Source organism: Blautia sp. LMAG:36, assembly GCF_008680535.1.
GTDB lineage: Bacteria > Bacillota > Clostridia > Lachnospirales > Lachnospiraceae > Blautia_A > Blautia_A fusiformis.
In genome coordinates, this window is record NZ_NALB01000004.1 from 1 (window position 1) to 115,343 (window position 115,343).

Below are 115,343 nucleotides of genomic sequence, written 5' to 3' on the forward strand. Positions count from 1 at the left end.
TCCCATACATTTCTAGAAAGCAATTTTCAGTAATATCCTGTTCAAAAAATATAGAAAAATACAGAAACTTTTTATCCCGTCTTTTTTTGTCCCGGATTCTGGTGTATACTGGATATAAATTTTTTACGAAAAAAACAAAAATGTGAGGTGACAAAAATGGATACCAAACCCGTTTTTCACGGAAGTGATATAGAAAAGATCTGCAGCTACTACAATCTGAAAAAAGAAAACATCGTCAAATTCGGTGCAAATGTCAATCCTCTGGGACTTTCCCCAAAAGCCGGCAGAGCCATTGCAGAACACGTGGATATCCTTTCCTCCTACCCGGACAGAGAATACACATCCCTTCGGAATACGATTTCCAGCTACTGCAATATTCCCGCTGATTTCATCCTTCCGGGAAACGGCTCCAGCGAATTGATCTCCCTTCTGATCCAGGAGCGTGCCCCGAAGCATACTCTGATCCTTGGGCCTACCTATTCTGAATACTCCAGAGAGCTCTCTTTCTCCGGAAGTACCCAGGAATACTACCACCTTCAGGAAAGCAATGATTTCGAGCCGGACATTCCGGATCTCTGCCGAAAGCTGGAGCAGGGCTATGATTTTCTCATCCTCTGCAACCCCAACAATCCGACCTCCTCTGCCATCACCCAGGAAGAGCTTCGCAGACTTATCGGTTTCTGTGCAGAAAAAAATATCTTCGTGATGATCGACGAAACCTATGTGGAATTTGCCCCGGATATCAACGCCATCACCGCAGTTCCGCTGACACGGGAATTCACCAATCTCATGGTACTCCGCGGCGTATCCAAATTCTTTGCTGCTCCCGGAATGCGCCTGGGCTACGGCATCACCGGAAATATGGACTTTCTTGCAAAAATGCGCGAAAAACAGACACCATGGTCACTTAACAGCCTTGGTGCCTTTGCAGGAGAGATCATGCTGCAGGATGAAGATTATATTAAAGAAACCAGAAATCTGATCCTTTCCGAACGCGACCGGATGATCCGAGAACTGAGGGATACAGACACCTACAAAATCTATCCCGCCTATGCAAACTTTATCCTGCTCCGGATCCTGAAAAACGGACTGACCTCCTATGACGTATTTGAAGCCTGCATCAGACAAGGCATGATGATCCGTGACTGTTCTTCCTTCCAGTGCCTGGACGGGGAATTTGTACGATTCTGTATTATGATGCCGGAGGATAATTCACGGCTTGTTAAAGTGCTGAAATCGCTGTAAAAGCTGTACAATACGATCCGGGATTTCTGGATCCCCTGTTTTATGCTTCCTGTGCCTGACAGACTCGGCTCTACCTCAGTGATGGGATACATGACAAATTCTACATCAACGTAGTAGCAGTTTTCATCGATCTTCCGCCCCGCCTGTCTGGCAGGCTCCGTCCCTTCCGTTTCAAGGCAGTCCACCAGCCTGCAGAAAGCATCCCTTTCTACCCAGTCATCACTGTCCAGGATCTTCACATACTCACCGGACGCCATCATAAGACCTGTGTTGATTGCTGAACCATGACCACCATTCGCCTTATAAATGATCCGGAAGGTATCCGGATACTGCTCCACAAACTCATACGCGATCTCCGCAGAACCATCCTTGGAGCCATCCAACACCACCAGCACCTCGATCCGGTCCAGCGCCTCCCCGATCACCAGAGATTCCAGACACTACCGGATATATTTTTCCATATTGTAGACAGGTACGATCACCGTCAGAACTTTGTCCATACTGCTATCCATCTCTCTTCCCTTACACGAACTCTGATCTGCCAGCCAGCTTCTTCAGATTCAGATCTCATCAACTCCTGAAACTGCTTTATCTGCGTATATTATCGGGATGGAAAAATTGGAATACAATGGACTTTGCGAAGGTTGAATGAAGATTTAACGTGGGGTTAACATTAAGGGGGGGGAATGCCTATGTAAAAAATTGTTCTTAATCTTTGACACTCCATAATGTTTCTATTAATACAATCTTCCGGATTTTTTCTCCTTCTTTTTTTAGCAGCTTTACATTCCACAATGTTTCTATTAATACTCTGCTCTTCGGTCAGTTTTCTCGGGGCTCGTAAATTCTTTACATTCCACAATGTTTCTATTAATACCAAGACCGTAACGCTTATAAATGCGATTTGCATACGCCTTTACATTCCACAATGTTTCTATTAATACTGAGTCTGATTCCAGTTTTGTGTAACCAGATGCCACTTTACATTCCACAATGTTTCTATTAATACGTACCAGGTTTCCGAATTCTGCTGTTGACTGATACACCTTTACATTCCACAATGTTTCTATTAATACCGCTGCGTCGTAAATCATTAAAGAATCCGCATCCTCCTTTACATTCCACAATGTTTCTATTAATACGAAACTAAACTATCTCAAACCACCACTGATCTGCACTTTACATTCCACAATGTTTCTATTAATACGTATTCCGTAGCCGGACCGGAAGGCGCATACAAATATCTTTACATTCCACAATGTTTCTATTAATACTCCCGGCTAAAAGCATCGAAAGGGGAGGATACCAGCTTTACATTCCACAATGTTTCTATTAATACCGGGTCTGCCGGTACAGATACGATGCTGATTTCGTACTTTACATTCCACAATGTTTCTATTAATACGTATCCTGTGCAGAATACCGATTAATCTCATCAAGCTTTACATTCCACAATGTTTCTATTAATACCAGGCAATGCTGGGCGTAGAAGCTGACGGACAGTTCTTTACATTCCACAATGTTTCTATTAATACAAAGCTAAGATCAAAGATTTTTGTATAGCAAATAACTTTACATTCCACAATGTTTCTATTAATACGACTGCTCGCGTGGATTAAACCGCCGGACACAGGACTTTACATTCCACAATGTTTCTATTAATACCAGCAGTATACTCGATCGGCGCAGCTTCTTCTTTCTTTACATTCCACAATGTTTCTATTAATACAGTGATGCGTCCATACAGATGTATACGTCTCTCTTCTTTACATTCCACAATGTTTCTATTAATACCGAAGACGGATCCATGAAGTCACTGAGAGAAACTACTTTACATTCCACAATGTTTCTATTAATACGATGTTCTCAACAGGAGTTGCAATAACCTGTCCTCTCTTTACATTCCACAATGTTTCTATTAATACGATAGACGCTTTATGATTATTCATTATACTTTTTCTTTACATTCCACAATGTTTCTATTAATACAGACAGAACTCAAAGAAATTGATAAGTTGCTGAAACCTTTACATTCCACAATGTTTCTATTAATACTCATTTCGCCATGGTCCTGGGAGGGCGGATGTCTCTTTACATTCCACAATGTTTCTATTAATACGCAATGCTGCCATTCGCGGCGGCCGCACTTGCAACTTTACATTCCACAATGTTTCTATTAATACTAAAGATTCAAGCGGATTAGTTTCGCAGGATACAACTTTACATTCCACAATGTTTCTATTAATACTCAGGGAACTCTGTATAGTTGCCGTCGCTGTCAACCTTTACATTCCACAATGTTTCTATTAATACGGCTTCTTCACCAGCCATCAACTCTGCCATATCCGACTTTACATTCCACAATGTTTCTATTAATACCCGTGCTCCACATTCGCCTATAATACATCGTTTATTTTACCATTTTCTGTCGACCTTGTCATTTACAATTATTTTATACACAAAATAGATATTATAACACTCTATAAAACTTCCATTTTCCTTATAAATAAAGGCTTTGTCAACCTCCCGGGATTTTTCCCGTATCGTAGGTTGACAATTACAAAATAAAACTGGTTGCATCATCTTTCCGTCCCCAGAATTCCTTATCCAACCATTTTTCCTGCCTTGATTTAAAAATAATCACAGAATCCAATTCTTTATCTATACAGAACTTAAGTTCCTGTTGTAACTTTGCCAACTGAGCCTTAGAAATTTCACCTTCAAAAACAGAATTCTGGATATGCGTTAAATACCTTTTACAAATCTTAAAAATCCTCGACCAACGCTTCGAACCATTTTCCTGCTGACTCACATCATAAACCAAAACTACATACATAATTCACCACCATATTCTGAACCCTTCATATTCTTTTTCACCAAGCAGATGCTTTATCAACTTATAGCACTCCAACCGAAGTAAATACTGATAAGAAACCTGCCTTCCCAAATTCTTGTGCATCACAGTCTTTTTAAGATTCTTTTCAAGTTCAGATACAATCAGTTTAGAAGCATCTTTTTTCAAATGAAGAAAATTTAGTTCCTTCGTAAAACTATCCTCTGTAATCTGATTTCGATTCAACAACGAGAAAATCAATCTGTCACCAATCAATGGTTTAAACACTTCCGCAATATCCAGACTCAATGAAAATCGTCTTGCTCCAGGTTCATGCAGATAACTGATCGTAGGATTCAACTGTGTATGATAAATCTCGCCAAGCACTTTCGTATAAATTAATGTATTTACAAAAGAAATCAAAGAATTGATCATGTTATCTGGTGGATGCATTACACGCTTTTCAAACTGAATCTCCTGATTAACAATCACATTCCACGCAGCATAATATCTTCTCCTGATGTTCCCCTCAATTCCCATCAGTTCTTCAATCGTTGTCACACTACTTAGCTGTTTACGAAGAGAATCCACATCTCTGAGATATTCCGACACATCTTTTCCCCGACCATTATAATACCGAAGATTCCGATAAATACTATCTGCTGCCGCCTCTATAAATTTTCTTGCAAGAACCAGCCTTTTCTCATAATCTGTATAATAGTTGACCTGCTTCACCAACAGCTGGCCCGCTAGCAGACTTTCTCTCGGATAATAACTTCCCATATAAAAATTATAATAATTGAAAAAATGCATCGGAATCCCATACTGAGATATGTAATCAATAAACTTCGTATTAAACGACATCTCAGACATAACATAAATATCTGAAATCCGCTCAATAGGAATATCCCTCTTTTCACCATCATAATTTGTAAACTGAAGCGTATTATCTTTCCGTTTCAAATCCCCGTTATTATAAACGTAAAAACTTTGCTTCATGCTTTTCCCCCGATACAAATCCAAAGTTTATATAGTACATAAATCATAATAAGCACATTTTTTGCATAATTTACTATTACCAGAAACCGACATAATCTCCTGATGTTTAATATTTGTAATCTCAGTAATAATCCGTTCCAGAATTTCCACATCTTTTTCCGACACTTCAACAATTATCGACTTCTTCAGCAACGGATAATCAATCTTCCCTTTAAGTCCACTCACCCCTCGTTTCTGCAAATAATAAAGATAATACTTCACCTGCCTGATTCCAGCATCTTCCACCGCCTTACTCTTCTTAATCTCATGCAGTTCCTTATGCTCACTAATAAAATCAATATTTATAATATCATCGATATTTACATGTTTATCCTTTTTCTTATAACTGCTCTCATCCAGAATCTTACCAAGCATTACATCTTCATTCTCCGTTTCCATCCGAATATCATGACAAAAATACCATAATTTCCGCTTACAGACGAAATAATAATAAATCATCACACCAGTGATTCTCTCATCCACACATTTTCTCCTACATAAAATATCCACACTGCTCAAGAATCTCAGATGTCAACAATCCCTGACCTTTTCCTGTTTTAGGATCAAATTCATATTTATATTCTGTACGATGAATATCTGTAACTTTTTTGCAATTTTTAAAACCAACAGAAACTCTATCTACATTTTCCGGATATTTATTCCTGTAAATACTTAAATTTAATGTCATATCCTCCAACTTAGATCTTATAAGACTTTTAGTTTCTTTACTCACATTGGATTTTCTCAGAAAATCTGTTCCACATTCAAATAAATCCATTTTTTCTTGATAAATCTCTTCCGGTACAACTGTTACACTATTGATTTTCCTTATTTCAGCATCCTTCAGTTTATAATCTACAGGATGAATCTCCGAAAGTTTGTTCAGACATTTCTCAATTTCTTCATAATAGCCTGTTCCCTTTATTTCGTCTGAATCATAAACCTGATTCATATATATCGTTTTCATGCTTTCTACAAACTCTAAATTTTCATACTGAGCAAGCAATTTAAGCGAACGATCATACATAACCGAATCATAAATGCCATTTTTTCCAACGCCATTTCTATTATCATATATGATAACATTTGCTTCTTCCGGAAAATATCTTCCTTTTCTGTTACAACGCCCCATTCTCTGTAAAAGACTATCTGCTGTACACATCTCCGTATGAAGTACATCAAAATCTATATCCAGACTCGCTTCCACAATCTGCGTTGTTATCCATATGCCAGCTTCTTCTGATTCCGCAAAATCCATAATCTGTTTTTCCAGAAAAGCTCTGTCTTTTCTTATATAACGCGAATGCAACAAATAAACATTTTCTGATTTTTCCTGCATTTCTTTATAAATCTTTTGTGCTCGGGAAACTGTATTACAGATAACCAAAATCTTTTTATTTCTGCCCTGCTCTAATATTTCATCAATATCCATTTCTGATTTTCTAATCCGAATCTTATGTCGCACAACCTGATTTGTTAAGTATTCTTCTCCTGTAAAATCCTTAAAAATATACTGTTTATTTTCTATCAAACCATTTTCTTCCATAAAATGCTTAAGAACTGGCGGAAATGTTGCCGTGATAATTGCAAAACGCCCTCCCATTTCCTGGATTGTCTTTAATCCATATATAATAATCGCAATAACTGCCGGTTCATATGATTGAATTTCATCCAAAATTAATTTAGAATACTTCAAAGTTGCTGCAAAAATTTCTGTTCCTAATGCTTTATAAACAAATTTAAAAAGCTGATCAACCGTACAAACGGTTAATGGCTGTGCAAGCATTCTTGCACGATCATATTTTTCATTAATGTCTAAATCATTTTCTTTATACTCTTTTAAGTACATTGCCATACTGTCAGAATGTAACAACGCAACATTCTCATAAGAATAATTATTTTTAATACGAGAATAAATCGCATTAGAAGATACCTTCAATGGAAGAGTATAAAATCCTTTTTCTCCATTAAGCCATAACAATGCTGCTTCTGTTTTACCAGAACCTGTAGGTGCTACAACAACCAAATTTTCATTTCTGTGTTCCATCATAAATTTCTGTGCAGGCCGCAATTCTTTATTCTGAAGATAAACTTCTATAATTTTTTTCAGTTTTTTCTCTCGCAAATCTGGCGCAATTTCTGCCCTCTCATACCCTGCACTTACTGTGTAATCAAATTTATTAAGCAAGCCCTTGATCAAAAGATACTCTTCCCACATCTTAGGTTCAATTGGAGTTTCACAGGCATAAGAATTATTGCGATACAACAATTTATTCTGGTTACTACAATATAATTTTTTGATATCCTTTTTTAAATATTTGCTTATCTGTTCTGCATAGTATTTTGCTGCATATTCCTGGATTTCAGCTCCCTCATAAATGTCTTCTCTATCGTGATGATGATATACCGCTGTAATAAATGGTCTGAAATCTGCTTCTGAAAACAATTCCGATAATTTTTTGAATTCATTTCTTGATATGGTAACTGCGCTTAAAAATCCATGCGGAATCTGTGTAATCCGTTCTATATCAGAATATTGTTCTTTAACCTGAGCTGAATTTACTAACCCCTGAAAGATCAGATTCGCTTTTCCCCAATCATGCATTCTACAAGCTTCTATAACCAAACATTTTTCTTTTTCTGTAAAATATTCGCCATATTCCTCAAAAAACAACTCTGCACATTTTACAATGTCATTCTGATGTTCATTTAACGTTTTCTGTTCCTCTTCTTCTGTATCCTGCAAATGGGATATATTATTTCTGATAATTTTAAGATCTGTTTCTGTAAATTCACCTTCAAGATTCATTATAAGATCTTCCAGTTCATTTTTGACTTTATCTATCTCTCCCTGAGTCAAGATCTTTTGTCTGGATTTTGCATAATACTCCATAGCTTTCTCCTTCCGGAGGCAGGATATTTGTCCTGCCTCCTTGTAAACCTATCCATAATCCACCGCATTTCCAAACCAATCTCATTGCTGATAACTTTCTTATTTGTTAATCAGCAAAATATCAGCGCTGCATCTTTCTCAAAATCATCCACATACGCTCCTTCGTCTATTACTACTCCTTCAGAACAATAATAAGCCTTTACTCTTCCATTTTCTTTTTTCCAGCGGCGCAACCCCTGTTTTGTAATTTCATATTCTTTTGTAAGATTATATATTGTTCCGCGTCTGGCCCCCAACTCACTTCCGTAACTCACCGGTATATACATATCTCTCTTTATTGCCACTTCATCTTCCTGATGAATATTCACAATATCCACCCGCTCAATATCCAGCAGATCTTCATATCGTCCAAGTGATAAATATCTTGGCGGATATTTCAGTGAATTATATACTTTCTCAAAATCTTCCTCTTCTGGAATTACATGTATCACCATATCATTGTCACAGACCAGTTCAACATTGGCAATTCCTCTGAAAATTCCATATTTTTCTCCATCTTCAACACAGATCTGATGTCGTCCTTCTTCATATTTCGTACCTGCTGAAAATGAATATCTTGTATAAAGTTCTGATACCGTCCCACTGTTTGTTCCTTGTATGCAGAGTTTCATTGGATGAAATTCTGTATAACCACAAGCTGCATGGATCATCCCAAGAACTGTAGAATATGGCGGAAGAGGAAATGTCTCTTTAATAATAAAGCTACCGGGTTTTCTATAATTTACAAGATTCTGGAAACATTTAATCCTGATTGCCCTCTCCATAATACTGCTCCACTTCCTCTTTCAGATGATTAAATACTGCACCTACTGATTCTGCTTTTAATACATCTTTTAATTTATCTTCATTATCAAAAATACCCGCTGTAACACCTGCATACGTATAATTTCTGATATTATCATCCTCAAGTAATTCCTGCAGTGTACTTACATTGATCTTATTCTCATCTACTTTTACTCTGTTCTCAAAAAATGGATTTTTTCTGCTGTATCTACCTCCAATTATAAATAATGGACTGAGATTTTCTCTTCTTCCTTTAATATCTCTGTACAAATAATGAACAGAATCCAGGAGAACTTTCACTCTTTCCGCTTTATCCTCTTCTGCAATATTAATTTCACCATCTACACCAACTCTGTCCAGATCTATAGACATAGTGTAAGAATAATAAGAACGATGTATCTCACTCTGAGCAATTCCATTCGGCAGATTTCCTCTCAAAGCAAGCCCCATATTTGTCAAAAATTCAAGATTTCCCTGAAATGGTTCCAGCGCAATAGCATTACTGAGTCTGGCAACTGCACTTCTTGTAGAAGCTCCACCATTCTGGTCTTCTCCTTTGGATGTTGTTTTCATATATCCAAACAGATCAATCTCCGGGTAATCTTCAATTGTTGCAGAGGGAGCAAACTGTACTACTCCACTTTTTCCATCTACAGGCGTTGTATCCCATTTTGCCTGCTGTACCATGTTGTATCTCAGTGCCTGCCTGGAAATATAAGAATACTCTTCATAGTTTCCTCTGGTCATTTTTTTCAATGATGAAATATTTCCAATTCCTTCCCCATAATTCGCACTTTCTGCCAGAAAAATTACTGTAAATGTTAAACCTTCTCTTTTCATAATCATGCTTCCTCCTTCTTAGGCTCGTAAGATCCTACTAATCCCATTACAAACGCATATCCATATTCTGTAAATTTCTGTTTATCATTTAACATCTGAACAAATCCAGTTGGTATCAAAAGTTCATGTCCATCTTCATTCCTCTTGGAACCATACGCACTGTACAAACGCATTACAACATCCATAAATTTATTTACGTTTCTTACAGCTAAAGCATTTAATAACTGATATTCAATACCCCTCAAGCCTTCACTGGAAGTCATACCCTTTGCAGTCATAATTGCTTTTCTCAAATCCGCTCCACTTTTTTTCATAGCTCCACAGCTCATAGAAATCTCCCTTCTTTTATCTCTATCCGAAGAATATACTACTACAAGTTCCGTCCAAAGTTGCACCTCATATACCCAGAAAATATAAAAATTCTTCGATTCTTCTTTTATATTTTCTTTAAGTAGACAATTTAATAACTGATACTGTTCCCGATGTTGTAAAAGATTCATAACCACTGTTTCATGTATATTTACAAAATTATCTCTAACTTTCGTAACCGGAGCTTTGGCTAAAGCAGTTAATGCATCAGATATTCTTGGTTCCCGGATAATTTCTATTATTCTTCTGTGAATAATGCTCAATACATATCTGTCATCTGCACTTACTCCACGTAAGATTACTTGGACATTTGATAATTCCTTCTGTTTCTCTTTCAGTAAAATATTGATTGTCTCTGCAAACCACTGAGAATATTTTTTATTTTCAGTTTTTTCTCCTTCTTCATCTATTCTTCCTTTTTTATGATTTGCATATAACAAAGTACTAATGCTATCATTTATATTTACAAAAACAAATTTGTTTGCATACAACCGGAATCCCAGAGGACTGAGCGCATATATAAAAGCACAACCTGGACAAAGAAAAGCATCTACTTTACAATTCCAAAACGCAGATCGTTTTCTTGTAAAATCATCTCCAACTTCATTCATAAATGCTATTGAAACCTTTTCTTTCGGTCCTATTGGATCACCACAATCAATACAGAGATCTTTTGCCTTCTTATGATCCGCACTCAGATACTTTCGAAATGGTTCGGAAAAATCTTTTTCAAACACCTCTCGCATATCTTTTTTTGCATTAGGACGTAAAAGAAAACATTTTCCATTCCAGAACCGATTTATATAAGTATATATGATACTTTTCATTGCAAAAGTTTCGCTGCATTCCGGCTGATTTATAAAATCCAGAAGTTCTTCTAATCTGTTTTTCAGTTCTTCTGCTGACAGTTTATCACTAAGTTTATTCTTTTTTAATTTCTCATAAATTTCCGGATTTTCAATTTTCTTTTGAATATTTGCAAAACCAGCCTGATAGCTGTTTGACTGCAGCTTGTCATTGATAAATTTTAAATCATCTTTTTCCTGTTTTCCCGGATTCCAATTTTCAGCTTCTATTTTTTCAATACATATTTGAATTTTATCCTTAATTCCCTGATACGTGCTGAATGGTCCAAAATACCTGATAAAGGCTTTAAAATACATATCCGTCCAGTCAGCATTCTGTGCAAAATCCATGCTGACCCACAATGCCTGATCATCCTCGGAATGACCAAAATCAATATTTTCTCTCGCCCCTGCTGTTTCAAGCATGTAATGAAATCCCACAATTCCGGCATTCTTCAGGAAATCACCAAGAGTAATCACATATTTTTCCATGATAATTTACCTCCTAATATATGACTTCCCACATCCCTTTTCCAATCGATCTTCTTGTTCCCAATCCTGCCGCACGCAGAAAATTCAATAGTTCTAAATTTCCTGTTATCTTATATATCCCGATACTTCCATCTACTAAGCGACCCCATGTCCTTGTTACCACTTTTTTCCCTTTCAATGGGGTTATTGAAAAATCACTAATATCCATTTCCAAATTCAATTTTTCAAGAAAAATCCTCAGATTTTCCTTCACCATTTCTCCAAATTCCAGATCTTTACATGTGTAATACTTATCACTATTATTTATAGAATCATGCTTACGAACAATAAGTGCACTCCTCATTTTTATAATAAGTTCTGTATCCTGTATTTCTGGAATGTTTCGTATCTTTACTGCCATCAATCGCATAGAGTTCTGATTCATAGAATATGTCTTATATTTCATAAGTATAAATGCATTATAAAATTCAATCAGTTCCCCTATGTCTGCATCTGAAAATGTCATAGTAAATCGCTTCTGGTTAAGTAATATTTTTTCCTGTGTAAATCTTGCCCCAGGCAGGCATGTTGCCCAGGTATATTTTTTTAGTATGGACGAATTTTTATTATAAAGCTTTTCAAAAAGTGCCGGAGAATAATTCTCTATTGTTGCTTTCAGAAAGCTTACCAAAACCTTGTCCAGTTCTGCCGGAATTTCCGTTGTCTCCAGCTGAAATTCCAATTTTAATTCATTCATCTTGTTCCTCCCCTCTGTATTTGAATAATTAACGATAGGTTTCTTTTTTCAAAATACTACATATTCTATACAAAGTCAATATAAAAATAATTAATGTTCCAATGGATTTCAATATATAAATAATGTACTAATAGTGAAAAAAATCACATATATATATTTAATTCTACCTATATATCATTTATAATATAAAAAAATACAAGCCATTTTGGAATGTAAACTTGGATCATTAATTATTGATTTATGATTTCCTTTAATAGCCCCATTTTGGATCAAAGAAAAAACCAGCCAACCCGAAACAAAAATTTCAGGCCAACTGGTTTTTCTCATTTCTATATCATATCAACCCCAACACCTTCATCGCATTACTCTCCGTCACAGCCACAACCTCCTCGCAGCTGATTCCCTTAATCTCCGCAATGGTCTTCACAACCTCCGGCAGATACAGGGAGCTGTTTCTTTTTCCACGGTTCGGCACAGGTGCCATGTAGGGGCAGTCGGTTTCAAGCAGGATCTGATTCAGCGGCGCATACTCTGCCACCTCTTTCAGCTTCCGGGAATTCTTAAAAGTAACCACTCCACCGATTCCCAGGTAAAGTCCCATATTCAGATACTCTCTTGCAATTTCCTTACTATAGGAAAAGCAATGGATAACTCCGCCGTACATCCCATCCTGCATATATTCTTTCACAATATTCAGCGTATCCTCTGCTGCGTCACGGCTGTGGATCATAAATGGGAGCTTTTTCTCACGGGCGATGTCCATCTGCTGGCGGAATACCTTCTGCTGGAGAAGATGCTCCTCCTTCTCCTTATGCCAGTAATAATCCAGGCCGATCTCGCCTACGGCTACCGTTTTTTCCATGTCGCAATATCTGCGGATCTCATCCAGCACAGCTGCATCCACCTTATCCGCATCATCCGGATGAACACCCACTGCGCCATAAACAAAAGGATACTTCCCAACCAGATCATAAACCCGGTCAAAATGTCCCACAGAAGCACACACATCCACAATATGCCCGATCCCATTCTCCTGCATGCCATCCAGCATGTCAGAACGATCCTCATCAAAAGCTTCATCATCGTAATGTGCATGGGTATCAAAAATCATAGCTTTATCCACAGTCATCTCGTCACCGACGGAAACTTTTCCACCTTTCAGCACTCTTGTAAACACACCTTCCCGGGGCATGATGCACTCACCCATCTTCTGAAAAATGGCACAGCCATTGTGGCACTCCTTTCCGATCTGAGTCAGCTCCAGCACAACCTCACCACAGCGAAATCTGGTGCCAACCGGAAGCTTTGCGAAATCAATCCCTTCCACAACCAGATTCTCACCAAAAGCACCATCCTCGACCTCTGCGCCCTTCGCACGAAACGCATCGATCTTTTCACCGGAAAGAAGACTCACCTGCCGGTGCCACTTTCCGGCATGAGCATCCCCCTCAAGCCCCCAGTCCTCCACAAAAACTGCAGACCCAACATTCTTCTTCTGTGTTCCTTTCTTCTCACTGATACAAACCGCAAGTACTTTTCCCATAACAGACTCCTATTAATTACACATCGTTACCAAATTTATTCCTATATCACACCAGCAATATTGATTTCCAAAACCTACCACATGTAACTCTCAAGCCTCAGGAATTATGAATCGCTGGAGATGAATTTTAATCATAAAACCTACCACATTCAACAACCAGCCCAACGGAGGCAGGGCCAGTACGGTGACGTTAGCGGAGCGGCCGTCGAGAGGCGAGTATAGCTGCTGCCACCGAGCGCCCTGTTTGAGCCGCAGGCGAGTTGGCGCGAATGGCAGCAAACCAGCGACGCAGCCGAACAGGCCGCGCAGCGTGTCACCGTACTGGCCCTGCCTCCGTTGGGCGTCCGTTCGTTAATACAAGTATACACCGCACACTACCGTCCGCATTCTCCAGCATCGCCGGTCAAAATCTCAATCCCATGCCCCAACGCCTCAATAATAACCTCCAGGCACTCCCTGACAGCCTTAGGGCTCCCCGGCAGATTAACGATCAACGTCCCCTTCCGGATCCCGGCCGTAGCCCGGCTCAGCATCGCCCGCTTCGTGATCGTCAGACTAAACGCCCGCATCGCCTCCGGAATCCCCGGCACACGCCGCTCGATCACATCCTCCGTAGCCTCCGGTGTCACATCCCTCTGAGAAAACCCGGTACCACCCGTAGTCAGGATCAGCTCCGCAAGCCCCAGATCTGCGATCTCAGCCATCCGGCTCCCAAGCATCCCACGGTCATCCGGCAAAACATCCACAGAAACAACCTCATACCCGGCCGCCTCCATAATCTCCTTCACAGCAGGACCACTAAGATCCTCCCGCTCTCCTCTGTACCCCTTATCACTAGAAGTGATCACAGCAACTCTCTTCATCACTCAACCTCCGATCTGAGCCATACAAAGCTTCTCCGTCTTATCATCCTTCTGTTTCTTCAGACCTCCGCCAAAAGCATGCCCGTCCGGTTTCTCCGCCAGAGCCTCCAGGATCACAGCCTTCAGCACCTCATCCGAACCACCACTGCGGATCACCTCCCGAAGATCCCTTCCCGCCGCATACTGCAGACAGGTCTTCAAAAAACCCTGAGAAGTCAGCCGGATCCGGTTACACTCCCCACAGAACTTATGGCTCACCGCGCTGATAAACCCGATCTTTCCGGAAAAACCATCCACATCATAATAATGACACGGTCCATTCCCAAGGGGCTCCCCAACATACGGCGAAAACCGCGGAAGCTTTTCCCCAAGGATCCGAAGCAGTTCCTCCTCCGACACCCCATGAAATTCTTTTCCCATCCCAATGGGCATCATCTCAATAAACCGCACATGCACCCTGTGATTCCTAGCCAAAAGCGCCACCCGGCAAAGATCCTGCTCCGGGATCCCAAGAGGCACACAATTGATCTTCAGTGAAATCTCCGGATACTTCATTTCCTCCAAAATCCCTTCCAGCGTCCGCCCCAGTTCATCCCGCCGCGTGATCCTCCTGCTGCAGGCCTCATCCAGCGTATCCAGGCTGATATTCAATCCGTCCAGCCCCGCCCGGGCAAAATCACTCATCTGATCTTTCAGAAGCACACCATTTGTAGTCAGAGTCACCTTCTCGATCCCCGGCATATTTTTCAGTTTTTCCACCAGCTGAGGCATCCGCGTCCGTACAAGCGGTTCCCCACCGGTCAGCTTGATCTTCCGGATACCCAGCTCTGCCATCACCCGGCAGATCCTCAAAATTTCCTCTTCCTGCAAAATGAGGGAGCGCTCCACATGCTGCACTCCCTCCTCCGGCATACAATAAATACACCGCAAATTACATCTGTCAGTTACGGAAATCCTGAGATAATCAATATTTCTTCCGCACCTGTCTATCATTATTTTTCCTCAAAACGAAAATCTCCGCTTTTGCCTCCTGTTTTTTCTTCCAGATGGATATCAGACATGACCATGTGCTTGTCAATTGCCTTGCACATGTCATAAATGGTAAGAAGCGCCACCTGAACACCTGTCAGGGCCTCCATCTCCACGCCTGTTTTTCCCTCTGTTTTTACCGTGCAGAATACACGGATCACTCCCGCATCCTCATCCGTCTCAAAATCCACAGAACACTTCTGGATGGGAAGTGGATGGCACATGGGGATCAGCCCAGAAGTACGCTTCACACCCATGATACCTGCCACACGGGCCACACCAAGTACATCACCCTTTTTCACATTTCCGCTTTTTACCGCGGCCATGATCTCCGGGCTTACCTGAATGGAACCCGTGGCTGTTGCCGTACGGTGAGTGACCGGTTTGTCGGACACATCCACCATAACAGCATTGCCGTTTTTATCAAAATGATTCAATTCCATATCTGTCTATACTTAACAGATCTCAGCGCCTGCAGGCATCTCTTTCTCCGGTACCATCAGGGAAAGATTTCCGTCTGCATCCTCTGCACAGAGGATCATACCCTCGCTGAGGATTCCGGCAAGCTTAGCAGGCTTCAGGTTTGTAACGACCATAACCTTTTTGCCCACCATTTCCTCTGCGGAATAATGAGCCTTGATTCCGGATACGATCTGACGAACCTGACTTCCGATCTTAACCTGAGAGCAGAGAAGTTTTCTGGATTTCTTAACCTCCTCACAGGCGATGATCTCACCAACCTGGAACTGCAGCTTCTCAAAATCATCGAAAGTGATCTCCGGCTTTGCCTCGATATCGATCACATTCTCTGTTTTCTCCTCTTCTACCTCTTCCTTCGGCTCTTCTTTCGGCTCTTCTTTCTTCGGATGAAGCTTCTCAACCTTCTCAAGAACCTCTTTCAGGTCAAGTCTCGCAAAAAGGATCTCCGGTTTGTCGGTTACGCGGTTTCCTGAAGGATAAAGACCAAACTGCTCCATCTCCTCAAGAGTTCTCTCGTTTGCGTTGAGCTGTACAAGAATACGCTCTGTTGTACGCGGCATAAAGGATTTCAGAAGAGATGCGCCGATGCAGATTCCCTCAACCAGGTTGTAGAGAACTGTTGCAAGACGATCCTGCTTTGTCTCATCCTTTGCAAGTGCCCATGGCATTGTCTCGTCGATATATTTGTTGCAGCGTTTAAACAGAGAGAATACCTCTGTGATAGCATCTGCCACACGAAGCTTGTCCATTTTTGCGGAAACGTTCTTCGGAACCTGAAGGATGAAGCTCTTAAGATCCTCATCAACCGGCTCAGTAACATTCTTGTTCTCAACGACTCCGTTAAAATATTTGTTGGACATGGAAATTGTACGGTTTACAAGATTTCCAAGTGTGTTTGCAAGGTCGGAATTCAGTCTCTCAACCATCAGCTCCCATGTGATCACACCGTCATTCTCAAATGGCATCTCGTGAAGTACGAAATAACGGACAGCATCTACACCGAAAAACTCAACCAGCTCATCTGCATAAATTACATTTCCTTTGGATTTACTCATTTTTCCATCGCCCTGAAGCAACCACGGATGTCCGAATACCTGTTTCGGAAGCGGAAGATCCAGAGACATCAGGAAGATCGGCCAGTAAATGGTATGGAAACGGATGATATCTTTTCCGATCAGGTGAAGATCTGCCGGCCAGTATTTGTTGAATTTATCGCTGCTGTTTCCGTCGCAGTCATAGCCGATACCTGTGATATAGTTTGTCAGGGCATCCAGCCATACATATACAACGTGCTTCGGATCGAAATCTACCGGGATTCCCCATTTAAAGGATGTTCTGGATACACAGAGATCCTGAAGTCCCGGAAGAAGGAAGTTGTTCATCATCTCGTTTTTACGGGACTCCGGCTGGATGAAATCCGGATGTGTGTTGATGTAGTCAATAAGCTTATCTGCATATTTACTCATTTTGAAGAAATATGCCTCTTCCTTGGCAGGTACGCATGGACGTCCGCAGTCCGGACATTTGCCATCTACAAGCTGGGACTCTGTGAAGAAGGACTCACATGGTGTACAGTACATTCCTTCGTAATGACCCTTGTAGATATCTCCCTTTGCATACATTTTTTTGAAGATTTTTTTGACCTGCTCTTCATGGTCTTTATCTGTTGTACGGATGAATTTATCATAGGATGTATTCATCAGATCCCAGATACGTTTGATCTCGCCGGAAACGTTATCTACGAATTCCTTCGGTGTAACACCAGCCTCTTCAGCCTTCAGCTCGATCTTCTGGCCATGCTCGTCAGTACCTGTCTGAAAATATACGTCATAGCCCTGCTGTCTTTTAAAACGTGCGATCGCATCCGCAAGAACAACCTCATAGGTATTTCCGATATGCGGTTTACCGGATGTGTACGCAATGGCAGTGCTGATATAATATCTCTGCTTTTCCATCTTTTCTTTCCTCCATAAATATAAAAATAAATTGTGTACTTACTCATAACGGACTGAAAATATATTCCGTCAGAACAGGAAAATTCCTGTCCGGGGACATTGGAAGATTACCAAGTAATTCTCAGCGACATAAAAAAACGCCTTCTCATACCATAACGATATGAGAAGACGAGTTATTACCCGTGTTACCACTTCTTTTCGTTCCTGCCTCGCGGCAAAAACCTCATCAGGTACAGCAAGCTCTATACCCTTCCGCTATAACAGGCGGTCCTGTCACTACCTGCCGGTGTCCGTTAAATCGGACATTCACACTTCGCTTATCGCGTTTAAACCGGTTCAGCAATGCCTCTCCGAAGCCATCTTCCATCTGCGCCTGCACATCCCTCTCAGTCTCAGAACTCCTGCATAAAGTGAACCTTTACCATTCACCCTGCTGCAGATCTATGACCTCAACTACATCACAGCCTGCATCTAAAAAGTCCTCCGGGGATTTCCCTGTAGTACGGTGTACACATGTACTCTCTTCTTCCATGAGTTTTCCATATGGGAAAATCGTAACACATTTCCGATGGTTTGTAAACGGGGAATTTCGATACTGTATTACATTCTCCTCTGCCTGTACATCCACCGCCACGCCATCCGGAACGCAATGGTTGTCAGCGTCATTCCTGCTGCCATGCTCACCGCAAAAAGGATCGTATAGATTCCGTCTTTCTGGAATTTTGCCCAGTCCTTCATCAACATCCAGTTCATTGTCCGGTAAAGTGCTGCTCCCGGAATCAACGGAATTGTCGCAGAAACCAGAAATACAGTTACCGGCGTTTTATGAATTCTTGCCATACATTCTGCATACAAAGTAATAGCTACTGTTGACCAGAAACCGCACACATACGGACTTGGCGTTATGAACTCTACTGCCAGATATACAGCCCAGGACAGACATCCACCCAATGCCGCAAACCAGAGTTTTTTTCCATGGATATTAAATAATGCCGCAAAGCCGAGGGATCCTGTGAAGGATACGACCAGCTGTATGATTTCCCGCATGTTTTCCTCCTGAATAAAATCATAACTACTCTCAAATACTCCCATCATCTGCTGCATTTCGCTACTCCGCAATTGATGCAGTATCTAAACTCCTCATTCACTGCTTATTGCTTTTCGCAACCTTCAAGAGAACTTCCCTGATTCGGTTAAAACAACAGATTCGCCACCGTAAAACCAAGGCCCACGACCAATGCCAGCAAAAGTGCCTCCATACATCGGATCAAACCTGTAATGGTATCTCCTGAAAACATATCGCGCAATGAATTGGTAAATGCAATTCCCGGTATCAGAAGCATGATATTTCCGATGCTGATCAGATCCGCATGATGTCCAAGCCCGATCAGAACTGTAAGATTGGAAAGTACTCCGCCGGCCCCGCAGCAAAGAAGCACTGTCAGCAGCGAGTTTAATGCGCCCTTTTTTACAAAAGCCTCAAACAGCTTCAGGGCGATACCAATCAGCGCAGAAGCGATCATATCGTTGACATCTCCTCCGAAAAACACGGAAAAAGAACCTGAAATTACAGCATAGATCAAAATCTGCGTTTTAAAAGAATATCCTTGTTTATCCCGGATCTTTTCCAGCCCCTTCTGGATCTCCTCCGGCTTCGGCCGATACTCACAGATGTATCTGGAAAGCTGGTTCAGGTCATCCAGCCGTCCCAGATCATTGGACATTCCCGGCACACGCCGCGTCTGGGTGCAAATACCGAAATCCTCTCCATAAATAGTCGTCACAATACTGGATGTGATAGAAAAAACATCTGCCCGGGTGGCTCCATATGCCAGGCAGATCCGCCGTATGGTATCTTCCACACGTCCAACCTCTGCTCCGCAGCAAAGAAGCTGTTCACCAATTGTCATCGCATAATATAAATACTGTTCCGCTTCCTCCCGCGTCATCCGGCATCCCTCACTTTCCTGCTTTATTTCATTTTTATCTATTTTAGGACACGTAAATATTAAAATCAACAAGGATTTTTTGTCTTAATATTCATTTCTTCTATATTTCCTCAAAGTAATAAGCAGATATTTTTGTTCAAAATAAAACACCACCCGGACAAAAAAGATGTCTATCTCTTCTGTCCGGATGGTGTTGGTGTTTGAAAATCCAATGCTCTGCTCAGTTTTTATTTATCTGAAATCTAACAAATCTTATGCGAGTTTTCCGCCAAGTTCACGGCAAGCTGCAAGTCCTTCATCATCAGGAGTGTTGTTTACAATGAGACCCTCATCCTCAACAAGCTCTGCGCCTGCGTCTTTTGCTCTGCCGCACCATGTTCTCATCCACTCTCCGTCGCCCCAGTCATAGGAACCGAAAAGTGCAACTTTTTTACCGGAAAGTTTACCTTCCAGATCAGAAAAGAACGGTTCAAACTCACCCTCCTCAAGCTCCTCATCCCCCATAGCCGGACAACCAAGAGCCAGAACATCAAAAGAAAGCGCTTTATCCACATCCGCATCAGCCACTTCCATAATCTCAACATCCGCACCGGCAGCCTTGGCACCTTCCTCAACAGCCTGCGCCATAGCCTCTGTGTTACCTGTAGAAGACCAGTAAATAATTCCTACCTTGCTCATCTCAAAAACCTCCTGTTTTTAAACTTTATATTATACGCACATCTGAGATGTACAGAGATGCCTCATACCAACAACCTGCAAAATCGAATACCCCGCACGGATCTGCGCCGCAGTAAACTCCCGGCACTTATCATAGCTGTCAAAAATCCTGCGAGCCTGCTCCACATTATCATAAACCTTCCAATAACCACACATCTTACAGCCACTGCCTCCGAATTTCCGGAAACCCTTCACGTCTTCAATGGGATAACCCAGGAAAAGTCCGATTTCATGAGGAAACTCCGTCTTATGAAAAAATCTCTCCTTCAAACGAGCGATCATCTCATCCAGAGAACCATCTATATTATACCCATCCTGGAGCAAAAGTTTCCTGGCTTCATCCTGCTTAAGATATTCCTGAAGCATATCCGGCCGGTACACCAGAAGAAGATAATGCTTCCTGCATCCACAGATGATCTCCATACGGATACCTTCCCGTTTAAGACTCTCCTCATAATCCGAAATGATCTCCGGCAGTTCCGGCATTTTTTCCTTGGAAAAGGAAACAAGATTCGCCGGTTTCATTCCCATTAATACAGGGGAACAATGATAACCCATGACAGATTCAAATTTTTCACAAGTCATTTGCATTCTCCTTTACACGTTAGTTAGATTTATCTAACTGTTGTAAATATACTACCATAGTTAGTCTGTGTCAACTTATTTTTTAAAAATTTTCAACACAAATCTTTATTGATAAAATCTCATCATTAAGGACACAATATTCCTTATAACAAACACTCTGTCAGACATCTGACTGCCAGTTCTCACCATTTAACCGAATCAGGTAAGTCCCCTGCATGGTTGCAAATATCCACTACACCTGCAGCGTAAAAATACTTATTTACATCCAGCTCATAAAATGAAAATATTTCAGGATAATCAGATCAAAACCTCTTGACAAACCTCCCTCTGTCATGTATTATAATATCAGTAATAATTACTATTACCGAAAGGAGAGGACATTATGGCAGCACTTAAATACAGCCGTCAGCGAGAATCCATCAAGGAATTTCTGAGATCCAGAACAGATCATCCAACGGCAGATACAGTATACGAGAATCTTCGACAGATCTACCCGAACATCAGCCTCGGAACTGTCTACCGTAATCTTTCTCTTCTCAGTGACATCGGTGAGATCCGGAAGCTGACCAATTTCGGAAGCGCGGATCGCTACGATGGAAGGGTCGCACCACACTCACATTTCATGTGTACCAGATGCAACCGGGTGATCGATATGCAGTCAGACAGCCTTAACGGAATTCTTGAACAGGCAGCTGCAGAATTTATCCACGGAAAAGTCTTTGACGTAGACGCAAGCTTCTATGGGATCTGCAAGGAATGCCTGAAAAAAGAAGAAAAACAAGCTTGACAAAATAAAGATCATATGATACTATAAAATAGTAATAATTACTATTATTAATTCAAAAGAAACAAAAATAAACAATATATTTCAAAAAAGAAAAGGAGATCATTACTATGGCTAAATGGGTATGTACAGTATGTGGATATGTTTATGAAGGCGAGCAGGCACCGGAAGCCTGTCCAGTATGTAAAGCACCAGCTTCTAAATTCCAGAAACAGGAAGGCGAGCTCTCATGGGCAGCTGAGCATGTTGTAGGCGTTGCTAAAGGCGTCAGCGAGGACATCCTTGCAGATCTGAGAGCTAACTTCGAGGGCGAGTGCTCTGAGGTTGGTATGTATCTTGCAATGGCTAGAGTAGCTCACAGAGAGGGATATCCGGAAGTTGGAATGTACTATGAGAAAGCAGCTTACGAGGAAGCAGAGCATGCAGCTAAATTCGCAGAGCTCCTTGGTGAGGTTGTAACAGACAGCACAGAAAAGAACCTTCAGATGCGTGTAGAGGCTGAGAACGGCGCTACAGCAGGTAAATTCGACCTTGCAAAACGTGCGAAAGCAGCTAACCTTGACGCAATCCATGACACAGTACATGAGATGGCTAAAGACGAAGCAAGACACGGCAAAGCATTCGCTGGACTGCTTAAGAGATACTTTGGTAAATAAGAAATCCGCATAAAATCGGAATTTTTACAAGAGGGAACCACGTAAAATGGTTCCCTCTTTTTTAATGTTTCTGATGGAGATGTGCAAATTAGTGTACAGATTTTTCAATCTTCCGCACACTATCTGCTCTTACCTGCTCCCGAAGCTCCGTCAGATAATCTGAGAATTTCACCTGTTCATTTCCGTAGGTCATCTGCAGGTTATATTCCAGTGGGATCCAGGTTTTGATGTCGGATTCATTGTGCTGGATCAGCGCTTCCAGTTTGTCCAAAGCTTTGTAGATTCTGGATTCCAGAGTCTGCTGTGCTTCCATTTCCTGATACAGTTCTGCCATCTCTTTATCAAATGGTTCCGGCAGAGTTTTCACCCATTCACCCAGCACATCGGCTTCTTTTTCTGAATCTTTTACTGTTTTTTCAAAAGCTGGGATATCCCCGGTAAAAGCTTCTCCCATATCATGGATCAGACACATTTTCATGATCTTCAGAAGATCTGCCTCCGGAAACTCGTCGCTGACAAAATATGCCATCAGAGAAATTCTCCAGGAATGCTCCGCAACACTCTCCCGCCTGCCTCCAGATGTATAGCAATGACGCACTGCATCTTTTAATCGTTCTGCAACAGAAAGTACTTCAATCAGTTTTTCTGGTTTCATATTCGTTCTCTCTCCTCCGTCTTTTCATAATATTTTCACTGACACCAATTCTGTTCATTACTATACCATATCTCCGGTCATGGAAAACAGATGAAAAACAGAAGATTCCATTCTGAAAAAATTTGTCTCAACTAATTTATAAAAAAAATATAAACTTTATTGCATTTTTCTCCATAATCGTCATAATGAAATTATAAACAAAAGAAAGAAGGTGATTGCCGATGGATATCACGGTGTCGGATGAGGTCTCACAGGAATATCATGAGCTTGTGAAGAACATCCTCTGTAACAGAGAGTTCCTGAAGCTGAGCCTGTACACCCACCACCAGTGGACCACACGGCTCATGCACAGTATCAATGTTTCTTACCTCTCCTGGTTCATTGCCAGGAAGCTGGGATGTGACGAGAAAGCCGCCGCAAGGGCAGGGCTTCTCCACGATTTCTGTCCCTATGACTTCAGGGCGGAGACACCAACCGGTGAGCATCAGGCGTTTTATCACCCGAAGGCTGCCGCAGACAACAGTGCCACACACTTTGATGTCACAGACAGAGAGCTGGATGCGATACTCTCACATATGTTCCCTCTGGGACCTCTTCCACGCAATAGGGAAGCCTGGATCATCAGCTTTGCCGATAAAGCCTGCGCCATCGCGGAAGGCTGCCATATCGCCATTGCACTGGCCAGGCGGAACCGGATCGTCATCAATCCGGCATAATTTCCACACAAAAAACAGGGCCGTCGCCACTTCTGACGCGCCCTGTTTTTGTGTGGAAATTTATTTTATGGTAATATTTTGCAGATTACTTTCTATATCTTAGTTCTCTTTCACAATAACCTTATCCAGATGCCAGATATCATCTACATACTCCTGGATAGTTCTGTCGGATGTGAACTTACCGCTGCATGCTGTATTGAGAAGTGCCATCTTAGCCCAGCGTTTCTCATCCTTATATGCTTCCTCAACACGCTTCTGTGCCTCTGCATAGGAACGGAAGTCGCCAAGGATGAAGTACTGGTCAGGTCTCGGCATGTTGCGTTTGTCGAGAAGTGAATTGTAGATATCACGGAACATCTCTGTATCGCTGGAGAAGGTTCCGTTGATCAGCTGCATCAGTACCTGACGGATCTCCGGATCTGTGTTGTAGATGAAGTCCGGATCGTAACCGCCGTTGTTCTCATAGTTGATGATCTGGTCGGAGCTCATACCGAAGATAAATGCATTCTCCTCGCCAACCTCCTGTACGATCTCAACGTTAGCACCATCCATGGTTCCAAGTGTCGGAGCACCGTTCAGCATGAATTTCATGTTACCTGTACCGGAAGCCTCTTTACTTGCTGTGGAGATCTGCTCGGAAACATCTGCTGCCGCAAAAATGATCTCAGCGTTGGATACACGGTAGTTCTCGATGAATACAACCTTCAGCTTGCCGTTGATGGAAGCATCATTGTTTACAACATCTGCCACACAGTTGATCAGCTTGATGATCTTCTTTGCACGTGCGTAAGCTGCGGAAGCTTTTGCACCAAAGATAAATGTTCTTGGATAGAAATCCATCTCCGGATGTGCCTTGATCTGGTTGTACAAATAGATCACATGCAGGATGTTAAGAAGCTGACGTTTGTACTCATGAAGTCTCTTAACCTGGATATCGAAGATAGAGTGCGGGTCAACCTCAACACCATTGTGCTCCAGGATATATTTTGCAAGACGCTCTTTGTTCTTGAACTTGATGGTCATGAACTCCTGAAGAGCCTTCTCATCGTCTGCGTAAACTTTAAGCTTGGAAAGCTGGGAAAGATCTGTGATCCAGTCCGGTCCAATCTTGTCTGTTACCCAGTCAGCCAGAAGCGGGTTTCCATGAGCAAGGAAACGTCTCTGTGTGATACCGTTTGTTTTGTTGTTGAACTTCTCAGGCATCATCTCATAGAAATCCCTCAGCTCCTGATTCTTGAGGATCTCGGTATGAAGGCGTGCAACACCGTTTACAGAGTATCCTGCAACGATCGCAAGGTGAGCCATCTTAACCTGTCCGTCATAGATGATCGCCATCTTCTTGATCTTCTCGAAGTTTCCAGGATATTTCTGCTGGATCTCAAGAATGAAACGACGGTTGATCTCCTCGATGATCTGGTATACACGCGGAAGCAGTCTGGAGAACAGCTCGATCGGCCATTTCTCAAGTGCCTCGGACATGATGGTGTGGTTGGTGTAAGCACAGCATTTTGTTGTGATATCCCATGCCTGATCCCAGCCAAGACCTTCCTCATCGATAAGAATACGCATCAGCTCTGCAACTGCAACTGTCGGATGAGTATCATTCATCTGGAATACAACCTTCTCATGAAGCTTGGTAATGTCGTCGTGTGTTTTTTTGTATTTGGCAATCGCTGCCTGAAGGCTGGCAGATACGAAGAAGTACTGCTGTTTCAGACGAAGCTCTTTACCTGCCATATGGTTATCATTCGGATAAAGTACCTCAACGATAGTACGTGCAAGGTTCTCCTGCTCTACTGCGTTGTGATAATCACCCTTGTCAAAAGAGTCAAGGTTGAAGTCTACGATCGGCTCTGCATCCCAGATACGAAGTGTGTTTACAACATCATTATTATAACCTGTAATCGGCATATCGTAAGGAACAGCCTTAACTGCCTGATATCCTTCATGAATGAATTTATTCTCGCTCTTCACCGGATCCCACTCAACGCGTACATATCCGCCGAAATGAACCTCTTTTGCATACTCCGGACGACGGAGCTCGAAAGGATAGCCGTTCTTCAGCCAGTTATCCGGTGCCTCTACCTGATAACCGTCACGGATCTCCTGCTTGAACATACCATAACGGTAACGGATTCCGCATCCGTATGCACAGTAGTTCAGAGTTGCAAGAGAATCCAGGAAGCATGCTGCCAGTCTTCCAAGTCCACCGTTTCCAAGAGCCGGATCCGGCTCCTGGTCTTCGATGCAGTTAATGTCAAGTCCAAGCTCCTCAAGAGCCTCCTTAACCTCGCCGTATGCACCAAGGTTGATCAGGTTGTTTCCAAGGGCACGGCCCATAAGGAACTCCATGGACATATAATATACGATCTTCGGGTCCTGTTTTTCATACGCCTTCTGGCTCTTGAGCCAGTTGTCAATGATCACGTCCTTCACAGTGTAGCTTACAGCCTGAAAGATCTGCTCCTGTGTAGCCTCTTCCAGTGTTTTTCGATAAAGGAATTTTACGTTTTCTTTTACACTTTTTTTGAATTCCTCTTTCTCAAACTGCTTGTCAATCATTAGTTTTCCTCCTGTACTTTGGATACTCCCAGTGTTACAGCCTCTTTGTTGATGTTCCACTCCTTGGTGTAACCCTCTGCTTCTCCCAGAATAATGTTTTCTGCCAGTACTTCACGTTTGATCTCATCCTGGTTTGCTTTCATGATATCCATGATCTTATCGTTATCTTTTGCATAGACGATGATCTTATCCATGACTTCGAAACCAGCCTCTTTACGCATGGTCTGAACCTTGCTGATGATCTCGCGGACAAAGCCCTCCTGGATCAGTTCAGGTGTAAGGTTTGTATCAAGGACAACGGATGTCTCACCGTCTGTCTCTGTCACATAGCCCTCGCTCTGGGCTGTTTCGATCAATAAGTCTTCCTCTGCAAGCTCGACTCTGTTTCCGTCAATGTCAAGAACGAGAACACCATTATCTCTCAGCTCTTTCATTGCTGCGGTTCCGTCGATCTCGGAGAGTGCGGTACGGATGCCGTTCAGAAGCTTGCCGTATTTCGGTCCTACTGTACGAAGCTGCGGCTTGAAGCTGTAGGAAATGAAGGACTCTACATCATCTGCGAATTTCACTTCTTTTACGTTAAGCTCATCTGCGATGATATCTGTGTAGAATTTATCCATAGCTTTCTCAGCCTTTACATACATGGTTCCGATCGGCTGACGGTTCTTGATGTTTGCGGTATTTCTGCATGCACGTCCGAGAACAACGATCTCAAGAAGCTCTTCCATGTTTGCCTCAAGATCCTTGTCGATCCATGCCTCGTTTACCTCCGGGTAATCGCAGAGATGGATACTCTCCGGAGCGTCTGCATCAATGCTTCTTACAAGGTTCTGGTAGATATCCTCAGTCATGAACGGGATCATCGGAGCTGCAGCCTTAGCAACTGTTACCAGTGCTGTGTAAAGTGTCATGTAAGCATTGATCTTATCCTGCTCCATGCCCTTTGCCCAGAAACGCTCACGGCTTCTTCTTACATACCAGTTACTCATATCGTCAACAAATTCCTGGAGTGCTCTTGCAGCCTCCGGAATCTTGTAGGAATCAAGATCCGCATCGACAGTCTTCACCATGGTATTCAGCTTGCTAAGCAGCCATTTATCCATAACCGGAAGCTTATCGTAATTTAAAGTATATTTAGTTGCATCAAAATTGTCAATGTTCGCATACAGTACGAAGAATGCGTAGGTGTTCCACAGAGTGCTCATGAACTTTCTCTGTCCCTCTACAACTGCCTTGCCGTGGAAACGGTTCGGAAGCCATGGAGCACTGTTGATGTAAAAATACCAGCGGATCGCATCTGCGCCGTATTTGTTCAGTGCGTCAAACGGATCTACGGCATTTCCCTTGGACTTACTCATCTTCTGTCCGTTCTCATCCTGTACATGTCCCAGAACGATTACATTCTTATACGGAGCCTTGTTGAAAAGCAGTGTGGACTCAGCAAGAAGGGAGTAGAACCATCCTCTTGTCTGGTCAACAGCCTCGGAGATGAAGTCTGCCGGGAACTGCTGCTCGAACAGGTCTTTATTCTCAAATGGATAATGATGCTGTGCAAAAGGCATTGCTCCGGAATCGAACCAGCAGTCGATTACCTCCGGTACACGGTGCATGGTCTTGCCGCAATCCGGACACTTCATGGTGATATCATCAATGTATGGACGATGAAGCTCGATGGTCTTCGCACGCTCGTCACCACTCTTCTCATAGAGATCCTGGCGGCTTCCTACGGATTCCATATGTCCGCACTCACACTGCCAGATATTCAGTGGTGTTCCCCAGTAACGGTTTCTGGAAATACCCCAGTCCTGAACGTTCTCAAGCCAGTCACCGAAACGTCCCTTACCGATGCTCTCCGGAATCCAGTTGATAGTATTGTTGTTACGGATCAGATCATCCTTTACTGCAGTCATCTTGATGAACCAGGACTCACGTGCATAGTAGATAAGCGGTGTGTCACATCTCCAGCAGTGCGGATAATCATGCTCGAATTTCGGTGCATCAAAAAGCTTGCCCTCTTTGTCAAGGTCTGTGAGAACCATCGGGTCCGCTTTCTTTACGAATACACCTGCGTATGGTGTCTCTTTGGTCATGTTACCCTGTCCGTCTACGAACTGTACGAACGGAAGGTCATACTCACGTCCGACACGGCTGTCATCCTCACCAAATGCAGGTGCGATATGAACGATACCGGTACCATCGCTCATGGTAACGTAGCTGTCGCAGGTTACGAAGTGAGCTTTTTTGTGCTGTTTTGCTGCTGCCTCTCCTGCACATGCAAAAAGCGGCTCGTATTCTTTATGCTCAAGGTCTGTTCCTTTGTATTTCTCAAGAATCTCATATGCAGGCTCGTCATCCTTTGCAAGCTTGCCGAGAACTTTGTCCAGAAGCGCCTCTGCCATGTAGTAGGTATAGCCGTCTGCAGCTTTTACCTTGCAGTAGATCTCATCCGGGTTTACACAAAGTGCAACGTTGGATGGAAGTGTCCATGGTGTTGTTGTCCATGCCAGGAAGTATGCGTCCTCACCAACAACCTTGAAACGTACGATCGCAGAGCGCTCTTTAACAGTCTTGTAGCCCTGAGAAACCTCCTGTGCGGAAAGCGGAGTTCCACAGCGTGGGCAATAAGGAACGATCTTAAAGCCTTTATAAAGAAGACCTTTTTCCCAGATCTCTTTCAGCGCCCACCACTCGGACTCGATGAAATTGTTGTCATATGTTACATACGGATGCTCCATGTCAGCCCAGAAACCAACGGTAGAGGAGAAATCCTCCCACATTCCCTTGTATTTCCATACGCTCTCCTTACACTGCTGAATGAACGGCTCCATTCCGTACTCCTCAATCTGCTCCTTGCCGTCAAGGCCAAGCTTCTTCTCAACCTCAAGCTCAACCGGAAGTCCGTGAGTATCCCATCCTGCTTTTCTCGGAACCATGTACCCCTTCATTGTACGGTATCTCGGAATCATATCCTTGATAACTCGTGTCAGAACGTGTCCGATATGTGGCTTACCATTTGCGGTAGGCGGTCCGTCATAGAATGTGTATGTCTCGCCCTCTTTACGGCTGTCCATACTCTTTTCAAAAATCTTGTTGTCTTTCCAGAATTTCTCGACTTCTTTTTCACGGTCAACAAAATTCAGATTCGTGTCAACTTTACGATACACAATATTTACCTCCTGTGTCTGATTACTGGCTGCTGCCTCATCTGTAAGGCCACAGCGGATTGTTTCTTCACAGATACCTGTTCGTGCCAATGCTTCGGGCACTTATAAAAAAAGACCCCATCCTGTAAAAGGACGAAGTCTGATTCGCTGTACCACCTGTTACATTATACGGGCCTGTGTCCGGATCCTTGCGTCTTCTGCTGTGTTCTTATGCTCTGTGTTATGGCGCGGGCTGTTGTTCCATGTCTGTTCATGGCGGACAATTCTTTGTATCTGCCGATATATGTTCCCTGTAACGGAGGAAATCCGTCAGTTCTTACTTAATGATCATCTGTATATCAGATATTCTTCCGGCTGCTGCCGGACAACTTCGGAACTGAAGCTCAGGAGTGATATTCCGCCATATTTACTCGTCCCAGGCTCCCACCATCCCCAGTTCGCTGCAAGCTTTCCATATGGCCTACTGTCTCCATCACAGCTTTTTCTATATACGCTGTCTATTATAGGTTGGGGAAAATCCATATGTCAAGTGTTTTCATGGATTTTTCTTATTATATGTATGTTCACTTCTTCTTAATGGAATTTTCACAGACTGCAAGTAGTTTTTCCGGGAGGAAAGTGGTATACTACTACAGAATCTTGAGGGCCAAAATACAGCGTTTCATTAATACAATGCTATAATTAATGAAATACTGCACCTCATCACAAAACGGGCAAGATTTTTTCGGTTACTGATCCTCAAATGAATAATAACCTTCTCGCCCGGATTTATCACTGAAAGGTATCTTGTTATGAAAAATATGAAAAAACGATCCTTGTGCCGGATCTTTGCAGGCATTCTCGGCATAGGGATCCTGCTCACAGGCGCAGCTCCCTGCGCGGCGGCTGCCTATGGATACGATGAATATGGTGATCCTATCGTCACTGCCACACCGGTTCCTGATGGTCAGGCAGCAGCAGTCACGCCTGCTCACTCCAGCTATTATTCACAGGCTGCCGACACCGATTCCATTGACGGGTGGCCCAAAGGTCCCGGCATCGAAGCACAGGCTGCAGTCCTTATGGATGTAAATACAGAAGCCGTTCTTTATTCCAAAAATGCGGACACACAGCTCTACCCTGCCAGCATCACGAAGATCCTGACTACACTGCTTGCCTGCGAAAATCTGAACGCTAAGACAAACATTACCGTATCTGAAAAAGCTTCCACCAGTGTAACTGCCGGAGATTCCAGTATTTATGCTGCTCCCGGTGAAAAATTCACCAGGGATCAGGCCCTGATGGCTGTCATGCTCCAGTCCGCTAATGAAATGTCTGTCGCCGTTGCGGAAGAAGTTTCCGGCTCTGTAAAGAAATTCGCAGAACTCATGAACTGGCGCGCCAAGCTTTTTGGCTGCAAGAACACACACTTTAACAATCCCAACGGTCTTCCGGATGAGAATCATTACACCACAGCCTCCGACATGGCAAAAATCGCCAAATCCGCCTGGCTGAATCCTCTTTTCCGGCGATACTGCACCAAACGTTATTACGAGATCCCGCCTACCAATAAATTTGCGGAAGCCCGCCAGCTGCTCAATCATCACAAGATGATGAAAAACGGCGAATATTATTATGAAGGCGTCCGTGGCGGAAAAACAGGTTACACGGATGCATCCGGCAACACACTTGTCACCTACTGCAAACGAGGAAATATAACGCTGGTAGCCGTGATCCTGAATTCTACTTCCGCGGCAAATGCTTACAGCGATACCGCTTCTCTTTTTAATTATGGTTTTGAAAATTTTGAAAAGGTGGATATGAAGGTGTCCATGGAGCCAGTCCCGTTTAAGGTACTCCCTTGTGACAAATATATCCTTAAGAATAACGGAAACACCTATCCGTTTTATTATCAGACAAAGGTTTATGTGACTCTTCCAAAAGGTATCAAAAAATCACAGCTTAACAAACGCCAGGCCGTTCTTCAGAATGCTGTCGGCCCACTGCGTCTGAAAAGCAAATATTATTATAAGAAACAAATGGTCGGATGGGGAATGCAATACGAACGAAACATCGTATCAGATCTTCTCCTGGCTTCGTAACATTTTCCTGCGGCGGAGAGATTCGTGCTTTTCACGGATCTCATCCGCCGCTTCTGTATCTTCTGCTCTCAGGGTCTTCACCCCGAAATATTTTCCCTCATCGGTTTTTCGAATCCGGATCTTTCCGGCAACAGGTCCATGCTCATGGCAAAGGGCAAGGCTGTAATATACCTTGGAATTGTTGGTACTGAACCAACGGATCTTCCTCTTGGCAGGGCATCTGCAAATGGGACACATGGTACTTACCATGGTACGGTCCTTCATCAGACGCTCCTTTGATACAAATTCCCTGGACACAAACTTGTCATGGTCTGTATAGGAAATATAGATCTCGCTGTCTCTGGATTTTGGATTCTGATATACATCCAGGGACGGATGGCGGATCATACAGGCTTCATCGATCTCCAGGAGTATCCTGGCAGTATAGCTGGCGTCTGCCAGGGCCCGGTGAAAATCCCGGTTTTTGGGAAGCCGCAGGTAGTCTGTAGCATATTCCAGGGAACGCCTGGATATTCCATCCTCGAATTTTATGCTGAAAAGTTTCTGCACATCGTAGTAATGCACCGGTCCTGGCATCAGCTTCAAAAGATTATAGTATTTCATATTGCGCTGAAGTTCCATCACATCCTGGTCTCCCCAGGTAAAAAAGCGATACTCCTCCCCGCACCATTCCAGAAATCTGCGGATCGCCCTTGGAAAAGGGATGCCTTTTTCCAGTTCATGATAATCCACGTGGATCACTTCATGGATACTGTCGTGGATCCAGTGGTACACTTTGGGCTTGATCAGGCACTGAAAGGTATCAACGATCTCTCTTTTTTCATTTAATTTTACTGCCCCGATCTCTATGATCTCAAACGGGAGCCGACTATCCGGATGTCTTCTTCCATCCGGATTCTGGTTCCATTCCAGGTCAAATACAATATAGTTCATGGGTTTTCTATCCTCTTATCTGACTGCTCAGCTGCTTCATAAATGCAGCTGTTTCCGGATCGTTGTCCGGCTATTTCATATTTTTGCATTCGGACACAGAATAAATCGCTTCAAACAGCTCCTGCTGGAAGCTTTCTGTATCTGCATCTGTCAGAATCATATCTTTCATTTCGTCTTCTTCGTGTAGCCACCAGCGGAAATCGCATAATGTGGCACCCCGTCCGGCACCATCTGAACAATCCACATCCAGGAATACTTTTTCTGTTTTAAAGAACTCCGGATGGATGAGATACATAAACGGTACAGCAGCATGGATACTTGCCACGCAGCGATATTTGGAAAAATTTTCAAGTACGTAGCCAGCCATATCTCCACAGGCTCTGGCTGCCGGATCACCGGACTGGCACAGCTTCATGATCTGGTTTCTGGTGAGATTACATTTCAGGGTAGCATCCAGTCCACACATGATCAGTGGGATTCCGGAATCGAATACGATCTTTGCCGCCTCCGGATCTGCGTAGATGTTGAATTCCGCTGCCGGTGTGATGTTTCCGCCTTTTGCTGCGCCGCCTGTAAAAACAATTTTTCTGATCTTATTCTTTATTTCAGGAAAAACCTTCAACAGAAGTGCAAGATTAGTCATTGGTGCAGTTTCGATCATTACTACCTGCTCGCCCTCCGGAATGGCATTCAGAATGTCACGGATAAAAAGCACTGCATTGTCAGAAGCAGCCTCTGATTTTGCTTCCGGCAGTACGCAATGACCAAGCCCTGTCTCTCCGTGAAATTCTTCCGCATAAATTGCCGCTTTCACAAGAGGACGGTCCTGGCCTCCTGCCACCGGAACCTTCAGTCCGTAAAAATCCACCAGCTCCAGTGCATTTTGGGTCACTCTTTCTATCCTGGTACTTCCTGCAGATGTCGTCACTGCAAGCAGCTCCAGTTCATCCTGATGTGCTGCCGCATATGCCAGTGCGATCCCGTCATCGATTCCGGGATCACAGTCCATGATAACCTTGATCTTATCTCCCATATATTCACCTCTGTAAAAACTCTTTCCCCAATTTTATAGTATTGCCGAATTTCCGCTGTTTACCTGTTCCAAGTATAACAGAGTGAGGAAAGAGTGTAAAGTTAATCAGAATTCGTTACTGTTCACTCCGTTCTCAGCAACACGCTTCGCGGAATATTACCAGTAAACAATAATCAAAATTCACCTCTGTACTTCAGGCTGAAACGTAAAGAACCCCTCTGCCAGGCATTGGCAGAGGGGTGGAAAAAAGGGGGTTATATTCATTTATATAAACAAATGCAATGTGCAATTTGGAGCTTTAATATTTGCAATATCCGTTTGGGTTGTTCCGGATATTGTTATTATGCTATATTCCATCACCCGGAGCTTGCAATCCAGTACCGGGGCTTCACAATAAATGCTGATCAATCAATAGAAACAAATTTCTTCTCTTCTGCTTCTTTCTTGGTCTCTTCCTTCGGGAAGGTTACATGAAGGATTCCGTTCTCATATTTCGCATGGATATCTTCATGCTTAATGCTCGAGCCTACATAAAAGCTTCTGTTGCAGGTTCCTGTATAACGTTCTCTGCGAACATATTTACCTTTATCATCCTTCTCGTCCTTCTTCTCTTCTCTGGTTGCCTGAATGTTCAGATAACCATTCTTCAGCTGGATCTTCACATCCTCTTTCTTAAATCCCGGAAGATCGATCTCCAGTTCATAATTGCCATCTACATCACGGATATCTGTCTTCATCATATCCTTCACCTGAGGATAAGCATTGGCAGCTGCCTGACGGCCTGTCGGATATCCCATAAAATCATCAAATAAATCTTCTCCGAAAATACTTGGCATTAACATAACTCATTCCTCCTGATCTATATTCGCTGCGTGCTGCGCAGGCGTTTTTAATTTACTGTTTCTGAAAACATCTGCAAATTCTGTAAGAACTTTCTCCGGAAGATTTCTTTTTTCTCTCTTCCTTTGTTCTGTATGTACTATAACACGCATTATTAGCACTGTCAATAGGCGAGTGCTAATTTCACACTTTCTTCACATTTTCCGTAATTTTACGATCCATTTTTCCGATACATATGTCTGAAGCGCCGAAGATAGAAGGACTCCCAGGATCAGAAATGGAACTGCCTGTAAAAACACTCCCATAAATACATAAATATAATAACTGCTTTCATAAAAGAGAGCCCACGTCTGCTGAATACAGGAAAGAACATCTGTATCGGGACCATGGATTCCGTATTCAGTGCAGTGGAGATATGCTTCATGAGATCTGTCGAATAATACATCTAATCGATACCGGGACGGTAATAAGGCAGGCTACCGCACCAGATAGCATGACTGCAACATCCTGGAATAGGAACTGGGAATTAAGAATGATCTCCAGGCTATATTGCTGTGTCTGAATGTATGAAAATAATAAAATAGTTCCTCCAAGATAAGCAAACAGCAACGTATTTACCGTTGTACCGATAATTTCTTTCCCAACCTGATAGCCGGAAGCTGTAAGCTCTTTCGCTGTCAGACTGTTTTTATGAGTCCAGACTTCATATACAGAAGATGTTACAGATAATGCTGTATCGATAACAGCCCCAAGAGTACTGAAAACAGTTACAAATATTCCTACATGAAGCATGTTAATATGAAGGTCCGTACTGTAATAATACATAAAATCGTCTTCCGAAATCTGCAGCTCATTTAACCCGTAACTTCCTGATCTCCACGTAATAATATAAATCGGAATAAACAAAAGTAACATTACCAGCAGTGTAGCCAGAAAAGCCGCCCGCGTCTTTGGATTATTTCCGTTCTGATAAAACAGAGAAATATAACAGACACCTGCACCTGCCACCAATATCAGAAGCAGTACAGGAAAACCGGCAGACATCAGCATAATTGAAAAAAACAAAATTACAATATTCCCCGCCAGTGTCATAATTGACATGGCTCCACGCTCTCCGCCAATCAAGATCACCAGAAAAATTAAAATCAATGCAAGAAAAATGATCATTCTCTGACACCCCTTTTCCGTGATGGTATTTTCATAATCGCTGAAGCAATAAAAACAGATACCGGTATTGCCAGTACAATTCCAATACTTTCTATCAGAAAACGACAGATATCATATGGAATGTGGTATCTCACGATCGTTATAAAGCTCATATCATTATTCATCTTAAGTATGAACATGGGAATCATGCCGCTTGCCAGAACAAACAGCAGTACATTTATCATGGTTCCCATAATATCATATCCGATTTCACGACCGGAATGTATCAGTCTTCTCAGAGAAACCGATGGATTTTTCCGCACGATCTCTCCTACTGCTGCGCTGATCGTCACCGTCACATCCATAATTGCACCAAGTCCTGTCAGCATAATATCTGCCCAGAATATATCTGCTGAATTGCCTGTACTTCCAAGGTATTCCAGATTGGAATAATCCAGATCTCCGTACATATAAATAGAAAATTCAAACAATGCCATGATCAGAAACAGAACACACAGTGTTGAAAGAACTGAGGAAAATGTTTTTCTATGAATTCCATTTAAGCAGATCAATGTAGTCAGTGAAAAAAGAACTGCGATGACATTACAGATATTTAAAATATTTTTCCCTTCTATAAAAGCCTGAAATCCATACGCAAATATGACTGTATTCAGTATCAGTGATATGATCGTGTAAAATCCCTGCTTTCCTGTAATGCAGATCAGAAGAAAAAATAATCCTCCTGCCAGTAATGCCAAATACCCATCCCTTTTTACAGAACGTATCGTTTTTCCGGGGCTTTCCTTTGAACCGCTTAAAAGAACGGTGTCTCCTTTATGATATTTCTTGGTCTGAACCTGAGAAGATGTATATTCATTAGAGACCGTTATTTTTTCCCCTTTATGCGAACCGTTTAATATCCGTGCCGTAATATTCTGAGTATAGTAATATTCTTTTGAGCCCCTGGTTCCTTCTCTGCTCAGAGTCTGTTTTTCTGTTACGGAACATATTTTTGCCAGCGGTGTATGATAAAATCGGGAATTACAGCAGGTAAACAGAACAAAAATAATATATATGCCGGCTAAAAGATATTTTTTGTGAAATATGCAGGATTTCATTAACTTCATTCCCCCTGTAGAAATATTGCAATTGTAAACGCACTGACCGGTTGCTTTTTATCGAAGTAACATTCTACGCTTTTTGAAAGTATTGGTCAATATAAGGTATACAAAAAACAGCAGCAGAACCGTTTTCACAGTTCTGCTGCCCCCATAATTATTTTAACAAATACCTAACTCCAAAAAAGCCATTATTTACAAAGCGCAGAAAATGCATCTGCAACAAACTGAACCTTGGTTCCGATAATAACCTGTACAGAAGTTTTTCCAGGTTTGATCACGCCTGCAACACCTGCAGATTTGATCACCTTATCATTTACAGCTGTAATATCCTTAACCTCAAGTCTCAGTCTTGTGATGCAGTTATCGATGCTTGTGATGTTCTCTTTTCCGCCACAGCCTTCCAGGATCTTCGCGGCAATAGCAGTATAGTCATCATTTGCAAGCTCGATATTCTTCTCTGCCTCAAGATCGTCATCGTCTTCTCTTCCCGGAGTCTTCAGATCAAATTTCTTGATGGCAAAAAGGAATACAACATAGAATACGATAAATGCTGCAATTCCAAGAGGAAGGATGAGCCATGTCTTCTGTGCTGCCGGAAGTGAGGATGAGAAAAGTAAATCCATCGCACCGGCGGAGAAGCTGAAGCCTGCACGGAATCCAAGAGCAACTGTGATCATGGTAAAGATACCGTAAAGTAATGCATAGATCACATAGAGGCCAGGAGCAAGGAACATAAATCCAAACTCGAACGGCTCAGTTACACCACAGATAAATGCACAGATCGCTGCAGATGCAACAAGACCGATCGCGATTTTTTTCTTTGCAGGTTTCGCACATCTTACCATTGCAAGTGCTGCACCAGGAATACCAAACATCATACATGGGAAGAATCCGGACATGTACATTCCAAGGCTCCAGGATACATCTGCAGAGGTTTCACCTGCCCAGAAGTGCTGAAGATCACCAAGTCCGATGGTATCAAACCAGAATACATTGTTCAGTGCGTGATGTAATCCGGTAGGGATCAGCAGACGGTTCAGGAATGCATAGATACCTGCACCAACAACATCCATACCTGCAACTGCTTTTCCTAATGCTACAAGTGCACTGAAAAGTAATGGCCACACAAACAGTAATACAGCAGATACGATAATGGAAACCACTCCTGCGATGATCGCTACGCAGCGCTTGCCGCTGAAGAATGACAGCCAGTCAGGAAGCTTGGTGCTCTTGAATTTGTTATAGCATGTAGATCCGATGATACCGGCAAGGATTCCGATAAAAGGATTCGCAATTTTGTCAAACGCAAGAGTTTTTGTTGCACTGTCAGCGATTGATGGCATGATGGTTGTAACAAATCCTGTAGAAAGAAGTGTTGTGAGCATCAGCCAGGATGCAAGTGCAGCAATTCCGCCGGTTCCGTCATTCTTTTCTGACATACCGACACCGACACCGATAGCAAAAAGGATTGCCATGTTGTCGATCAGAGCTCCGCCTGCCTTAACCAGAAACAGACCGATCAGATTGGCTGCGCCATGAATGTCTCCACCCTGCATAGTTGCCGGACATAACCAGTATCCGATACCCATGAGGATACCACAGATTGGCAGTACTGCCACCGGAAGCATTAACGCTTTTCCCAGTTTTTGAAGAAATTTCATATATTTCCCCTCCCTTAAAATAAATATATTTGACCGGATCACTCCGGTTATAACACCCCGAAAATTGCTACTATCTCCGGGCTGCTATAAGCCTGTCAGCTGCATGAAGATGATCATGAAAGCTTGAGGACGGCTTCATCCGCCGAAACATCCCCCTCCTTCTGGAGGCTTATCTTTCCGTAATCATCTGTGTTGCAGATCAGAACCGGAATAATTGTGTTTAAACCAGCTTTCTCAATTTTGTCCAGATCAGCCTCTATCAGAAGATCACCCTTTTTAACCTTGTCACCTGCTGCAACGTGGGCTTTAAAGGGTTCGCCCTTAAGTGTGACTGTATCCAGTCCGATATGTATCAGTATTTCCGCGCCCTGAGTGCTTGTCAGCGTAACTGCATGAAGCGTATCAAATACCATTGCCACCTCACCGTCTGCCGGAGCATATATCCTGCCGTCTGCCGGGATCACGGCGAAACCGTCACCCAGTACCTTATCCGCAAAGACAGGGTCCGGAACCTCCGCAAGGGGAACCACTCTACCCTTGCAGGGTGCATAGATTAAATTTCCTTTATCTTTTCCTTTAAAAAATTTCAGCATATTCTCTTCCTCCCGTTATTTCACCACTTCTTCCGGTATTGATATCCGCGATGTCGACTTGTAAATATGTCTATATATTTTTTATCCGTTCCGAGTTTATATTATATATTTCGTATAATTTTCATTTTTTGGTTTTTAGGCATGTGTATATATTAACCATTATTTTCGGTTTTGTCCACATTTTTATCGGTATTTTTCAAAAAAATAAGCTGTAGCACATTAACGCGACAGCTTATGTGAGAATATTCAGTTTACTTCAGCAGTTCTTTTTCTTTCATATTCGTTGTCACCTGAAACTCTCCGTTGATCCGTTGGATCTCGTATACCAGGGGATTATTTCTGGCCCAGCCGGGATCTTTTTCTGCCTGCCGGTTCCAGCTGTACCAGGCGCGGACAAAGCCTTCGTGGATGGTAGATTCCGCTTCCTGGCGGGCCTGGACCGCATCCTGATAATCCACAAAAGTTCCGATATAAAATCGTTTCCCCTTGAATCCGATGGTAGCACGGTATTTTCCATTCCGCAGCTGATAGACGCCACGGAATCCGCTGGTATTATCACTGCGGTGCTTTCTTTTTTCCAGCATCTCCACACAGGTTCCATCTACCATATGCAGCTGCCCGGGAAGCTCCTTCCATATCTCCTGTCTCAGACAGCCACAGCTTCTGTAATTACCATGAAGAAGGCCATCCTCTGTCACATCCACTTCATTTCCGCAGTCACACCGACAATGCCAGAACACAGAGCCCTTTTTGCTCCTTTTATCTGTATGATAGAGAGCAGTCAGCCGCCCGAAACGCTGTCCGCTGATGTCGGTGATCCCGCGACCTCTGACATAATGGCCGCAACCGCAGCTGGTACATTTTCCGGCTTTCAGGCTGTGTGCAGTGGAAATATGCATATTCCCGCAGTCACAGCGGCATTCCCACCTGGTCCTGCCGTTTTTACTTTCCAGTTTTTTTACTGCCACAAGTTTCCCGAAACGCCGGCCTGTAAGGTCTTCTGCCACCGGTCCTCTCTTGGCACTGTTTTCCGGAATACATCCACAGTCCTTTACAGTCCCACGCATCAGATGTCTGGTATTTACTTTTATCTCATTTCCACAATCACATCTGCACAGCCATACAACATACCTGTTTTCCCGCTCATCCAGTTTTTTCAGTACCGTCAGATGACCAAATCTCTGACCTTCCAGTTTAAGTCCGTTTGCCATCCTCTGTCCCTCACATTTCGTCAAAAAAAGCGATGCGGTAGAAATTTTTCCTGCCGCACCGCTGTCCGGATCCTGTTATTTATCCGTTTTCTTTTTTCTTCTGACAAATACTGCTGCCAGTAATACCACGCATCCGGAAACGCAGATCACTGCGATCCATTTTGCAATGTTTGTGTTATCTCCTGTTTTTGGCATAGCTTTTACATGACTGGAACCTGTATTTCCTGTATAGGAAGAAGTTCCCGTATAGGAAGAAGTTCCGGAAGCAGGCAGATTGCTGTCAGGTTTTACCGGCGTGTTCGTTATGGTCGCTGCCGGAGTTCTGGTCGGCACTGCAGTCGGAGTTTTTTCCGGAAGTGGTGTCGGTGTATTTTCCGGTACAGGTGTCGGCGTATCCACAGGATCGTAGGAATTCACAAAGCCGATATCCTGTTTCTCGCTGTTCATCTGTGCATCGGTATGTGCAGCCACAACTGCTTCCAGATCACCGGACTCTCCGTTCGTTACTGTTACTTTCACATAATAAACGGTATTGTCATAATGTCCGTTTTCCAGCTTTCCAGGCTGCTGGGAAACGCTGTAAGTGTATACGCCAGGAACAGCATATTCCACTGCAGGAAATTCTGCTTTCCCCGCACCTGTGATCGTGATCGTATTTTCTTCCGGCATGGGTGCTTCGTCCTCACCCTGAAGAATGATCGTATAAGTTTCGTCCGGAGATGGCTTCTCACCTGACAATTCCACGCTGACAGGAATCTTTACTTCCGCAACTCCAGCTGCCATAGCTGAAATCGGAAAAACTGTCAGGCACAGAACCGCAAGCAGGAGCACTGCCGGAAATTTTCGTATATTCGTCTTCATCCCCTCCTTACGTCTCCGGCGAATAAGGTTTCATTACCGCCAGAAGAACTGTTCTTGCATCTGTAAATTCCGAAGAGCAGGTTGACATTGCCAGTATCTGGGAAAAATCTTCGGACTTTCCAATGTTATCCATTGTCTGCTGATGGACATGTTCCGCGTTTTTTCTGACAAAATCCACAAGTCCACTGGTATCCGCCTGCCATTTTCCCGTTGCAAAAATAGAATCCTCAGATGCGGAAACCTGCATGCATGCAAAAATTTCCAGCTTGTAGGAACGGTCAGGAAGGATCAGCGTACCTGTGGTGTTTTTGTTAAAAAATTTCTTTTTTCTGTAAAGATCCAGATCTCCGAACATCTTATGCTCTGCCATGTGATGACCATACAGGAGAGAATATTTCCCCTGAAAATTTCTGTCACAGCCGGAATCCAGAAAGATACTTCCTGACAAAGCAAAATCACCATATACATCAGTATTGATGTAAGTCAGGTTATCTTCTCCCTGAAGAATCGGATAGTCGATCTTTGTGTGGTCCAGTGTGATCCATCCACAGACATCCGGATTGATCTTGCGGAGCTCTTCAAAAGAAGCGCCTCCGTCTTTCTGTTCCGGGTCGGGTTTCAGTTTTAAGAGCTGTGACTGAATGTCGTCCACAGCGCCATAGACCTGTGCGTTATCCCAGAGTGCATACCCGGAATACGCCGCCGCCAGGATCAGAAACAATGCTACAATGGCAGTAACCAGAGAGTTGGCTGCTTTCAGGAAAAACTTAGATGCGTTCATACTGCCTCCTCTCTGCTGCCCGGATGATCATTAGTCTTCGTATCTGCGTCTTCTGGTGATGAATGCTGCACCTGCGATTACGATCACGCCTGCGAATACGAGGATGTATGGGAGAGTTGTGAGGTTGACGCCGGTGTCGATGTCGCCACCTTTGTTGTTAGTAATTGTCACATTCTGAGAAGTTTTATTAACTGTTTTATTAGTATTTGTATACGTATACACTGGGGCGTCATAACCACCTTTAGCTTTAGTATAATCTGCCTCAGTTACATCATATGTCACACCAAATGGTAAATTTGTGAAAGTAATTGTCTGGTCATGTTTCAGGTTGATTTCTGCTGTTGCTATATTATTTTCCCAATCACTTGCTTTGATAGTATTTGTTGCCTCTCCAACTTTATAAGAAATATCACTGGACATTGTCTTTCCTGTATTATTTTTTAAAGTTACTGTTACAGTGAAAAATTTATTTTTATCACCAAGATTACCAGTTACAACTTTTTTTACAGGTAAAGAATTTGCTGAATACGTATTTTCAAATGCATTCTGACCTTCTGTAAGTTTTTTACTTTCGTTACTGGATATATTTTTATAAACAGTAACATATCTGTCAAAACCATCTCCTGACTTATTATTAACAACAGTGACTTTCAGTGTAACCGTTTTTTCATCGTATGTTACACCCAGAGTATTACCCTTAGTTTCTGCAACTGTATAATAATAAATTCCTACACTATTATAATTTGGAAGTTCAATGGTAAAAGTTTTCTCCTTACCCTCTACTGTTGCTTCACCCTCCGTATATTCTGTCGTATAGGCAACAACTTTAGGCATCGGCATATTATCTTTTGTAGTATTGCTGGCTGCATCTGTAACATTAGCTGCTGTTACAGTGTAGTTAAAAGTTTCTGCCGGGGATTTCATATCAGCTACTTCCAGCTTATAACTTTTTGTTAATGTAACAGAATCTACAGGTGTTTTCGTTTCAGCTTCTGCAGTTTCTGCCGCAAATGCCGTACTTCCCATGGTAAACATGGTGGCTGCTGCGATCAAACATGCTAACAGTTTCTTTGTCTTTTTCATAAGAAAATCCTCCTAGAAATATAAATTTATTTATAAGCTCATAAAAAGCAGCTTATACATTTGTTGTTATGTTCTCTCAGAAATGGGAGAACAATTACTTTTTTACAGTTCTCTTCTTCGAAGTATAGTGATTACTTTTGCTTTCACATTCTCTATGGAGATGGGGCCGAATTCACGGCTGTCTTTTGCATGGGTTCGGTAGTCTCCCAGAATAAATACACTGCCTTCCGGAACTGTGTAGGGATATGTGATCCCTTCCTTTGCATATGTAGGAAATGCAATTTCTCCTGTCTGGGCTGTTCCGTTTACAAGAAGCGTTCCTGTGTCATCCATTGTGATCACGTCGGTTTCGCATCCCAGGATACGCCCTACATGAGTTTTGCCGCCGGCTTCATACACGACAACATCTTCTTTTTCAAGATTCTGTTCCAGCCGATAACCGATGAGAAGATCTCCGGCCTCCACTGCCGGGAACATTTCATTATCCGGTGCCTGGACTATAAGAAAAACCTGTGTAAACAGCAGCCAGCCAACGGCCACGATCAACACGATCCGCCAGAAAAGACGGATGTAGCCTTCCTTTATTTCTGTAGAATATCTTCTTTTTCGGATTGTCTGAGAACAGGTTTGATCTTTTTCAGCACGCATCACCTCCGCACCTCTTCTCTGGAACTATATCCTGTGAACAGATCAGACATTTGTATCCTGTCCGGTAGTCCCTCTTTCAGCAAGTTCCTTATATTTGCGAATCATGGCATCACAGCTTTTCTGATGGTCAGCGATCAGTGCATCGTACCGTGCACGTTCTGCGCTTAAGGATATTTCATAAATCTGGTTTAACTCTTCCAGCTTTTTCCAGAGATGAACTTCATCCACTCCGCCAAACAGCACCTTCCGAAACCTGACCGTCCGGAACCACTCCTTCAGCTTTTCGTGCTCATGATTTAACGCCTCTGTCTGCGGAAACCGCTCTGCTCCAGCATTACAGCTTCCTTTTTTTCCTGACCGTTTCTTCTTCATCACAACCGCCTTCAACTCCAACGCTTCCTGCGCCCGAATAACAGCACACCTGCTCCGGCGACTACGATACCTAATACCAGAATGTATGGTGTTGTATTGAAATCCAACCCAGTGTCCGGGATTGCGTCTTTGTTGTTGGTGAAGATAACTTCGTGAGGAACATCATTATCCCTTCTTGAAATAGATGTTATTTTCGCCTTTCTATTATTCGTACCAGAAGAATTACCGTCTATTGTATAGGAAGGCGTATATCTATCGCTGTTATAATAATCCTTTTCTTCGATTGTTACGGTTGCTCCAACTGGAACCTGTGTCAGTCTTGTTGTCTGCTTATCTGACAGTGTAATTGTCGTTGAACCTGTATACTGTGTCTCACCGATGTTGAATGGAAGCTTAATACTTCCATTTACTACAGAAACTGTAAAGTTAAACTGTTTACTTTTATCTCCCATACTTCCGGTTACAAGTTTTTTGATGTTTACTGATGTATAAAGCGGTGTGTAGTGGGCATAGAAGTTTACGGTACCATCTGCCAACTCTGTATTTTTTGGAGGATATGGCCAAGTTGTAATTTTCTGATCTCCACATGCTCCTCCATCAACATTTTCCGGATACCAGCCATCCAGAACATATGTTATTCCATCGATAACTTTCTCATTCTCACCTTGCTCTGTTTTAATAACAGAATCTCCAGTTTTATAGTTTTTCGCATCAACTTGTGTATACTCTGTATCATTGGGATTTTTCACCCAGAATTTAGCAGTAAATGCTCTTCTACTTTTAATATTCAATGCACAGTCTATATGATATGGATATTTTCCTCCGTTTCCCCGTGAAATTTTACGGGGAGTTAATGTAATTTCAAGAATATCTGATTTGTCAAGACTATTAATATTAATTCCCGTATCTTTACTGATTGCTTTTTTGTAATTCTCCCAGATTGAATCCAATATAAATGTAAAATATGAACCAGTAGTCGTATCTCCATTCTTTACTGTCCAGGTTGTGCCTGTCCTTCCATCCGGCCATGAGAGAATATAATTCGACACATTTTTTCTAATATTTTTATCTTTGTAAACTGTATCTCCTACATAACCATTTTCCCATTCTGCATCAGCTATATTAATTTTTCCTAACATATTACTGGTTTCCCCTGCCGGTGCCCATGCTCCCGTATCATTTGTCCATGGATCTCCTGCAGGATTGGCAAGATAATAAATTGCTGCACTTTTCTCGTTAATGGACCATCGTTCCTGCACCGCTACCGGATCTTGCTCCTGCTCTATATCCTGCACGGACTGCGCATCCGCCTGCGCTTCCAACTCCACATCCTGAACCTCATCTACCGATGCATCTGCATCTCCCGCCGGTGTTGCACCTGGTTCTTCGGGCTGTTCGGTGACTGTCGGCTCCTCCGGCTGTTCGGTCACGGTCGGATCTGCTGGCTGGATTGGCTCTTCGCCAGGCTCTACGGATGGCTCTTCCGGCTGCTCCGGATCCTCAGATGGAGCTTCGATAACATCTGTCGGTTCCTCTGTATTTTCATCTCCGGTTGTCACCGCAGGTTCTTCCGGTTGTGCTTCATCCACCGACTGATCATTTTCCGCTTCTGTGGCTGTCAGCTCTTCTGCATCCTCTGCGGATCCGGACTGTACTGTTTCAATATTTTCATTGGCTGTTTCACTGCTGGCCTCTACCGCAAACGCTGAGATGGAAACACTGCAGATCATTGCGAACGCAATACAGACTGAGAGGACCTTCCTCCACAGACGGTATTTTCCAGATGAATGATTATGTATCATACTTCAAACCTCCTTCTTGTATGCTATGGCAGTCAAAAACAGGCACTGCTCATTACATGTCCATGCCGGTATTTCTGCTCTTTCGCAGAGCACAATACTCTGTGAAAGATTCCCTGCGATCCGTGTAAATTTAACGGTTCTTTCTTCTCTGACGGCGGTTTTTGACGGTTTATAAAAAAACTCAGGCTCCCGGAAATTCTTTTTCCACGGTATCTGCGATCTTCAGTTTTTCCATATTTTTACGTTTCAGGTTCATGGATGAATGTACATAACATTCCAGTGTGATCCGTGTGCTGGAGTGCCCCAGGATCTCCGAAAGACTGCGGATCTCAAATCCGGCCTCCACACATCGTGTCGCAAAACTATGCCGCAAAGTATGGAAATGAACATTTTTCAGATCACAATCTTTCGTATATTGCCTCATGCGATACTGCAGGGTTCTGGGCTCCAGGAAATACCCTGCTTTTCCGGTCAGAACATATGCTTCCAGATCATCTGCTCTCCATTTGTTACAGAGCTTTTCAATATCCTGGTTCATGGGGATCATCCTTACCGACCTTCCACTTTTAGGAACCCCGGTTATGATCCGGGTCCTTTCTTCACTTGCAGGATTGAGATTTTTCAGGCGCTGCATGGTATGACGTACAAAGATGACTTTATTTTCCAGAGAAATATCTTCCCATTTCAGAGCACATACTTCTCCGATCCGCAATCCTGTCAGCAATGCCAGCAAAACCCCAAATTTACACGGATCCATGTCCCGTAAAAGATATTCCGTAAACCTTTTCTGTTCTTCACAGGTCAGCACACGCATTTCTTTTCGATCCTGCCTGGGGTATACGATATCCACCGATTTTGCCAGTGGATTCTGCTTTGTTGTATAATTCAGAATGGAATGCAGCACGGAAAGAATATCCCGCACTGTTTTTGGTGACAATCCTCTTTCATGGATAAGCCTGTAGCTGAATTGTTCTACAAGTATTTCTGAAATAGCCTCGGAAAAATACTGCCCGAGATCAGGCTTGATATATTTTTCCAGGATCGTTGTATATTTTACAAAAGTGGATGGTTTCACGCTGCTTCGTTTCAGATACAGCCATTCATTACAGTAATCTGCAAAGCGATTCCGTTTTCCTCTCACGGGCAGGAGCTGATCATTCATCAGCGCATAACGTGCCTGATTGACCTTATCTCTGGCTTCATGATATGTTTTTCCGTAACAGTAGCCATAGTGTATCCTTCCGTTTATCCGATGCTCCTTGATATATCTGGCTTCCCATCGTCCGTCTTTTCTTTTGTAAATGTTTTCTCCTTTTCTGCTCATTGATCTTTCCTCCTGTTATGCCGAATCTTATAGTCTGTTCACAAATAAGAGTTTTTATCCGCCGGTCTTTTATCCTCTGACGATGACACTGACGGCGAATAGTGTCCTTTTTCGGACACCGCAATATTTGCGCCCTATATTATCCGTAAAATATGGTGAAAAACCACGATAAAAAAGCCGGTTTTCAGGAACTTACGCCTTGAATTTCCAAAAAATTTATGGTATTTTTATAGAAACAGAGTATTGTGCTCTGTGAAATTTACCAACTATAATCTAAATAAATAAGCCGTTTTTTAAGCAAAAAAACTCCCTCACATATCAGTTTTTTCTGATATATGAGGGAGTTTCTGATCTTATATTTTATTTCTGTTCTTCAAGCTTTCTTTTTAACATCTGAATTTCTTTTTCCTGAGCTGCAATTTTCTCCTTTTGATTATCAATCTGCTCCTGCATCTGATCAACCATATACTTCACTGTGTTTCTGTCAAGAATCTTTAATTCCTCTGAATACATTTCCATCATCCCTTCCACATTCCGGCATATATTATATATGTGCTCGTACATGACCGTAAACTCCGGATATTTTTTTATTAATTTCACGATTACTTCCGGAGAATCCATACTCAAAAATGCCAGCCATGCATCCAGTTTATCTGTGATACCTTTATTGTGCATATTCTCACGAAAGATGTCAAGCGGAAGAAATACATATTTCTGAAGCAGATTAAGTTCCAATCCTGTATCTGATCTCTGTTGAAAAATATGGCAGTATCTATCTTTATATTTATGAAAATCTCCTGTACTTTTATCAATCAGTACAATTGTATATACACTTTTTATATCCTTATAGGAAAACTTCTCTTTTCTGGTACTTCGGGCATTTTTATATTGCCTTAATAATAGATCAGAAGAATAACATGCGCATCTTTCCCCAGGAAAAGCGTAACCTATTTTTTGCACTTCCACGTTACAATATGAACCATCATCAAATCGTACCAGAATATCCATGATCAAAAGAGACTGCTCATCTGCCAGTCTTGTAGAATCTCCTGGTAAAACTTCGATAATTTTCACCTTTCTCTGAAGCAATACTTCAAGAAAATCCTCTAATCTTTCCGGTACTGTTTCCGGATTCATAATTTCTTTAAAAAATGCATCATACAGCATTTTCACCCCCTTCACTCCCGTACAGAAATCCAGAAATTCCTCTCTCTGTTCTTCTTTCCAGCTATAAAATCTCTCTGTCAGATTTATGTTCTGCTGAATGTCCCGCAAAATCTCCTCGCGGGTTCTTATCATTGGAAAATAAGCCTTTAATTTCGTATTCAATTAATCTTCTCCTTGTCTGATAAAAAATGGAAATTCCGTTTCAGATCTGAAACATCTGTGAATGCCATACGGCTAGAATAAGTCTTATAAGATACTTATAGAATATCATATTTTTATCTTGCATCCAAGATTTTTCCTTCCTGTTGTTTCTCTGTATTTCGACACGATATTTTATGGCAATCAACCAGATACGGCGCAGACTACAAATATCCTTCTGCAAAAAAACTCCCTCACATATCAGTTTTTTCTGATACATGAGGGAGTTTCTGATTTATGACTGATCTATGACCTATTTTGCTTTATAACGGTAAACGGTTTTTACTGCTGTGCTGTCTTTACCGGTTGTCCAATCACTTTCGGAGGTTGTGGTCTGAGTCTGGAGTTTTTTGTTCTGGTACTGGTTCATGCGGTACCAGGCCTGGCCTCTGGCTCCGTGGCTTCCGTAGGCGCCGTTACAGGTAGTTCCGCTGGAGCACCATACCCGACTGCCGTTTCCATTCCAGTTCAGCAGATAATAGGTAATGCTCGGGTCATCTCCATCTGCGCCGGAAGCAGCTACGGTTACCTGACTGGCTGCTACACTGTCAAAATGTACATAAGGGCCCGTCTGTGCGAAGTTTACATTCTTTCCGGTATTCGGTCCGCAGAAATGATAGTAATAATAGCCCACCAGCTGTCTGGATGCAGATGTCTCCAGTGGTCTTACAGACTCATAAACACCACCATCATTGACATAGCTGGAGGTTGTTTTCTGATAGGTGTGTTTATACTGGATCGTATATTTATCGGAAGTAATATTCTTGGGAAGCGTATCCACATAAACCCAGTTTTTAGGTTTCGCCTTGATCTTAAAGGTCTTTGTTACGGTTCCGCTGTAATTCCCCTTAAACTTCACCGTTACCTTATAAGTACCAACATTTTTTCTTCCACGAGAATATGTCACCTTGTAATTGCCGGAACTGATGGTTTTTTTATTCGCACCGGTTACTTTTACCTTCGGTGTTTTTACTTTTCCGTCATATGTATAGCTTGTGGCAGAAAGCTTTATTGTCTTCGGATAATAGATGGTTTTCTTTCCGGTCACTGCACCGCAGGAGCAAAGATACTGCACATATCCGTTCCTGGATGTAGTTGCTTTCTTTACCTGTTTTTTGTAGCTGTGTTTATGAGCTTTTCCGGTAATCTTAAAGGTTTTTGTAACGGTTCCCGAGTAATTGCCTTTAAACCGAACTGTTACCCGATAAGTTCCAACATATTTTCTTCCGGCAGAATAGGTAACTGTATAGTTGTCTGCACTGATCACCCTGTTGTTGCTGTCTGTAACCTTTACCGTTGGCTTTTTTACTTTTCCATTATAAGTATAGCTTGTTCTGGAAAGCTGTATTTTTTTCGGATAATAGATGATCTGTTTATTCTGTATACTTCCGCAGCTGCACTGCTCCTGTGTATATCCGTTGGCAGTGGTGGTTGCCTTTACTGTTACTCTCTGATAGCTATGTGTATGTGTGACCGGAGCTGCCTGAACAGTGAAATTCACAGAATCCGAAAATGTATATGCATACTGTGCATGATTCACAGATGCCACCGCTACTCTGTAATTCCCCGCCGGCAATGTGCAGGACCAGCTTGTTCCATTCACTCCATACTGAAATTGCGTCGGATTGGATTCTCCTGCTTTATACACATATACATCATAATATCTGGCATAGCTTGTTGCATTCCAGAAAAAAGTTGTGGTCTGATTCGCTTTTCCCGGATTCACGCTCACATATGGCTTGCCCGGTACACGAACGCCCGGATAGATAAAGCCAAGCAACACCTTGTTGGAATCATAAGGGCGCCTTCCTCCGACTGCATTGGTCAGTGTATATCCATATGCAACTCCATGAGAGGATGTCTGATCTTTGTCCGTTCTTCCTCCCTCATCTACCGTAAATCTGTTGTTTCCAAGATTAGCTGTTACATAAGCAACATGTCCGTAATAATCTCCGCTCCATACAGCAATAGAACCGGGAACAGGCTCATTTCCTACTGCATAGCCCTGATTGATAGCATTTTGCCACCAGCTTACCGCATTTCCCCATGCAGGCAATGCGATTCCCTGTCTGTCATACACGCACTGCCATGCAAAGCGTGTGCAGGGGATCTCATATAAGCCATCTCGATCCACATCCTGTGTTGTAGGATAAGGATTACCTGCTGCTGTTACCGTTGCTGCCGGTACCGCACTGAAGGCAGTTACTGCGGACAGCGCAAGGACCATCAATTTTTTCAGAAGCTTCTTTTTCATAGTTTTCTCCTTTCCTGTGGTTTCATCCTTCTTACCGGATAATCCTGATCTGGCACGCCTCCATAGCTTTCAGTGCATTCTCATGACTCTCCGGTGTTACACCTGCGCAGCACGTGGCATCAACACAGATCGGCACTTCCGGAAGGGATGCTTTGATCAGCAGAGCATTGGAGATCACACAGATATCTGTGCAAAGTCCCACAAGAGTAATACTTCCGATTCCTTCATCTTCATCGATCATAGTCAATTCCCCGGCAAGATCCGTGGAGCCGAAGGTTTCTTTATCAATGGGTTCTGTTTTCCTTAAAGCGTCCAGCTCTTCCCGAATCTGCCATCCATCTGTGCCCCTGATACAGTGAGGAACCGGAAGGTTTTTCCCTTCCTGTGTCTCCAGATAATACGTTTCATGGGTATCCCTTGTAAAAAATACCTTTCCTTCAAAATTCCGGATCTTCTCCTCCACCTTCGGAACAATGGCAGCTGCCTCCTTCGTGCCAAGTGCACCGTCGATGAAATCATTTTGCATGTCTACTACAATGAGAATGTTCTGCATGTTTGTCACCCCTTGTTTCATAATTTATTTCTGTACGACAAGTTTATGATACTCTTATTGTGCATACTCTCACGGAAGATGTCAAGGTAAAGAAAAGTTTCTCAGGCTTCAACGATCCACACATCCCACGCTGGCACTGCATACGTAGGCGTTCCGATGATCACATGGATCCCCGCCTCTTCCATGGCATCCATCATTCACTCCTCATGGGAAAATCAAACACCCCATCCTGGGGCTCGCAGGTGCTCCACGTAGACTCCGCAATACGCACCGTATTGATCCCCGCTTTTTTCATCATCTCTATATCTTTATCAAGTCTGTCATACGGCATGTATTCATCGTAGTATGCCGCACCAAAAAGAATTTCCTTCATCTCTGCCTCCCACTGTATGTTTTGATAATCCTATCTTAGCAGAAATTTCCTGCACAGAATATCATTTATTCAATATAATCATCATTTATCCCACATCATTATCACTTGCCTGAAAAATCCCCAATATCCTTATAAAAAACCGCCCTTTTCTTCCATGCCAAAACATGAGAAAAGAGCGGTTCCCGTTTCATTTTTTTACAAAAACTGTTTTATTTACCTTCAGCAATGTCCTTAGTGATCTTCAGGAATTTATCGATATCATCTGTTCCATGGCAATGGAGCGGAGAAACACGAAGTGCACCCTCAAGACCAAGAGTCTCAACAATACGTTTGGAATACGGGCTGCTCTTTACACGCTCGAACAGAGTAACTCCATGCTCCAGATATCTTCTTGCACACTCTGCAAATTCAATACCCTCGATACCCATGGCAACGATCAGATCCTTATAAGTAAGATCCTCCATATCCACATAAACCTGAACCCCCGGAATATGACGAAGCCCCGGAACCTTATCGGTACCTTCCAGCATACGGTACAGAAGCGCTCTCTCCTGAAGATGAATGTGATTCATACCCTCAACAAAAAGCTCACGCTTATTATATTTTTGTGCGGAATCACCCAGGAAATGCTTACCGATACTGCAAACATAATCAATAACCGCCATCATAGCCGCAAAGTTAGCCGGAGCCGGAGTACCAAGAGCCCATACATTATCATCCTTGCAGGTCAGCTTGATATGCGGCATCACAGCAACACGGTCAGAAACATAAGCATAACCGCAGCCACGAACACCAAAGAACTTATACGGAGCAAAGTTGCAGACATCCACATCCCAGTCCTCAACATCGATCACTGCATGAGGAGCATGCTGAACTGCATCACTTACAATATAGATATCCGGGTTGATCTCTTTTGCACGACGTGCGATCTCCTTGATATCCATGATATTACCGGAAATATTTGAAGCAGCCATAATACTGAGAAGAACCGTATCCTTATCTACATACTTCATGATCTCATCCGGATCAAGGCCACCAGTCACCTTATTAGCCGGAACCTCACGAAACTCTCTGCCGGTCTTTTTACAGTAATACTCAACCGCATCATGAGCAGACGGATGCTCCAGAGCAGAAGTAACTGCGTTCTTACCCCAGTCAACACCTTCCATGATCGTACCAACCGCATGGAACATAGTCTGGGAAGCAGTCAGCTCAGTGATAAGCGCACCACTCTTTGCACCAAAAATAACCTCAAGGATCTCCTGAGTACCATTCTTAACATAATCCGCCAGATCAAAGCCCCTGCCGCGGGCACGCTCCGGACAATCCGGGAACTCCTCGATAGCAGCCTTAGCCTCAACCGCCTTCTTAAGCCGCAGAGAACCACCGGAGTTCTCAAAGAAAAGTCTCGCGCCATACTGTGGATCCTTATCTGCATAATAAAACTGAGACTTCAGCTTCTTCTGATATGTATCTGAAAACAAAACGCCATGATTAAATTCCATAATAATATCCTCTCCTTCATCACATAAGCCCCGGCAACCCGGACAGCCAGCTATTCATGAACACTCTCATTTCATACGACTGTGTTCAGTATATATCTCTCATCAGAAGATAGCATAACACATTTACAAATAGTTATAAAATGAATAATGTAACTGTATTATATTAACATTGTTTATATTTTAACACAGCGTAGCACTGATAGCTCATCCAACTCCCGAGCAGCCACACTACCCTACCGCCCTGAAAAGCCAGCCCGTGAGGCGTGTGCTGCCTGTCGCCGGACTCTGCAGGAGGGGAGCTGATTCTTGGCTGGCGGAAATCTGCGTTGTTTTACAAAAGTCCGCTGTCTGAGCGGCTGCAAGACGCGAGTTCGGACTTTTGTAAAACGCTTTTAGCAGATTCCCGGCAGCCTAGAAGCCAGCCCCCGACGAAGCCCCGGCGGCAGGCAGCACACGCCTCACGGGCGTCCCTTTTCACCAAAAAAAGCCGAACCAGCCACATCCCGCAGCCAGTTCAGCTCAACCCATACAACTACAAACTCACTCACCATCAACCCAGGCAAGCAGCTTCCCGGTAAAAACCCTATTAAAGAAATGGATCACCGGTCCCAGCCCAAAAGCCGTCACCAGTGTACCAATACCCACAACACCACCAGTCAGATAACAGATCAGCGCACAAAGCACATCATTAGACATCCTGTGCCAGAAATAAGGAATCTTCGGCCATCTCTCTGTCATGATCAGCGAAAGACTATCATAAGGCGCAACCCCCTCATCCGGCATCTGATACATCGACAGTCCCAGACAGCAGATCACAACACCCACACACAGTGCCACCAAACGTACCGGCAGCGCCACAAGCTCCAATCCAAAAACACCAGTATAAATATTATAAAAGAAAGTAGTAATATAAGCCAGACAAACCGCATTCACAACCGTACCGATCCCCAGGAACCTTCTGCCAAAAGCAATCTCAATGATCAGCAGCACAATATTTACAATCAGCTGGAAATTACCATACGCCATACCAATCATATCCGCAACCGCCATATTCATTCCACTGAACGGATCCGTTCCAAGCCCGGCAAGCTTGAAAATTCCAATCCCCATACCTGCAAAAACATTTCCGATACACATGATCAGAACATGCTTCCAGTTAATGTTCTTCAAAAAATCCCCCATAAACCTCATACCTCATCCTCTCTGAAAATATTGTCAGGCAGATATCCACGATCCACCTTCACTGCGCAAGATCCATACCAGATAATACCTTAATAACCAGCCTGCTGCAACGCTTATATTCTATCACACCCCCTCACCCCTGTAAAACACAAAAACCCCAAGAAACAACAAAAAGCAACAAAAAAAGACATCCTGCAGACCACATTATATGATCTGCCGGACATCTCTCTTTTTCATATCACGCTGTTAATTCAATTTCACAATCACCAGTCAATCCCGAAGCTCTCATGGCAGAGCCTCGTTATTTCAGATATCCCGAAAAATTTTTCCAATATCCAATATTATTTAATGAACTTAACCTCAGGATAAATTGCCTGCTTGGCAGCCTCTTTGCGCTCATTAAATACAACCTTGTTCTCCTCAAACAGGTTACGTCCCTGTGCATCGATAGATACGATCAGCGGTCCAAACTCCTTAACCTTGTTGCACCATAAAGTCTCAGGCATTCCAAGCTCATCCCAGTGATGCTCAACAATCTTCTCAACCTCTGTAGCAGCCACAACTGCACATCCAGCCGGGAAAACACAGTGGATAGCACCGAACTCTTTACAAGCACGCTCCGTATTCGGGCCCATACCACCTTTACCAACGATCACTCTGACACCAGTCAGTTTTGTAAACTCATACTCGAACTTCTCCATACGCATGGAAGTTGTCGGTCCTACAGAAACCATTTCATAATCATCCTCTGTACCCTCGATCTTACGAACGATCGGGCCGGCATGGAAAATCGCTTTGTTGCGGATATCATACGGAAGCTCTCTTCCATACTCAACCAGACGACGGTGAGCAACGTCACGGCAGGTCATCAGATCTCCGTCCAGCCATACAATATCGCCGATTTTGATATCAGCCAGGTCTTCTGCGCTTATAGGTGTAATAAGAACTTTTTTATCTCCTCTGATTTCGATCATGATTTTTCCCTCCGTTTATATTAAGCATTAAATTTCCATGTGGAATGAGTATCACAGGTTACTGTAAGATCCGGATTTACAACCAGATGTCCACGACGGTGAGACCAGCATCCAACGTTTACTGCAACACCGATGGTAGATGGATGACGTGCGGTATTCTCAATGTTGACACCCATTACAGAATACTTTCCGCCCATACCCTGCGGTCCAAGGCCGATCGCATTGATACCGTCCTCAAGAAGCTTCTCCATTTTTGCTGCGTTTGCGTTGTCATTGTGGGAACCGATCGGACGCATCAGCGCTTTCTTGGAGTTCAGGGCAGCTGTCTCTACAGATGTACCTACACCTACACCAACAAGAAGCGGAGGACACGCATTCAGTCCATAAGTTGTCATCTGATCCAGAACAAAATCTGTAACACCCTCATATCCTGCGCCTGGCATCAGAACCATTGCTTTTCCAGGAAGAGTACATCCGCCGCCTGCCATGTATGCGTAGATCTCACATTTATCGCTGTTCGGAACAATATCCCACCATACAGTCGGAGTTCCTTTACCAACGTTTTTCTTTGTATTGTACTCATCAAAAGTCTCAACGGAATTATGTCTTAACGGTGCTGCAAAAGTAGCCTGAACAACAGCATCTTTCAGAAGTGCTTCCAGCTCATTGATATACGGGAAATTTGTTCCGCATTTCAGCCAGAACTGAAGAACACCTGTATCCTGACAGCTTGGGCGGTTCAGCTCTACAGCAAGACCCTGGTTCTTTGTCATTGTCTCATAGAGAACTTTTGGAAGTGCAGCTGTTTCCTGAGAACCAAGCTCTTCCAGTTTCTTAACTACGTCATCCGGTAATTTTTTTCCAATATGGGCAACAAAATCTGCTACCATGTCTGTTAATACTTTAACTCCATTTTCCTTAGTCATGATTTACCTCCTGATATGGTTCGATGGTTTAATGTTTTTTAGTTACATAGGTTTTTGTTGGTTGTTTCATCATTAATTTTGGCTGATTAATGGTTAAGATAGCTTTTTGGCTTATTTATCACTTCTCCTGTACTGTATGGTCAGTACAGAAGGGAATGAACTTAATTGATCAAAAATGTTGCTGGTCACAAAGTAAACAGTAACTCAAAAGTTTCTCTCCTTACGGATAAAACGGGAACAGGATCGGTAACAGGATCATACAGATCACAAAAGATACCAGGATCAGCGGCAGACCGGATTTTACGTAGTCTTTGAATTTGTATCCTCCAAGACCAACTACCATGGTGTTTGCCGGCATACCGATCGGTGTTGCATATGCACAGGAACCTGCGATAACCGTTGCGATAACAACAGCTCTCGGATCTGCTCCCAGGTTGTTCGCAAGAGATACCGCGATCGGGATCATCAGTGCTGTGGTTGCTGTATTTGACATAAAATTTGTCAGTACACAGGTTACAATAAAGATCACCAGAAGAAGAAGGATCGGACTCGGATCTGCTCCAAGAAGTCCTACGATCTTATCTGCGATCAGCTCTCCGGCTCCGGTTGTATCCAGCGCTTTTGCAAGTGTCAGAGAACCGCCGAAAAGGAATACAACTTTCAGGTCAATAGATTTCAGTGCTTCTTTTTCGGAAATAACTCCTGTCAAAACCAGGACGATGGCTCCGATACATGCAGAAACCTCAATGCTGATACCGATCTCTTTTTCAAAGATCATTGCAAGGATCACAAGGATCAGAACTACCAGAGAAACCGTCTGTTTCCACTTCGGTACATGGCTGAAATCCTGCTGATCTTCAAGCGCTTCCCCGGCCGCATGGTTTCCATTGGGAAGGAAACGATATCCGATAAAAACAAAATAGAGGATTCCAAGAACAAGCATCGGAACTCCAACCGGCGCATACATAAAGAAGCTTGTGGAAAGCCCCATCTCCTGAAGTGCATTCACACCCATCAGGTTTCCGGGTGCACCGATAATAGAAAGGTTTCCGCCAAGTGCTGCGGCAAATACCAGCGGCATCAGAAGACGGCTTCTGGAATAACCGGACTCATCGGCGATTCCACAAACTACCGGGATCAGCACTGCTGCAGTACCTGTATTGGATAAGAATCCGGACATTACACCTACGATCACCATGATCGCAATGATCAGTGTTTTTTCTGTTCTGGCAAATTTCGTGACCAGTCCTCCGATCTTATTTGCCATTCCTGTTTCGAACAATGCCTGGCCTACTACAAACATGCCAACGCAAAGGATTACGTTACTGTTTACATACTGTGAAAATGTTGTTGTTGCATCCACAACTCCTGTAAGGGTCAGGCCAATCGCACAGATCGAAGCCGTCAGACCAAGAGGAATTTTTTCAAGGATGAAACTGATAATGGTGAACACAAGAAACAGCAATGTGATAGTTGTCTGAGACATTTCTGTACTCTCCTTCCATTTGGTTTTTTCCTGAAAAGTATAGGCCGTACACGTTTCTTTTGATGGTTCCATTATAACCGGTGTACATATAAAAAAACAAATTAATGAAACATATATCCGCATAAAAAATATTTATAGTATCAGTTTTTAATGATAATTTTTGTACATTACTAACATAAAATCAGCGTATCAGCAAATGAATCTGGCAAAAATTATATTTCTATGCTATTTTTATGTAGACACCAAAATACTCTGTCACATCTTTTCCGGACAGAAATGAAAAACTTTACTAAAAAATTTAATCTGACAATTCATCGAGAGAAGGTTTATCATGACACTGAATCAACTACGCTATTTCTGCACAGCCAGCCGCTGCCACAGCATCACAAAGGCAGCCGAAGAATTATATGTGACCCAGCCCACCATTTCCATGGCTATCCGCGATCTGGAGATTGAATTCGGGATCAGCCTTTTTTCCAGAAAAGGAAATCAGCTGAGTCTGACCCAGGAGGGAGAGTCCTTCTACAAAAAAGCTACCTATATCCTTCAATATTGTAATGAGCTTCAGGCCGATTACTCCAGCATGTCCAGGATAAAGCCCCCTCTTCGCATCGGGATCCCTCCCATGCTGAGTACCGTATTTTTTCCGGAGCTGCTTACGGCGTTTCACGAAAAGCACCCGGAAATTGCCGTAGTACTGGAAGAATACGGATCTGTCCGTGCCTGCAATCTGGTACAGGATGACACCCTGGATGTAGCTTTGGTCAATATGGAACAGTATAATATAGATAAATTTCACAACACTGTCCTGGCCAACGACCAGGTGGTTTTCTGTGTGAGCAACGACCACAGGCTGGCAGAAAAAAAATCAGTCACAACAAAAGATATGGCGAAAGAGCAGCTGATCTTTTTCAATGCTGACTCCGTCCAGAATCAGATTCTGAAAATGCGTTTTGAAATGGACGGCTACAAGCCCAATATCGTGATGCGAAGTAGCCAGATCTACACTACTTTGCAGTTTGTAAAAACCGGAAAATATGGCTGTTTTCTCTATTCCAGCATGACCGATAAATTTTCCTCTTCCAATATTACCGGCATCCCTCTCAATCCACCTGTCCGCATAAAAATCGGCATGGTATGGAAAAAAAGCAAATACATCAGCGGCGATATGCTGACATTTCTGCATTTCACCCGCATGTATTACAAAGAACATCCGCTGATAGAAAAATAACAATTTACCAGATCCTGATTATATGTCGATTAATTTTTCTAATAAATGCAATTTTTTTTAAAAAACCATTGAAATCCATCAATTCATGTGATACTCTGTGTTACAGTGTTTTTCTACACAGAACGAATGACCGCCACTACCGTACACAAAAAGGTCCTGGCATCATTCAAAAATAAAAAAACTCAGGAGAGTCTCTTCAAATCAAAAGGGAAGAGCGCCGAAGGTGTACGCAGCACACAAAATGCTGTAAATCTCTCAGGCAAAAGGATGGAGGAAAGAGTAATGTTTACACAAATCAACAACTTTATCACATGGTTTGACGGAGTCGTTTGGGGACTTCCGCTGATCATTCTGATCCTGTTCACAGGAATTCTGTTAACCACTCGGTTAGGTCTTTTACAGGTAAGGCACCTCGGAAAGGCACTGAAATTCATGGTAAAAAATGAAGAAGGCGGCGATGGTGAGGTCACAAGCTTCGGAGCTCTGTGTACTGCGCTTTCAGCAACCATCGGAACCGGAAATATCGTAGGTGTCGCAACTGCTATCGCAGCTGGCGGACCAGGAGCACTTTTCTGGATGATCGTAGCCGCATTCTTCGGAATGGCAACCAAATACGCAGAAGGACTTCTGGCGATCAAGTACCGTACCATTGACAAAGAAGGCCACGTTCTCGGCGGACCTTTCTACTACATCGAAAACGGTATGGGAAAACAGTGGAGATGGCTTGCCAAGATCTTCGCATTTTTCGGAGCAGGTGTGGGACTTTTCGGTATCGGAACCTTTACACAGGTAAACGGTATCTCATCTGCAGTTACCAATTTCTTTGACCCGGATAAAGCACACACGGTAGCACTTTTCGGAAATACATATTCCTGGGCAACTGTAGTTGCATGTCTGATACTTACCGTATGTGTAGGACTTGTCGTTCTCGGCGGAATCCAGAGAATCGCAAAGGTATCCCAGGTCGTTGTACCGTTTATGGCAGTTCTCTATGTTGCACTGGCACTGATCATTGTGATCACAAACATCACGGCAGTACCTGCAGCGATCGTAACTATCGTAAAATCTGCTTTCACAGGAAGCGCACTTGCAGGTGGCGCAATGGGAACCATGGTCGTAGCTATGCAGAAGGGTATCGCCCGCGGTATCTTCTCCAATGAGTCCGGTCTTGGTAGTGCCCCGATCGCAGCCGCTGCAGCTCAGACAAAGGAGCCGGTACGTCAGGGTCTTGTATCCATGACAGGTACATTCATTGATACTATCGTTATCTGTACAATGACAGGTCTTTCCATCGTCATCACAGAGACATGGAACACAGGTCTTGAGGGTGTTGCCATCACAACAGCTGCTTTCCAGAAAGGTCTTCCTTTCCCGCCGTTTGTAGCATCCTTCTCACTGATGCTGTGCCTGGTATTCTTTGCATTCACAACAATCCTTGGATGGGATTACTACGGTGAAAGATGTCTGGAATACCTGTTCAACAGAAACAAAGCCGCAGTTACAACATACCGCTGGCTGTACATCATCTGCGTATTCATCGGACCATATATGACTGTAGCAGCTGTATGGAACATCGCAGATATCTTCAATGCCCTGATGGCATTCCCGAACCTGATCGCTCTTCTTGCCCTGAGCGGTGTGGTTGTAAAGGAAACTAAGGATTTCTTCAAAAGACATAAAAATTACGAATTCTGATCCCAAATATCGTAATCAAATGTAAACACGCGCAAACCCATGATGATCCCCTAATATCATATAAAAAAAGACGCGAACCTTTTTATCCTCCGATAAAAGGCCGCGTCTTTTTTATTTAAAAGCTTTCTATGCCAGCGTCAGGATCTCCATCTGCTGTGTCAGATCCGCTGCATCCAGAATCTCTCCATTTCGGATATCTTTCTTATCAAGCCGGACACACATTTCCTCTCCATCTGTCATATGGAAAAAATTATCCTCCAGAGTAACATCCGCATCAGTAAATCCAATAGCTGTAAACGGGCTGAAGCAGCTACTTTTTAAATGGATCACAAATGCATCACCTTGCTCCTCCACCTCGGCAGTGATCTCCGGTTTATCCAGCTCCAGATATTTATACGGAACAAGGGTCTCCACATCACAGAGCACACCTCCGTCAGCAAGTGTCACTTCCGCCTCAAGAAAGATCTCATACTTCTTGTCTTCCCATCCGGAAACATCCACCGCCAGGATCGGAGCGGACTCCTGCACACCCACAGTGCCCGTTCCGGTAAGCTTCTCAAGAATCTCGCATTCCATATTTTTCACATAAAAGGCAACCTGATATGACTGTGCGTCCATACTTTCATTTGCCAGATACACCTGCATGATATCCCCATCCATGCACATACTCACCGCCTGTGGCCCATAGAATTTTTTTGCCATATAATGAAGTGCCTTCCAGCGGCCAAAGTAGTCGATACTTGCCCAGGATGCCACCGGCCAGTTGTCATTGATCTGCCAGTAAAGGGTACCCATACAGCGGCCTCTGTGACGTCTCCAGTGGTCTACTCCATACTTCATGGCCATTCCCTGAAGGATCTGGCTCACATAGAGAAGCTTGCGGAAATTCTCCGGATAACGGAAATTCTCGGAAAGATAATACAGGATCTTTCCGTTAGCTGCAGGATTTTTCTGGTGGTTCTCCATCACCCTGGAAAAAATATTCCTATCTTTCTCTTCCGTAAAGCTCTCCACAGTTTTCAGGCACGGAAAAGACTGGAAGCCAAACTCCGAGCAAAAACGAAAATAATGCTTCTGATAATCTGTAAAAGGCTTCTGACCATGCCATACATCCCAGTAGTGACAGTCTCCTCTGTTCTCATCGTCCGGATCATCAAAGCAGCCTCCGGAGCTTGGGGAAGACTGCCAGAAAAAGGTCTCGCTGTCTGCCGCCCTCACTGCTTTCGGAATCACATACTCAAACATTTTTATGTAGTCCGCACGGAGATATTTCGACTCACTCTGTACCTCCGGCCAGTGATCCCAGGCAGACTCCATCTCATTGTTTCCGCACCACAGGCCAAGGGATGCATGATGACGGAGACGTTTTACATTTTCCGTGATCTCCTTCGTGATATTATCTTCAAATTCTTCTGTAAGATCATAAACATTACATGCGAACATCAGATCCTGCCATACGATCAGTCCCATCTCATCACAAAGATCATAGAAATGATCCGAAGGATAATAACCGCCGCCCCACACACGGACACAGTTAAAATTGGCACGTTTGCAGGATTCCAGAAGATACTTCTGGACCTCCGGTGTGATCCTGGAATAGATGCAGTCCTCCGGAATATAATTTCCCCCCATGGCAAAAATTTTCACGCCATTGACACAGAACGCGAACTCTTTTCCCCAGAGATCTTTTTCCTGGCTGATGGTAAGGGTACGGAGACCGATGCGCTTCGTTATGGTTTCCAGAACTGTGCCATACTCGTCCAGAAGTTCCACCTGAACTTTATATAACGGCTGATCGCCGTAGCCGTTTGGCCACCAGAGCTTCGGGTTGTGGATCGAGGATGTCAGCACTGCTGGATTATTATTCGCTGATACAGTCTCCCCCACTTTGCATACATGGGCTTCCGTTTTTCGGTCGTTAGCACCTGTTCTATGTCCACAGACGCTCTCTGCATCCTCCTGGATCGTCACTCTCACCTGACACTTATCCACAGCATCTCCGCTTACAGCCACAGTTGTACACACATCCACAGCATTATCCCCATGCACCTGTGTGATCTTCACATCCTCAATTCTCGGATGACTGTATGCTTCCAGATAAATATCCCGAAAAATCCCGGCATCAATGGTCTGGGGGCCCCAGTCCCATCCAAACATACAATGAGCCTTCCGGATCAGCTGGTTTCCTTTCATTCCACCGCAGGGAACATAGTGGATCTCTTTATTATCTTCATACTCATAAGCTTCGATATACTTGAATACCGACCGGAACGATCCGGATCTGATTCTCCCCGGAATGAAGAAATTCTTTCACATCCAGCTTCCAGGTACGATGCATGTTATCTGCAGATCCGGCTTTTTGCCCATTGATATAAATATCTGCAAGAGTATCCAGCCCCTCACAGACCAGAATTATTTTTTCTTCTTTCAGGATATCCTCTGCAGCCACAAATGTTCTGCTGAATTCATAATCCTTCCGGAACAGTTCCCTTGTCACATCCTCATTTGTCCGGTAAAAAGGATCTTCGATCTTCCCGGCACCATAGAGCCCGGAAAGCACAGATCCCGGAACCTGTACCTCACATAATCTGTCATTTCCTGCTTCTGCCAGCTCCCACTGGCCATTTAACATTATTTTCCTCATAAAATATATCTTCTCCTGTAAAAATCCCCTTCGCACGATCTTATATACAGGGCTGTTGTATTAGCCGTACTGTATTTTATTTATAGCCTTCCCCCATAATTCCGGTAATTCTCAATATAATCCAGGATCTCCTCCGGGTCTTTCATGAACCGGCACATACCCACAACATCTCTGGACATAAATTTTTCCCCTGCTGTGTATTCCAGGAGTGCCTGCATGCTGTCGTAATATCCCTGAATATTATAAAGAACGATCGGCCTGTCGATCCGTCCCAGACTCTTCAATGTCAGAATCTCAAAAAACTCCTCATAAGTACCAATTCCCCCAGGTACCACGATGGTCGCATCCGAGCGGCTTTCCAGCAGGTGCTTCCTCTCACGCATATTTTCAGTAAAAATGAACTCTGTACAATGCTCATACAACACTCCCGGCTGGTCAAAAAATCTCGGTGCGATACCTAGGATATAACCTTTTTCTCTGTCAACACCCCGGGCTGCCGCCCCCATCAGCCCCTCTTTTCCACCTCCGAAAACAAGGCCGTGGCCACGTTTCCCCATCAGCTGTCCCAGCTCTTCCGTTTTCTCATAATAGATCTTTTTCAGCTCTGCGCTGGACGCTCCATAGATACAAATATTCATGCTTCCGTCTCCTTCCCTGCTGCCTCCACAAATGCCCGGAGAAGCTTCAGCTGTTCTGAAGAATCATACATCATCTCCGGATGCCACTGCACAGCTACTGCAAATGGATGATCATTTATCTCTGAATATAACTTTTGCCGGCCTCTGCACATGATACTGGCAAAGACCGGCTTTCCGTCATTTCCGATACATCTGGAATGCATCCGGAAATGCCTGTTATTTTATTATAATCTGACATACACATGGGGTCAAGCAATTGCCGCTGCCTAAAGCTCCCGTTTTATTATACGAGAACTTTTTCCATCCGCTGTATTTCTGGTTTCTTTCCTGCGGATTCATGGAGGGGATGAACTGATTGCGGTTCTTCACCTCGAAAATGCTCTCCATCTATAATTTAGGACTGATCAGTCATACAAGCCATTCTGCTCAAAATCTCTGAACAGGCTGGCTTCTCCATCATCAGCAAATGCATCTGCATCCCCCTGATCGGAATCATCCTGTCCTCCCTGGATATCTGGGATATCTGCATCCTGGGAATCCTGGGACGTGCTATCCTCAGAGCTGTCCTTGCTATCCTTGCTGGAACTGTCATCTTTACCAAGTTTTACAGTGAGTGTCTTCTCCTTATACTCATTGCCATCCAGAACTGCAACCGTCACATCGATCTTTTCCTTCGGCTCATAATACTGAAGCAGCTCAACCAGCTGATCGATACTGGTGATCGTTTTACCATCAAACTCTGTAATGACCATATTCTTGGTAATACCTGCATCATCGGCAGGGCCGCCCTCGGTTACCTTCGAAACAAATACACCCTGCGGGATACCATAAATCTGTACTGCCTCCGTACTTACTGTACTGCCTGTGATACCAAGGATACCATGATTATCCACTTTATCTCTTGCCTTGGCATTCATCATGTTCTCAAGAGAATCCGCAACATCAGAAATTGCAATGGCATACCCCATACCTTCAACCTCAGTAGAAGCAAGCTTGGAAGAGTTAATACCAACAACCTCACCATCCATATTCAGAAGCGCACCGCCACTGTTACCGGGATTGATAGCCGCATCTGTCTGGATCAGGTTCACGCCCTTGTTGATACTGCTGCTGTTATCTGTAGAATCACCCTCGATCTGTCCTGATGCATCTGTCTTACGGTTCTTAGCACTGACAATACCGGTAGTAACGGACTGGCCATAGCCAAGTGCATTACCGATGGCAACAACCTGCTCACCGATCTTCAGATCATCAGAGCTTCCGATCTTTGCAACAGAAATTGCATCCATTGTATCATCCGAAACATCCTTCGTTGCAACAGAAACAACTGCAAGATCCTCGTTTTCATCAAAGCCCTTTACCGTAGCTTCATAAGCATTACCATCTGCAAAGGCAACTGACAAGGTATCGGCACCATCCACAACATGATAGTTTGTGGCGATCAGCAGCTCAGAATCTGTTTTTCCGATGATAATACCGGAACCGCTTCCTTCAACTTCCTGCTCCTGGCTCGGCGCATACTGGGAACCAAACATGCTGTAATAATCCTGAACCTCCTGAACGGACTTGGTTGTGATGGCAACTACAGAAGGCATTGCCTCCTCAGCAACATCTGATACATCCAGACTGCCCTTTGTATCGGAGGATTTTGTAGCCTCTGTATCTTTGCTGTCTTTATTTGATTTTTTATCAGACTTCATAAGAGTCAGATTCTCGGAGCTGTCGGTTGCCGCCTGTACGGACTGTGCACCGGAGAAATAATTTATACCTTCATATGCACCAACTCCAATGCCGCCAGCAAGTACTGCACACAGGCTGATGGTTGCACCTTTTTTCATCATTTTCTTTATTTTTAATTTTCTGTTATTGTTCATGGTTAAATCCTCCCTGGGAAAAAATTCTTCTCTGTTTCCTTTTGATGCTTCAAAGTATATGGGTTAATTGTGTTTACTTTGTGGGAAAAATGTGTTTTATTTGTTAAAACTTTTCACTGTCATCACAACTACAAACCACGCAACCTCAAGAAGAACGATCATTCCACCTGGTTTCAGTCCGGCATAATAGGAAAGAAACAGTCCGGCAATGGTGGTACATACCGCCACGATAATGGCACAGATCAGTGTACCCTTATAGCTTTTTGCCATCTGCATCCCACACGCCACCGGAACTACCAGCATGGAGGAAACGATCAGGGTCCCTACTGTACGGGACGCAATGGAAACTGTCAGAGCCGTCAGAATAGTAAAAAGAAAATTAATATTCCGCACGGAAACACCGGAGATCCTTGCCGCATTTTCATCAAATCCGATATAAAATAGTTCCCTGTAAAAAAACAGCACTGCTGCCAGTACCAGCACACTGATCACAACTACCAGCGCCAGCTCTCCTTCACTGATGGACACAATACTTCCGAACAAAAAGCTGTTCAGACTGGCACCGTTTTCCACAAAGCCGGACAGCACACCGGCCAGTCCGATCCCGGCAGACATGACGATGGAGATCGCCACCTCCGAATAACGCGGGATTTTTTTGCGGATAGCCTCAATTCCAAGAGCAGCTACGATGCACATCACTACTGCACCGGCTACCGGATTCACTCCAAGTATCAGTCCCAGCACAACACCGGCCAGTGAAGAATGGGAAAGCGCATCTCCGATCATGGACATCCGTTTCAGAACAATGGTGATCCCGATGCAGGGCGTGATCACAGCCAGAAGGATTCCCACCAGAAAAGCCCTCTGCATAAATCCATACTGTAAAATACTCATACTTCGTCGATCCTCCCCTCTTCCGCTTTAAAGAACCGGTTTGCTCCTTTAAACTCACCGGAATTTCCATGAGTAACCATAAGGATCGTCAGCCCCTGTTCCTCATTCCGCTTCCTCAGAACTTCTGCAAGTGTTTTCACAGAAACCATATCCATTCCTGTGGTAGGCTCATCCAGGATCAGGATCTTCGGTTTTCCTGCCAGCGCACGTGCCAGCATAACCCTCTGCTGCTGTCCTCCGGAAAGATCTCCGATCCTTCTTTTCCAGAACTCTTCCATTTCCATTTCCGCAAGTGCGGCTTTCAAACGCGGGATCTCTTTTTTTGCCCGGAAACGTGCCTTCCAGGAAGAGGAATACACACCTGTCATCATGATCTCTTCCACAGTCGCCGGAAAATTCTGGTTTCTGCTGATACTGTTCTGTGGAACATATCCCAGATCTCCCTTTCCGAATGTGGCAGAAATATCTTTTCCATTTACAGTGATACTTCCCTCCTGCGCCTTCAGTTCGCCCAGAAGAAGCTTCAGAAATGTACTTTTTCCACTTCCGTTTTCACCGGTAAGGATGGCATAATCGCCATCCTTCACCTCCAGGTTCACCTGATCCAGCACAGGTGTCCCTGTATAGTGAAACGAAAGATTTTCTATCAAAATTCCCATAATTTCTCCTTTTTTGTTACAGCTACTGTCCTGCACCTTCAGTTCAATGCCTTCCTGAGTGCCTCCAGATTCTTCCTCATCACAGAAAAATAATCCTCTCCGGCCTCTATATCCTCCTCACTTAATCCCTCGATCGGATTCAACACAGCCGTCACCGCATCCACTTCCTTCGCCACTGTCTTCGCCACCTTGGGACTTGCCAGCTCCTCAAAAAATATGGTATGGATGTCGTATTTTTTCGCATACTCGATCACTTCCTGCATCTTGGCAGGATCAGGCTCTGAATCCGGTGTCAGCCCTTCGATAGCCAGCTGCTTCAGATCATAGGCATTGCATAGATATCCAAAAGCCTCATGCGCCACTATGATATCCCGGCTCTTCGTACCTTTCAGACCATCTCTGAACTCCTGATCCAGCTCATCAAATTCACCGGCATATTTCTCATAATTTGCTTCATAATAATCACCGTTCCCAGGATCAGCCTTTACCAAAGCATCCCTGATATTCTTCATTTCCTGCTTTGCACGCATAGGATCAAGCCAGACATGAGGATCTTTTCCTTCATCACCATGAGCATGATCATGTCCTCCATCCAGAAGCTCCACACCATCCGATGCCTCAGACACAACCAGATCCTGATTCTCCAGAGTATCCAGTACATCCTCCGCCCAGTGCTCCAGATCCGCACCATTATAGACAAACACATCTGCATCCTCAAGATTCCGGATATCCGTTGCCGCCGGCTCCCAGTCATGAGGCTCCGTTCCCGCCGGAACCATATCCTTTACCTGGATCCTGTCGCCCCCTACCTTCCGGGCAAAATCATACATGGGATAAAAGCTGGCCATCACCTTCAGTCGGCCATCCTCCACAAATGGCTGTCCCACCGTTCCGGCCCTGTACAAACCATATCCGGTCACACCGCCCACAACAAGAAGCGTCACCGCCAGAACTGCTGCCGCTGTCATCTTCCCTCTGTTAACATTCATTTTTTTAGCCTCCTGCAGCTGTCACAATATCCATAAAAGATCGTCCGGCTCTGATCGATCTCAAATCCGTGTTCATCCAGCACATGTCCCACAAAATGATCGATACATCCACACTGCAGAGGAATCGTATGCCCACATTCCAGACACACAAGCTTACCGTAATTCTTCCGCTCCTCATCACGTATAAAACGATACTGGGCAGGCGCTCCCTCCACAGACGGAACCTTCAGCACCGCTCCCTCCTTCTGCAGCCGCTCCAGTCCTCTGTATACCGTTGTCCTTCCGATCTGGATCTCTTTTCCACGAAGGAGCTCCATAAACTGATCTATGGTATAAAATGTATCTCCATATTCCTGCAGGCATTCCAGAATTATTTTCTGCTGCCTGGTGCTGTATTTCATTTTTTCTTCCATTATATTTCCTACTCTCTTCTATCAACTGCACCTTACATGGCAGATTTGAATTTGAAAACCGTTTTCATATTACATTCAAATAAGAATTTCGTCAAGATATTTTTGAAGGGAAATAATTTTTGGTATGTTCTTATAAAAGCACTTTATCTCTACCTTCTTTTATGATAAAATATAACCAAGACTTAACCAATAGAAAGAAGGTAGACCTCTATGAAATCACAGCGACTGGACATGATCGAAGAATATGTGCTGGAGCATAAGAACGCTTCTCTCGATACATTATGTGAGAAATTCAACGTATCCAAAAACACCATCAGAAGAGATGTCGATATCCTTCTGAAACGTGGCAGTATCATGAAAGTATATGGCGGTGTCGCAGCACTCGAAACTCCACAGACTCTTCCCCTTCTGTCTTACGAAGAGCGTGGCGGACGTTTTCCTGACGAAAAGAAAGAAATCTGCCGCCGTGCCGCAGAGCTTGTGGCAGAAGACGATACCATCTATATCGATACAGGTACAACCTGCCTAAACCTGGTTGATTTTATTGCAGATAAGCACTGTACGATCCTGACCAACAGCCTGCTTATCTTCAACAAGGCAGCATCCTATCCGAACCTGGATATCATTTCCGTTCCCGGAAAGCTGAACCGCAAGACCCTGTCCTTCACAGGACCGGATATCAATGATTATCTGCAGACCTACAACATTTCCATGGCTTTTATGGCCTGCACAGGTGTAACCATGAAGAGCGGACTTACCAATGCCAGCGCCGAGGAATACATCACCAAAAAAGCCATCGCAGAGAATGCCAACAGCATGATCCTTCTTGCAGATCATTCCAAATTCGGCCGGATCTCGCTTATGACCTATTCTTCCATGGAAAAGCTTGACGCCATCGTAACCGACCAGCCACTTCCTGAAGAATACGACAGCTTCTGCCAGGAGCACGGCATCCGTGTTATGACGATCGATTAAATCGGATATTGGCCCTAAAAAACGGTGCATCTGCCGGAAATCCAGCAGATGCACCGTTTTTGAATATGCTCATTTCATTAGAGGATTTTATCTGAAAGGCAGATCTTACCCGATCTGCCTTTCCGTGTCATAAATTTATTTATGAAGCTTTCTTAAGCCTCAGTACTTCCTTCCCATGTGCCGACCTTTCTCTTTCCGGCAGCTTCATCGAACCAGTGTGTTGTAACTGTTTTTGCTCTTGTGAAGAAACGATAGCCGTCTTTTCCGAGAACGTGCAGATCACCAAAGAAGGAATCCTTGTTTCCGGAGAATGGGAAGTATGCTGTCGGAACCGGGATACCTACATTGATTCCTACCATACCGCCATCTGTCTCCATAGCGAATTTACGGCTGTAATATCCGCTCTGTGTAAAGATACAAGAACCATTTGCAAATGGATTGGCATTCATGACTGCGATGCCTTCCTCGTAATCCTTTACTCGTTTGATACAGGTTACCGGTCCGAAGATCTCACGGTTTCCAACTGTCATCTCAGGTGTTACATGATCAAGAATTGTCGGTCCTACGAAGAATCCGTTCTCATATCCCGGAACTACTACATTACGTCCGTCAAGTACAAGCTCCGCACCCTCATCGATACCCTTCTGGATCCAGTTACAGATCTTCTCCTTATGGCCTGCATTTACAACCGGGCCGAGATCGGTATCTTCATCATATGCACAGCCAAGCTTCATAGCCTCTGCTTTTTTCTTAAGAAGTGAAACAAATTCGTCTGCGATACTATCCTGTACGCATACAACCGGAAGAGCCATGCATCTCATACCTGCGCATCCGTATGTAGAGTTGATGATCGCATTAACAGTAGCCTCAAGGTTGCAGTCCTCAAGTACAAGTGCATGGTTCTTTGCCTCACACTGTGCCTGAACTCGTTTGCCATGAGCTGCTGCTTTGGAATATACCTGTTTACCAACACCTGTTGTTCCTACGAATGTAACAGCCTTTACTCTCTCATCTGTAAGAAGGATATCAGCCTCTACACGGCTGCAGGTCACAAGGTTTACAACACCCTTCGGGAATCCGCCCTCTGTATAGAAAAGCTCCATGATCCTCATAGCTGTAAGTGGTGTCTGGGAGCTTGCTTTCAGTACTACTGTATTTCCACATGCAATGGAAAGTGGAACCATCCAGCCCCATGGGATCATTGCCGGGAAGTTCATCGGAACAATACCAGCAGTTACTCCAAGTGGTTTGCGATATGTAGCTGTATCATATCCTGTAGTTACCTGCATTGCAGCATCGCCCTGGATCATTGTCGGAAGTGCACATGCCTCTTCTGTAGGCTCAATTGCTTTCTGAACATCTCCTCTTGCCTCTTTGATGTTCTTTCCGAGCTCTTTTGCACAAAGTACGGAAAGTTCTTCCTTATGAGCATAAAGAACATCTCTCCATCTGAACATATACTGCTGTCTCTTTGCAAGAGAAAGTGAGGACCATTCCGGGAATGCAGCCTGTGCGGAAGCGATCGCCTCTTCTACCTCATCCGGTGTACAGCAGGGAACCTGCGCGATCACCTCACCTGTACTGGAATCTGTAACATCCATGTATTTCTCTGCCTTTGACTCTTTCCACTCACCGTTTACACAGTAACCCATTTTTTTGATCTCAGCCATTTTAGGATACTCCTTTCGTGCTTACCTTTTTATTCTTAACTTCATAAAAATTTTATTCATTCTCGTTTTGTTCTGGTCACAGATTATCATTTATTTTTAATTTTGTCAATATAGTATGGTTATATTTTGAGTATATTTTTCAAAATTATGTGTTAATTTATTCACATTTCATGGTATTCCATGTTCCCTGTATAAACTCTTGAAACGCATGCATTTACAGCCATAAAGCCGCATAGTGTCTTGTCGTTTTTTATTCCATTGTGAGAGCAAAAGTTACTCATTTTTGTTATTTTCATAACACACCATTCCACACACACTATTTATTGCTTCCAGCTACGCTGAGGCTTTTAGACCTGTGCAATCGGATTCACAAACAAGTAAGGGGTATCGTTGTTCTGTTACAATTACAGATTCCTCTGATCCCGGCATATTTCCTCTGTATTTTCCAGGAACAAGGAAATACATCTGTGCGTCCCTTGCGGACGCGCTCATTTTCACGACCGCTCGCTTCTTTTCACGGCTTATTGCACCTTTACATACAATCCTGCGCCTGCTTATCTGATCTACAGCATTTTCATAAATTACTGCAGCAATCAAAAAAACAGGATACGGTTATCGTATCCTGCCTTAGCTTTTCATTTTCTGTTTTTCACATATTTCTGCCTAACCAAATATGGTCTGCACCAGCACCATATAAAACACCGTTCCCCCTCCTATGCTGAGCAATGTACTCTTCTTCCATTTATGTAATACCACAATGAACAGTATTGCAATCAGCTCTGGCAGTCCGTAATAAGTACTTTCCGGCACATCCTTCAGACAGAATACCACCAGCAATCCGATCACTGCACAGGGCAGCACTTTTCCCAGATAGGTGATCACAGCCGGCGGTTCCTTTCCTTCCGGAAATATGATAAACGGCAAAAATCGCGTTGTCATAGTCCCCAGGACCACTACCACAACCGTTATGATCTGCTGTGTTATTGTCATAGTCATTCCTTATCCCTCCTGTCCGGCTATATCCCAACTGTCATGCCTGATATTCTCCTGACTTCTGTATACGTTCTTTTTTTCTCTTCTCCTCATGCTTCTTCATTCCCAGGAAGCATAAAACGATCGATGCCATTAACGGAAGGATAAACTTCCCGCTTCCAAAGATCACCAGGCAGATCACAGAGCATACAATTCCGACCAGCGCCGGCTTATGATCTTGTGCATCTTCCCACTGATCAATGAACATAACCACAAACAGTGCGGTCATGACAAAATCCAATGATGTACGTCCCTTTCTGTTTTACAATTTCCACAGCTGATGCTGCCCGTCCATGGTAACAAGATCTCCCTCATTGATATCTCTTTCATACAGAAGTCCGTCATCATGTCGCAGACTTGTTTCATTTCCATTCTCATCTTCCACCAGCACTACTGACATAAGTGCTTCACCCGGCTGTCGCTCTTCACAGCCGAAATCCATGTCTTCTTCTATCTTCAGAACCTTATACTGCATGATCAGATTTCCTCCAGCAGCACATCGTTAACGGCCTCATAAGCGTCCTCAAGCGCATCCAGTGCCTCTGTCAACGTGTCCATCTTCCGGCTGTCCGCATTTTCTTCTTCATAGGCTTCTATCACTTCAGCCATTACATCCTTCAGCTCCTCCAGTGAATTTGCTATATCCTGCAGCTTCTGATCCTTATCCTCTTTTGATGTGATATTTACGATCTTACTCATGATTCTTCCTCCTGTCGCTTTACTCTCATTCTTTATTCTGATCCTTTATCCTGCATATATCATGCTTTGCATATATCATACTCCACATTCCCCCATTGTACCATATCCTGCGCGCAGATGCATCGGATATGTTGTTACTGCTCACTCCGTTCTCAGCAACACGCTTTGCGATGCACAGAATTTATGCTGATCACATAAATCCGCGCAGTATGTCTGTTTATACTGATTTTTCCGCTCCGGTCTGGTATAATTGATCTATAGGAGTTTTTCAATTTACAAACTAATCCTTTCCCATTATAAGGAGACATATTACCATGAAAGAAAAAACAGAAACCTTTAACCAGGGAAAAAGATATTTCTTTTATATTCTGATGTTCACCATCCTTGGCTGGTTCATTTTTATGCAGATTTTTGGTGCAGATGAACGTTCTTCCGACGCTTCAGCAGCCTCTGTGATCTATTCCGGTACCGTTACCTGGCAGAAACCGGATGGAACCACCCAGGAAATCTCCGTTCCGGGCACCTACAAGGTTCCCGTCGGTGACACGATGGTCCTCACCATCCAGCTTCCCGCTGATCTTACAGATACCTGCTTTGCCATCCGTTCTTCCCTGCAGGATGTGGATTTTTATGTAGGGGACAACCTCAGGACCAGCTACTCCACGCATAAAACAAGGCTTGTGGGCAAAAACTCCGCCAGCCGTTATGTTTTCTGCCCGGTTTATGCTTCCGATGCCGGCAAAGAGCTCCGTATTGAACTAACCACCTACACCTCCAATTACACCGGAGTTGTCAATCCTGTTTACTGCGGAGACAAGGCAGATATCTGGATATATATTTTCAGCAGATACGGACTGGAAACCTACATTGCTTTTTTTATCCTGTTTTCCGGAATCGTCACGATCCTGTTCAGTTTCGCTCTGGGACTGGTCTATCATACACGATTTGACATGGAATATCTTGGATGGTGCATGGTTATGGGCGCAGTCTGGATGCTGGGTGAGTCCAAGCTCCGTCAGTTCCTGGTCCCCAACGCTTCCGCTCTCGGATCTCTGTGTTTCGTTATGATCCTTTTGTGTCCGCTCCCGATCCTGTTTTTTGCGGACAGTCTCCAGAAAGGGCTGCATCACAGATTTTATGTCTGTCTTGGAAGCATCGCAATGGTAAATTTTGCAGTCTGTACGATCCTCACTGCTGCCGGTATCGCAGATTATATCGAAACCATGCCTGTAAGCCACGGAATCCTGGCTATCACCGTTACCACAATATTTGTACACCTTTTCCAATATATACGCACCGAAAAAAACAGGGCCGACCGGCTTTTGCTCGTTGGTCTGCTGACAGCGATCCTGTGTATTGCCGTTGAAGCAACCTCTGCATACTTTGTCACATTGATGTCCGGACTGTTTGTGGGCGCCGGCATGTTGATCCTGCTTTTTGTCAATATTGTAAGAGCCATCAAAAATATCCAGGATATAGAACTGAAACGCCAGCAGAGCGAAATCCGCAAAAACCAGGAACAGAATGAAAAAATGTCTCTGCAGATGATACAGACCCTTTCCACCACCATTGAGGCAAAGGATGCGTACACCCGCGGCCATTCCTACCGGGTTGCACAATATGCAGCCCTGATCGCAGAGGAGCTGGGCTGGACGCCGGAGGAAATCCTGAATCTGAAACGTGCTACTCACCTTCACGATATCGGTAAGATCGGTATCCCGGATCCGTTCCTGAACAAACCTGCACAGCTGACTGATGATGAATACAACCTTATAAAAAAACACACCGTTATCGGTGCCGAGATCCTAAAGGACATAACCCTGATCCCTCATGCGGCAGAAATCGCAAGAAGTCACCATGAACGTTATGACGGAAAAGGCTATCCGGACGGACTGGCCGGAACAGAGATCCCCATCCATGCCCGCATCGTGGCTGTTGCAGATTGCTACGATGCCATGAACTCCCGTCGAATCTACCGTAATGCGCTTCCACCGGAAGTTGTTTACGAAGAATTCCGTAAAAACCGTGGTACACAGTTCGACCCGAAGATCACCGACATTTTTCTGAAACTGCTCAATGAAAAGCGACTGCCTCAGTGGGATCCTTCCCAGGAAGAACCGGACACCTATAACCTTCCGGATATGCAGCTTACCGTCAGCAAATTCATCTCTGACATAATGGCCACCATAAAAAGCCAGGAAGATGCAAAAAGCTATGATTTCCTTACCGGTCTTCCCATGCGCAACCTGGGCGAACGTCTTACCGCAGAATTTATGCAGACGCATGATGGATGTCTGATATTCCTTGATATGGACAACCTGAAAAAGATCAACGACATCTATGGCCACAAAGCCGGCGACCGTGCGCTGAAATGTCTTGGAAAGCTGCTTCAGAAACGGGCAGATCAGGGGATTTCCTGCAGACTTGGAGGCGATGAATTCCTGATGTTCCTTCCGGACACAGATCCTGGTTCCCTGTCTCTGCAGATGGACGATCTGTTCCAGAAATTTCACACCATCACTACCGATGATCCGGAACTCCGTTTTGCCACACTGTCCGCAGGACTGTGTCTGTGCAGCACCGATGATTCCTTTGAGGACTGCTATTCCAAAGCAGATAAAGCTCTGTATTACGTAAAACAAAACGGCAAAAACCAGTTCTTTTTCTACCAGCAGATCGACCGCAGCACTCTTGCGGCATCCGGTTCCGGAAAAGATCTGGAGCTTGTGGCAGAGTCCCTTCAGAAAAGCGGCATCTATGTAGGTGCTCTTGATCTGAATTACCGGGATTTCGCACGACAGTATGAATACATAAGTCAGCTTGTCACACGCAGCCAGTGCAGATGTTATCTGGCGATGATCACCATCGAGACACTTGTGGATACGGTTCCTGATATCGAATCCATTGAGCAGGCTCTGGAATATATGGAATAAGCCATCCGGCAGAATATCCGCCGTGTGGATATCTGTACACGCTACAGTTCCCTGCAGTATCTCATCATACTGTTTGAACCTGATGAAACGCATATCCCTGATATCATAGAACGTATTTTCACCCAATATTACCGTCAGTGTGACAGCCATGATTTCCAGCCATCCTATGAATACCTGAAAATATCTCCACAGGAGTTATAAATACTCCCATGACATGATAAAGCCATAACGAAAAAAGAGGCCGTACTTGACGGCCTCTTTTTCGTTAGAGTTTTGCAAAATATCATTAAGACATGGCTCTGGAATTTTCCTGCATGAAACTTTTCCCGTATGTTCGATACAGATAAACAGCTATAAAAATAGTCACGGCTTCCGCCAGCGGCATCGTCATCCAGACACCGGCCACACCTATAAGCTTCGGAAGGATCAGTATGAACACGGCCACCAGGATCAAAGAACGCATTGATGAGATCAATGCCGAAATAAAACCATTTCCCAGGGCAGTAAAGTATCCGGAAAGAAATACATTTAAACCAATAAACAGGAAAACCGGACTAAACAGCTTCAGGCCATCCCATGTCAATGTAAATACATTTCCGTTCCCGACGAATAAATGGATGATCTGTTTTCCAAATACAAGTGATACTGTGAGGATCAATACTGAACTGATGGCAATCGTAATAAAACTATATCGTGTTATTTCTCTGATCTTGTCATGATTTTCAGAGCCATAATTATAGCTTATGATCGGAGCCGCTGCAACGGCAATTCCCATATAAAAAGCGATGAAGAAATAGTAAATATACATAATGATCGTCACAGCCGCAACTCCATCTTCACCAAAATATTGCATGATAATAAGGTTAAATAAAAATGTAGTGATCCCGGTAGACATCTCCGTCAGCATTTCACTGCTTCCATTAGTGCAGGATTTCAGAAGAACACTCCCATCTGCCTTCGGTCTGCAAAACCTTATATGGCTGTATTTCAGGAAATAAATAAAGCCTATCAACATACTTACTGTAATGGAGAGAAATGTTCCCCACGCGGCTCCAAGCGTTCCCAGTCCGAATATAGCCACAAAAATATAGTCGAAAACAATATTAAAAGCCAGACCGGTCAGAGACATGATCATTCCGATATACGATCTCCCATCCGTCCTCACAAGATATTCGAAAAATAGCTTGAATGACATCGGAACCGATCCTAAAAATATGACAAATGCGTATGGCACCACATGCTCCATCAGGCGCTCACTGCTTCCCAAAAAAATACAGATCGGTTTCAGGAAAAGGATTCCCACAACTGTAAAAGCAACCGAAAGTACGAACAGCACGATCGTTATAAAAGTAAATATCTCATTTGCTTCCTGTTCTCTTTTTTGTCCCATCCTCTCTCCTATAATGGCACCTGATCCCGTTGCAAGCATGACAGATGTTCCGAAAATAACACAGGTGATCGGAATAACAATATTAATTCCTGCAAGCGCGTCAGAGCCTGCATACCGTGATACAAAAAATCCATCTATCGTTGTATAAAATGATAAAAAGATCATGGTCAGCACTGATGGGACCAGATATTTTAAAAATTGAGGATAAGACATTTTTGCCTCAAAGTATTTCATTTCTATAAAAACCTCCTGCTTAGTTACATAATCAGTCAAAATCTCTGGTAATGTTCGTAAGCCATTTATTTCTGAAATAGTGGATGAACACCACAGGCATTTTTTCGAACTCATCCAGGGTCATTATAAAATATACCCAGACAGGCGGCAGTTTTAAAACATATGCTGCAAGGAAGGTGAGAGGAACTGCAACAAGCCACATAAATATGGAATCTACGATCATTCCGAACCTGGAATCGCCACCTCCTCTGAAGCATCCGCATATAAGACAGGTATTGATACCCTCTCCTACAAGACGCCAGGTTGTCATGATTATAAAAATACCAAGATAATAAATGGCTGTCTCTGTCAGTTTATCCCGGTAGAAGTCCAGTATCATAGGGCGGACTGCCAGAATAATGGCACATCCGATGAGACTTACGATAATTGTTATTCTCAGCATACGTTTCCCATATTCTCTGGCTGTGTCCTTGTGATCTTTACCAAGCTCCTGGCTGATAATGATGGTAGTAGCATTGGCAAAACCGCGACAGGCGATGGCACCAATGTTTACCACCATAACAGCAACGGCATTTGCGGCAACCATATCATCGCCAATGTGGCCAAGGATCGCTGCGAACGCTGAACTGGCAAAGCTCCAGACAACATCATTTATCACAGCCGGAGAAGCAATTTTCATAAAGTCCCTGAACAGAATACCGGATTTCGCACAGAAATATTTTATCCGAAATCTGACATCGGAGCTGTTTAATGAATAGATGAGACAGATCAATACCTCTGCGATCCTGGCAATAACAGTACCAAGGGCAACACCGGTAACACCAAGCTTTGGAAGTCCAAACAGGCCAAAGATAAAGGTGGCATTACAAAATACATTGACGCAAAGCGATACAATGTATGTAACAGAAGGCAGCATTATTTTTCCGACACTTCGAAGGGCACTCATGAAAACCTGAGAGAAGCCCATAAACATAAAGGAAAATGAGACCACCTTCAAATACTCGCTGCCGGCAGCAATCGTATCCGGACTGTTTGTAAAAATCTTCATGATCGTAGTCGGCATGGAAAAGGAGATAACGAAAAATACAAGAGAAACGATCAGTGAGATCCGCTCCGCCAGGCCGAGAATCTTTTCTACTGTCTTTTTATCACCCTTTCCCCAGTACTGGGCACATAAAACCGAAGTACCTGTAGCCATGCCATAATACAAACAGAAAAGAATAAATGTGTACTGGTTGGCAAGAGATGAAGCTGACATGGCAGTCTGGCTTACATATCCCAGCATTACAGTATCCGCAACATTTACCAATGTTCCGATCAGATTTTGGATCATGATCGGAAATGCTAATTTTGATGCATATTTTAAAAAATCTTTTTTATTCAGCATCGGTCAGATCCTCCGTGAATTCCGATAAGATATTTACTTATAAAGAACAGTATATCATATACCCTACAAAACCGCGAGGTTTTTTCAGTACTCTTTCCAATATAATCCTCAATTGTATACTATATTTCACCCTCTGGTCATATTTCCATTGTACATAAAAAAAACAATATCACTTTAACGCAAAAAATCATTCTATTTTTTCACTTCTATGATATAATATTTTATTGCGAAACTAATAAAACGAGGTGAACCAGGTGAAGAAAAAAACAATTGTACCTCTTATCGTTTTTTTACTGGGCATATGCCTTGTTGGTTTAATTGTATACAAAATAGACTCACATGAAACTGAACAACAACACATAAAAGCACAATTAAATGCAACAACCTACGGCGAACGTATAAAAAATGAGATTACAAATGGAATTGCGATCACAGATACGCTAAAGCAGGTCCTGATCAGTGAAAACGGAAAGATCAGTCAGTTTGACACAATTGCGGAAAATATTATGTCTGACGTTATTGAAAGCATACAGCTTGCTCCAGATGGTAATGTAACAGATATTTATCCTTCTGAGGGAACGGAAGCGAGTAAGATCGATCTGCTCCAGGATAAAGATTGCAGCAAAATTTCCTGTTACGCAAGAGACAATCACGTGATCATTACACAAGGTCCTTTCGATTTAAAACGGGGCGGCTGTGGAATTGCTGTCCGCAATCCAGTCTACCTGAAAGATGAAAACAACCAGGAATATTTCTGGGGATTTACCATTGTTATCCTGCGTGTTCCTGACATTTTTTCAGATGCGATCAGTGCACTTTCGGATTTCGGATATGAATACAGACTCTCAAAAACCGACGCTCCCTGGAGCGATACTTATAAAGTTGTTTATCAGTCAGACGACCAATTAACTCATACTGTTTCTTATGGTTTTACGATAGGGGAAGAGAACTGGAAATTAGAAGTAGCTCCTGAAAGCGGATGGAGAGACCTTAGATTACTGATAATCGTCGGCGGAATGTTTACTACTGTCGTTTTACTTTTCTCAGGTCTTACCCGGGTATGGTTAGTATCGAAAGAAAATAAAAACAAATTTCAAATACTGGCACACACAGATTCTCTCACCGATATTTACAACCGCTATGGATTTGATGAATTAGCCGAAAGGATGATCACTAAAAATCCAAAAACGCATTTTGTGGCCGCACTCCTTGATATTGATGACTTTAAGTTTATTAATGATATTTACGGACATGTCTATGGAGACAGGGCACTAAAGAGTCTTACAGATAGCATGAAGGCTTTTTTCCCAAAAAACACATTACTGGGAAGAAACGGTGGCGATGAGTTCTGCATTCTTCTGCCGGATCATACCTATAAAGAAGCGGGAGAACTGCTGCTGCAATTTACCAAGCTTCCAAAGACATTTTCATGCAAGGGAAAAGAATATCCGTTTTTTATTTCTCTCGGATATGCAGAATATCCAACCTTTGCATCCAGCCGTTCACAGCTTATGCGCTGTGCAGATGCAGCACTTTATGAAATAAAGCTTCACGGAAAAAACGGATGTATGGCTTACAGGGAGGGGCTCCGGTCAGGAGTCCGCAAACAGCTCGGATTTGCATTCAAGGATATCTCTGAACACCTTCCGGGTGCATTTATCATATACAGAGCGGACAAAGATGATGATGAACTCCTGTATGCAAACCATGAGTTCCTTCAAATGACCGGATATAAAAATATAGATGAACTCTTCAGCCTTACAAGGAAAAGCTTCCACAACCTGATCAGGGAAGATGAACAACAGCAGATAGAAACAAGCATCTGGAAACAGATCGATGCCGGCAATAACAATGACTATATCCACTTTCATCTTCGAAAAGCAGACGGCACTTACCTTTCTGTTCTTGATCACGGAAGGATTGTAGACAGCCAGCAATACGGAAGAGTATTTTATGTATTGTTTATGGACTGGGAAGCTATGCATGTTCATTACAGTGATAAATTTTCCGGCTAAGGTACAGACATCTCAGTCTGTATCTTAGCCGGCTGTTTTTTTCCTGAACAATTCAACATCTTATAATATGTATTCCATCTGCCTTTCTTTTGTCCGCATTCCCATTTTTTCATAAAATTTTTCTGCTGAAGTATTTCCTGCCCACACATTCAATGTCACTTCATAGCATCCCAGCTGCTTTGCTTCTTTTTTTACATATTCAAACAGGCTTTCCCCAATATGCTGTCCTCGTGTCTCCTGATCGACACACAGGTCATCTATAAAAAGAGATTTAAACGGTACCATATTGTTTGAAAAAGGCTGCTCCTTTAATTGACAAAATGCATACCCCACACAAACATCAGCCTCATCCGCTGCAACATATACTGGCTTTTCTTCATTTTTCAAAAGCTCTGTCAATTCGTCTGTCGTATATTTTGTTGTGCCCGGAATAAAAATATCAGGCCTTATATCTGCATGGATCTGCAGCACCTGTCCTAACAATTCCAGGATCCTCGGAATATCTTTTTCTTCTGCTTTTCTGATGAACATTTTTTTCCTCCTGTTTTTCAATAACTGATTTCATAGATTCTTTATACATACACCATAATACCATCGTGTGAACGCTTATAACAATAAAATCTCTTTAAGCAGTCTCACTTTCCTTTTGCATTATAATGAAAAAGTTTATCGTTTTCCGTGATGTATATCACATTTTTATTCCTGAATCCGTATCATTACAGACAGTCAGCTCAAAATGGTTTCTGTTTGTTTTTATAAGCCCTTCTTTTTGCAGCTTTGATATCTCCGAAGACATTGCCGCACGGTCAATGCAAAGATAATCTGCCAGCTGCTGCCGGTCAAAAGGAATATCAAAGGATAACGATGCCTGTCTGATAGATACCGACGACAGATAGGACAACAGCTTATCCCTTGTCGTTCGCTTGCCCACATGTGTGATCTTATCGTTGAGGATCAGGATCTTATTTGCCAGGACACCGACCAGGTTACGGATCAGCTTCTGATGATGCTCACATACTATTGGGCAGGAAACCAGAAGCCTTTGAACATTTAATAAAATAATCTCACAATCTTCGTCTGCTACCACACTGACATTCAGAACAGCTCCCGGACTTGCTGCATATGGTTCACCAAAAAAATCTCCTGCATGACATTTTGACAGAATATTCCGATGTCCCCACAGGTCTTCCTGAATAACAAGAACACAGCCTGCCACCACAAGTCCCATTACTTCGGTAGAGTCTCCGGCTCTGAAAATATAAGAATCCCGTTTTCTAGAGATCGTTGCTGCATTTACACAATGCAGTATGGATAATATCTCATTATCAGTAAGACCTTTAAAGAAAGGGCTCGTTCTTAGAATGGGTAAATATTTTTTCAAAATTAATCCTCCTGTTGGAAATCAAACATACACGTTGTAATTATTATACTATACTCCTAACAGAAACCAAGGATAAATACTACTGGCCGAGGATAAAATAATAAGAAAGATCCTTCGGAAAAATCACAGAATAAAAGGAGAATACAATAATGGATAAAAAAATGTTTTGTTTTCAGTGTGAACAGACAGTCGGATGTACCGGCTGTACAGGAAATGCCGGTGTCTGCGGAAAAAAAGCAGATACAGCGAAATTACAGGATGAGCTGACAGGTGCATTGATCAGTCTGGCTAAAGCTGCCGACGGCACGGAAACTATTTCAAAAAGAACCGGACAGATCATAATCGAAGGACTGTTTACTACAGTTACAAATGTAAGTTTTGACAATGCCGCAATCGAAAATATGATACAAAAAGTCAGAGCTGAAAAAGAAAGACTGGTTCCTAACTGCAGAACAGAGGAATATGATCTTCAGCAGCTGTGGAATGCCAATGAAGATATCCGCTCCTTGAAATCTCTTATTCTCTTTGGTATCCGCGGAATGGCTGCCTATGCCTACCATGCAAATGTTCTGAATTATGAAGATGCCGAAGTGAATCGGTTCTTCTGCGAGGCATTATCTAAGATCGGTTATGAAGAAAGCACAGAAGCACTGCTTTCTACAGTACTCAAAACAGGAGAGATCAATCTGAAGTGCATGGCACTTCTTGATAAGGCAAATACAGAAACCTATGGAACACCAGAGCCAACTGATGTTACACTTACGGTAGAAAAAGGGCCTTTTATTGTCGTGACCGGACATGATCTGAAAGATCTGCAGCTTTTACTTGAACAGACTGAGGGAAAAGGAATCAATATCTATACACATGGTGAAATGCTCCCTGCCCATGCCTATCCATTCTTAAAGAAATACTCTCACCTGAAAGGCAATTTCGGAACTGCATGGCAGAATCAGCAGAAAGAATTTGACCATCTTCCGGCCCCTATCCTCTACACTACCAACTGTCTGATGCCTCCAAAAAGCAGCTACGCTGACAGAGTATTTACAACAGAAGTGGTTGCCTTCCCGGGAGCTGTCCATATTGACGAGAAGAAAGATTTCACACCGCTTATTGAAAAAGCACTGGAGCTGGGTGGTTACAAAGAAGATCGGACGTTCTCCGGTATCAACGGCGGTAAAAAAGTGACAACCGGTTTTGGTCATGCAGCCATCCTGTCCCATGCAGGTACTGTAGTAAATGCCGTAAAATCAGGTGCGATCCGCCATTTCTTCTTGGTTGCCGGCTGTGATGGTGCCAAGCCAGGTCGAAACTATTATACGGAATTTGTAAAGCAGACACCTTCTGACAGTATCGTTCTCACCCTGGCATGTGGAAAATTCCGTTTCAATGATCTCGATCTGGGAGAGATCGGTGGTCTTCCACGACTGATGGATATGGGTCAGTGTAATGATGCTTATGGTGCGATCCAGGTTGCTGTGGCACTTGCAGATGCATTTGGATGTTCTGTAAATGAGCTTCCGCTTTCCTTCGTACTCTCCTGGTATGAACAGAAAGCAGTCTGTATCCTGTTAACCCTCCTGCATCTGGGTATCAAAAATATCCGTCTTGGTCCTTCTCTTCCGGCGTTCCTTTCTCCTAATATTCTGAACTTTCTGGTTGAAAATTATGGTATTGCACCTATCACCACACCGGAAGAAGATATCAAAGCACTGATGAACCAGTAAAATAAATTTTTCAAAGCCTTTACAAAATCAACAAAGCCGATACAGGATTCCAAAAGTCCTGCATCGGCTTTATTTACAGGTCTGAAGACTCGGATCAGCCGCCAACACTTTTAAACATGTGCAGCGATATTCTGATGGAGTTAAATGATAACGTTTTTTAAACAATCTGCAAAAATAATCAACGTTATGAAATCCGCTTTCATAAGCGATCGTTTTTACTTTTTTATTCGTATTTTTCAATAACCAGGAAGCTGCCTGAAGTCGATATCCTATCAGATAATTAACCGGTGTAGTATGTAAAAAACGGTGGAACAAATTAAGTGCAGTACTTTTGCTGATTCCTATATACGAAGCAATTTCATCCAGAGACAAATTGCGATTATAGTTTTCATGTATATATTGCATGATCAACTGCACTCTTTTCTGTGCAACTTCATCCACTGTCTGTACATCTCCTTTATCAGATAACTTTACATTTTCATAAAAAGTCAGCCATAAATCCTGCAGCAATGCCAAAGTAGCAAGTTCTCTTATTTTCTCATTCCTCTGTATTTCCATTATTTTTATCATAGTTTGTATGATCTTTGTTTGCCATAGTTCATCAGGCTGAAAACGCTGGAAATATATATTCGATGAAATGATTGGCAAGATATATTTCTTATAGATCAGGCTGTTCTCCGGCGCAATAAATTCCGGCATACATACAAAGTTAGGAATGATACCACCTGATGATGCGTAAAAGCGGTGCAATATTTTAGAATTAATAAAAATTGCTTCTCCTTCTGACAATATAATCTGTTTTTCTCCTATTCCGCATGTAACTTGTCCGGACTCGACATATAAAAACTCAAATTCTCTGTGCCAGTGCCACTCAATACAATGAAAATCAAACAATTCCAGATTATCATAATAATACTGGAATGGATAATCACTGCTTCCATGCTGTTTAATTTCCATGAACTCCTCGTCTGTAAGTATTTTATTATAATCCATCCCATATCACGTTCTTTCTTTTTTACGATATTATACAGTATTTCTACAATTTAATTCAATGTATATATCTGATATTTGCTATATAATCAAGTAAAAAAGAAAAGAGGTATTCTTATGATTTTTAAATGGATGAATGAAAGTGAGATCAACATTGAGGGCGACAAAATTGAAATAACCGCACCACCCAGAACAGACTTTTTTGTGGAAGTATTGATGAATGTGAAGATTGAACATAAAACTGTTAAAAACATTCGGAGAGGAAAATAAAAAATGAATGCTGTAAAAAAAACTAACTACCATAAGACAAAAATAGCCTGTTATATGGGATTTATCACACAGGCTATTGCGGCAAACTTCGCACCGCTTCTTTTTTTGAAATTTCACAGTGACTACCATATTTCTCTCGGTAACATTGCTCTGATATCCACTTTCTTCTTTTTCACACAGCTTCTGGTTGATCTGTTCTGTGCCAAATTCGTAGATCATATCGGATATCGTGTGTGCATTGTTGCATCAGAAATATTTGCTGCATTGGGTCTGCTTGGACTGGCATTTTTACCTGATTTTTTACCTGATCCTTTTATTGGAATTATATGTAGTGTTATTGTTTATGCCATCGGAAGCGGTTTAATAGAAGTACTTTGCAGTCCTATTATCGAGGCCTGTCCGTTTGAAAACAAAGAAGCAACTATGAGTCTGCTCCATTCGTTTTACTGTTGGGGAGCTGTTGGGACAATTTTGATTTCCAGCTTATTTTTCCTGATATTTGGAATAGACAGTTGGAAGTGGCTCGCCGTAATATGGGCAATCATTCCTGCAATTAATACTTATAACTTCATGACCTGTCCCATTGAATCTCTGGTTGACAATGGTTCTGGAATGGGAATTAAGGATCTGTTTTCCAAGCCATTTTTCTGGGTTGCAATATGTCTGATGATCTGTTCCGGAGCTTCTGAACTTGCAATGGCTCAATGGGCATCTGCTTATGCAGAATCAGCACTGGGATTATCAAAAGCTCTGGGAGATCTAACAGGTCCATGTATGTTTGCAGTAACAATGGGAATCAGCCGTATAATTTTTGGTAAATATGGAGAGCAGTTAGATTTAATGAAGTTTATGAGTGGTTCAGGCATATTATGCGTTGTCTGTTATCTGCTTACTGCTTTGTCATCCACCCCGATCATCGGACTGATCGGTTGTATTGCATGTGGATTTTCAGTTGGAATCATGTGGCCTGGAACCATCAGTATTTCCTCAAAAACTTTTCCAACAGGTGGAACGGCTATGTTCTCTCTTCTTGCCATGGCAGGAGATTTAGGTGGCAGCATTGGACCTGGAATTGTTGGTCGTATCACTCAGAATGCTGGAAATAATATTAAGATCGGCATGGGATTCGGACTTATTTTTCCAGTAATTCTATTGTTTATGTTATTCCTGCTGTATCGGAAGAAGATATCAAAGCACTGACTTATTGATTGTAATTATATTTTTTTACTCTGCAAACCCGGAAGCTGTATCATCACTTTGTTGCCAGATACTATAGACCTGATACAGCATTGAGCGGAACCTGAAGATTTCTGGTAAAATTGTCATGATTTCCGCATGCCAGCATCTTCATCTGTACCCGCATTGCAAAACTCAGATTTAATATCATCATGATCGCAGTACGTGCCACACGTTCTGTGCTGTATGCCAGGATATTACAAACTGTAATCCCCTTCTTCCGTGCTGCTATCAGTCGGCCATGATCTCCTGAGAGCCATATAGGATATTAAAAAATTTGCAAACCAACCGGCTGGTACAGCAAGCCAGACAAATACAATGCCAAAACGCGGTGCACAGATCAAAGCAACAGACAGGCGGATCGCCAGGTTCACCATATTTGCAATGAGGAATGGGCGCATGATCCCAAGACCACGAAGAACCCCATCGGTTGCCATTTTGATTCCCATAAAGATGAAGAAGTAACCAAGCCATCTCATATAGCCCTCGGATACCTGATAGGCCAGGGCAGTTCCATCTTTACCAAGGAATAGCGAGGAAATCTGCGTGTGCAGTGTTTCAATGACTATAAAAGCAAGAACTGCAAAACATAGATCTAACACCAGTGCAGCATAATATCCTTTTTTGATCCGTTCAATTTTCTTTGCACCAAGATTCTGGGAAACATATGGGGAAACCGCATTGCCAATAGAAACAAAAATCAATGAAAAAACATTCTCTACCCGCATCGTCGCCGCATACCCCGCAAGTGCCTGTGTACCGAAGGGATTTACAACTGCCTGTACGATCATCATACCGATGGACACTGTAGACTGCTGAAGAACCGAAGGTACAGCAATTTGAAGCATGGAATGTAACTCCTGCCTGTCAAACCAGTCAAAGCGACTTTTATATCGACGCATCCGGCTAAGGAAAAGCAAAAGTGAAAACACCGCAGAAATTCCCTGTGCTATAAGAGTCGCAAGGGCTGCACCAAACACACCGAGACCAAGTCCGGCCACCATCCAGAGATCCATAAAAATATTTAAGATTGACGAAAATATCAGGAGCCCCAGCGGGATTTTTGATTCGCCTATGGAAGTAAACATATTGGAAAGAATGTTATACATAAACAGAAACGGAAATCCCACGAAATAGACCCGCAGATATAACACTGCATCATCCAGTATATCGCCAGGGGTTTGTAACACACTCATCATCCAGTGGGAAAAGCAAAATCCAAAAACCCCAAGGACTATACTTAGAATTAAAAAGCTAAACAAGGATGTTGACACGATGGTCTTCATTTTTCCATACTCCCTGGCACCGAAATAGCGGCTCACCAGCACACCGGCACCGACACCTGCCCCCAGTGCCACACAAATGAAAACATTAGTCAGCGCTGCACAGGCCCCGACAGCTGCAAGTGCGGAGGAACCAACAAATTGGCCGACGATGATAGAGTCAGCCATATTGTATATTTGCTGAAAAAAGCTGCCCAAAATCATTGGCATTGCAAAAACCGTCAGCGCTTTAAGAGGCGCATCTGTGATCAAATACTCATCTTTTGACATTATCATATTCCTCCACAGGTTTCATAATTTCACTTATTGCTACACTGCCCGGCGTTATCAGCTGCAGCTGCAATACGATCTTATCACGTAGTGACATGCTCCCACCACTTAAATCTTACGATTTTGAAGTGGGGGCTTCCTGCTCGATTACCCTTTAGGGCAAAGCTAAAACAGGCTATCCCCGCGTGTCCCGCGGTTTTGTTTTTTATGTTTATCCGGTTACGGATTTTTTTCTTGTGCCGTCAGGCACATTCTTTATAGATTCTTTTTCCTTCTTCACGGATGTTGACTGCTGCATTCATATCCCGGTCCATCCTATTTCCACATTCACAAACATACATTCTGTCCGACAATGCCAGTTCCTTTTTCTTATGTCCGCATACACTGCAGATCTTGCTGGATGCAAAATAACGGTCTACTTTTATAAGATGTTTTCCGCATTCTTCCAGCTTGTATCCCAGCATGAACAGAAACTGCCCGTACCCGTTATCCTGCACACCTTTCCCAAGGTGCAGCCCTCCGGACATTCCCTTCAGATTCAGATCTTCCACACATACTGCATCATATCTTTCCGCAAGCTCCCTGCTGAGCTTATGCTGGAAATCTTTTCTCTGGTTCTTTATCTTTTCATGACATAAAGCTACCCTTTTTTTCTGTTTCTGATAGTTCCGGCTTTCTTTTTCACAGTGGGAGAGCTTTCTCTGTTCTCTTGCAAGTTTTTTCTCTGCTTTTCTGTAAAACATAGGGTACCCGGCTCTTTCTCCTGTAGAAAATACACACATTCCCTGCATGGCAAAATCGATCCCAAGAAATCTCTCTGCCGGTCTTTTTTCCACTGTTTGGTTCTCACAGCAGAACAAAAGGCTGGCAAAATATTTCCCGGATGGCTCACGGCTCACAGTTACAGACTTCAGTTTCCAGTCTGATGGAATCTGACAGTGAAGTTTTATCTTTATGACGGACATCTTTGGAAGCTTCAGATGGGTATCCTGCAAAAGGATATTTCCGTTTAGTGCATTGGTCGTATATGAATTTCTTGCATGCTTCTTTGATTTATAACGTGGAAATCCGCAGGCTGGTTCCCGAAAAAACTTCCGGAACGCACTTTCCAGATGCAGCTGCGCATTCGCCAGGGCAAGGGAATCCACCTCCTTCAGCCATGGATATTCCTTTTTATATCCGGCCGGTGTGTTCCGGAGCATCTTTTTTTCTTTCTGGTAATAGCTGATCTTATCTGCAAGCATCTGGTTATAGATAAAGCGGCTGCAGCCGATTGTTTGCTCTATCTGAACTCTCTGCTCTTTATTTGGATAAATCCTTATTTTTACGGCGCGGTTCATTCTTCTCACCCTGGCTTTCTATATACTGCCGTATCGTTTCAATCGTTGCTCCGCCTGCACTGAGCAGACAGAATATCTGACCCCAGAATGCATCTTTCATGGTCTAACTCCATTATATTTATCATCCTTTTTCTTATATCGACGGATATGTATTTATGAACTAATTGTTCTTTTTCAGTATACTACATCAGGGAAGGGAGAACAAGTGTTTCTTTTATACTATAGAGATTTTTTTGAGCAGATATGCTCAGATGTGCAATTCATCTCCCCACCTGAAGAGGTGGGAGAATTCTTGCTACATTTGTTAAAGATATTAAAGGGTTGCGGCTATAGAAATCAGCCCCCAAAGCCGAGACGTTCTCTCAATGAATTTCCCGACCGATCCATTCCATAATCACATTTACAATATATTCCTGCTCCGCTTCTGTCAATTCCCGTCCTTTCGGAATACGATGCCATTTTTCCAGACATCCCCTGCAACAGGTAGCTGTGGCATGCTGGGCTACAAAAACCGGATGCCCTCTCATCGGTGTCTGTTTTCCATCATTTGGTATTTCTGCCGGTGCAAGACGCTTTCTGATAAAATCACAGGCATGCTCACGTACTTTCTCCATTCCCCTTTCTGATACATAACTCCGATCATTTGCCTTCAGGGAAAAACTGCTTCTGAACTTTGACTGCGACAGGCGTTTCCAAAGATTTCCCTCATAAACTGCCGGTGTCGCACATACCATAGAAGGCTGGATGCTGCCCTTATAGACGATCATCTTCTTACTGTCACTTCCGTTCCCATTCACTGTCTCGTCTACTGCTTCTTTCAAAAGCTGTGCCTTCACTTCCTGTGCTTCTTTGCTGTTCGGCTGCAGACGTCTTGCCAGACATGTATTTCTGCCAGTTGTCGTTTCATTTTTTATCGCATAATACACAGCTTTCTTCTCTCCGACAAGTACCAGGATCTTTTTCGCCCTGGTCACACCTGTATAAAGGAGATTTCTCTGCAGCATGACAAAATGACTCATAGTAAATGGCATGACAACGATTGGATATTCGCTTCCCTGGGATTTGTGGATCGTCACTGCATAGGCAAGCGCCAGTTCGTCCAGCTCTGTCACATCATAAATTACTTCCCGTTCATCAAAGAGAACTGTCAGTTCCCGTTCTTCCACGTCAACTTTTGTGATAGTCCCAATATCTCCGTTAAATACTTCCTTATCGTAATCATTCCGGATCTGCATCACCTTATCCTTCAGCCGGTACTGTGTGCCGCCTCTCCGCAGAAAGATCTTTGACGGATTCATGGCTTCCTGCAGCACCTGGTTCAGATTTACTGCCCCACATTCGCCTCTCTGCATCGGAGTCAGCACCTGAATATCCTGCAGTGGATCTACATGATAGTATCTCGGCAGGTTCGTCTTACAATATTGGACGATAGTATCCACCACTTCCTGATTACTCTCTTTGGTGGCAAAGAAAAAGTCGGCATCTTTCCCACCTCTCATATCAATGCCTTCCCCTCTATTGATCCGGTGTGCATTTATGATGATCCGACTTCCCTGTGCCTGACGGAAAATCCGTGTCAGACGAACTACCGGAACACATCCGGAATCAATGATATCTCTGAGAACATTGCCCGCTCCGACACTTGGCAGCTGATCAATGTCGCCTACCAGAATCAGAGACATCTGCTGCGGCAATGCTTTTAAAAGATTATACATCAGCATAATATCGATCATGGAACATTCATCCAGTATCAGCACATCTCCTTCCAGCGGATGTTCTTCATTTTTCTGATAGCCTTCCGGAGGTTTATATTCCAATAACCGGTGAATCGTTTTTGCTTCCATTCCAGTTGCTTCTGACATTCTCTTTGCTGCTCTTCCAGTCGGTGCAGCAAGAATGATCTGACATCCAGCCTGCTTATATGCAGAAATAATTCCCAGAGTTGTTGTAGTCTTTCCGGTTCCAGGTCCACCGGTCAGCACCATGACCTTAGAAGAAACCGCTGTCTTTACCGCCTGCCACTGAATCTCGTCATAAGTAATTTCTGATGAAGCTGCTACTTTCTTCAATATTTCTTCCGTATCCTCAGATTTCTTCTTTCCACAGGACATCAACCGAAGCAGCCGCTTTGCACAGCCACTTTCTGAAAAATAATATGGGGGCAGATAGATTGCTTCCCGATCTTCTGCTTCATCTCTGATCACATCATTCGTGCGGATCATCTCATCCAAGGTGATCTCCAGCTCCGGTTCTTCCACTTCCAGAACTTCCTTTGCCCTTCCAGTCAGCTGTTCTCTTGTTGTATAACAATGACCTGCTTCTGCCAGCTTATTCAATGTATAAAAAATACCACTGCGCAGACGGACAAATTTACCTTTGTCAATCCCCATCTTCTGTGCAATGGAATCCGCTGTCTTAAATCCAATTCCCCAGATGTCATCTGCAAGCCGGTATGGGTTCTCCTTTACGATCGCAATGCTCTCACTTCCATACGTCTTGAAAATCTTTGTCGCATGAGAGGTGCTGACCTCATGACTCTGCAGAAAAAGCATGATATTCTTGATCTCTTTCTGCTCCTGCCAGCTTGTTTTGATCCGGTCTACACGTACTTTTCCTATACCTGATACTTTGAGCAGTTCATCTGGTGTCTCTTCAATAACATCCAGTGTATCCTTCCCGAATTTTTCCACAATTCTTTTTGCAAACTTTGGACCAACGCCCTTCACCAGACCGGAACCAAGATATTTTTCGATTCCATATACTGTAGCAGGATGTGTCTCCTCAAATTTCTCCACCAAAAACTGCCGCCCATATTTGGCATCCATCTTCCACATACCTTCCAGAGACAGCACAGAACCAACATGGGTATCCGGCATCGTGCCAACTACTGTGACAAGATCACTGTAATTCTTCACCGCACATTTCAGAACCGTGTAGCCATTGTCGGCATTCTGATATGTAATTCTTTCAACTACACAACGTAAGTGCTCCATGCCCGTCTCCTTCTCTCATAATTCATCACAAATGACCACAGAATAAAATGCTCTGATCCATAAAAGATCACCAACATACATCCGCTTTACGGCAGAATCTCAAGCCAGTAGCCATCTGGGTCTACGATGAAATTTCTTCTCCTTTTGTACATTCTGTGTTTCTAATGCGTGACTTATATTGCGGATATTCAGTAATAAACCGCTTAATTACATTGGCATCATTCCAGTAATGCATTGGAAAAATGACATTGCAATCTACATTTTTAAGGAAATACAGGATCCCGTCAGCATAGTGATCTCCCTGTCTCGGATCCAAGGGAACAAATGCAGCGTCAAAATGCATACCCTTGATTTTCCTGATCTCCGCGCGATATGCTGAAGTAAGTCTCTGGTTATCAGCTTTCGACCCACCATCCCAATACCAGTCGTTTAAATCACCGGCATGATAAATGGTACCTTCCTTTGTTTTGACAATAAATGCGACACCACTATCGTTAGATAGCAATGTATCAACTTTGGTTTCATTATCCAAACTATAAGCTTGATCATGATAAACATATGTGATCTTCATATCCGACAAATGATTCCTTTTTCGTATATCATTCGCCAGGATTGCCTGATAAGTCATTCCCATATCATCAAGGATCCCAAAAATTTGTGGGTTAAAATGATCCTTATGGAAGTGACTGCAAAAAACGATCACTTCTTTCTCCTTGTCAAGATTCGGTAATTCACCCTTGTAATAATCAAAAATATAGTAGCAGTCTCTGGTCTCAACCAAAAATCCACTGTGGTTAATGTAAGTAATTTTCATAATATCACCTGTATAAATTAACGCCGGTACCGGATAGCAAATCTTTCTTTGCCATGTTTATTTTTCCTTTTTCGAGCGTTTGTAAATTTCACAACAACAGCATTTCTAATACAGATTTTATCGTATTTTTTAGATTCCGTCCATCCTTTATCCACAGCTGGTAGAAAAATGTAAAATGATACTTTTACAAATTCTATTACTTGTTGTTAGTTCATAATTTATGTATAATCCTGTCTTTGACAGTCCTCTTTCACAGTGTTAATATCCTGCACCAGTGTCCGTATTTTTCAGGATCTTAATAAGACGGCTTGTTCCAAGACGCTCTGCGCCAAGACTGATAAATTTTTCTGCATCATCGAAAGATGAAATTCCACCTGCTGCCTTAACTTTTACATCTTTTCCAATGTATTTCTTCATCAGCTCTACATCTGCAAAAGTTGCTCCCGCTGTAGAAAATCCGGTAGAAGTTTTGATAAATTCTGCTCCTGCATTTGTAACGATCTCACACATTTTAATTTTCTCTTCTTCGGTAAGAAGACATGTCTCAATGATAACTTTGAGGATTCTTCCATCACAAGCTTCATGGATCGCACGAATCTCATTCTCTACTTCCTCATATCTTCCATCCTTTAAAAATCCGATGTTAATAACCATATCGATTTCTGAAGCACCATTTGCAATAGCGTCTTTTGTTTCAAATACCTTTACAGCAGTTGTATTATATCCGTTCGGAAAACCGATCACTGTACAAATCGGAAGTTTTCCCGCTACATATTCCGCTGCCTGTTTTACATAAGCAGCCGGAATACATGCAGATGCAGCCTCATATTTCATGGCATCATCCAGGATTCCTCGAATATCATCCCATGTTGCAGTCTGTCCAAGTAATGTGTGATCCACCTTTTTTAATATATCTTTTTTATCCATTTTACCTTCCTTTTACTTCAGTTCATCCAGAAGAGAACTTCCAATTGTTCCCTCCGGCATCTTAACTTCAAAATTATCTGCGATCGTTGCACCGATTACTGCAAAAGTATTCTGATCTTCCAGTTTTCCGTATCCCTCCATAGATGGAGAATAAGCAAAAAATGGTACTTTTTCTCTTGTGTGATCAGTTCCTGTATGTGTCGGATCATTTCCGTGGTCAGCTGTAATGATCAGAAGGTCATCCTCACGAAGCTCATCAAGAAGTTCACCAAGTTTTACATCAAATCTTTCAAGTTCCTCTGCATATCCCTTTACATTGCGTCGATGTCCCCAAAGAGCATCGAAATCTACAAGATTTACAAAACAAAGCCCCTCAAACTCTCTTTTCGCAATGTCAATTGTCTGCTCCATTCCATGAACAGAGCTTTTTGACTTATTGGACTCTGTCAGTCCCTCGCCGTCAAAAATATCAAAAATCTTTCCAACGGAGATCACATCATAACCTGCATCCTTCAATGCATTAAGCGCAGTTTTTCCGTAGGGCTTCAGTGCATAATCATGGCGGTTGCTGGTACGTTTGAACTCACCTTTTTTCTTGCCAAGGTAAGGTCTTGCAATAACACGTCCGACTTTCCACTCATCCCTCATGGTGATATCACGGGCGATCTCACAGCAGCGATACAGTTCATCCAGTCCGAAAGTCTCCTCGTTTCCACAGATCTGCAATACAGAATCAGCAGATGTGTAAACGATCATATGACCGGTAGCGATTTCTTCCTCAGCCAGTTCATCCAGGATCTCTGTTCCGCTGGAGCTCTTGTTTCCAATTACTTTATGTCCCGTTCTCTTCTCGAGCTCATCGATCAGCTCTTTTGGAAATCCGGTCTCTGTAAAAGTCTTAAACGGTTTTGTGATGTGAAGTCCCATCATTTCCCAGTGTCCTGTCATAGTATCTTTTCCGGTACTGGCTTCTTCTAAAAATGTATAATAGCCCATTGGTCGCTCTACTGCTGCAACCTGTTTCAACGGATGAAGATTTGCAATTCCAAGCTTCTGAAGGTTTGGAATCGTAAATTCATCTACATTCTGGGAAATATGTCCCATAGTATCTGTTCCTTCATCCCCGTACCGGGCTGCATCCGGCATTGCTCCTGCCCCAAAGGAGTCTATTACAATAGTAAATATTCTCTTATATTTCTTCATAATTTTTGTCTCCTTTCTGCTGTCTTACTTATGGATCTTACATATTTACAACAACTTTTGTTACTAATTCCTTGAAGGATTTCGCTACGCGGTCTGCTGTTTCCTGCACTTCTTTATGGTTAAGCTCTTTTTGGGAAATTCCTGCTGCCATATTTGTGATGCAGGAAATTCCACAGATTTCCATTCCCATGTGTCGGGCAGCCATAGCTTCGCATGCGGTGCTCATTCCAACTGCATCTCCACCCCATCTCTGTGCAAGTCTTACTTCTGCAGGAGTCTCATAATTTGGTCCTGTAAACTGTACATAAACACCTTCCTGAAGTTTGATGTCACATTCTTTTGCACATTTGCGGATCACATCCTGAAGACGACGGCTGTATACCTCACTCATATCCGGAAATCTGGTTCCCAGCTCATCCATGTTCGGTCCTATCAGAGGGCTTGGAACTCCCGTTGTAATGTGATCTGTGATCATCATGAAATCTCCCGGTTTATAGGAAGGATTAGCTCCTCCTGCTGCATTAGTGAGAAGGATTTTTTTCGCACCGAGCATTCCCATAAGACGCGTTGGAAGAACAACATCTGACATTGCGTATCCTTCATAATAATGAACACGTCCCTGCATGATTACAACCGGTGTTTTCTCCACATACCCAAACACAAAACGTCCCTTATGTCCTTTTACAGTAGAAACTGGAAATCCCTCGATGTCCGTATAGTCGATGGTCTGTTCAATCTGAATTCCATCTGCAAAATCTCCAAGTCCGGATCCAAGGATCAGTGCAACTTCTGGTTTGAAATCAATTTTCTTTCTTACGCTTTCCAGGCATGTCATTAATTTTTTATACATGATTACTTCTTCCTTTCTTTTGGGTGTTGTCATTATATTTATGCTTTTTTCATAAAGGCAATTCCTCTGCAATGGTCTTTCCAATGCCCTGCGCGCCTCCCGTCACAATCACTACCTTATTGTTAAACTCCATATAAAATCCTCCCCAAAAATCCGCTTTCTATTTCTGTTGCCACAACATTGTGTATTCTTTTTCACCAGTAGCATCATCGAATCCTTCACACTGAATATCGAACCCTTCTCTTTGGTAAAAAGAGATGGCTCTGGTATTCTTCTGGTATACGTTTAATCGCAATCTAACTTTTTTATTCTTGATATACTCTAATAAAAGTTTACCTATACCACATGACTGCATTTCATCAGAAACAAAAATACCTTCCATGTATTCGTTACTTAATCCGACAAACCCCTGAATCATTTTATCATCTTCATACACATAGACTTCCGCTTGTGACATCATTTCTTTCACTAATTCATAATTACTTGTCCAATATTGCTCAGGAATAAAATAATGCGCTTTTAAATTGGTCTTTAACCATATGTCAGCGACTCTATTAATATCTATGTTCTGCATCTTTCTGATCATAACAAATATTCTCCACCAACTTTGATTTCTCTGTAACAACCAATCAGCTATATCGTGAATCTCAACCAGAACCACAACCAAAATCTAATATCCTTGAACCTACCGGAAGCATTTTAGTGAACCGCTCCTGTACAACCGTAAAATCTACCAAACGAGTCCCCTGGACAAACATATCCGCATTTGATTATAATATTCTATTGTTTTGTCCAGGAAGTTTCTCCTCAATCTTAGCTTATTTCATGTACCTTCGGATTATATCTATCAAAGTGACGTCTGCCGGTAACCAGGCAACACTATTTAACTGATCCTTTGTAAGCCATTTTGCCGCCTCTGCTTCCTTTAATTCAATTCATTGATCACATTCGCATCCATTAATGTAGATCTCCCTCTCGTTTCGTGGTGAGCAAAACAAAATACTCTGCTTTATTATACCTTATGGGAGAGGGTTTGTCATTGAAATCTCCAGGAAGCAAGCGTGGCAAAGGCAGCCGAAAGTAACGATAGCAACAAAAAAACAGTTCCGGACATACTGAGGTTAATCAGTGTATCTGAACCTGTCTTTTCTATGGTCTTTCCAATGAATAGCTGGGCTGGCTTTTCCTTGGAATGGATTATTTAATTGTAAAAAATTCCCGTGAAATGATTTATAAAATAGGTAATTTTACAAAGTCTATTACTTGTTGTTAATTCATAATTTATGTATAATAAAATTCATATAAGAAATACACGCTCAGCATGCGGCCTGGAACATAAATAATCCGCAAGTTTAGCGATATACGAGGAGGAAATTCTCATGGGTAAACAATCCACCAGGGAAAACAAAACAATTTACCAGCTTTGCCGAGAAGCGGCAGGACTTACAAGAGCAGAAGCCAGTGAAAGAATGGATGCTGTCTCTGATTCAAAAATTGAAAAATTTGAATATGAAACACAAGAACCTACGCCTTATGATATCCTCCAGATGGCAGATGCCTATAAAAGACCAGATCTTTGCAATTATTATTGCTCTCACAAATGCGAAATCGGCTATCGTTATGTTCCAGAAATAGAAATGACCGATCTGTCAAATATCATTTTGGAGACAATTGCCAGTTTAAATGAAATCAATCCTCTTACCGGTCGTCTGATCCAGATTGCCCGTGACGGTAAGATCAGTGATGATGAAATGAAAGATTTTGCTTATATCAGTAAAAAACTTGATGAAATTTCTTTAGCCATAGACTCTTTGAATCTTTGGGTAGATAAAACAGCTGGAGAACAAGGGCTCAATCTTGAACTCTTAAATGCCGAAAAAGAAAAATTAAAATAATCCATAACACCACGAAAGGATTACGACTATAGAATAACACCAACCGCAGTCAGTGTCTTTAAAGTTGAATTAATCTATAGAAACTGCTATCATATTTTTATCAGAATTTTCCAAGTAAAGGAGGACATGAGTGGATCATGAACGTAATGCCAATTTCCGAAATCATCGAAAAAGTAACCATGATTTGCAAAAAAAATAACGTAAAACGCCTTGATTTATTCGGTTCCTTCGCCACAGGCACTGCAACCCCCACCAGTGATATTGATTTTGTAGTATACGGCTGTGATAATCTAATGCAGTTAGAAGATGATCTTCTGCAGATTGAAACGCTAAGGAAAATTGATATTTTTGACTTTGACAATATAAAAAATGAGTATTTATTGGAGGATATAAAAAAATATGGAAAACAAATTTATTAACCGCTATAACACTTTCTGTAAAAGTCTCTCCAATCTTGCAAAAAGCAAAACAGCCGACCCCAAGACCGATTTTGTTCTCGAGGGAACTGTTCTCAATTTCAGTCTTACTTTCGACATCTCCTGGAAAGTTATGAAAGATATCCTGATCAAAAAAATGGGAATTCTTAATTTTGCAGTTGGCTCTCCACGCGAAACTCTGCAACAGGCATTTACCAATGGTATTATTGATGATGACACCTGGCTGCAAATGCTGAAATCCAGAAATCATTTGTCTCATGATTACGATGGTACTTTCGCCGCAGAGAAATTTCAGGACATTATAAATATTTATTATCCTCTTTTTGAAAAATTCAAAAACGATGTTGCGAAATACTATAAACAGTAAATCAACACCAGTGAAACATTTTTCACATTTACCACTCTTCACATTTAATATCACTTATCTGTTCGACTGGAATGACCGTTTGATCCGTCATGATTATAGCATGCTCGTATTCGTCTACCTTTTTTACAACACCAGAACACACAACATAGGAGCCGCCTGCTTTTTTTGCATCGGGAATAAAATAAGTTATCGATATTTTCTGTTCTATACCGATATTATTTCTGATTATATTGATTTTTTCATTCAGCTGAGCAATCGCTTCCTCGCTCAGTTCCAATCTTTCATCGGTTAATCTTGCCGTTTCCTTTATCGCAGCATCATGTCCGGTCAGGGCTGCAAAAGGAGCAAATTGCGCTGCCCGATCCTGAAGCGGCATTTGCGGATGATTCTTAGAGACCGGATGAGGTAAATTGATGATATCGTCATAAGAATTATTTTTCATCCTCTTCCAACTCCTTTACGCCTTATGTCCGCCAATTTGTTCATTTCTATCCTTAGCGGTTGCACCTTCCTGAAGATTCATCCCTTTCAGCACAGCGTTTTTTCCAAATTTCTTTTTGATACTGAGCATTGCTTCCTGCATACGTTTTTCGCGATCCAGCGCGGCTTCTTCCTCTTCCTTCTTTTTCCTTTTCGCCTCATAATCCGTAAAAAGATCCAGCTGCTCATACACTTCTTCTTTCTTTACAGAACTTTCCTCCACAAGCCTGTTCGCTGTGATATTGATTCTTCTGACAAGCAGGTTTCTGTCAACGATCCTGTCATATAACTCTATTACTGCATCCGTTATCATCTTGGTTGAGGAAGTCTGCCGTTTCAGATTGGTCGTTCCATGTGCATGTTTCGGAATTCTTCTTCCATAACGGTCGATCGTAACCTCTCCATGATACTGCTTTCTCCTGTCGGCATTGTTCAGATTCTCAATATCATAACCAACCGTCAACACGATCTGGTCTGTGACCAGCTTCTTATCCACCAAATCCAAAACCATCTGGTCCGTCATCTCTTTGACGACTAATTTTGCTTTTTCAAAATCATAAGGGCAATGAAGTACCTGCCCGGAACAAACACTGTTCATTTCCGGCTTATAAGCCTTGACCATTTCCATGGTACAGGGCTCATATCCCCAGGCATGATCGATCAGAAGCTCTGCATTAACACCAAACAACCTATATAACAGGTCTTCATTATATAACTCATTTTCTTTTCCGATGGAACATCTGGCAATATCTCCCATTGTATAAAGCCCGTATTCTTCCAGCTTCTTTGCATATCCTTTTCCTACTCTCCAAAAATCAGTAAGTGGTCTGTGGCTCCAGAGTTTCCTTCGGTATGACATTTCATCCAATTCCGCAATTCGTACACCATCTTTATCTGCTTTAATGTGCTTCGCCACGATATCCATCGCAATCTTACACAGATACATATTCGTTCCGATTCCAGCAGTTGCCGTTATACCTGTCGTTTTCAGCACATCCTGTATCATGGTCATTGCAAGTTCTCTTGCTGTCATATTATAAGTATGCAGATAATCCGTTACATCCATAAATACTTCGTCGATCGAATACGGAAAAATATCTTCCGGCGCAATATATTTCAGATAAATACTGTAAATTCTGGTGCTGTATTCCAGATAGAGAGCCATCCGGGGAGGAGCAACAATATAATCAATCTCCAGTTCCGGATTAGTATCTAATTCTGTGCTGTCATCAGAGGCTCCGATAAAAGTTCTGTTCGGCACTTTCCACCTGCGGGCGCTGTTGGCTTCTTTTACTTTTTGAACAACCTCAAATAAACGAGCCCTTCCTGGTATCCCATAACACTTTAATGCTGGCGATACCGCAAGACAGATCGTTTTTTCTGTTCTACTTTTATCCGCAACCACAAGATTGGTCGTCAAAGGATCCCGATTTCGTTCTTTACATTCCACAGACGCATAGAATGACTTAAGATCGATTGCAATATAGGTTCTTTCCTTTTCCATCATTCTACACCTCCCGATTTCTCCTGTGTTCTGTTTCTAATTCTTATTTATCCTGCCCGGAAAACTTTCTCATCATAACAATCCGCTCAAGGATTTCCTGCCTGAATTTTTCAACATCATTCGTCCGTTTGCGCACACCAGCTGCCGCAGCATGTCCACCTCCGCCAAACGTCTGCAGGAGTTCATTTACATTAATCCATTTTCCATCAGACCGGAAGGAACAACGCCAGCGATTTTCTTCTTCCTCATACATGGTAAAACATCCTGTTTCTTACTTCCACGCCTTCCAGATATCCGGCTGATATCCAAGAGTGGATTGTTTTCCATTACGAACCACCGGTGTCTTAATCACCTGCGGGTTTTCCAGCACCTTCTCAAGTTTATCTTCCTCTGCAATGTACTTAATGAGCGCAAGCAGATCCTTATCCTTGCCCTCCCAGTTGATCATATTTTCCAGTCCACCATTTGCCTGGGCAACCGAATTGAATTCGCCCTTACTCATGCCCTTTTCTTTCATATCAATAAACTGAAACTTGATACCACGTTCCTTAAAGAAACGTTCTGCTTTCTTTGTATCATTGCACTTCTTTGTTCCAAAAATCTGTACGTTCAAATCAATTCTCCTTATCCATTGCCATATGTATCATTTTCTCAAAGGATTCTCTAAAATGCTCATCATCCTCCGATGTTCGTTTTCGTGGTCCTCTTAAGTGCTTCTTGCCGGATGCCCTTCGTGCTTTCTTATTCAGATGCCGCTCCATAAGCATCTGGTCAATATTCTCATTGGTATACCATTTCCCGGATTGATGAATCGCATACGCAGCTTTTCCAAGTGCCATTGCCGCCACTCCATAATCCTGTGATACAACAATATCTCCTTTATGGCAAATACTGATCAGTTTATAATCCACTGCATCTGCTCCGGCTCCAACTACGATCACTTTACTATAATCAGAAGCTAACACATGATTGGTATCACACAACAACGTTACAGGAACACTGTGCTCTTTTGCAACTTTTTCAACAATACCAATTACCGGACAGGCATCTGCATCAACAAAAATCTGCATATCTTCTCCTTTAATTACACATAAATGGCGTACGAACCTCGATGAGATTACCACTCGGATCATACAGCCTTACAAGCTTCTGCCCACCTGCAAGTTCTGTTAGTTCAGTGGCATATCGGACGAAATACTTACCAGATTCATATTTTGCAAGCAATCCATCTATATCAAAATCCTCGAAATACAATTCCATCATGTTATTGAATGGCGTAGAAATTTCATTCAATGTTTTCCCCCATACGTCGGCATCCTGCAAAACAAGTCCCTCCGATAAGATCACATTGCCTTCATTCTTAAGAATCACTTGCAGTCCAAATAAGTCCTTATAAAACTCTATGGATTTTTCTATATCATCCACCACAATCAGTACGTTTTTCAACATATCAGACACCTCGCAATCCGCTTTGAGTCAAGCGAATATTCGCAATCCGCATGCGGTTAAATAATCTTTCCAGACAAATGATCAATTTCATGCTGGCAAATCTGTGCTGTCCATCCTGACAATTTCTGGCGCTGTTTTTTCCAGTTGAAATCATAATACTCTACTTCAATTTCCTGGTATCTGGTCGTCTTACGAACACCCTCCAGAGACAGACAACCTTCTTCTGTCTCATACATATCACGCTTTGAAACAATCACCGGATTGAACATCACAACATCTATGAATCCCATATTTACAATAATGATATTCTTCTTTACACCAATCATGTTCGCCGCCATACCAACACAACGTTCTCTGTTCGCCTGCAGCGTATCCTGCAGATCCTTTCCAACCTGGATGTCAGCTTTCGTGGCCGGTTCAGATGGCTGGCCTAAGAAGAAAACATCTCTTACTATTTGTTTTACCATTTACTTTCTCCTGTACTCTAATTCTTATCTATCTTGACCTGAAATCTTTCTCGTCATAACAATTCGCTCAAATATTTCCTGTTCCTCTTTCATTGTTCCAATCTTTTATTATCTAACACCACTTTACAACTTTTTCATAAAAAAATATCGTACAGGACTTTCTGATGTATAATGAATTTGACCCAAAACATTACAAAGGAAAGTGACCTTGTACGACAAAAACATTATACAACGAAAAAACACTGATTGGTAGACTTCATCAATATTTTTTGATTTATTTTGAAACTTTTTCTGTTCCGACAGCAGATACCTTATTTCTGCTGATATTATCCATACTGACCTTGTGTTATAACCTTTCATCTGCCAGTCCTCCTTGGATTTTTCTTCTTTTTTGATGTTATCATCTTACAATAAATGGCTGTGCGAAAATCCCGACAACCAACTGGTTCTATGGCGGAGATAATTGGGCCCTATGGCAGATTAAACGCTGATTAAAGGCCTTTAATTGCCAACTAAACTACAAAGAATTCCAAAATCATGTTGCAGATTTGGAGGCTTCCATTCATGCCACCGATAATAAGATTCAGCAAACGAGGCTGGCAATTCAAAATCAACAAGTAATTCAGAAACACTGTGAAGTCTATCGGACCTGTCGTGACATCATACGTGCTCAGAATTTGGTATTCACAAACTTCCGTCGGTTGAAAAACTGCAGCGACAACAGATGGAACTAGAAGAACTGTCCTCAGCAAAAAAAGAAAAGCAGGATCTCCAGAAGCAACAGAATACCCTGCATATAATTGAAAAAAATTTTGATGCTATGATCCGCAAAGCTGGTATCAAGGTTCCGGAGAAAGCGCCTTCACCAAGAATCTTGAGCTCTTAAATGCCAAAAAAGAAAAATTAAAATAAGCCATAACGCGACGAAAGGCAATGAACCATTTCTGACTCATTGCCTTTTCCTTTACATACGCTGTAATTGATTGACGATACTTTCTGTTCTTCGAATAGCTTCTTCTACCTGTCTTTTTGCATTATTGATTCGATCCTGGACCACCCAATCCACAACAAATCCATCAAAAAAATAATCCGCAAAAGAAAGAAAATCTCCAGTATCGATATTCAAGTTACATACCATATTTACATCATTTAATTCTCTACTGAAATTACGAAGATCATACTTTGCCTGTTCCATATTCCGTTTGGCCTGATCAATTCTAGAACGTTTTAGCATCGTAGTGAAAAAACCACCGCCAAACATATCTACCAGTCCCCAGTTCTTTGCACTGTTTAAATTTTCTTTTGCTGCCTGAAGACTGTTCAAAGCTCTACGTCCAGCTTCAATTGCTTCTCTTTTTTCTTTTTCAATATCATATCCCATTCGTTTTCTCCTCCTGATCGATTATGAATGTGACGTCACCAATGCTATAATACCACCGACAATCAACAATGGAAAAGCAATGTACATCAGTCCACCTACAACCATACCAATCAATATCACCGGGAAGAAAATAACTGTGCAAAGTAATTTCATAATTCCCCAGGATGCTCTTAACCCAAAAACAAAAAATTTTCCAACAAACCAAATCATACAAATTGCAAATAATAACGATAACATTTTTTTACTCCTTCTGAAACTCATTCTGATATGTGTCTTTCATTTTTTCTGTTCTTTTTCTGCTAAATATTCAGATGTGTTCTTTATGCCAAGCTTATTACTGAATGCCGGATTTTTCTCCATCTTTTCTATTATCCGGATTAATCGAACTCTCTGTGCCGCTTCCATCTGATCACCCCATTTATATTCTGTTTTTTTGCTGATATTGTCACTATAACAAATTTATTTTTCATAATACACATCCACCATGAGGAATTGCATCTTTATATTTCTCGAATTTTGAGAATTCTGTCTTTATATTTCTCTGCACGAATTGTTTCCTATCTATGCTGCCTCTTTTATAATAAGCATATCCGAGCAACATCATAAATTATTATTAAAAGGGAGATTATGCTATGCGAATTGAAAACTTGCAAAATGAAAACAGAAAATATGCGAAAAGTATCGAAAACTTCCATGTGCTTGAATATGTGCAGGATGCCAGCGTTTCACCTATGAATGCAATGAATGAGTATTTCATGAGTAAAATGAATGTCAGAAGAAGACAGGTTGTTATTGATATTGATAAAGACCATTCAGCTGTTATCCAGGCTGGTGCCATGCAATGGATGGGTGGTAACGTACAAGCCACATCTGGTGTAAAAGGTATCGGAGATTTCCTTGGAAAGGCATTCAAGGGTGCGGTTACAAAAGAAACCACAGTTAAACCGGAATATGTTGGTGAAGGCTGTCTGGTATTAGAACCGACATACAAATATATTATCCTTGCAGACATTGGCAAATGGGGACCAGCCGGAATGACAATTGAAGATGGCATGTTCCTGGCTTGTGATGCAAATGTAAAAAGTAAAGTTGTGGCCAGAAAGAACCTTTCATCAGCAGTATTAGGTAGCGAAGGTCTGTTTAATCTGAGTTTGCAGGGAAATGGTGTAGCTGCACTGGAGTCTAATGTTCCCGAAGATGAATTGATTGAAGTCATATTGGAAAATGATGAACTGAAAATTGATGGAAACCTTGCTGTATGCTGGTCATCAAATCTTGAATTTACCGTAGAAAGATCTACAAAAACACTTGTCGGATCTGCAGTTAGCGGAGAGGGTCTGGTAAATGTTTATCGTGGAACAGGACGAGTACTGATGTGTCCGGTCGCGCCGACAACTTCCTTGTCTGAGTCCACCAACACCATGGCAGCTAAAGCTGCAGCTAAATCCAGCAATACATTTGGAAAATAAGTGTAAAATACATTCTCTTGTAACCAACAAACGCCGATATAGGATTATAAAAATCCTGCATCGGCGTTATTAATTGTGATCATTTTATTTTCTTTATTCAGATGAACTGCTTATCATCAATGCAAATTTTTAAATCTTTTCAATTCCATCTGGCATATGATCTTTCTCAGTTATTTTTCGAATGACCCGGCATGGATTTCCAACTGCCAAACTATACGGCGGAATATCTTTTGTTACAACACTCCCTGCACCAATTACACACCCTTCTCCTATGGTGACACCACCGCAAACAACCACATTGGATGCCAGCCAGCAATTATCCTTTATAGTTATTGGCTTCGCATATTCAAGATTATAAAAACTTCCATCTTCTCTTTTCCTAATATTGCGTTCTTCAGGTAATAATGGATGCATAGGAGTTGCCAATGTAACATTTGGACCAATCATCACATTATCGCCTATATGTATTTCACATACATCTAAACATGTAAAGTTAAAATTAGCAGAGCTGAATCTTCCAAAGAACGTATTACATCCGTAATCAAAATAAACAGGCGCCTGTAAATAGGGGAGTTCCTCTGTTGCTGGCAATAATTCCCTCAATATCTGTGCTTGTTCTTCTTGATCATCTTCATCTGTCGAATTGTATTTTCTTGCTAATTTACGTGCATTCACGCGTAATTGCTCCAATTCTTTATCCGTTGGATCGTACAACTCTCCACTTAGCATTTTTTCTCTTTCAGTCATTTCCGATAACCTCCAAATTCAAAGTTATAAATATCAGTTTCCCCACTCTCTCATGGTCTGCAATATTTTATCTAATGCTTTTGCACTTTCCGTCATCAAATACGGACATAGCCATAACCATATTATCTACTGTTAGATCACCGGAAAAAATATCCATCGCAGAAGGTATCTATTTAAAATTAATTTCAACAATTTCTTCATAGTTCTCTTCTGCAAATCTTTCAACTATATATGTTTTTCCTGTTTGTCTGGCTCCCTGAATTACAAGACATTTTTTGTTTTTTGAATCTACCCATTTTTTATGTAATGCGTCACTTTTCTTTTTAACATAAAACATCTCCTGTTACCAAATAATATTTTTATCAAGAACAACTTTGTAACATTTTTAATTACTATATTTCTTTTATCATCAACATTTTAGAATATTATATCATTGATCAATATATATTAAATGACTTTTTCCATTTCATACAATCTCTTCTGAAGCTCCGGTTCAAAGAAATTCTACATTCCTTCATTAAAGCTTATGAAAGGCTTCTCCATATCTTCAGTTGTGAAAATCAGAGCATTTTCGTTACTTTTCTTAACCGCACAGTCTGTGAAATTTTTAAATTCCTTATCAGTGACCGGCTGCTGCATATGCTTAACATCAAACAATACTTCTGTGTCAACCAGACTGTTTCCTGTTCAGGGTTTATTTGAACTCCAATATTAATATTACCATCCGTGAATAATATTATTTCATTTTTCATCAATAAGACCTTACACATTCTACCCTATCACACTCGCACCAAATGGCATGAAAGAGAGTCTTGCCATCTTGAAGAACTGCTTTCCAAATGGAATTCCAACTATCGTAATGCACCAAATACAACCCACTATCAGGTTTCCAAGTGCCATTTCCCATCCAAAAAATATAATCCATATAAGATTTACCAGAAATGAAAACATGCCATTTCCATACACGATTTCTTTTCCAAACGGCCAAAATGCCAAGGTTGCAAATTTAAAGCATTGCAGACCTACCGGAATTCCAATAATTGTAATACACCATATGCAACCTGCAAAAACCCAGGCCAAACCGCCCAGTAATCCTCCAAATATAAACCAAAGGATATTACCTATAGTTCTCATGACAACATCTCCTCCTCATCCAATGTCTAATATTCTTTTGCAATTTCCTCTGTTATCTCATATATCTCTTTGAATTTTTCTAAGTCCTCTGGAGATCTGATCAGCATGATTTCTTCGATTTTTCCAGTCCGTATGTCTTTGAATCCTGCTACTTCTTCTCCGGTACAAATGCTTGCACGAATAACTGGTTTCATATGTTCTCGGTCATATGTTTTTTTCACGATTTTCTTTTTGAATAATCCCATGCTACCTCCCCATCTCCGAATATCTTCGACAACAAGATCAACTATTTAATTTCTGGAACATTTTTCTGCATCGATTGCCAGTACAAACATCAACGCATCCAACGTATTTCCTGGATCCTGTACATCAATGACATAAGTATCTGACATATGAAACAGTTCTTTATTGACCCGTGCAATTAAATAACCACTTTGATCAAGAATGCTATAATCCCATTCCATAATTGTTCCATCAATATGCCATCCATTGTAATCAATATTATAATGTGGCGTCAGGAATGAAAATTCTTTGCTCAGGCATCCGATATAACTGCCGTTTTTATAAATCCCTAGTTATCAAGTTAATCCACATTGAGAAAATGGTACATCAGTACGGCTACTTCCTGTGGTGTTTTGTTGATTGGCTCTGTAATCCACTGTCTTAGGATATAATAAATACCACCTGCATGATAAAAAGTACCAAGTCTCATCGTATCATCATCAACATCAGTAAAATATCCTTTATTTATCAGATTCGGATACTGCTCATTAAATCTCTCATTTAAAAACAATACAAAATCATCATCTGTCCTGTACCGAAAAAGAATTTTTAATATATCAGAATGCTCGTAAAAGTAGCAGCATGCAAGTTCCAGCCATTTCCTCGTGTCACCCTTAGATGCAGCTTTTTCCGCAAATGCTGAAACTTCCTGAAATATTTCATACTTAATATCATTTAATATATCGCGAGGCTCTTCATAATGACGATAAAAGGTCGCTCTATTGATACCGGACTCTATACACAACTGAGTTACTGATATTTTATTTAGATCAGTTTTGCTGAGCAAACGTAAAAGTCCCTCTCGCAAAAGCCTCTTGGTCAATGCAATTCTCTGATCATCCTTCATTGCTACATCCCTCTTAATCCTTTTTTGATTTTTCATGCGACAAAACAAAGGTAACTGTTTCATAATATGTTTTCTTGCTGGAGCCGGAGCAGGCATCGGAACCGAATTTGCTGGTATGAGTGCAGCTGCAGTTATTGGGCCTATGCTGGCTTCTTTCTTAGGTGTCCCAGCATATGAAGCAGTCGGAATAGGTCTGATTAGCGATGTACTGGCCAGCGCTGTCAGTGCTTACACCTACAAAAAGAGCGGAAATCTGGACGTCAAAAACAGTTTACCCATGATGATTAGCGTTTTGATCGTAACAGTCATCGGTAGTTTTGTTGCAAGTTTTCTACCTGAAAGAGCGATGGGCAGTACCATGCAGATTGCCCTGATCATCCTCGGGCTACGCTTTATCCTAAAACCAGTCACAACCACAAGGGAACAGATGAATGCCGGTTCTGCCAAAGAGCGACTAATGAAAGCGATTATAGAAGGCATTTTCGTCGGTTTTATCTGCGGATTTGTCGGTGCTGGTGGTGGAATGATGATGCTGTTTGTACTGACTTCTTTTCTGGGATATCAGATGCACATGGCGGTTGGAACCAGTGTATTCATCATGGCATTTACCGCACTTACAGGCGGAATCAGTCATTTCGCAATCGGTGGCATGCCAGACATTACGATTATGGTCCTATGCGCCGCATTCACACTTCTCTGGGCTAGAATCGCTACTATAATAGCCAACAAGTCAGATGCAAAGACCCTTAACCGTGCAGTTGGAGTAGTCATGATTCTTACAAGTATAGTGATACTCATCGTAAACAATATAAGTTGAATTCTATGCCTAATACGGATATGAAGCAGGCTGCACTCTCAAGTCTCTATGGAATCGGTAACGCCGGTACTGGATATCAAAATCCCGCACCGGCGTTATTGATTGTAATTATCTTACTTTGATATAATCATAAATTGTCAATCCCGCAAACTTGAATTTATCGTCTTGTTCCATTCTTATCAAAATTCTTTTTTAATGCTATTTCTGTTGGGAGAATAGACCCAATTAAAGGAATAAGTTGAACACCACAGATAATTCCTCCTATACTCCCAACACAATCTTCATTTTTTCCAATCACTAAAAGCATGAATATTACTGTTATCGGCAACATAACCATTCCACAGACATACCAGACTTTACCACAATATTTATGAGCAAATTCCCATGTGTCTTTGTTCTTCATAGACATCGAAGTCCGATATCCAAATACTGAATTTATTTCCTTTGGAGCCTTTTTCATAAAATATCTTCCAAAACCAATCATCGTAAATGGGAGAAGCAAATCCATAATCAACATAAAAATCCAAAACCCCATTGTAAACCTCCTTTACTACAACTTCCGATTTTCTTAATTCTCCAAACTTGAATTTACATGTTTCTCATTGTATTGCTCGCCCTATTATAAATACAATTTATTTTCCTTCCTACCGGAACAAACCTTCTTCATTTTCAGTCCAGCGATAAAACTAACAAGCTTACTGTAATTTCTTGCTTTCTTCGGACAGACTGCTACACAGTGCATACAAGAAATACACTTATCCTTATCGGTCATCTTCGGATTGTCCAACGGAATGGCACCTGCCGGGCATTCTTTTGCGCACAGACCGCAGGAAGTGCATTTTCCATTTGCAACAGGTTTGAGTGGAACACCACCATATTCTCGATATGGTCTGTTTCCCGGAAATGCAGGTGTCCTTTGTGCTTCGCTGTTTTGCATAATCTTTGCGGCAAATTCCAGCAATTCCTTTTCATCATGCTGATCCGGGCGTCCGGTTCCAAATTGGTGCATCAGGGAATGCTCTGCGACTGCCTCCATTCCTGCGATACATACAAAGCCTGATGCCTCCAGAACATCCTGTAGTTCCAATAGAGTATCATCAATCATACGGTTTCCAAATACTGCCACAAGAATTGCTTTCGTACCATCTGCCTTTACTTTGCGGAACATATCCGTTACAACTGATGGAATGCGTCCACCGTAAGACGGTACAGCAACCAAACATAGGTCCTTTTTTTCAAATTTCACCTTCATGAGTTTATCTGGTTCTTTAATTAGGTCGATTTCTTCAGCATCCAGCTTCGTCCCTTTCGCAACAATATCTGCTACTTTCTCTGTACCCCCTGTCGGGCTGAAAAATATGTTATAAAATCTCATAATGATCCTCCTACTGATTCCGATTTGTTTATTGTCCTTTTATAACGGTTGACCAATTGTTTTCAATAGTCTTTATATGTTTGAAAGGAATTCTTCTATCAAACTATTTATCATCTCCGGTTTATCTGTATTAGAATTATGACCGGCCCCTTCAATCCACTTTAAAGGAATTTTCGTTTTTCGATGCCATTCTCTGTTATACCTTATGCATGAACCGGCATGATCCTTTGTACCACATATCAACAGGGAAGGACATTTGATTTCATATGGCAGATCCTTTTCCATTGCCTCTGCCAGAATACGAAATCCATGCCCGGCAATTTGGGCATAACGATGCTGATCACCATCATAGACCAGCATCATTTCCTTCATCAGATTTCTGCCATACTCAGAAGTTGCAACTCCCTCAGTTCCGGATTTCAAAAGCAACTTCCATGGGTAATATGCATATACTGGTTCCATTCTTTTCAGAAGCCAGATCTCCACTGCTGTCACATAGTTTCTCTGGAGCGGTGCTGAATCAATGGAAATAAAACCTGCCAGCCGGTCAGGATACAATTGTGCATAAGCCTGGCCTACATATCCTCCCATTGATTGACCGATTATAATTGGTTTTATGATTTCTTCTTTTTCAAGAATCCCATTCAGCCATTTTGCCTTATCAAACAGATCAAAGTCAAAGCGGAACGGCCAGGAAGAGGCATGAGCCGGTGCATCCCATACAATAATATTATATTTTCCATCGAAGTACTCAACCTGTTTATCAAATAATCTATGGTCAGCAGTCAGCCCTGGTAAAAATACAAGCGTCGTTGTATCCAAACTTAGATTATTTGACCAATAGTGAATTGTTCCGCAAGGAGTTTGATATGTACTTTCCTTCAACAAATCCACCTCCGCAATTTTCATTTTTCTCAGTTACACAAATTGAAAAACTTTAACTATTTTCATATTGGTTTTTTATATCAAATACAGTCTGCTACATCTCATCCGGCTTTTGACCATCGTGGGCTTTCCATTGACACTCCGTCAATTTCATATCTGTAAATACCGCTTTAAACGATGAATCTTCCGGACTGCATGCATAAATTCCAAATTTGATTTTTCCTGCACCAGCCCACATATGACAAATCCTCATTTGCTTAAACCGTATTCCATCCTCAGAACATTCAATGCAATAATCATCTTCACGTCTACTGAGACGATACCACATAGATTTAATCTCTGCATCAATTTCCGTAGTTGCCCAATCTGAATATCCATTGTTTGTCACAGCACTTCCCAGGTGCTGAAAATTGTCATTCTCATATTCTATAGAACCTTTCAACCAATTCTCACTGTCAAGATACATAACCACACCGCACTGATCAAAGCGATGATGGCTTTCCTTAAAATCTGTTTTCACCATAAATGAAAAAAACTTTTCCTCTGTTTCTATCTGCAAAACCGGAGCATTATCATTGCGGAAATGATAGTAAGTTCTTTGCCACAAATCAGTTCCAGGCTGTGTGATAATCTCAATTTTGTCATCTGTCAGCGTGTAATCATCAGGTTCTCTCGTCCACTTAAAATCTTTTATATTCATCTCATTATCCCTCCAAATTCCGATTTCACGACATCATTTCTAATACAGATTTTACCGTATTTTTTAATCCCAGTCCATCCTTTATACCCAGGCGATAAAAAAACTCTTCTGTCTCTGCTCCGCTGGCAAATATTTCATCACAATACTTCGTAAGCACTTCCTCTTGTTCCGGAGACAGTGTTTCCAAAAGCTTCTGGTATTCCTTCTCTATATTTTCATTAAATGGCTGTGTATCTTGATTTGATTTCCATTCAGAATATGCTTTGCTCATACGATTGGAGATCATCTTATCAACAGACTCCTCTACGTCTTTTGACATCTTTGAGGGAGACTCTTGCTTTTGAACTTTTTCGTTCTTCGCTTTTTCAAGTGTTGACTCGTCAATATAGTGAATAATTTCTCTCAGATTTGCCTTCATAGATTGCAGGTATTGGTGCTAGAATATAAATAGTACAAACCAAAATGAGAAATTCCAAATACACATAAGCATGATACAATAGAGACATGCTGAAGGAAGATCTCATATGGCAAAGCAACATGACAAACAATTTAAACTTGATGCAGTCCAGTACTATCAGGATCACAAAGATCTCGGAGTACGTGGATGTGCAGAAAATCTTGGCATCGGATACAGCACATTAACAAAATGGCTAAAAGACTTCCGGGAATCAGGTGATATTCCTGTTCGTGGTTCTGGTAATTATGCATCTGATGAGCAGAAGGAAATTGCCCGTCTCAGACGTGAATTACGTGATGCCCAAGATGCACTTGATGTGTTAAAAAAAGCAATCAACATTCTGGGAAAATGACGGAAGCCATTTATCTTGAAGTGTCTGAGAAGACGGAAGCTGCCAAAAAGGCTGGACGTCGGGTTTCCGTTTCCGGAATGTTGAAATTTTTAGGTGTCTCTCGCTCAGGATATCTTGCATGGCTCCACCACGTACCTTCTGATACAGAAAAACGTCGTAAAGCTGTAAAAGCAAAAATACAGGATATTTATGATGATTCCAAGGCTCCTTCTTAAAATATATAGATTTCACAAATCCCTATCGATATACATTCTTCTGTCATAGATGTATAAAGATTTTGCACAGTTCGTTTTTTTCATAAAACTTATTCTGTTTTTCAACTTCTGTGATATAATGCTTTATTATAATAATTCCCATGGACAAAATGAGGTAAACCAAGTGAAAAAGAAAACACTTGTGCCTCTTATCACTTTTTTACTGGGCATATGCCTTATTAGTTTGATTGTATACAAAACAGACACCCACGAAAAAGAGCAGAGACACATAACAGCACAATTAAACGTGGCCACCTATGGCGAACAAATAAAGAATGAAATTACAAATGGAATTGAGATCACAGATACCTTGAAGCAAATCTTAATAAGTGAAGATGGCGAAATCCGTCAGTTTGAAACAATTGCAGGAAATCTTATGTCTGATTCTATTGAAAGTGTACAGCTCGCTCCTAATGGTGTTGTTACAGATATTTATCCGGCTAATGAAAATGAGGCAGGTAAGATTGATTTGATCCATGATAAAGACCGCGGAAAAATTTCCTGTTACGCAAGAGACAACCATACAATCATTACGCAGGGCCCCTTCAAATTAAAACAGGGAGGATATGGAATTGCAATCCGTAATCCCATATACCTGAAAGATAAAAACGGACATGAGTATTTCTGGGGATTTACTATTGTTATCCTGCGTGTTCCGAATATTTTTTCAGATTCAATCAGTGCACTTTCAAATTTTGGATACGAATACAAAATTTCAAAAACAGACGCTCCATGGAGTGATACTTATAAAGTGGTTTATCAATCAGATGGGCAAATAAATCGTCCTGTTTCTTATACATTTACAATAGGAGACGAAAACTGGAAATTTGAAGTAACTCCTAAAAGTGGATGGAGAAATGCCACATTACTGATAATCATCATCGGAATTTTTCTTACAATAAGCCTTCTCCTGTCAATTCTTACCAGAGTATGGTTAGTAGCAAAAGAACATAAGAAAAAGTTTCAGATACTGGCGCACACAGATTCTCTTACAAATATTTATAACCGCTATGGATTTGATGAATTTGCAGAAAAAATGATTCAAAAAAATCCAAAAGCACATTTTGTGGCTGCGCTCCTTGATATCGATGATTTCAAGTTTATTAATGATATCTATGGACATAATTACGGAGACAGGGCACTAAAGAATCTTGCAGACAGCATGAAGACTTTTTTCCCATCCGATGCATTACTTGGAAGAAATGGTGGTGACGAATTCTGCATTCTTTTACCAAATTGTACCTTTGCAGAAGCAGATATACAGCTGCAGAAATTCACCAAACTTCCTAAATCATTCTCATACCATGGTAAGGAACATGCATTTTATATTTCTCTAGGATATGCAGAATATCCAACATTTGCATCCAATCGTTCACAACTCATGCGCTGCGCAGATGCCGCTCTTTATGAAATAAAGCTTCATGGAAAAAATGGATGTATGGTCTACAGAGAAGGACTTCAGTCAGGTGCCCGCAAACAACTTGGATTCGC

General features: G+C 42.3%; 112 protein-coding genes, 4 pseudogenes, 1 CRISPR repeat array and 1 riboswitch (1 of these 118 running past the window's edge). Of the genes and pseudogenes, 21 read left to right on the forward strand and 95 right to left on the reverse strand.

Annotated elements, in window-relative coordinates:
• The first annotated feature begins 156 nt into the window (after positions 1 to 156).
• A complete protein-coding gene (locus CCC17_RS04250; RefSeq protein WP_015526367.1) occupies positions 157 to 1,245 on the forward strand; it encodes a pyridoxal phosphate-dependent aminotransferase in 1,089 nt (362 codons plus the stop codon).
• A gap of 170 nt (positions 1,246 to 1,415) precedes the next feature.
• On the opposite strand, the pseudogene CCC17_RS04255 reads toward CCC17_RS04250, so the two are convergent.
• The 19 genes and pseudogenes from CCC17_RS04255 to CCC17_RS04350 all read right to left on the reverse strand — a co-directional run.
• Positions 1,416 to 1,670 (reverse strand): annotated as a pseudogene (locus tag CCC17_RS04255) (glycosyltransferase family A protein); the annotation flags it as partial.
• A 289-nt stretch (positions 1,671 to 1,959) separates the two neighbouring features.
• Positions 1,960 to 3,624: direct repeats of the CRISPR family, unit length 30 nt; unit sequence CTTTACATTCCACAATGTTTCTATTAATAC.
• 178 nt (positions 3,625 to 3,802) lie between these two features.
• A complete protein-coding gene (gene cas2, locus CCC17_RS04260; protein WP_015526369.1) occupies positions 3,803 to 4,081 on the reverse strand; it encodes a CRISPR-associated endonuclease Cas2 in 279 nt (92 codons plus the stop codon).
• 3 nt (positions 4,082 to 4,084) lie between these two features.
• Positions 4,085 to 5,077 carry a type I-B CRISPR-associated endonuclease Cas1b gene (gene cas1b / locus CCC17_RS04265; RefSeq protein WP_015526370.1) on the reverse strand — a complete coding sequence of 331 codons (993 nt, stop codon included), beginning with the start codon at positions 5,075 to 5,077 and terminating at the stop codon, positions 4,085 to 4,087.
• Positions 5,078 to 5,104: 27 nt separating this feature from the next.
• A complete protein-coding gene (locus CCC17_RS04270; protein WP_287082565.1) occupies positions 5,105 to 5,599 on the reverse strand; it encodes a CRISPR-associated protein Cas4 in 495 nt (164 codons plus the stop codon).
• Between the two features lie 10 nt (positions 5,600 to 5,609).
• A complete protein-coding gene (gene cas3 / locus CCC17_RS04275) occupies positions 5,610 to 8,009 on the reverse strand; it encodes a CRISPR-associated helicase Cas3' (protein WP_287082566.1) in 2,400 nt (799 codons plus the stop codon).
• 110 nt (positions 8,010 to 8,119) lie between these two features.
• The gene (cas5, locus tag CCC17_RS04280) at positions 8,120 to 8,833 is read right to left on the reverse strand and encodes a CRISPR-associated protein Cas5 (RefSeq protein ID WP_114002709.1); all 714 of its coding nucleotides are present in this window, start codon (positions 8,831 to 8,833) and stop codon (positions 8,120 to 8,122) included.
• On the reverse strand, positions 8,811 to 9,692 hold the full coding sequence (gene cas7i, locus CCC17_RS04285) for a type I-B CRISPR-associated protein Cas7/Cst2/DevR (RefSeq protein WP_287082567.1): 882 nt from the start codon (positions 9,690 to 9,692) through the stop codon (positions 8,811 to 8,813). The genes cas5 and cas7i overlap by 23 nt, the downstream gene beginning before the upstream one ends.
• Before the next feature lie 2 nt (positions 9,693 to 9,694).
• Positions 9,695 to 11,398 (reverse strand): type I-B CRISPR-associated protein Cas8b1/Cst1, encoded by a 1,704-nt coding sequence (cas8a1, locus tag CCC17_RS04290; protein ID WP_287082568.1) that lies wholly within the window; start codon positions 11,396 to 11,398, stop codon positions 9,695 to 9,697.
• 13 nt (positions 11,399 to 11,411) lie between these two features.
• Positions 11,412 to 12,134 (reverse strand): CRISPR-associated endoribonuclease Cas6, encoded by a 723-nt coding sequence (gene cas6 / locus CCC17_RS04295; protein ID WP_178687412.1) that lies wholly within the window; start codon positions 12,132 to 12,134, stop codon positions 11,412 to 11,414.
• A 334-nt stretch (positions 12,135 to 12,468) separates the two neighbouring features.
• Positions 12,469 to 13,677: a TatD family hydrolase gene (locus CCC17_RS15170; RefSeq protein ID WP_015526379.1), complete on the reverse strand. Its 1,209-nt coding sequence runs from the start codon at positions 13,675 to 13,677 to the stop codon at positions 12,469 to 12,471.
• A 374-nt stretch (positions 13,678 to 14,051) separates the two neighbouring features.
• On the reverse strand, positions 14,052 to 14,540 hold the full coding sequence (locus tag CCC17_RS04310; protein ID WP_015526380.1) for a MogA/MoaB family molybdenum cofactor biosynthesis protein: 489 nt from the start codon (positions 14,538 to 14,540) through the stop codon (positions 14,052 to 14,054).
• A gap of 3 nt (positions 14,541 to 14,543) precedes the next feature.
• On the reverse strand, positions 14,544 to 15,533 hold the full coding sequence (moaA, locus tag CCC17_RS04315) for a GTP 3',8-cyclase MoaA (RefSeq protein ID WP_287082569.1): 990 nt from the start codon (positions 15,531 to 15,533) through the stop codon (positions 14,544 to 14,546).
• Positions 15,533 to 16,012, reverse strand: coding sequence for a cyclic pyranopterin monophosphate synthase MoaC (moaC, locus tag CCC17_RS04320; protein ID WP_287082571.1), 480 nt, complete (start codon positions 16,010 to 16,012; stop codon positions 15,533 to 15,535). The genes moaA and moaC overlap by 1 nt, the downstream gene beginning before the upstream one ends.
• A gap of 12 nt (positions 16,013 to 16,024) precedes the next feature.
• A complete protein-coding gene (gene metG, locus CCC17_RS04325; protein ID WP_161210067.1) occupies positions 16,025 to 18,004 on the reverse strand; it encodes a methionine--tRNA ligase in 1,980 nt (659 codons plus the stop codon).
• A 418-nt stretch (positions 18,005 to 18,422) separates the two neighbouring features.
• A complete protein-coding gene (locus CCC17_RS04330) occupies positions 18,423 to 18,632 on the reverse strand; it encodes a hypothetical protein (RefSeq protein ID WP_138276935.1) in 210 nt (69 codons plus the stop codon).
• On the reverse strand, positions 18,605 to 19,108 hold the full coding sequence (locus tag CCC17_RS04335) for a threonine/serine exporter family protein (protein WP_015526384.1): 504 nt from the start codon (positions 19,106 to 19,108) through the stop codon (positions 18,605 to 18,607). The genes CCC17_RS04330 and CCC17_RS04335 overlap by 28 nt, the downstream gene beginning before the upstream one ends.
• 89 nt (positions 19,109 to 19,197) lie before the next feature.
• Positions 19,198 to 19,953 (reverse strand): threonine/serine exporter family protein, encoded by a 756-nt coding sequence (locus CCC17_RS04340; protein ID WP_021653091.1) that lies wholly within the window; start codon positions 19,951 to 19,953, stop codon positions 19,198 to 19,200.
• Positions 19,954 to 20,205: 252 nt separating this feature from the next.
• Entirely contained in the window at positions 20,206 to 20,631 is a 426-nt protein-coding gene (locus CCC17_RS04345) for a flavodoxin (RefSeq protein ID WP_118515241.1), read from the reverse strand.
• A 30-nt stretch (positions 20,632 to 20,661) separates the two neighbouring features.
• Entirely contained in the window at positions 20,662 to 21,255 is a 594-nt protein-coding gene (locus tag CCC17_RS04350) for a DUF3793 family protein (protein ID WP_158293319.1), read from the reverse strand.
• Between the two features lie 382 nt (positions 21,256 to 21,637).
• Here CCC17_RS04350 and CCC17_RS04355 point away from each other — a divergent pair, with 382 nt between their 5' ends.
• On the forward strand, positions 21,638 to 22,042 hold the full coding sequence (locus CCC17_RS04355; RefSeq protein WP_015526389.1) for a Fur family transcriptional regulator: 405 nt from the start codon (positions 21,638 to 21,640) through the stop codon (positions 22,040 to 22,042).
• 107 nt (positions 22,043 to 22,149) lie between these two features.
• Positions 22,150 to 22,695, forward strand: coding sequence for an NADH peroxidase (locus tag CCC17_RS04360; protein ID WP_119240844.1), 546 nt, complete (start codon positions 22,150 to 22,152; stop codon positions 22,693 to 22,695).
• A gap of 88 nt (positions 22,696 to 22,783) precedes the next feature.
• Here the strand turns inward: CCC17_RS04360 and CCC17_RS04365 are convergent, their stop codons facing one another.
• On the reverse strand, positions 22,784 to 23,350 hold the full coding sequence (locus CCC17_RS04365) for an HD domain-containing protein (protein WP_118752642.1): 567 nt from the start codon (positions 23,348 to 23,350) through the stop codon (positions 22,784 to 22,786).
• A 221-nt stretch (positions 23,351 to 23,571) separates the two neighbouring features.
• Between CCC17_RS04365 and CCC17_RS04370 the strand changes: the two genes are divergently transcribed.
• The gene (locus CCC17_RS04370; protein ID WP_287082573.1) at positions 23,572 to 24,066 is read left to right on the forward strand and encodes an HD domain-containing protein; all 495 of its coding nucleotides are present in this window, start codon (positions 23,572 to 23,574) and stop codon (positions 24,064 to 24,066) included.
• A gap of 99 nt (positions 24,067 to 24,165) precedes the next feature.
• Here CCC17_RS04370 and CCC17_RS04375 read toward each other — a convergent pair whose 3' ends face one another.
• Positions 24,166 to 26,628 (reverse strand): glycogen/starch/alpha-glucan phosphorylase, encoded by a 2,463-nt coding sequence (locus CCC17_RS04375; protein WP_287082574.1) that lies wholly within the window; start codon positions 26,626 to 26,628, stop codon positions 24,166 to 24,168.
• The gene (gene ileS, locus CCC17_RS04380; protein WP_287082732.1) at positions 26,628 to 29,792 is read right to left on the reverse strand and encodes an isoleucine--tRNA ligase; all 3,165 of its coding nucleotides are present in this window, start codon (positions 29,790 to 29,792) and stop codon (positions 26,628 to 26,630) included. The genes CCC17_RS04375 and ileS overlap by 1 nt, the downstream gene beginning before the upstream one ends.
• Positions 29,793 to 30,583: 791 nt before the next feature.
• Here ileS and CCC17_RS04385 point away from each other — a divergent pair.
• The gene (locus CCC17_RS04385) at positions 30,584 to 31,873 is read left to right on the forward strand and encodes a D-alanyl-D-alanine carboxypeptidase family protein (RefSeq protein WP_287082577.1); all 1,290 of its coding nucleotides are present in this window, start codon (positions 30,584 to 30,586) and stop codon (positions 31,871 to 31,873) included.
• On the opposite strand, the gene CCC17_RS04390 is transcribed toward CCC17_RS04385, so the two are convergent.
• The 24 genes and pseudogenes from CCC17_RS04390 to CCC17_RS04505 form a co-directional block, all read right to left on the reverse strand.
• On the reverse strand, positions 31,850 to 32,806 hold the full coding sequence (locus CCC17_RS04390) for a 3'-5' exonuclease (protein ID WP_287082578.1): 957 nt from the start codon (positions 32,804 to 32,806) through the stop codon (positions 31,850 to 31,852). The two genes, CCC17_RS04385 and CCC17_RS04390, sit on opposite strands and share 24 nt — an antisense overlap.
• A gap of 70 nt (positions 32,807 to 32,876) precedes the next feature.
• A complete protein-coding gene (locus CCC17_RS04395) occupies positions 32,877 to 33,839 on the reverse strand; it encodes a nucleoside hydrolase (RefSeq protein WP_015526400.1) in 963 nt (320 codons plus the stop codon).
• A 404-nt stretch (positions 33,840 to 34,243) separates the two neighbouring features.
• A complete protein-coding gene (locus CCC17_RS04400) occupies positions 34,244 to 34,681 on the reverse strand; it encodes an Hsp20/alpha crystallin family protein (RefSeq protein ID WP_015526401.1) in 438 nt (145 codons plus the stop codon).
• 418 nt (positions 34,682 to 35,099) lie between these two features.
• A complete protein-coding gene (locus CCC17_RS04405) occupies positions 35,100 to 35,846 on the reverse strand; it encodes a YibE/F family protein (protein WP_114002476.1) in 747 nt (248 codons plus the stop codon).
• Positions 35,843 to 36,583, reverse strand: coding sequence for a YibE/F family protein (locus tag CCC17_RS04410; RefSeq protein ID WP_287082579.1), 741 nt, complete (start codon positions 36,581 to 36,583; stop codon positions 35,843 to 35,845). Before CCC17_RS04410 ends, CCC17_RS04405 begins: the two co-directional genes overlap by 4 nt.
• 551 nt (positions 36,584 to 37,134) lie before the next feature.
• Positions 37,135 to 38,607: a PTS transporter subunit EIIC gene (locus CCC17_RS04415; protein WP_287082581.1), complete on the reverse strand. Its 1,473-nt coding sequence runs from the start codon at positions 38,605 to 38,607 to the stop codon at positions 37,135 to 37,137.
• Between the two features lie 113 nt (positions 38,608 to 38,720).
• On the reverse strand, positions 38,721 to 39,200 hold the full coding sequence (locus CCC17_RS04420; RefSeq protein ID WP_015526406.1) for a PTS sugar transporter subunit IIA: 480 nt from the start codon (positions 39,198 to 39,200) through the stop codon (positions 38,721 to 38,723).
• Positions 39,201 to 39,451: 251 nt separating this feature from the next.
• Positions 39,452 to 40,411, reverse strand: a complete 960-nt coding sequence (locus tag CCC17_RS04425) for an aP2 domain (protein ID WP_022426562.1) — start codon at positions 40,409 to 40,411, stop codon at positions 39,452 to 39,454.
• Positions 40,412 to 40,486: 75 nt separating this feature from the next.
• Positions 40,487 to 41,272 (reverse strand): Spy0128 family protein, encoded by a 786-nt coding sequence (locus tag CCC17_RS04430; protein ID WP_118368645.1) that lies wholly within the window; start codon positions 41,270 to 41,272, stop codon positions 40,487 to 40,489.
• A 7-nt stretch (positions 41,273 to 41,279) separates the two neighbouring features.
• A complete protein-coding gene (srtB, locus tag CCC17_RS04435) occupies positions 41,280 to 42,053 on the reverse strand; it encodes a class B sortase (protein WP_022426560.1) in 774 nt (257 codons plus the stop codon).
• A 30-nt stretch (positions 42,054 to 42,083) separates the two neighbouring features.
• Positions 42,084 to 43,136, reverse strand: a complete 1,053-nt coding sequence (locus tag CCC17_RS04440) for a DUF7601 domain-containing protein (RefSeq protein WP_287082582.1) — start codon at positions 43,134 to 43,136, stop codon at positions 42,084 to 42,086.
• Between the two features lie 102 nt (positions 43,137 to 43,238).
• A complete protein-coding gene (gene lepB / locus CCC17_RS04445) occupies positions 43,239 to 43,784 on the reverse strand; it encodes a signal peptidase I (RefSeq protein WP_118752637.1) in 546 nt (181 codons plus the stop codon).
• A gap of 42 nt (positions 43,785 to 43,826) precedes the next feature.
• The gene (locus CCC17_RS04450) at positions 43,827 to 44,156 is read right to left on the reverse strand and encodes a hypothetical protein (protein ID WP_129975217.1); all 330 of its coding nucleotides are present in this window, start codon (positions 44,154 to 44,156) and stop codon (positions 43,827 to 43,829) included.
• An 11-nt stretch (positions 44,157 to 44,167) separates the two neighbouring features.
• Positions 44,168 to 45,958, reverse strand: coding sequence for a DUF7601 domain-containing protein (locus tag CCC17_RS04455; RefSeq protein WP_287082583.1), 1,791 nt, complete (start codon positions 45,956 to 45,958; stop codon positions 44,168 to 44,170).
• Between the two features lie 181 nt (positions 45,959 to 46,139).
• Entirely contained in the window at positions 46,140 to 47,282 is a 1,143-nt protein-coding gene (locus tag CCC17_RS04460; RefSeq protein ID WP_118752634.1) for a tyrosine-type recombinase/integrase, read from the reverse strand.
• Positions 47,283 to 47,642: 360 nt separating this feature from the next.
• Positions 47,643 to 48,611 carry a PD-(D/E)XK nuclease family transposase gene (locus tag CCC17_RS04465; RefSeq protein WP_114002483.1) on the reverse strand — a complete coding sequence of 323 codons (969 nt, stop codon included), beginning with the start codon at positions 48,609 to 48,611 and terminating at the stop codon, positions 47,643 to 47,645.
• A 289-nt stretch (positions 48,612 to 48,900) separates the two neighbouring features.
• Positions 48,901 to 50,901 (reverse strand): CHAP domain-containing protein, encoded by a 2,001-nt coding sequence (locus CCC17_RS04470; RefSeq protein ID WP_287082585.1) that lies wholly within the window; start codon positions 50,899 to 50,901, stop codon positions 48,901 to 48,903.
• 31 nt (positions 50,902 to 50,932) lie between these two features.
• Entirely contained in the window at positions 50,933 to 51,454 is a 522-nt protein-coding gene (locus CCC17_RS04475) for a cysteine hydrolase family protein (RefSeq protein ID WP_256163977.1), read from the reverse strand.
• 125 nt (positions 51,455 to 51,579) lie between these two features.
• A pseudogene (locus tag CCC17_RS04480) lies at positions 51,580 to 51,827 on the reverse strand (beta-galactosidase); the annotation flags it as partial.
• Between the two features lie 209 nt (positions 51,828 to 52,036).
• A complete protein-coding gene (locus CCC17_RS04485) occupies positions 52,037 to 53,332 on the reverse strand; it encodes an aminotransferase class V-fold PLP-dependent enzyme (RefSeq protein ID WP_021650073.1) in 1,296 nt (431 codons plus the stop codon).
• 540 nt (positions 53,333 to 53,872) lie between these two features.
• Positions 53,873 to 54,514, reverse strand: a complete 642-nt coding sequence (locus CCC17_RS04490) for a YczE/YyaS/YitT family protein (protein ID WP_015526420.1) — start codon at positions 54,512 to 54,514, stop codon at positions 53,873 to 53,875.
• 341 nt (positions 54,515 to 54,855) lie between these two features.
• Positions 54,856 to 55,488, reverse strand: coding sequence for a L(+)-tartrate dehydratase subunit beta (gene ttdB, locus CCC17_RS04495; protein WP_021977663.1), 633 nt, complete (start codon positions 55,486 to 55,488; stop codon positions 54,856 to 54,858).
• A gap of 20 nt (positions 55,489 to 55,508) precedes the next feature.
• Positions 55,509 to 56,414, reverse strand: coding sequence for a L(+)-tartrate dehydratase subunit alpha (gene ttdA, locus CCC17_RS04500; protein WP_021977662.1), 906 nt, complete (start codon positions 56,412 to 56,414; stop codon positions 55,509 to 55,511).
• A 220-nt stretch (positions 56,415 to 56,634) separates the two neighbouring features.
• A complete protein-coding gene (locus CCC17_RS04505) occupies positions 56,635 to 57,900 on the reverse strand; it encodes an SLC13 family permease (RefSeq protein WP_021977661.1) in 1,266 nt (421 codons plus the stop codon).
• A gap of 331 nt (positions 57,901 to 58,231) precedes the next feature.
• Here CCC17_RS04505 and CCC17_RS04510 point away from each other — a divergent pair, with 331 nt between their 5' ends.
• On the forward strand, positions 58,232 to 59,131 hold the full coding sequence (locus CCC17_RS04510) for a LysR family transcriptional regulator (RefSeq protein ID WP_147602724.1): 900 nt from the start codon (positions 58,232 to 58,234) through the stop codon (positions 59,129 to 59,131).
• A gap of 173 nt (positions 59,132 to 59,304) precedes the next feature.
• Positions 59,305 to 59,412: riboswitch (glycine riboswitch) on the forward strand.
• 1 nt (position 59,413) lies between these two features.
• The gene (locus tag CCC17_RS04515) at positions 59,414 to 60,826 is read left to right on the forward strand and encodes an alanine/glycine:cation symporter family protein (protein WP_173746529.1); all 1,413 of its coding nucleotides are present in this window, start codon (positions 59,414 to 59,416) and stop codon (positions 60,824 to 60,826) included.
• Positions 60,827 to 60,952: 126 nt separating this feature from the next.
• On the opposite strand, the gene CCC17_RS04520 is transcribed toward CCC17_RS04515, so the two are convergent.
• From CCC17_RS04520 to CCC17_RS04560, 9 genes are all read right to left on the reverse strand, one after another.
• Positions 60,953 to 63,124, reverse strand: coding sequence for a beta-mannosidase (locus CCC17_RS04520; RefSeq protein ID WP_442859767.1), 2,172 nt, complete (start codon positions 63,122 to 63,124; stop codon positions 60,953 to 60,955).
• The gene (locus CCC17_RS04525) at positions 63,063 to 63,470 is read right to left on the reverse strand and encodes a glycosyl hydrolase 2 galactose-binding domain-containing protein (protein WP_287082589.1); all 408 of its coding nucleotides are present in this window, start codon (positions 63,468 to 63,470) and stop codon (positions 63,063 to 63,065) included. The genes CCC17_RS04520 and CCC17_RS04525 overlap by 62 nt, the downstream gene beginning before the upstream one ends.
• Positions 63,471 to 63,550: 80 nt before the next feature.
• The gene (locus CCC17_RS04530; RefSeq protein ID WP_015526428.1) at positions 63,551 to 64,108 is read right to left on the reverse strand and encodes a TIGR00730 family Rossman fold protein; all 558 of its coding nucleotides are present in this window, start codon (positions 64,106 to 64,108) and stop codon (positions 63,551 to 63,553) included.
• Complete coding sequence (locus CCC17_RS04535) at positions 64,105 to 64,311, reverse strand: hypothetical protein (protein WP_015526429.1); 207 nt, start codon at positions 64,309 to 64,311, stop codon at positions 64,105 to 64,107. The genes CCC17_RS04530 and CCC17_RS04535 overlap by 4 nt, the downstream gene beginning before the upstream one ends.
• Before the next feature lie 201 nt (positions 64,312 to 64,512).
• Positions 64,513 to 65,982 (reverse strand): S1C family serine protease, encoded by a 1,470-nt coding sequence (locus CCC17_RS04540; RefSeq protein ID WP_287082591.1) that lies wholly within the window; start codon positions 65,980 to 65,982, stop codon positions 64,513 to 64,515.
• A gap of 96 nt (positions 65,983 to 66,078) precedes the next feature.
• Positions 66,079 to 66,876 (reverse strand): metal ABC transporter permease, encoded by a 798-nt coding sequence (locus CCC17_RS04545; RefSeq protein WP_015526431.1) that lies wholly within the window; start codon positions 66,874 to 66,876, stop codon positions 66,079 to 66,081.
• Positions 66,873 to 67,535, reverse strand: coding sequence for a metal ABC transporter ATP-binding protein (locus tag CCC17_RS04550; protein ID WP_015526432.1), 663 nt, complete (start codon positions 67,533 to 67,535; stop codon positions 66,873 to 66,875). Before CCC17_RS04550 ends, CCC17_RS04545 begins: the two co-directional genes overlap by 4 nt.
• A 38-nt stretch (positions 67,536 to 67,573) precedes the next feature.
• A complete protein-coding gene (locus tag CCC17_RS04555) occupies positions 67,574 to 68,503 on the reverse strand; it encodes a metal ABC transporter substrate-binding protein (RefSeq protein WP_373152967.1) in 930 nt (309 codons plus the stop codon).
• 17 nt (positions 68,504 to 68,520) lie between these two features.
• A complete protein-coding gene (locus tag CCC17_RS04560; RefSeq protein ID WP_015526434.1) occupies positions 68,521 to 68,937 on the reverse strand; it encodes a Fur family transcriptional regulator in 417 nt (138 codons plus the stop codon).
• A gap of 210 nt (positions 68,938 to 69,147) precedes the next feature.
• Between CCC17_RS04560 and CCC17_RS04565 the strand changes: the two genes are divergently transcribed.
• Positions 69,148 to 69,912, forward strand: a complete 765-nt coding sequence (locus CCC17_RS04565) for a DeoR/GlpR family DNA-binding transcription regulator (protein ID WP_015526435.1) — start codon at positions 69,148 to 69,150, stop codon at positions 69,910 to 69,912.
• Positions 69,913 to 70,064: 152 nt separating this feature from the next.
• Here CCC17_RS04565 and CCC17_RS04570 read toward each other — a convergent pair whose 3' ends face one another.
• From CCC17_RS04570 to CCC17_RS04590, 5 genes are all read right to left on the reverse strand, one after another.
• A complete protein-coding gene (locus CCC17_RS04570; protein WP_021651218.1) occupies positions 70,065 to 71,582 on the reverse strand; it encodes a CoA-acylating methylmalonate-semialdehyde dehydrogenase in 1,518 nt (505 codons plus the stop codon).
• Between the two features lie 663 nt (positions 71,583 to 72,245).
• Positions 72,246 to 72,572 carry a branched-chain amino acid transporter permease gene (locus tag CCC17_RS04575; protein WP_287082733.1) on the reverse strand — a complete coding sequence of 109 codons (327 nt, stop codon included), beginning with the start codon at positions 72,570 to 72,572 and terminating at the stop codon, positions 72,246 to 72,248.
• 40 nt (positions 72,573 to 72,612) lie between these two features.
• Positions 72,613 to 72,855: a hypothetical protein gene (locus CCC17_RS04580; protein WP_287082592.1), complete on the reverse strand. Its 243-nt coding sequence runs from the start codon at positions 72,853 to 72,855 to the stop codon at positions 72,613 to 72,615.
• A 21-nt stretch (positions 72,856 to 72,876) separates the two neighbouring features.
• Complete coding sequence (locus tag CCC17_RS04585) at positions 72,877 to 73,089, reverse strand: hypothetical protein (RefSeq protein WP_118608993.1); 213 nt, start codon at positions 73,087 to 73,089, stop codon at positions 72,877 to 72,879.
• Between the two features lie 2 nt (positions 73,090 to 73,091).
• Entirely contained in the window at positions 73,092 to 73,313 is a 222-nt protein-coding gene (locus CCC17_RS04590) for a hypothetical protein (RefSeq protein WP_015526439.1), read from the reverse strand.
• A gap of 314 nt (positions 73,314 to 73,627) precedes the next feature.
• On the opposite strand from CCC17_RS04590, the gene CCC17_RS04595 reads away from it, so the two are divergent.
• Positions 73,628 to 76,246: an HD domain-containing phosphohydrolase gene (locus tag CCC17_RS04595; protein ID WP_287082594.1), complete on the forward strand. Its 2,619-nt coding sequence runs from the start codon at positions 73,628 to 73,630 to the stop codon at positions 76,244 to 76,246.
• A gap of 286 nt (positions 76,247 to 76,532) precedes the next feature.
• Here CCC17_RS04595 and CCC17_RS04600 read toward each other — a convergent pair whose 3' ends face one another.
• Positions 76,533 to 77,870: an MATE family efflux transporter gene (locus CCC17_RS04600; RefSeq protein ID WP_287082596.1), complete on the reverse strand. Its 1,338-nt coding sequence runs from the start codon at positions 77,868 to 77,870 to the stop codon at positions 76,533 to 76,535.
• A 31-nt stretch (positions 77,871 to 77,901) separates the two neighbouring features.
• Complete coding sequence (locus CCC17_RS04605; protein WP_015526443.1) at positions 77,902 to 79,257, reverse strand: MATE family efflux transporter; 1,356 nt, start codon at positions 79,255 to 79,257, stop codon at positions 77,902 to 77,904.
• Between the two features lie 254 nt (positions 79,258 to 79,511).
• Here CCC17_RS04605 and CCC17_RS04610 point away from each other — a divergent pair, with 254 nt between their 5' ends.
• Positions 79,512 to 81,272, forward strand: a complete 1,761-nt coding sequence (locus tag CCC17_RS04610) for a diguanylate cyclase domain-containing protein (RefSeq protein ID WP_129975199.1) — start codon at positions 79,512 to 79,514, stop codon at positions 81,270 to 81,272.
• Between the two features lie 60 nt (positions 81,273 to 81,332).
• On the opposite strand, the gene CCC17_RS04615 is transcribed toward CCC17_RS04610, so the two are convergent.
• Positions 81,333 to 81,803, reverse strand: a complete 471-nt coding sequence (locus CCC17_RS04615; protein WP_022427007.1) for a GNAT family N-acetyltransferase — start codon at positions 81,801 to 81,803, stop codon at positions 81,333 to 81,335.
• Positions 81,804 to 81,960: 157 nt separating this feature from the next.
• Complete coding sequence (locus CCC17_RS04620) at positions 81,961 to 82,653, reverse strand: Crp/Fnr family transcriptional regulator (protein ID WP_022427006.1); 693 nt, start codon at positions 82,651 to 82,653, stop codon at positions 81,961 to 81,963.
• 149 nt (positions 82,654 to 82,802) lie between these two features.
• Between CCC17_RS04620 and hcp the strand changes: the two genes are divergently transcribed.
• Positions 82,803 to 84,377, forward strand: coding sequence for a hydroxylamine reductase (gene hcp, locus CCC17_RS04625; RefSeq protein ID WP_287082597.1), 1,575 nt, complete (start codon positions 82,803 to 82,805; stop codon positions 84,375 to 84,377).
• Between the two features lie 69 nt (positions 84,378 to 84,446).
• Here the strand turns inward: hcp and CCC17_RS04630 are convergent, their stop codons facing one another.
• Positions 84,447 to 85,334 carry an AraC family transcriptional regulator gene (locus CCC17_RS04630; protein WP_242872583.1) on the reverse strand — a complete coding sequence of 296 codons (888 nt, stop codon included), beginning with the start codon at positions 85,332 to 85,334 and terminating at the stop codon, positions 84,447 to 84,449.
• A 150-nt stretch (positions 85,335 to 85,484) separates the two neighbouring features.
• On the opposite strand from CCC17_RS04630, the gene CCC17_RS04635 reads away from it, so the two are divergent.
• Together CCC17_RS04635 and CCC17_RS04640 are read left to right on the forward strand one after the other, a co-directional pair.
• Positions 85,485 to 85,637: a hypothetical protein gene (locus tag CCC17_RS04635; protein WP_015526448.1), complete on the forward strand. Its 153-nt coding sequence runs from the start codon at positions 85,485 to 85,487 to the stop codon at positions 85,635 to 85,637.
• Between the two features lie 3 nt (positions 85,638 to 85,640).
• Positions 85,641 to 86,837 carry an MFS transporter gene (locus tag CCC17_RS04640; protein WP_287082599.1) on the forward strand — a complete coding sequence of 399 codons (1,197 nt, stop codon included), beginning with the start codon at positions 85,641 to 85,643 and terminating at the stop codon, positions 86,835 to 86,837.
• A 233-nt stretch (positions 86,838 to 87,070) separates the two neighbouring features.
• Here the strand turns inward: CCC17_RS04640 and CCC17_RS04645 are convergent, their stop codons facing one another.
• The 10 genes and pseudogenes from CCC17_RS04645 to CCC17_RS15000 all read right to left on the reverse strand — a co-directional run.
• Positions 87,071 to 88,426: an MATE family efflux transporter gene (locus tag CCC17_RS04645; RefSeq protein ID WP_173741643.1), complete on the reverse strand. Its 1,356-nt coding sequence runs from the start codon at positions 88,424 to 88,426 to the stop codon at positions 87,071 to 87,073.
• A gap of 242 nt (positions 88,427 to 88,668) precedes the next feature.
• Entirely contained in the window at positions 88,669 to 89,766 is a 1,098-nt protein-coding gene (locus tag CCC17_RS04650; protein ID WP_287082601.1) for an RNA-guided endonuclease TnpB family protein, read from the reverse strand.
• Positions 89,729 to 89,863, reverse strand: a pseudogene (locus CCC17_RS15175) (hypothetical protein); the annotation flags it as partial. The pseudogene CCC17_RS15175 and the gene CCC17_RS04650, both read right to left, overlap by 38 nt.
• Positions 89,864 to 90,128: 265 nt before the next feature.
• On the reverse strand, positions 90,129 to 92,759 hold the full coding sequence (gene recD2, locus CCC17_RS04655) for an SF1B family DNA helicase RecD2 (RefSeq protein ID WP_287082602.1): 2,631 nt from the start codon (positions 92,757 to 92,759) through the stop codon (positions 90,129 to 90,131).
• 121 nt (positions 92,760 to 92,880) lie between these two features.
• Complete coding sequence (locus tag CCC17_RS04660) at positions 92,881 to 93,573, reverse strand: MBL fold metallo-hydrolase (protein WP_186582588.1); 693 nt, start codon at positions 93,571 to 93,573, stop codon at positions 92,881 to 92,883.
• 258 nt (positions 93,574 to 93,831) lie between these two features.
• Positions 93,832 to 94,500, reverse strand: coding sequence for a deoxyribose-phosphate aldolase (gene deoC, locus CCC17_RS04665; protein WP_015526453.1), 669 nt, complete (start codon positions 94,498 to 94,500; stop codon positions 93,832 to 93,834).
• A 12-nt stretch (positions 94,501 to 94,512) separates the two neighbouring features.
• Positions 94,513 to 95,703 carry a phosphopentomutase gene (locus tag CCC17_RS04670; protein WP_287082604.1) on the reverse strand — a complete coding sequence of 397 codons (1,191 nt, stop codon included), beginning with the start codon at positions 95,701 to 95,703 and terminating at the stop codon, positions 94,513 to 94,515.
• Positions 95,704 to 95,740: 37 nt separating this feature from the next.
• Positions 95,741 to 96,553 (reverse strand): purine-nucleoside phosphorylase, encoded by an 813-nt coding sequence (locus CCC17_RS04675; RefSeq protein WP_022427082.1) that lies wholly within the window; start codon positions 96,551 to 96,553, stop codon positions 95,741 to 95,743.
• 160 nt (positions 96,554 to 96,713) lie between these two features.
• The gene (locus tag CCC17_RS04680; RefSeq protein ID WP_287082606.1) at positions 96,714 to 97,139 is read right to left on the reverse strand and encodes a GNAT family N-acetyltransferase; all 426 of its coding nucleotides are present in this window, start codon (positions 97,137 to 97,139) and stop codon (positions 96,714 to 96,716) included.
• Between the two features lie 232 nt (positions 97,140 to 97,371).
• A pseudogene (locus tag CCC17_RS15000) lies at positions 97,372 to 97,482 on the reverse strand (8-oxo-dGTP diphosphatase MutT); the annotation flags it as partial.
• 450 nt (positions 97,483 to 97,932) lie between these two features.
• Between CCC17_RS15000 and CCC17_RS04690 the strand changes: the two are divergent.
• From CCC17_RS04690 to CCC17_RS04700, 3 genes are all read left to right on the forward strand, one after another.
• A complete protein-coding gene (locus tag CCC17_RS04690) occupies positions 97,933 to 98,448 on the forward strand; it encodes a helix-turn-helix domain-containing protein (protein ID WP_092071021.1) in 516 nt (171 codons plus the stop codon).
• A 137-nt stretch (positions 98,449 to 98,585) separates the two neighbouring features.
• On the forward strand, positions 98,586 to 98,867 hold the full coding sequence (locus CCC17_RS04695; protein ID WP_287082608.1) for a nucleotidyltransferase family protein: 282 nt from the start codon (positions 98,586 to 98,588) through the stop codon (positions 98,865 to 98,867).
• Positions 98,848 to 99,252, forward strand: coding sequence for an HI0074 family nucleotidyltransferase substrate-binding subunit (locus tag CCC17_RS04700; protein ID WP_015526459.1), 405 nt, complete (start codon positions 98,848 to 98,850; stop codon positions 99,250 to 99,252). Before CCC17_RS04695 ends, CCC17_RS04700 begins: the two co-directional genes overlap by 20 nt.
• Before the next feature lie 28 nt (positions 99,253 to 99,280).
• Here the strand turns inward: CCC17_RS04700 and CCC17_RS04705 are convergent, their stop codons facing one another.
• The 9 genes from CCC17_RS04705 to CCC17_RS04745 form a co-directional block, all read right to left on the reverse strand.
• Complete coding sequence (locus CCC17_RS04705; RefSeq protein WP_287082609.1) at positions 99,281 to 99,694, reverse strand: hypothetical protein; 414 nt, start codon at positions 99,692 to 99,694, stop codon at positions 99,281 to 99,283.
• A gap of 15 nt (positions 99,695 to 99,709) precedes the next feature.
• Positions 99,710 to 101,236 (reverse strand): Y-family DNA polymerase, encoded by a 1,527-nt coding sequence (locus CCC17_RS04710; RefSeq protein WP_287082735.1) that lies wholly within the window; start codon positions 101,234 to 101,236, stop codon positions 99,710 to 99,712.
• A 43-nt stretch (positions 101,237 to 101,279) separates the two neighbouring features.
• Positions 101,280 to 101,489, reverse strand: a complete 210-nt coding sequence (locus CCC17_RS04715; RefSeq protein WP_173741640.1) for a DHHA1 domain-containing protein — start codon at positions 101,487 to 101,489, stop codon at positions 101,280 to 101,282.
• 18 nt (positions 101,490 to 101,507) lie between these two features.
• Positions 101,508 to 101,849, reverse strand: coding sequence for an arsenate reductase family protein (locus tag CCC17_RS04720; protein WP_019163300.1), 342 nt, complete (start codon positions 101,847 to 101,849; stop codon positions 101,508 to 101,510).
• A 1-nt stretch (position 101,850) separates the two neighbouring features.
• A complete protein-coding gene (locus tag CCC17_RS04725; protein WP_287082610.1) occupies positions 101,851 to 102,306 on the reverse strand; it encodes a YaiI/YqxD family protein in 456 nt (151 codons plus the stop codon).
• Positions 102,307 to 102,316: 10 nt separating this feature from the next.
• A complete protein-coding gene (locus CCC17_RS04730) occupies positions 102,317 to 102,685 on the reverse strand; it encodes a VOC family protein (protein ID WP_287082611.1) in 369 nt (122 codons plus the stop codon).
• A 56-nt stretch (positions 102,686 to 102,741) separates the two neighbouring features.
• Complete coding sequence (locus CCC17_RS04735; RefSeq protein WP_287082612.1) at positions 102,742 to 103,152, reverse strand: peptide deformylase; 411 nt, start codon at positions 103,150 to 103,152, stop codon at positions 102,742 to 102,744.
• A gap of 964 nt (positions 103,153 to 104,116) precedes the next feature.
• Complete coding sequence (locus tag CCC17_RS04740) at positions 104,117 to 104,533, reverse strand: hypothetical protein (RefSeq protein ID WP_173769048.1); 417 nt, start codon at positions 104,531 to 104,533, stop codon at positions 104,117 to 104,119.
• Positions 104,534 to 104,554: 21 nt separating this feature from the next.
• Complete coding sequence (locus CCC17_RS04745) at positions 104,555 to 104,770, reverse strand: hypothetical protein (protein ID WP_015526469.1); 216 nt, start codon at positions 104,768 to 104,770, stop codon at positions 104,555 to 104,557.
• 395 nt (positions 104,771 to 105,165) lie between these two features.
• On the opposite strand from CCC17_RS04745, the gene CCC17_RS04750 reads away from it, so the two are divergent.
• Positions 105,166 to 106,002: an AIM24 family protein gene (locus CCC17_RS04750; protein ID WP_287082613.1), complete on the forward strand. Its 837-nt coding sequence runs from the start codon at positions 105,166 to 105,168 to the stop codon at positions 106,000 to 106,002.
• A 129-nt stretch (positions 106,003 to 106,131) separates the two neighbouring features.
• Here the strand turns inward: CCC17_RS04750 and CCC17_RS04755 are convergent, their stop codons facing one another.
• The 6 genes from CCC17_RS04755 to CCC17_RS04780 form a co-directional block, all read right to left on the reverse strand.
• Positions 106,132 to 106,749 carry a sugar O-acetyltransferase gene (locus CCC17_RS04755; protein ID WP_287082614.1) on the reverse strand — a complete coding sequence of 206 codons (618 nt, stop codon included), beginning with the start codon at positions 106,747 to 106,749 and terminating at the stop codon, positions 106,132 to 106,134.
• Between the two features lie 169 nt (positions 106,750 to 106,918).
• Entirely contained in the window at positions 106,919 to 107,086 is a 168-nt protein-coding gene (locus CCC17_RS04760; protein ID WP_015526474.1) for an AAA family ATPase, read from the reverse strand.
• Between the two features lie 434 nt (positions 107,087 to 107,520).
• A complete protein-coding gene (locus tag CCC17_RS04765) occupies positions 107,521 to 107,883 on the reverse strand; it encodes a YccF domain-containing protein (RefSeq protein ID WP_015526476.1) in 363 nt (120 codons plus the stop codon).
• Between the two features lie 26 nt (positions 107,884 to 107,909).
• Positions 107,910 to 108,128: a hypothetical protein gene (locus CCC17_RS04770; RefSeq protein WP_015526477.1), complete on the reverse strand. Its 219-nt coding sequence runs from the start codon at positions 108,126 to 108,128 to the stop codon at positions 107,910 to 107,912.
• Positions 108,129 to 108,173: 45 nt separating this feature from the next.
• The gene (locus tag CCC17_RS04775; RefSeq protein ID WP_015526478.1) at positions 108,174 to 108,347 is read right to left on the reverse strand and encodes a hypothetical protein; all 174 of its coding nucleotides are present in this window, start codon (positions 108,345 to 108,347) and stop codon (positions 108,174 to 108,176) included.
• A gap of 119 nt (positions 108,348 to 108,466) precedes the next feature.
• Positions 108,467 to 109,012, reverse strand: a complete 546-nt coding sequence (locus CCC17_RS04780; RefSeq protein ID WP_287082615.1) for a TetR/AcrR family transcriptional regulator — start codon at positions 109,010 to 109,012, stop codon at positions 108,467 to 108,469.
• A 34-nt stretch (positions 109,013 to 109,046) separates the two neighbouring features.
• Between CCC17_RS04780 and CCC17_RS04785 the strand changes: the two genes are divergently transcribed.
• Positions 109,047 to 109,829: a sulfite exporter TauE/SafE family protein gene (locus CCC17_RS04785; protein WP_287082616.1), complete on the forward strand. Its 783-nt coding sequence runs from the start codon at positions 109,047 to 109,049 to the stop codon at positions 109,827 to 109,829.
• A 157-nt stretch (positions 109,830 to 109,986) separates the two neighbouring features.
• On the opposite strand, the gene CCC17_RS04790 is transcribed toward CCC17_RS04785, so the two are convergent.
• The 5 genes from CCC17_RS04790 to CCC17_RS04810 form a co-directional block, all read right to left on the reverse strand.
• Positions 109,987 to 110,364 (reverse strand): SdpI family protein, encoded by a 378-nt coding sequence (locus CCC17_RS04790; protein ID WP_003864540.1) that lies wholly within the window; start codon positions 110,362 to 110,364, stop codon positions 109,987 to 109,989.
• Positions 110,365 to 110,448: 84 nt separating this feature from the next.
• On the reverse strand, positions 110,449 to 111,204 hold the full coding sequence (locus CCC17_RS04795) for a 4Fe-4S binding protein (protein ID WP_059086554.1): 756 nt from the start codon (positions 111,202 to 111,204) through the stop codon (positions 110,449 to 110,451).
• A gap of 72 nt (positions 111,205 to 111,276) precedes the next feature.
• Positions 111,277 to 112,089, reverse strand: a complete 813-nt coding sequence (locus tag CCC17_RS04800; protein WP_287082618.1) for an alpha/beta fold hydrolase — start codon at positions 112,087 to 112,089, stop codon at positions 111,277 to 111,279.
• Between the two features lie 94 nt (positions 112,090 to 112,183).
• The gene (locus CCC17_RS04805) at positions 112,184 to 112,789 is read right to left on the reverse strand and encodes a DUF1349 domain-containing protein (RefSeq protein ID WP_287082619.1); all 606 of its coding nucleotides are present in this window, start codon (positions 112,787 to 112,789) and stop codon (positions 112,184 to 112,186) included.
• A 25-nt stretch (positions 112,790 to 112,814) separates the two neighbouring features.
• Entirely contained in the window at positions 112,815 to 113,207 is a 393-nt protein-coding gene (locus CCC17_RS04810; protein ID WP_287082620.1) for a hypothetical protein, read from the reverse strand.
• A gap of 106 nt (positions 113,208 to 113,313) precedes the next feature.
• Here CCC17_RS04810 and CCC17_RS04815 point away from each other — a divergent pair, with 106 nt between their 5' ends.
• The 3 genes from CCC17_RS04815 to CCC17_RS04825 all read left to right on the forward strand — a co-directional run.
• Positions 113,314 to 113,598, forward strand: a complete 285-nt coding sequence (locus CCC17_RS04815; protein ID WP_005612369.1) for a transposase — start codon at positions 113,314 to 113,316, stop codon at positions 113,596 to 113,598.
• Complete coding sequence (locus tag CCC17_RS04820) at positions 113,595 to 113,813, forward strand: hypothetical protein (RefSeq protein ID WP_015526483.1); 219 nt, start codon at positions 113,595 to 113,597, stop codon at positions 113,811 to 113,813. The genes CCC17_RS04815 and CCC17_RS04820 overlap by 4 nt, the downstream gene beginning before the upstream one ends.
• 118 nt (positions 113,814 to 113,931) lie before the next feature.
• A protein-coding gene (locus CCC17_RS04825) for a diguanylate cyclase domain-containing protein (RefSeq protein ID WP_192925814.1) crosses the window boundary here: on the forward strand, positions 113,932 to 115,343 show its 5' portion. The gene runs 394 nt beyond the window's last position; the window shows 1,412 of its 1,806 coding nt (coding positions 1-1,412); it begins with the start codon at positions 113,932 to 113,934; its stop codon lies off the right edge, out of view.

Excerpts from the sequence above, each read along its gene's own strand:
- CCC17_RS04250 (WP_015526367.1), top strand. The coding sequence starts at position 157 with ATGGATACCAAACCCGTTTTTCACGGAAGTGATATAGAAAAGATCTGC.
- cas2 (WP_015526369.1), bottom strand. The coding sequence starts at position 4,081 with ATGTATGTAGTTTTGGTTTATGATGTGAGTCAGCAGGAAAATGGTTCG.
- cas1b (WP_015526370.1), bottom strand. The coding sequence starts at position 5,077 with ATGAAGCAAAGTTTTTACGTTTATAATAACGGGGATTTGAAACGGAAA.
- cas3 (WP_287082566.1), bottom strand. The coding sequence starts at position 8,009 with ATGGAGTATTATGCAAAATCCAGACAAAAGATCTTGACTCAGGGAGAG.
- cas5 (WP_114002709.1), bottom strand. The coding sequence starts at position 8,833 with ATGGAGAGGGCAATCAGGATTAAATGTTTCCAGAATCTTGTAAATTAT.
- cas7i (WP_287082567.1), bottom strand. The coding sequence starts at position 9,692 with ATGAAAAGAGAAGGTTTAACATTTACAGTAATTTTTCTGGCAGAAAGT.
- cas8a1 (WP_287082568.1), bottom strand. The coding sequence starts at position 11,398 with ATGGAAAAATATGTGATTACTCTTGGTGATTTCCTGAAGAATGCCGGA.
- cas6 (WP_178687412.1), bottom strand. The coding sequence starts at position 12,134 with ATGAATGAATTAAAATTGGAATTTCAGCTGGAGACAACGGAAATTCCG.
- CCC17_RS15170 (WP_015526379.1), bottom strand. The coding sequence starts at position 13,677 with ATGGGAAAAGTACTTGCGGTTTGTATCAGTGAGAAGAAAGGAACACAG.
- CCC17_RS04310 (WP_015526380.1), bottom strand. The coding sequence starts at position 14,540 with ATGAAGAGAGTTGCTGTGATCACTTCTAGTGATAAGGGGTACAGAGGA.
- moaA (WP_287082569.1), bottom strand. The coding sequence starts at position 15,533 with ATGATAGACAGGTGCGGAAGAAATATTGATTATCTCAGGATTTCCGTA.
- moaC (WP_287082571.1), bottom strand. The coding sequence starts at position 16,012 with ATGGAATTGAATCATTTTGATAAAAACGGCAATGCTGTTATGGTGGAT.
- metG (WP_161210067.1), bottom strand. The coding sequence starts at position 18,004 with ATGGAAAAGCAGAGATATTATATCAGCACTGCCATTGCGTACACATCC.
- CCC17_RS04335 (WP_015526384.1), bottom strand. The coding sequence starts at position 19,108 with ATGCAGCAGATGATGGGAGTATTTGAGAGTAGTTATGATTTTATTCAG.
- CCC17_RS04340 (WP_021653091.1), bottom strand. The coding sequence starts at position 19,953 with ATGACGCGGGAGGAAGCGGAACAGTATTTATATTATGCGATGACAATT.
- CCC17_RS04345 (WP_118515241.1), bottom strand. The coding sequence starts at position 20,631 with ATGAGCAAGGTAGGAATTATTTACTGGTCTTCTACAGGTAACACAGAG.
- CCC17_RS04350 (WP_158293319.1), bottom strand. The coding sequence starts at position 21,255 with ATGACTTGTGAAAAATTTGAATCTGTCATGGGTTATCATTGTTCCCCT.
- CCC17_RS04355 (WP_015526389.1), top strand. The coding sequence starts at position 21,638 with ATGGCAGCACTTAAATACAGCCGTCAGCGAGAATCCATCAAGGAATTT.
- CCC17_RS04360 (WP_119240844.1), top strand. The coding sequence starts at position 22,150 with ATGGCTAAATGGGTATGTACAGTATGTGGATATGTTTATGAAGGCGAG.
- CCC17_RS04365 (WP_118752642.1), bottom strand. The coding sequence starts at position 23,350 with ATGAAACCAGAAAAACTGATTGAAGTACTTTCTGTTGCAGAACGATTA.
- CCC17_RS04370 (WP_287082573.1), top strand. The coding sequence starts at position 23,572 with ATGGATATCACGGTGTCGGATGAGGTCTCACAGGAATATCATGAGCTT.
- CCC17_RS04375 (WP_287082574.1), bottom strand. The coding sequence starts at position 26,628 with ATGATTGACAAGCAGTTTGAGAAAGAGGAATTCAAAAAAAGTGTAAAA.
- CCC17_RS04385 (WP_287082577.1), top strand. The coding sequence starts at position 30,584 with ATGAAAAATATGAAAAAACGATCCTTGTGCCGGATCTTTGCAGGCATT.
- CCC17_RS04390 (WP_287082578.1), bottom strand. The coding sequence starts at position 32,806 with ATGAACTATATTGTATTTGACCTGGAATGGAACCAGAATCCGGATGGA.
- CCC17_RS04395 (WP_015526400.1), bottom strand. The coding sequence starts at position 33,839 with ATGGGAGATAAGATCAAGGTTATCATGGACTGTGATCCCGGAATCGAT.
- CCC17_RS04400 (WP_015526401.1), bottom strand. The coding sequence starts at position 34,681 with ATGTTAATGCCAAGTATTTTCGGAGAAGATTTATTTGATGATTTTATG.
- CCC17_RS04405 (WP_114002476.1), bottom strand. The coding sequence starts at position 35,846 with ATGATCATTTTTCTTGCATTGATTTTAATTTTTCTGGTGATCTTGATT.
- CCC17_RS04415 (WP_287082581.1), bottom strand. The coding sequence starts at position 38,607 with ATGAAATTTCTTCAAAAACTGGGAAAAGCGTTAATGCTTCCGGTGGCA.
- CCC17_RS04420 (WP_015526406.1), bottom strand. The coding sequence starts at position 39,200 with ATGCTGAAATTTTTTAAAGGAAAAGATAAAGGAAATTTAATCTATGCA.
- CCC17_RS04425 (WP_022426562.1), bottom strand. The coding sequence starts at position 40,411 with ATGGCAAACGGACTTAAACTGGAAGGTCAGAGATTTGGTCATCTGACG.
- CCC17_RS04430 (WP_118368645.1), bottom strand. The coding sequence starts at position 41,272 with ATGAAGACGAATATACGAAAATTTCCGGCAGTGCTCCTGCTTGCGGTT.
- srtB (WP_022426560.1), bottom strand. The coding sequence starts at position 42,053 with ATGAACGCATCTAAGTTTTTCCTGAAAGCAGCCAACTCTCTGGTTACT.
- CCC17_RS04440 (WP_287082582.1), bottom strand. The coding sequence starts at position 43,136 with ATGAAAAAGACAAAGAAACTGTTAGCATGTTTGATCGCAGCAGCCACC.
- lepB (WP_118752637.1), bottom strand. The coding sequence starts at position 43,784 with ATGCGTGCTGAAAAAGATCAAACCTGTTCTCAGACAATCCGAAAAAGA.
- CCC17_RS04450 (WP_129975217.1), bottom strand. The coding sequence starts at position 44,156 with ATGAAGAAGAAACGGTCAGGAAAAAAAGGAAGCTGTAATGCTGGAGCA.
- CCC17_RS04455 (WP_287082583.1), bottom strand. The coding sequence starts at position 45,958 with ATGATACATAATCATTCATCTGGAAAATACCGTCTGTGGAGGAAGGTC.
- CCC17_RS04460 (WP_118752634.1), bottom strand. The coding sequence starts at position 47,282 with ATGAGCAGAAAAGGAGAAAACATTTACAAAAGAAAAGACGGACGATGG.
- CCC17_RS04470 (WP_287082585.1), bottom strand. The coding sequence starts at position 50,901 with ATGAAAAAGAAGCTTCTGAAAAAATTGATGGTCCTTGCGCTGTCCGCA.
- CCC17_RS04475 (WP_256163977.1), bottom strand. The coding sequence starts at position 51,454 with ATGCAGAACATTCTCATTGTAGTAGACATGCAAAATGATTTCATCGAC.
- CCC17_RS04485 (WP_021650073.1), bottom strand. The coding sequence starts at position 53,332 with ATGGAATTTAATCATGGCGTTTTGTTTTCAGATACATATCAGAAGAAG.
- CCC17_RS04490 (WP_015526420.1), bottom strand. The coding sequence starts at position 54,514 with ATGGGGGATTTTTTGAAGAACATTAACTGGAAGCATGTTCTGATCATG.
- ttdB (WP_021977663.1), bottom strand. The coding sequence starts at position 55,488 with ATGATCGAAATCAGAGGAGATAAAAAAGTTCTTATTACACCTATAAGC.
- ttdA (WP_021977662.1), bottom strand. The coding sequence starts at position 56,414 with ATGACTAAGGAAAATGGAGTTAAAGTATTAACAGACATGGTAGCAGAT.
- CCC17_RS04505 (WP_021977661.1), bottom strand. The coding sequence starts at position 57,900 with ATGTCTCAGACAACTATCACATTGCTGTTTCTTGTGTTCACCATTATC.
- CCC17_RS04510 (WP_147602724.1), top strand. The coding sequence starts at position 58,232 with ATGACACTGAATCAACTACGCTATTTCTGCACAGCCAGCCGCTGCCAC.
- CCC17_RS04515 (WP_173746529.1), top strand. The coding sequence starts at position 59,414 with ATGTTTACACAAATCAACAACTTTATCACATGGTTTGACGGAGTCGTT.
- CCC17_RS04525 (WP_287082589.1), bottom strand. The coding sequence starts at position 63,470 with ATGAGGAAAATAATGTTAAATGGCCAGTGGGAGCTGGCAGAAGCAGGA.
- CCC17_RS04530 (WP_015526428.1), bottom strand. The coding sequence starts at position 64,108 with ATGAATATTTGTATCTATGGAGCGTCCAGCGCAGAGCTGAAAAAGATC.
- CCC17_RS04535 (WP_015526429.1), bottom strand. The coding sequence starts at position 64,311 with ATGCATTCCAGATGTATCGGAAATGACGGAAAGCCGGTCTTTGCCAGT.
- CCC17_RS04540 (WP_287082591.1), bottom strand. The coding sequence starts at position 65,982 with ATGAACAATAACAGAAAATTAAAAATAAAGAAAATGATGAAAAAAGGT.
- CCC17_RS04545 (WP_015526431.1), bottom strand. The coding sequence starts at position 66,876 with ATGAGTATTTTACAGTATGGATTTATGCAGAGGGCTTTTCTGGTGGGA.
- CCC17_RS04550 (WP_015526432.1), bottom strand. The coding sequence starts at position 67,535 with ATGGGAATTTTGATAGAAAATCTTTCGTTTCACTATACAGGGACACCT.
- CCC17_RS04555 (WP_373152967.1), bottom strand. The coding sequence starts at position 68,503 with ATGACAGCGGCAGCAGTTCTGGCGGTGACGCTTCTTGTTGTGGGCGGT.
- CCC17_RS04560 (WP_015526434.1), bottom strand. The coding sequence starts at position 68,937 with ATGGAAGAAAAAATGAAATACAGCACCAGGCAGCAGAAAATAATTCTG.
- CCC17_RS04565 (WP_015526435.1), top strand. The coding sequence starts at position 69,148 with ATGAAATCACAGCGACTGGACATGATCGAAGAATATGTGCTGGAGCAT.
- CCC17_RS04570 (WP_021651218.1), bottom strand. The coding sequence starts at position 71,582 with ATGGCTGAGATCAAAAAAATGGGTTACTGTGTAAACGGTGAGTGGAAA.
- CCC17_RS04575 (WP_287082733.1), bottom strand. The coding sequence starts at position 72,572 with ATGACAATAACACAGCAGATCATAACGGTTGTGGTAGTGGTCCTGGGG.
- CCC17_RS04585 (WP_118608993.1), bottom strand. The coding sequence starts at position 73,089 with ATGCAGTATAAGGTTCTGAAGATAGAAGAAGACATGGATTTCGGCTGT.
- CCC17_RS04590 (WP_015526439.1), bottom strand. The coding sequence starts at position 73,313 with ATGAGTAAGATCGTAAATATCACATCAAAAGAGGATAAGGATCAGAAG.
- CCC17_RS04595 (WP_287082594.1), top strand. The coding sequence starts at position 73,628 with ATGAAAGAAAAAACAGAAACCTTTAACCAGGGAAAAAGATATTTCTTT.
- CCC17_RS04600 (WP_287082596.1), bottom strand. The coding sequence starts at position 77,870 with ATGAAATACTTTGAGGCAAAAATGTCTTATCCTCAATTTTTAAAATAT.
- CCC17_RS04605 (WP_015526443.1), bottom strand. The coding sequence starts at position 79,257 with ATGCTGAATAAAAAAGATTTTTTAAAATATGCATCAAAATTAGCATTT.
- CCC17_RS04615 (WP_022427007.1), bottom strand. The coding sequence starts at position 81,803 with ATGTTCATCAGAAAAGCAGAAGAAAAAGATATTCCGAGGATCCTGGAA.
- hcp (WP_287082597.1), top strand. The coding sequence starts at position 82,803 with ATGGATAAAAAAATGTTTTGTTTTCAGTGTGAACAGACAGTCGGATGT.
- CCC17_RS04630 (WP_242872583.1), bottom strand. The coding sequence starts at position 85,334 with ATGGAAATTAAACAGCATGGAAGCAGTGATTATCCATTCCAGTATTAT.
- CCC17_RS04635 (WP_015526448.1), top strand. The coding sequence starts at position 85,485 with ATGATTTTTAAATGGATGAATGAAAGTGAGATCAACATTGAGGGCGAC.
- CCC17_RS04640 (WP_287082599.1), top strand. The coding sequence starts at position 85,641 with ATGAATGCTGTAAAAAAAACTAACTACCATAAGACAAAAATAGCCTGT.
- CCC17_RS04645 (WP_173741643.1), bottom strand. The coding sequence starts at position 88,426 with ATGTCAAAAGATGAGTATTTGATCACAGATGCGCCTCTTAAAGCGCTG.
- CCC17_RS04650 (WP_287082601.1), bottom strand. The coding sequence starts at position 89,766 with ATGAACCGCGCCGTAAAAATAAGGATTTATCCAAATAAAGAGCAGAGA.
- recD2 (WP_287082602.1), bottom strand. The coding sequence starts at position 92,759 with ATGGAGCACTTACGTTGTGTAGTTGAAAGAATTACATATCAGAATGCC.
- CCC17_RS04660 (WP_186582588.1), bottom strand. The coding sequence starts at position 93,573 with ATGAAAATTACTTACATTAACCACAGTGGATTTTTGGTTGAGACCAGA.
- deoC (WP_015526453.1), bottom strand. The coding sequence starts at position 94,500 with ATGGATAAAAAAGATATATTAAAAAAGGTGGATCACACATTACTTGGA.
- CCC17_RS04670 (WP_287082604.1), bottom strand. The coding sequence starts at position 95,703 with ATGAAGAAATATAAGAGAATATTTACTATTGTAATAGACTCCTTTGGG.
- CCC17_RS04675 (WP_022427082.1), bottom strand. The coding sequence starts at position 96,553 with ATGTATAAAAAATTAATGACATGCCTGGAAAGCGTAAGAAAGAAAATT.
- CCC17_RS04680 (WP_287082606.1), bottom strand. The coding sequence starts at position 97,139 with ATGATCAGAAAGATGCAGAACATAGATATTAATAGAGTCGCTGACATA.
- CCC17_RS04690 (WP_092071021.1), top strand. The coding sequence starts at position 97,933 with ATGGGTAAACAATCCACCAGGGAAAACAAAACAATTTACCAGCTTTGC.
- CCC17_RS04695 (WP_287082608.1), top strand. The coding sequence starts at position 98,586 with ATGAACGTAATGCCAATTTCCGAAATCATCGAAAAAGTAACCATGATT.
- CCC17_RS04700 (WP_015526459.1), top strand. The coding sequence starts at position 98,848 with ATGGAAAACAAATTTATTAACCGCTATAACACTTTCTGTAAAAGTCTC.
- CCC17_RS04705 (WP_287082609.1), bottom strand. The coding sequence starts at position 99,694 with ATGAAAAATAATTCTTATGACGATATCATCAATTTACCTCATCCGGTC.
- CCC17_RS04710 (WP_287082735.1), bottom strand. The coding sequence starts at position 101,236 with ATGGAAAAGGAAAGAACCTATATTGCAATCGATCTTAAGTCATTCTAT.
- CCC17_RS04715 (WP_173741640.1), bottom strand. The coding sequence starts at position 101,489 with ATGTATGAGGAAGAAGAAAATCGCTGGCGTTGTTCCTTCCGGTCTGAT.
- CCC17_RS04725 (WP_287082610.1), bottom strand. The coding sequence starts at position 102,306 with ATGCAGATTTTTGTTGATGCAGATGCCTGTCCGGTAATTGGTATTGTT.
- CCC17_RS04730 (WP_287082611.1), bottom strand. The coding sequence starts at position 102,685 with ATGTTGAAAAACGTACTGATTGTGGTGGATGATATAGAAAAATCCATA.
- CCC17_RS04735 (WP_287082612.1), bottom strand. The coding sequence starts at position 103,152 with ATGGTAAAACAAATAGTAAGAGATGTTTTCTTCTTAGGCCAGCCATCT.
- CCC17_RS04740 (WP_173769048.1), bottom strand. The coding sequence starts at position 104,533 with ATGGGATATGATATTGAAAAAGAAAAAAGAGAAGCAATTGAAGCTGGA.
- CCC17_RS04745 (WP_015526469.1), bottom strand. The coding sequence starts at position 104,770 with ATGTTATCGTTATTATTTGCAATTTGTATGATTTGGTTTGTTGGAAAA.
- CCC17_RS04750 (WP_287082613.1), top strand. The coding sequence starts at position 105,166 with ATGCGAATTGAAAACTTGCAAAATGAAAACAGAAAATATGCGAAAAGT.
- CCC17_RS04755 (WP_287082614.1), bottom strand. The coding sequence starts at position 106,749 with ATGACTGAAAGAGAAAAAATGCTAAGTGGAGAGTTGTACGATCCAACG.
- CCC17_RS04760 (WP_015526474.1), bottom strand. The coding sequence starts at position 107,086 with ATGTTTTATGTTAAAAAGAAAAGTGACGCATTACATAAAAAATGGGTA.
- CCC17_RS04765 (WP_015526476.1), bottom strand. The coding sequence starts at position 107,883 with ATGAGAACTATAGGTAATATCCTTTGGTTTATATTTGGAGGATTACTG.
- CCC17_RS04770 (WP_015526477.1), bottom strand. The coding sequence starts at position 108,128 with ATGGGATTATTCAAAAAGAAAATCGTGAAAAAAACATATGACCGAGAA.
- CCC17_RS04775 (WP_015526478.1), bottom strand. The coding sequence starts at position 108,347 with ATGGAATGGGATTATAGCATTCTTGATCAAAGTGGTTATTTAATTGCA.
- CCC17_RS04780 (WP_287082615.1), bottom strand. The coding sequence starts at position 109,012 with ATGAAGGATGATCAGAGAATTGCATTGACCAAGAGGCTTTTGCGAGAG.
- CCC17_RS04785 (WP_287082616.1), top strand. The coding sequence starts at position 109,047 with ATGCGACAAAACAAAGGTAACTGTTTCATAATATGTTTTCTTGCTGGA.
- CCC17_RS04790 (WP_003864540.1), bottom strand. The coding sequence starts at position 110,364 with ATGGGGTTTTGGATTTTTATGTTGATTATGGATTTGCTTCTCCCATTT.
- CCC17_RS04795 (WP_059086554.1), bottom strand. The coding sequence starts at position 111,204 with ATGAGATTTTATAACATATTTTTCAGCCCGACAGGGGGTACAGAGAAA.
- CCC17_RS04805 (WP_287082619.1), bottom strand. The coding sequence starts at position 112,789 with ATGAATATAAAAGATTTTAAGTGGACGAGAGAACCTGATGATTACACG.
- CCC17_RS04810 (WP_287082620.1), bottom strand. The coding sequence starts at position 113,207 with ATGAAGGCAAATCTGAGAGAAATTATTCACTATATTGACGAGTCAACA.
- CCC17_RS04815 (WP_005612369.1), top strand. The coding sequence starts at position 113,314 with ATGGCAAAGCAACATGACAAACAATTTAAACTTGATGCAGTCCAGTAC.
- CCC17_RS04820 (WP_015526483.1), top strand. The coding sequence starts at position 113,595 with ATGACGGAAGCCATTTATCTTGAAGTGTCTGAGAAGACGGAAGCTGCC.